We start from the raw sequence: 115,343 nt of genomic DNA, 5'->3' as shown, positions 1-115,343 counted from the left end.
CGCCGAGCGGTTACCGGCCGAGTAGACCAGGTTGACGGGAGCCTCGAAGCCGGGGACCAGACGGTGGTACGAGTTCACCGTCGGGTTCGTGAACGCCAGGACGGCGGGGGCGTGCTTCAGCAGACCACCGATGTACCAGCGGGCGAGGTCGGAGAGACCGCCGTAGCCGTTCTCGTCGTAGAAGAGCGGCTTGCCGTCGCTCCACAGCGACTGGTGCGTGTGCATGCCCGAGCCGTTGTCGCCGAAGAGCGGCTTCGGCATGAAGGTCGCGGTCTTGCCCCACAGCTCGGCCGTGTTCTTCACGATGTACTTGAACTTGAGGATGTCGTCAGCCGCGGCGACCATGGTGTCGAAGCGGTAGTTGATCTCGGCCTGGCCGCCGGTGCCCACCTCGTGGTGCGCGCGCTCGAGGATGAGGCCGGCGTCGATCAGCTTGAGGCTGATGTCGTCGCGGAGGTCGGCCTGCTTGTCGACGGGGCTGACGGGGAAGTAGCCACCCTTGTACGGCGTCTTGTTGCCGAGGTTGCCGCCCTCTTCGGCGCGGCCGGTGTTCCAGGCTCCCTCTTCGGAGTCCACCGAGTAGAAGCTCGAGTGCTGGTTCACCTCGTACCGGACGTCGTCGAAGATGTAGAACTCTGCCTCGGGGGCGAAGAACGCGGTGTCGGCGATGCCGGTCGAGGCGAGGTACTTCTCAGCCTTCTTGGCGACCTGACGCGGGTCCTTGGAGTAGATCTCGCCGTTGCGGGGGTTGTAGATGTCGAACACCATGATGAGCGTGCGCTCGGCACGGAAGGCGTCGATGTAAGCGGTGGAGACATCCGGGATGAGCTGCATGTCCGACTCGTGGATGTTGGCGAAGCCACGGATGGACGAACCATCGAAGAGCTGGCCGACGGTGAAGAACTCCTCGTCGACGGTGCTGGCCGGGATGTTGAAGTGCTGCTGCACGCCGGGAAGGTCCGTGAAGCGGATGTCGAGGAACTTGACATCGGTGTCCTTGATGAACTTGAGCACTTCGGAAGAATCACTGAACATGTGAATGGCTCCAAATGGGGTTGGTACAGGGAGGCTGCACAGCGCAGCCATCTGTGAGACTACGGGGAGGGGGTTACCCCGCCATGACACCCATGTTTCGTGGATGTTACGAGAATCCCCGCCCGAATAGAATGGCACAGTGCCCCACACCCCGCAGAATCCACGGACCTTCGGAGAGCTTCCTCCCAGCGCCTTCCCCGGTGAACGCCTCGGACTCCCGGAGAGCGGCGTCCGATCGGTCGCGCGGGTCGGTCGGCGCATCACCGCGCTCGTCATCGACTGGGCCATGGCGGTCGTCCTCTCCGTCGCGTTCTTCGCCTACGACGCCACCGCGACGCTCGTGATCTTCGCCATCATGCAGTTCGTGTTCATCCCGACCATCGGCGGCAGTCTCGGTCATCGCCTGTGCGGCATGCGACTCATGCCGCTGACCGGCGGTTGGGTCGGACTCTGGCGGCCGGCCGTGCGTACCGTGCTCCTCTGCGTGCTCGTCCCGGCGCTCGTCTGGGATTCGGACCAGCGCGGCTTCCACGACAAGGTCGCCGGCACGGTGCTCCTGCGGGTGCGCTGAACGCAGCCTGAAACGCGAACGGCCGCCCTCCATCAAGAGGGCGGCCGTTGTTTCCGTACCGCGAGGTGTTCCGAGCGGTGTCGGTGGGTCAGCGCGCGCGCTGCGGGCGGACCCGCATCGGGTCGACGCCCTTCGGGATGGGGAGCTGCGTACCGAACGAGGACAGACGGTTGCTGACCGCGAGCACCTCGGGGTTCGTCAAGGACTTCTTGACCTTCCGGAGGGCGCCGGAGAGCTGACGGAGCTGCACGGAGTCGGCGTCGGGGCCGACGTGGAAGACCGTGATCGGCACGTTCGGGAGGATACGGGTGACCTTACGCTTCTCGTCCTCGAGCAGGCGTGAGGTCCGCGATCGGGGTCCTTCGGCGATCAGTGCGACGCCACCACGGCCCACGGCGCGGTAGATCGCGTCCTGGGTCTTCGGGTTCACGGCGACGGGCATCTCGCTGGTCTGCCACGAGCGCGGAGCAGCACGGAGCACCTGGCCCACCGCGCCCGGCCGACCCTCGATCTGCGTGTAGACGACCTTGTCCGCGCGCCGGGTGAGGATGAACAGGGCCGCGAGGATACCGGCGAGCACTCCCGCGATGATCCACATGACGAGCGCGAAGATGTTGCCCGCCGAGAACAGCAGCGCGACCGCGACACCGATGAGCACCGGCAGGATGAAGCCGCCGAGCATCAACCACTGCGCCGCCTTGTCGTGGCGACGGGTGAGCTGGAACACCTGCCAGAGCTGCTTGATCCGCCCTGGTTCCTTCTGCGCCGCCGGGGGCGCGTCCTTCTGAGCCATGCTCCCAGGATAGCCGGTGACGGAGGGTCCTGATGCTGCGTTCTCCTCCACAGGCCGGCGGCGCGGGGACCTTGTCCACAGCCGCGTGCGTGGACGCCGTCGGACGGGGCTCCGCGTCGGAGGATCGAGCTATGGAAACACTGCCAGACCCGTCCACGAACGCAACCCGAGTGGCCGGCCGTCGTCTCGTCCGGCGCCTGGGTGAGGGCCGGCAGTGGACGGCCTACTCGACGGTGCTCGCCCACGCCGGACCCGCGCACGGCCGGCGTACCGACCAGGCCGCCCCGGTGGGCGACGCCGTGCTGCTCCGAGCGAGGGCGGACGCCGCCGAACGCGACCTCTGGCGTCGCGCGGCCGTCCTGTCCCGACTCGACCACCCGCACATCGTGAGACTCGTCGACGTCGCCGAGGACCCGAACGGCCTCCCGTGCCTGCTGATCGAGCGGCTCGCCGGCGGCACGTTGGGAGAGCTGCTGCGCCGCCGGGAGTCGATCGCTCCCGGTGAGGCGGTCACGATCCTGGCACCACTGGTCGACGCCATCCGCGCGGCGCACCTCTCGGGCGTCAGCCACGGGTCGATCACCGCATCGGCCGTGCGCTTCGCCGACGATGGCCGACCGGTCCTCACCGGCTGGTCGGGCGCAACTCCCGTGGACCACCAGACCATCGATGGCGGGCTCGGTCGTACCGCTCCGGCGTTCGCTGCCGATTGGACGGCGTTCGCGGGGCTCATGGACGGTGTCCTGCAGGCGACCGACCCCGATGAGGTCCCCTCGACCGCGGCCTGGGCCGATGTCGTGCCTGAGCTCGCCGACCACGAGATCGCCAACCGACTGCAACAGCGGATCCACGCCCTGGCACGACCGCTCCCGGTCCTGCTCGACCGCGCCGACCCGCCGTCCACATCACCTGCCGATGCCATCCGTGCTTCCGCCGATCGCGCACAGCGGACCACTCCGCCCCCACCGACCCGACGGGCGGCGGTCGAGGCGAGGCGTCGGACACGACATCCCGCAACGTCGCTGCGACGTCGTCTGGCCTGGCGACCCGGTCGAGGCACTCGGATCGCGGCCGCCGCCCACTCGTCGCCGTCCGTCGACTCCAGCCCGAGACGTCGTCGACTCGTGATCGGAGCGGCGGGCGCGGCAGCGGCACTGGTGTCGGCTGCGATGGTGTTCCTGCCGCCCGAAGACCCGAGCACCGCGATCGCGCCGACGCCGGCCGGTTCGGTCGGCCCGGCGCCCGAACCGGTCACGGGTACTGCGCCGCCGGTGGAGACGCCGACGTCACCGGCGGATGAAGCCGACGCGGTCGACGTGGTCACCGGTGACGATCCGGCGGCCGCGGCCCGCGAGCTCGTCCGCCGACGGGATCAGTGCCGCACGACGGGGGAGGAGCGGTGCGTCTGGGACTCCGTCGAACGAGGGTCCCCGTTCGACGACGACGAGCACCTCGGTGTCGGGATCGGATCGATCGATGCGGCGAGTCTGGAGCTCGTCGACCGTCAGGGCGACGCGGCGGTCCTCCGCGGCACGGCCGAGCCGACCGAGACGGACGAGGCCGCCGCAGGACGACGACAGCCCGTCACGCTCCTCGTGGTGAGGGGCGAGACGGGCTGGCGTCTGCGGGAGGTGTTCACCGCCGGATGAGGCGGTGGACGTCGCGGTCGGTTCGGGATCAGATCCCGAGCGAGCCGCGGAAGTCGCCTGCTTCGAGGCGGTTCTTCACCTGGACGAGGAAGCGTGCAGCGTCCGCGCCGTCGATGATGCGGTGGTCGTAGCTCAGCGCGAGGTAGACCGTCGAACGGATCGCGATGGCGTCTGCACCGTCGACCGTGACGACGACCGGCTTCTTCGTGACGATGCCCGTACCGAGGATCGCCGACTGCGGCAGGAACACGATCGGGGTGTCGAACAGGGCGCCGCGCGAACCGGTGTTGGTCAGCGTGAACGTGCCGCCCGACAGCTCGTCCGGCTGCAGCTTGTTGTCGCGAGTGCGCTGCGCGAGATCGGCGATCTCGGCGCCGAGCTCGGCGATCGACTTGGAGCCCGAGTTGCGGATGACCGGCGTCAGCAGGCCACGCTCGGTGTCCACGGCGATCGCGAGGTTCTCCGTCTCCGGGTACACGATCTGGTCGCCATCGACGGTGGCGTTGATGATCGGGTACGTCTGGAGCGCCTCGCTGGCGGCAAGGGCGAAGAACGGCAGGAACGACAGCTTGTTGCCGGTCTTGGCGAGGAACTCGTCCTTGACGGCCGTGCGGAGTGCCGCGACCTTCGTGACGTCGACCTCGACGACGCTCGTCAGCTGGGCGGTGCCCTGCATCGAAGCGACGGCGCGCTCAGCGACGACCTTGCGCAGACGCGACATGGCCTTGCTCGTGCCACGCAGCTCGGAGACCTGGACGGTCGGAGCAGCGGGCGACTCCGTGGCGCCACCGGCGCTCTGAGCCTGCAGGACGTCTTCCTTGCGGATACGTCCGCCGACACCGGTGCCGGTGACCGTGCTGAGGTCGACGCCGTGCTGGTTGGCGAGACGACGCACCAGCGGCGTGACGTAACCGGAGTTGACGACCCCGCCGGCGGCAGGCGTCGAAGCGGCGGCCGGAGCAGCAGCAGGTGCCGGAGCAGCAGCAGGCGCAGCGGCGGGAGCCGGAGCAGCAGCAGGAGCCGGAGCAGCAGCAGGAGCCGGTGCCGGTGCAGCGGCAGGTGCCGGTGCAGCAGCAGGCGCAGCGGCGGGAGCCGGAGCAGCAGCGGGAGCCGGCGCGGCAGCAGGTGCCGGCTCGGGCTCGGCCGCGGGAGCGGGCTCAGCCGGAGCGGGCTCGGCAGCAGCCGGTTCCGCGGCGGGCGCGGGCTCCTCGGCCGCAGCCGCACCCGAACCATCACCGATGGTCACGAGAGCGGTGCCGACCTCGACGGTCTCGTCCTCCTGGACGAGGATCGCTTCGATGACACCCGCGACGGGCGAAGGGATCTCGGTGTCGACCTTGTCGGTCGACACTTCGAGCAGTGGCTCGTCGACCTCCACGGTGTCGCCGACATTCTTCAGCCAGCGGGTGACCGTACCCTCGGTGACACTCTCGCCGAGTGCCGGGAGGCTGACGGATTCGCTCATGACCTTGTCTCCTTTGAAACCTGTTGTGTGTTCACTAGCTTATTGGGGTGTTCGGAATGCGTCACAGCGCGTGCAGGGGCTTGCCTGCGAGCGCGAGGAATGCTTCGCCGAGCGCCTCGTTCTGCGTGGGGTGCGCGTGGATCAGCGGCGCGATGTCCTCGGGGTAGGCCTCCCAGTTGACGGCGAGCTGGCCTTCGGCGATGAGCTCACCGACGCGGGCGCCGATCATGTGCACACCGATGACGGGGCCGTCGTTGACGCGGATGACCTTGACGTTGCCGCTCGTGCCGATGATCTCGCTCTTGCCGTTGCCGGCGAGGTTGAAGTCGTAGCTCGTGATGTTGTCGGCGCCGTACTGCTCGGCCGCCTTGGCCTCGCTGAGACCGACGGACGCGATCTCGGGGTCGCTGTAGGTGACCTTCGGGATGTTGACGTCCTCGATGATGACCGGCTTGAGACCGGCGATCTCCTCGGCCACGAAGATGCCCTGTTGGAAGCCGCGGTGCGCGAGCTGCAGGCCGGGGACGATGTCGCCGACGGCGTAGAGGCCGGGGATGTTCGTCTCGAGACGGTCGTTGGTGATGACGAAGCCGCGGTCGATGGTGACACCGACCTCCTCGAAGCCGAGTCCGGCGGTCGACGGGCCACGGCCGACGGCGACGAGCAGCAGCTCGGCGTCGATCGTCTTGCCGTCCTCGAGCGTGATGTGCACGCCCGAGTCGTCCTGGGTGACGCCCTGGAACCGCACGCCGAGCGAGTACTCGATGCCGCGCTTGCGGAACGCGCGCTCGAGGGCCTTGCTGATCGACTCGTCCTCGTTGGGGACGAGGTGGGGGAGTGCCTCGATGATCGTGACCTCGGTCCCGAACGACTTCCAGACGCTCGCGAACTCGACGCCGATCACACCGCCGCCGAGGACGGCGACCTTCTTCGGCACGAAGTCGAGCTGCAGCGCCTGCTCGCTCGTGATGACGCGGCCACCGATCTCGAGACCGGGGAGCGAGCGGCTGTAGGAGCCCGTCGCGAGGATCACGTTCTTGCCGGTGATGAGGTCGTCGCCGACCTGCACGCTCGTCGGGGAGACCAGACGGCCCTCACCCTCGATGGTGGTGATGCCGCGGGCCTTCACGAGGCCCTGGAGTCCCTTGTACTTCTTCGCGACGATGCCCTCGCGGTACTTCGTGACGCCCTCGATGTCGATGCCTTCGAAGGTGGACTTGACGCCGTACTTCTCCGACTCGCGCGATGCGTCCGCGACCTCGGCGGAGTGCAGCAGCGCCTTCGTCGGGATGCAACCGCGGTGGAGGCAGGTGCCGCCGACCTTGTCCTTCTCGATCATGCCGACGGTGAGGCCGAGCTGCGAAGCGCGCAACGCCGCAGCGTATCCGCCGCTTCCGCCTCCCAGGACTACCAGGTCAAAATTCTGCTCGGACACTCCGTTGCTCCTTGTGTGTGCTTCGTGGTCGATCGGAAACCGTCGTGGTGTGTTCGGCGGCGTCGAGGCGGGTCGAACCGCCCCCACCGACCTTACTACGGGTGGCTAATCTCCTCGGCCATTGCGAGGAGGGTACGGACTGCGACGCCGGTCGGGCCCTTGGCGGTGAAGCCGTAGGGGGCGTCGCCGTTCATCGCGCTCCCGGCGATGTCCAGGTGGGCCCACGGGATGCGGGTGGTGACGCCCTCCTCGTCGGTGCGGTCGGCGATGAACTCCTGCAGGAACGTGCCTGCGACGAGCATGCCGCCCGCGGTGGTCCCGGGCTTCGCGTTGGCGAGGTCGGCGACGTCGGAGTCGAGGACCTTGCGTAGCTCCGCGGGGAACGGCATCGGCCAGAACAGTTCGTCCGCACCGGAACCGGTCGCGATGAGGTCGGTGACGAACGACGCGTCGCCCATGACGCCCGTGTAGCGGTTGCCGAGCGCGACCACGGCCGCTCCCGTGAGGGTCGCCACGTCGATGATGGCGTCCGGGCCCTCCTCGCCTGCAGCGACGAGTCCGTCGGCGAGGACCAGCCGGCCCTCGGCGTCGGTGTTGGTGACCTCGACCGTGCGTCCGCCCCGGATGGTGAGGACGTCGTTCGGCCGGATCGCCGTGCCCGACGGGAGGTTCTCGGCGAGGCAGAGCCATGCGGTCAGCCTGGTGGGCACCCCGAGACGCGCGGCCGCGGCCAGGACGGCGAGCACGGTCGCCGCGCCGGTCATGTCGTACTTCATGCCGACCATCGAGACCGGCGGCTTCAGGGAGAGCCCGCCGCTGTCGAAGGTGATGCCCTTCCCGACGAGGGCCAGGTGGCTCTTGGCGGCCTCCGGGTGGTAGCTCAGCTTGACGAGTCGCGGAGGCCGAGAGGAACCCTGCCCAACACCGAGGATGCCGCCGAAGCCGTCCTCGGCCAAGCGGGCCTCGTCCCATTCCTCGACCTCGACGTCGAGGCCGTCGATCGCTGCTCGGGCCGCGTCGGCGAAGGTCGCCGGGTAGAGCTCGTTCGGCGGCGTGTTGACCAGGTCCTTCACGAGCGCGATGGCCTCGGCGACCGCGGTGGCGTGCTCAGCGAGCCCGGCATCCGGTGCGTCCACGGTCGACGGGACGACGACGGTGATCTGCCCGAGCGGTGTCGGTGCCGGCGCGGATCCGACACCGCGCGACGCGGTGTAACGGTAGGCGCCGATGGCCGCCCCCTCGAGAACGGCTTCGGCGGCGGCGGCCGTCTCCTCCGTCAACACGAACGCGATCGAGGCCTGGCCGTCGATCGTCCTGGTCACTGCACCCGCGGCTCGTCGGAAGGCCGCGTCGTCCGCATCCGGACCGAGGCCGACCAGCACGAGACCGGAGGCCGCACCGAACCGGTCCGGGAGGCGTCGCACCTGGTCTTCGGACCCCGTGACACCGGAGGCGCGCAGCTCATCCGCGAGCGGCGCGTAGACGTCGGGCGCCAGGAGCTCCGGTCCGTCGTCGCCCTTCCTCACCGCGAGGACGAGCAGCTCGGCCTCGACTCCCTCGACGGCAGCGGACAACACGGAGAGCACAGGGATCGTCATGCCTCCATCGTAGGCACGTGCCGTTCCGGACCGAGGCGGGGCCGCCGATGTTCGCTCTCGGCGGTACCGCCGACGCTCGGAGGGGAAGGGCGCTGCGACACCCCCGTTTAGAGTTGAACCATGCCTACGCCTGACGACCTCTACGAGGTGCACCCGGAGATCGACATCCCCGCCGGCCTCCACCTCGTCGCGGGGCTCACCGGGTTCTCCGACGCCGGCGGCGCGGTCGGGCAGTTGAACGCCTACCTCGACGACGTCCTCGACACGACGGTCATCGCCGAGTTCGACGCCGACGTCCTGCTCGACTACCGGGCCCGCCGGCCGATCATCTCGTTCGACCAGGACCACCTGACGGAGTACCGGCCACCTCGGCTGACCCTGTCGCTCGCCCACGACGAGCTCGGGTCGCCATTCCTGCTGCTCACCGGTTTCGAGCCCGACTTCCTCTGGGACCGCTTCGTCGCGGCCGTGCTCGAGCTCGTCGATCGCTTCCGGGTCAGCGACACCACGTGGGTGCACGCCATCCCGATGCCGGTCCCGCACACCAGGCCGATCGGCGTCACCGTCAGCGGCAACCGGTTCGACCTCATCGAGTCGCTCTCGGTCTGGCGCCCCCGCACCCAGGTGCCGTCCAACGTCCTCCACCTCCTCGAGTACCGCCTCTACGAGCGCGGCGACAGCATCGCGGCGTTCGTGCTCCTCGTTCCGCACTACCTCGCCGACACGGAGTTCCCGGCCGCGGCGATCACGGCGATCGAGAGCCTCAGCGCGGCGACCGGGCTCATCTTCCCCACGGACCGCCTCCGCGAGGACAGCCGCGACTTCCTCGTCAAGATCGATGAGCAGGTCGGGACCAACCACGAGCTGGGCCAGCTGGTCACGACGCTCGAGGAGCGGTACGACGCCTACATGGCCGACAACTCGCCGAAATCGCCGCTCACCGACATCGACGGGGCGCTCCCGACGGCCGACGAGATCGCCGCGGAGCTCGAGAAGTTCCTCGCCAGCCGGCGCCACGGCGACGAGGATCGCTCGACCACCTAAGCTGGATCGGTGGGATCTCGACGCGTCTGGTGGGTGTTCGGCGTCGGGGTGTTCGCCTACCTCATCACCGTCATGCAGCGGTCCACGCTCGGCGTGGCGGCGGTCGACGCCACCGAGCGGTTCCAGATCGACGCCGCAGCGCTGTCGACCCTCGCCGTCGCACAGCTGATCGTGTACGCCGCGATGCAGGTCCCGGTCGGGGTGCTCATCGACCGCCTCGGACCTCGCGTTCTGATCATCGCTGGGCTGACGGTCGTCATGGCGGGCCAGGTCTGGCTGGGTCTCACGACCGAACTCGGCGGCGCGATCGTCGGGCGGATGCTGGTCGGCCTCGGCGACGCCGCGGTGTTCACTTCCGTGTTGCGGCTCGTGAACTCCTGGTTCCCGACCCGTCGGGTGCCGATCGTCTCGCAATGGGTCGGCAACATCGGGCAGATCGGACAGATCCTCTCGGCGGTGCCGTTCTCCTTCGTCCTGCACGCCTTCGGCTGGTCGCCGGCGTTCCTCAGTGCGGCCGGACTCGTCCTCCTGGCGCTCGTCGGGGTGGTGATCGTCGTCCGCGACCGGCCGTCCGGTTCCGACGAGGCGCCGCGCCCCGAGACGTGGGGCCACGTCGTCCGCGAGGTCGTCATCAGTCTGCGTCGGCCAGGGACGCGTCTCGGGTTCTGGTCGCACTTCGTCACCCAGTCCTCCGGTACGGTCCTCACGCTCCTCTGGGGCTTCCCGTTCATGGTCTACGCCCTCGGCTACCCGCAGCCCCTCGCCGCATCGTTGCTCATCGTCATCGTGGTCTCGGGCATGATCGCCGGACCCGTCCTCGGGGTGCTCACCGCCCGGTTCCCCTACCGGCGGAGCAACCTCGTGCTCGGGATCGTCACGGTCATGGGCGTCGCCTGGGCCGCACTCCTCCTCTGGCCGGGCGTCCCACCGATGTGGCTCGTGATCGTCCTGTTCGTCGTGGTCGGAGTCGGCGGCCCCGGTTCACTCATCGGGTTCGACTTCGCCCGCACCTTCAACCCCATCCGCGCGCTCGGCGGGGCGAACGGCATCGTGAACGTCGGAGGGTTCCTCGCCAGCTTCGTCATGATGTTCCTCATCGGTCTCATCATCGACGCGGTCAGCGGGGGATCCCGTGCCGACTACTCCATGGACAGCTTCCGGATCGCCTTCTCCGTGCAGTACCTGGTGGTCGGATTCGGGGTCGCGATGCTGCTCGTCGCCCGGTCCCGCACGCGGAGACGCTTCGCCGAGGACGAGGGCATCGCCGTCGGTCCGCTGTGGATCGCTGTCCGTGCCAGGCTCGGTCGCCGTCGCTGAGCGTTCGCTTCGTCCACCGATCCCACCCTTGACAAACGGCCTGTGGCTCTGAGGTCTTCCGCCGCGCGCTATAATGGAACACGGACCCGTTCACCTCTCGGAATGTCGGCGGCCCTTTTCGGGTTGCACTGCACCAAGACTTGACATGGGTCCTCGTAATGTCCGAAATCACGGACGATCCGGCGATGACTGTCCATGCCGGGTCCGAACAGGAAGGTGCAGCTATGGCCACCAAGACGGCTCGCGCAGACGAAGCAGCGCCAGCAGACGAGGCCACGGAGGCTCCCGCAGCGAAGGCTCGGACCACCAAGGCCACCACGACCCGAGCGAAGGCTGCTCCCAAGAAGGCCACCCGCGCCAAGGCGGGCACGAAGTCCAGCACGGAGCCCGATGAGGGCACGGACGACGAGGACGTCGTCGTCGAGGTCGTCGCCGACGACGCCGTGGTCGACGCGCCCGCAGGCGACGCCACCGAGGCGGTCGAGGAGGAGGACGACAAGTCCGTGCCGGAGATCACCCTCCCCACCGACGCACTCGTGCTCTCCAACAGCGACGACGACGAGATCCCGGTGTACTCGGCCGCGATCACCGGCGCCACCGCCGACCCGGTCAAGGACTACCTCAAGCAGATCGGTAAGGTCGCGCTCCTCAACGCGGCCGAAGAGGTCGAACTCGCGATGCGCATCGAGGCGGGCCTCTTCGCCGAGGACAAGCTCGCCCAGCTCTCCGACCTCGAGAAGCGCTCGCGGGTCGGCCGTGAGCTCCAGTGGGTCGCGAAGGACGGCGCCCGTGCCAAGAGCCACCTCCTCGGGGCGAACCTCCGACTCGTCGTGAGCCTCGCCAAGCGGTACACGGGCCGCGGCATGCAGTTCCTCGACCTCATCCAGGAGGGCAACCTGGGCCTCATCCGTGCGGTCGAGAAGTTCGACTACACCAAGGGCTTCAAGTTCTCCACCTACGCGACCTGGTGGATCCGTCAGGCCATCACGCGCGCCATGGCCGATCAGGCGCGCACCATCCGCATCCCGGTGCACATGGTCGAGGTCATCAACAAGCTCGCCCGCGTCCAGCGGCAGATGCTCCAGGACCTGGGCCGCGAGCCCACGCCCGAGGAGCTCAGCCGCGAACTCGACATGACGCCTGAGAAGGTCATCGAGGTCCAGAAGTACGGCCGCGAGCCCATCTCGCTGCACACGCCCCTCGGCGAAGACGGCGACAGCGAGTTCGGCGACCTCATCGAGGACACCGAGGCGGTCGTGCCGGCCGACGCCGTCAGCTTCACGATGCTGCAGAAGCAGCTGGAGTCGCTCCTCGACTCGCTCTCCGAGCGGGAAGCGGGCGTCATCCGGATGCGCTTCGGCCTCGGCGACGGCATGCCGAAGACGCTCGACCAGATCGGCGACACCTTCGGAGTCACCCGTGAGCGCATCCGGCAGATCGAGTCGAAGACCATGGCGAAGCTGCGTCACCCGAGCCGATCCCAGTCGCTCCGCGACTACCTCGAGTAGGAGCATGCGCTACGCCCCGGCCATCCTCGCCGGTCGTACCGTCCGATTCCTCGCCAGGCTGCGCAAGCCGGGCGGGGGATCGGCCGTTCCCGGCCTCGTGGTCAACCGCATCGCGCCCGGGTTCCTCCCCGACACGTTGAACGCCTTCCCGCGTGGTCTCGTGATCGTGAGCGGCTCGAGCGGGAAGTCGACGACGACCAAGATGCTCGTCGGCATCCTGCGTGCCCACGGTGTGTCGGTCTTCACGAACCCGTCCACGGCGAACATCTCCCAGGGCCTCACCTCGGCTCTCCTCGAACGAGCCGACCTCCGTGGCCGGATCGACGCCGAGCTCGGGGTGCTCGAGATGGACGAAGGACACGGCGCGCTCATCGCGCCGCGACTCGCGCCCGCCCACGTCATCCTGACGAACGTGTCCGTCGACCAGATCGACCGCTTCCACGACGCTGCCATGGTGGCGCGCATGCTCGACGCGATCGCTGCCCGATCCAGCACGTCGCTTGTCTTGAACGGCGATGACGCGCTCATCGACGCCGTCGCGCCAGGCAGCGACGCGACGCGATGGCGGTACGGCGTCTCGACGGCGGTGCTCGGCGCCAGCGCACGCGGCCTCGGGTACAGCACGACCTCGTCCGATCGGGTCGACCCCGGTTCCGGAACCGTCGTCGAAGCCCTCGACGGCGACCTGGTGTCCATCACCCACCGCGGCGAGACCGTCCGGTTCCGTCTGCCGGCTCGCGGCGTGCACTACGCCGTGGATGCCGCTGCAGCCCTCTCCGGCGCCGCCGCGATCCTCGGCCCCGAGTTCCAGCTCACCATCGCGTCGGAGTCGTTCCGTGCGCTCACGCCGGTGTTCGGCCGCGGTGAGGTGACGACCGTCCGCGGTGTCGAGGTCGAGTTCGTCCTCGTCCAGAACCCCGCGAGCTTCCAGCTCAACGTCGACAGCCTGGCGGCCGACACAGAGCAGATCCTGGTTGCCGTCGGGAGCGACGTCCGCGATCCCTCGTACCTCTGGCCGGTCGACACGTCCAGGCTCGGTCGTGTGGCGCTCGTGTCTGGGTCCAAGGCCTGGGAGGCCGCGCTGCAGCTGGGCTACGACGGCGTCGAGATCGACCGGATCGAACCGGACCTCGGCACGGCGTTGGACGCGTTCCTCGCCCTCCCTGCGCCCTCGCACGGTCGGAAGACCGTGATCTTCACCGCCGACTCGATGCGTCGTACCCGCGCGCACCTCGGCCTCGCTTCGAACGATCAGGACGACGCATGACGACCGAGCCGACGATCACCATCGCCGTCCTCCTGCCCTCGAGCTGCAATGTGAACGGCGACGCCGAGAACGGCGCGGTCCTCGCTCGCCGGGCCCGCGCGCGTGGCCTCGCCGTCGAGCTCGTCCCGGTCGAGTCGGTCGCCGAGCTCCCGAGCACGGTCCGCGCGGTCGTCCTCGGGTCGTGCGACGACCCGTCGGTGCCACAGGTGCTCGAGACGCTCCGGCCGTTCCGCGACGCGTTCATCGCCTGGGTGGAGGCCGGCGTGCCCGTCCTCGCGGTCGCCAACGGATGGAAGCTCCTCACTCGCCGGCTCGAGCTGGTACCGGGGAGCTGGGTCGAGGGCCTCGCCATCATCGAGGGCGACGCACCGTTGCGGCGCACGCGGGCGAGTGACGACCTCGTCGTCGTGCCGAGCGGCGGCCTCGAGCTCGACGCCCCGGTACTCGTCGGGTACGAGAACCACGGGCGGGACTTCCGAGCCGGGACGGGCGTCGAGTCGATCGGCACCGTGCAGCACGGACGAGGCAACGGCGACGGCACGGAGGGTGCGCTGGTCGGACCCTTCGTCGGAACCCACCTGCACGGTCCCGTCCTCGCCAAGAACCCGGAACTGGCCGATCGGCTGCTCCGTCTGGCGATCACGGTCGCCGGGGGCACCTCGATGCTCGACGAATCACCGGAACTCCACGCCCTCGACGAGATCGCCGCCAACGCCAGAGCGCAGATCGTCTCGGCGCTCGCCTGAGTCCGCGCGCGATCGAGCCCGCGCTGGTCTGAGACGCGCTTGCTCGAGGACATGACGAAGGGCCCCGGATCTCGGATCCGGGGCCCTTCATCGTGATGCCGGTGGACTAGGCGCGCTGCTCGTTGAAGAGTCGCGCGGACTCGTCGTGCCAGTCGGTTGCGACCTGCGTCAGCTTCTCCTGGTACTTCTTGCCGTGGTGCGCGCAGAACAGCAGCTCACCGCTGTTCATCTGCACGCGGATGTAGGCCTGTGCTCCGCACAGATCGCAACGATCGGCGGCAGTCAGTTGCTGGGCGTCGAGGTCACTCGGCGTGCTCTCGGTAGCAGTCTGTGACATGTGCTCCTCCTGACTCGGGCGGCTACGAAACTCGTAGTACTCATGAAAGCACGCGATTGTCACAACGGGGTCCCATTCCGTGTTCTTTTCGCTGTGCGCGTAGATGATTCGGATCAACCCTGCAGCCGGATGGGTCGACGAGCCGAGACAACGCGCCGTCGCGCGGCTCCGGACGATCGCGCGCCGAGTGTCTCCCTCGGCGTGTCGGCGCCGACGACTACGCTGGGAAGCGTGAGCAGCGACTACTCCGCAAGGCATCTCTCCGTCCTCGAAGGCCTCGAGGCGGTGCGCAAGCGACCGGGCATGTACATCGGTTCCACCGACTCGCGTGGCCTCATGCACTGCCTCTGGGAGATCATCGACAACTCCGTCGACGAGGCTCTCGGCGGGTACGGCGATCAGATCGAGATCGTCCTCCACGCCGATCAGAGCGTCGAGGTGCGCGACCACGCGCGTGGCATCCCGGTGGACATCGAGCCGAAGACCGGCCTCTCCGGTGTCGAGGTCGTCTTCACCAAGCTCCACGCCGGCGGGAAGTTCGGCGGCGGCTCGTACGCCGCGTCCGGCGGGCTGCACGGCGTCGGCGCATCCGTCGTCAACGCCCTGTCCGAGCGACTCGACGTCGAGGTCGATCGCGGCGGCAAGACCTACGCCATGTCCTTCCACCGCGGTGAGCCGGGGATCTTCGCCGACACGGGGGAGCCGACCCCGGACGCACCCTTCACGCCGTTCGAGAAGCAGAGCGAGCTCCGCGTCATCGGCAAGACGAAGCGCGGCGTGACCGGCACCCGAATCCGCTACTGGGCCGACCGCCAGATCTTCACGAAGGGCGCCCAGTTCCAGGCCGAGGAGCTCCTCGGCCGCGCGCGCCAGACCGCTTTCCTCATCAAGGGGCTCGGCATCCACATCCGCGACGAGACCGTCGAGGAGCCGACCGAGGCGATGTTCCGCTACGAGGGCGGCATCTCCGAGTTCGTCGACTATCTCGCGGGCGACACCGCACTCACCGACACCTGGCGCCTCACCGGCAGCGGCACGTTCACCGAGACCGTCCCGGTGCTGTCGCCGTCGGGCACCATGGTCGCCACCGAGGTGGAGCGCGAGGCAGAGGTCGACATCGCGCTGCGGTGGGGTACCGGGTACGAGACGGTCATGCGCAGCTTCGTCAACATCATCGCCACGCCGAAGGGCGGCACGCACCAACTCGGATTCGATCAGGGCCTCCTGAAGTTCCTCCGCGCCCAGGTCGAGCAGAACGCCCGTCGACTCAAGGTCGGCACGGACAAGCTCGAGAAGGACGACGTCCTCGCCGGCCTCACAGCGGTGCTGACGGTGCGCCTCGCGGAGCCGCAGTTCGAGGGCCAGACGAAGGAGATCCTCGGCACGCCGGCCGTCCGCGCCATCGTCGCCAACGTCGTCACGAAGGAGCTCAAGGAGCGGTTCGCCTCGACCAAGCGCGACGACAAGGCGCAGACCGCGCTCGTGCTCGAGAAGATCGTGTCGGAGATGAAGTCCCGGATCTCCGCGCGGACCCACAAGGAGACGCAACGCCGCAAGAACGCGCTCGAGAACTCGTCGCTCCCGGCCAAGCTGGTCGACTGCCGCTCGGGCAACCTCGAGTCCAGCGAACTCTTCATCGTCGAGGGCGACTCGGCACTGGGCACGGCGAAGCTCGCCCGAGACAGCTCCTACCAGGCGCTGCTCCCGATCCGAGGCAAGATCCTCAACGTGCAGAAGGCCTCCGTCTCCGACATGCTGTCGAACGCGGAGTGCGCGTCCATCATCCAGGTCATCGGCGCGGGCTCCGGACGATCGTTCGATCTCGACGCCGCCCGCTACGGCAAGATCATCCTCATGAGCGACGCCGACGTCGACGGCGCCCACATCCGGACGCTCCTGCTCACGCTCTTCTTCCGGTACATGCGGCCGCTGATCGAAGCGGGTCGCGTGTTCGCCGCGGTACCGCCGCTCCACCGCGTCATCGTCATCAACCCCGGCTCCAAGCCGAACGAGACGATCTACACCTACTCCGAAGCCGAACTGCACGCGGTGCTCAGCGACCTCAAGCGCACCGGCAAGAAGCACCAGGAACCGATCCAGCGCTACAAGGGCCTGGGGGAGATGGACGCCGACCAGCTGGCCACGACCACCATGGACCGCCGTCACCGGACGCTGCGCCGTGTCCGAGTGGAGGATGCGGAGTCGGCCGGACGGATCTTCGAACTCCTCATGGGCAACGACGTCGCCCCCCGCAAGGAGTTCATCGTCGACAGCTCCGACCGGCTGTCANCCCGGATCGAGCAGTGCGCTCGATCCGGGCCTTCGTCAGTGTCCAGCTCCGATCAGGACGATTCGTCGCTCGCTGCCGCCTCGTCCGTCACCGGTGCTGCCGGTGCGGTGATCGCGCCGCCGATGAACCCGACGGGGGCGTCGAGCGGCACCCCTGAGGCATCCCGCTTCGCGCCGACCTCCGGGAGCGTCCGCGGTGTCCCGTCCGTCCCGACGGCGTGCGCCGGAGCGGCGCCGACCCACGCGACGGCCAGCTGGTCCTCGCCCTTCAGGAAGCGCTGCGACCGGACACCGCCGGTCGCACGACCCTTGGCGGGGAACTCGGAGAACTCCGAGACCTTCGCGCTCCCGGTGTCCGTTCCGGCGAGCGTCAGCGAATTGGTCGCGACGGTCACGACGACGACGTCGTCGGTGGGCAGGACAGCAGTGAACGAGATGACCTTCGCACCGGCCGCCAGGTTGATGCCGGCCATGCCACCCGCGGCCCGCCCCTGCGGACGGACGGACGTCGCGGCGAACCGGAGCAGTTGGGCATCGGAGGCGACGAAGACGAGTTCCGCGTCGTCGCCGACCTGGGTGGCCCCGACGACGTGGTCGCGTGGCTTGAGCGTGATGACCTCGAAGTCCGGCTTGTTCGGCAGGTCGCCGGGGATGACCCGCTTGACCACGCCGGTCTCGGTTCCCAGCACGATCGGTTGCTCCGAGGTCAGCGAGACGATCGCCAGCACGCGCTCATCGCGGTTCGGGAGCGACAGGTACTCGCCCATCCGGACCCCGGCCGCGAGCTGGATGGAGGCCGCCGGCACCGCGGGGAGGTCGAGCGGGGTGAACCGGATGACGCGACCGAGGCTCGTGACCGCACCGAGTTCGGTGCGGCTCGTGGTCTCGACGACACTCAGGATCGCATCGTGCTTGCTCCGCCGACCGGGTCGTGGGGCGGGCGCGTCCTGCTCGAGGTCGACGCGGAGCGCCCGTCCGGTCGCGCTGAGGTAGACGCGGCACGGGGTGTCGGCGAGCTCGAGCACCGGGGCGCTCTTCCCTCGGCCGGTCGTCGCGACGCTCGGCTTCGCGTTCGTCAGCATGGTCCGGCGCGGTGTGCCGAACTGCTCGGCCGCAGCGGCGAGCTCAGCGGAGACCGCGGCGCGGATGAGTCGTTGGCTCCCGAGCAACCGCTCGAGTTCGGCGATCTCGGCCAGCAGCTTGTCGCGCTCGGCCTCGAGCTCGATCCGCGAGAACTTGGTGAGTCGTCGAAGACGGAGCTCGAGGATGTACTCGGCCTGCAGCTGCGAGAGGTCGAAGACCTCGATGAGCCTCGCGCGGGCCTGTTCGGAGTCGTCGCTCGCGCGGATGACCTGGATGACCTCGTCGATGTCGAGGATGGCGATGAGGAGCCCCTCCACGAGGTGGAGGCGTTCCTTGCGTCTCGCCAACCGGAACCGGCTCCGGCGGGTGACCACGCTGATGCGGTGGTCGACGTACACCTGCAGCAGTTCCCGGAGGCCGAGCGTCTGCGGGCCGCCGTCGACGAGCGCGACGTTGTTGATGCTGAAGGAGTCCTCGAGGGGCGTGTAGCGGTAGAGCTGCTCCAGGACGGCCTCGGGGGAGAAGCCGGTCTTGATCCCGATCACGAGGCGGAGTCCGTGGATGCGGTCCGTCAGGTCGGTGACGTCGGAGATGCCGTTGAGCTTCTTGGAGCTGACACCGTCCTTGATCTTCTCGATGATCTTCTCCGGACCCACCAGGTAGGGCAGTTCCGTGATGACCAGACCGGTCTTCCGCGCGGTGACCGGCTCGACGGAGACCTTCGCGCGGGTCTTGAATGAGCCGCGCCCGGTGGCGTAGGCGTCCTTGATGCCGTCCAGACCGACGATCGTGCCGCCCGAGGGGAGGTCGGGACCCGGCACGAACTCCATCAGGTCCTCGAGGGTGGCCTGGGGGTGCGCGATGAGGTGCCGTGCCGCACCGATCACCTCGACGAGGTTGTGCGGCGCCATGTTGGTGGCCATACCGACCGCGATGCCGCTGGCGCCGTTCACGAGGAGGTTCGGGAACGCGGCCGGGAGGACCTCGGGCTGCATGAACTGGTTGTCGTAGTTCGGGACGAAGTCGACGACGTCCTCGTCGAGGTCGGCCGTCAGGGCGAGTGCGGCGGCGTCGAGCCGGGCCTCCGTGTACCGCGGCGCGGCGGGTCCGTCGTCGAGCGAGCCGAAGTTCCCATGCCCGTCGATGAGCGGGACGCGGAGCGTGAAGGGCTGTGCGAGGCGGACGAGTGCGTCGTAGATCGCCGTGTCGCCGTGCGGGTGCAGCTTCCCCATCACTTCGCCGACGACGCGGGCCGACTTCACGTGGCCACGATCCGGGCGCAGGCCCATCTCGGTCATCTGGTAGAGGATGCGGCGCTGCACCGGCTTCAGGCCGTCGCGCGCGTCGGGGAGGGCACGGGCGTAGATGACCGAATAGGCGTACTCCAGGAAGGAGGTCTGCATCTCCGACGAGACATCGATGTCCTCGATGCGCTCGCCACTGGTCTCCGTCGGCGGGGTCTGCTGTTGGCGGGTCATTCCGTGTCTCTGCTGAGGGGAGTCGAGCCGGTGCTCGGCGAGGATGGCGGGGCGTGGTCGTCAGCGCGGTGTGCGAGACTGAGCCCGATGACCACCATGCTACCGACGGTCGATCCGGAGTCACGCAGCCTTGCCGGTGTCCTCCCGGATTGCCTCGCATCCCTGACGGTGGGCGGTGGATCGCTGCCCCGGGCCGACCATGCCGTCGTCGTCCTCGTCGACGGCCTCGGCGCCGCGAACCTCCGCGGGGCGGCCGCCCACGCTCGGTTCCTCGCGCCGCGGCTCGGCCCGCGCTCCACCACGACGTCGGCGTTCCCGTCGACGACCGCGGCCGGGATCGCGACGCTGACCACCGGCTCGTTGCCGGGCCGGCACGGCCTCGTCAGCTACCGAGCACGGGACGTGTCGGGGGACCGGGTCGTAAATCAACTCAGCGGCTGGGACGCCGGCATGGTGCCCGAGACCTGGCAGCGCCTCCCGACCGTGTTCGAGCGAGCGAGAGCCGAGGGCGTCACCACGACGGTGATCGGTCAGGAGCGATACCGCAATTCGGGCTTCACCCGAGCCGTGCTCCGAGGGGCGGAGTACCGGGCCGGACGCTCGATGGCGGACCGCCTCGACGCGGCCCGAGAGATCGTGTCCACGACCGCCGGCCCCACACTCAGCTACGTGTACGTCCCCGAGCTCGATCAGGCGGCGCACGAGTACGGGTGGGAGTCGGGCCGCTGGACGGCGCTCCTCGAGGAGCTCGACGGCGATCTCAAGCGGTGGTCGTCCCGCCTGCCCGCGTCGACCGGCGTGCTCGTCACCGCCGACCACGGGGTGATCGACGTCGCACCCCACCAGCACGTGCTCTTCGACCAGGTCCCCGAGCTCGTGGCCGGCGTCCGCCACATCGGCGGGGAGCCGCGATGCCTCCACCTCTATCTGGACGCCGACGCGGGCCCAGTGGATCGGGAGCGCCTGGCTGAAGCCTGGCGAGCCGAGGAGGGCGGCCGCGCCTGGATCGCGACACGCGAGCAGGCGATCGACCACGGCTGGTACGGCGAGGTCGACCCTGAGGTGCTGCCACGGATCGGCGACGTCATCGTCGCAGCCCGGAAGCGCATCGCGTACTACGATTCACGTCCCGCCGATCAGAGCGCGAGGGGCATGATCGGACAGCACGGATCGCTCACCGACGACGAACGCCGGATACCGCTCCTCGGCCTCGGTCGTTACGAGCCCTGAAGCCCTGAAGCCCTGACCGATCAGACCGGGTCGTCGTCGGACTTCGCACCGAACACGATCTCGTCCCAGGACGGCATCGACGCCCGGCCGCGGCGCGCCTTGGCCCCGGACGGCGTGCCGCCATCGGAGGACTCGGAATCGCCCGCGCGTCGTTGCTGCGCCGCCTCGAACTCACCGGTGTCGAACACCGCCAGCGGCGTCTGCTGATCCGGGACGGCGTGCGGCGCACTGGGGCGCTCGGCAGGTTCGGGTTCGCTGGGAGCGGCCTCCCGCTCGCCACGGCGCTTGCGGAGCGCCTCCAACAGGTCCGCGGTCTGGTTGTGCTGCTCGGGGCTCGACGCCTCACGGTTGATCGCGGCCTGCGTCGCAGCCTTCGAGGACGGTGCACGGCCGAAGCCCGTGTCGGCCGCGAACGGCAACGGCTCGATCGGACGCGTCTCGGCGGGACGGTCGGTCTCGGTCTGCGGCGTCGACACGCGGTCCAGGGAGAACGCGCCGCTGTCGAAGCGTGAGGTGTCGGGGGAGTCGTCGGTGTCGACCGCACGCAAGCGGGGGATCAGCGCGGCCGGCAGGTCGCCCTGACGCGAGAGGGTCGTGGCTTCACTGCCGATGGGCGTGAGGGCGAGCTTCTTCGGCTCGAACGCCCAGCGGGCGTCGTGGTCGACCTGGTCGGCCGTGAAGGACAGCTTGACGATCCAGCCGCCCTCGGGTTCCTTCCAGCTCGTCCACCGTTCGTCGGTCGCGCCGAGCTTCTCGAGTCGAGCCCGGATGACGTTCCCGAAGGTGGCCTCGATGTCGTCGGCCGACGTGTCGGTCGTCGGCAGGACGGCGACGCCGAGGGCGGTGCCGACGATGTGCTCGCGCTCCGCCATCACCGGACCCTCGAACCGCTGCACGTACTCCAGTGAGGCACCGGTGACCGCTGCGACGTCCTCGGCGGAAAGCCCGCTGCGGATGTGCGCCTGCACTTCCCTCGGAGAGATCTTGGTGTTCCCACCGATCGGCGCACCGGCCGGCTTCGCCCGCCGCAGGTGGACGTGGAACGAATCGTCGACGATGAGGCGGTATTCCTCCTCGTTCCGATCTGCAACGATCAGAGCGCCGAGCTCCGCTCCGACTACCTTCAATTCCTGCATGATGAATGCCTCTCAGCGTGCCACGTGATTGACCCACGTTCTCACGGATCACGGGCGTATTCGGGGAATACGCCGGGCGTGCCGTCAGTTGCACGGGAAGGTTCCGCACACCCTCCCGAACACGGTTTGCAATTCATGCGGAACTGATGCAAACTGTGCCCGCCGATTTTGTTCCGACGGCATCGAGAAGTGGATAGGCATGGCAACTGATTACGACGCTCCCCGCAAGACCGACGACGATTCCGAGTCGATCGAGGCCCTGAAGGAGCGCGTTCCAGACAAGCTGTCCGGAGTCGTCGACTCCGAAGACGCTGACAACCCGGGTGACTACAACCTGGGTGGATCCGACCTCTCCGACCTCGACCTCGACGTCGTCGTGCTCCCGCCCCAGGCGGACGAGTTCACCTGCATGGAGTGCTTCCTCGTGAAGCACCGCTCGCAGCTCGACCACGAGGGCAAGTTCGGCCCGATCTGCGCGGAGTGCGCAGCCTGACAGCACCGCCGCGCGAGCGGCACACAGAACCCCTCCGGATCACGATCCGGAGGGGTTCTGTCATTGTGGCTTCGAGCGGTGGCCGCCTCAGGCGTGCGTGCGTGCCGCGGCGATCGCATCCGCCAGGGCCTGCGGCCGACGGGACGACAGCAGCCAGTACGGCGTCGGGTCGGCGGGGTCGACGATCTCCACCTTCACGAGGCTGTGCACCCACCCGCGGATCATGAGCCAGGCGCGTGCATCGAGCTTGGTGCGGAGCTGAGCGGTCGCGTCGGTCCCGGTGTACACCACGACCTCACCGATGAACCCGAGCGGGATCGACGCCTTCCCGACCGACAGGCTCGACTCGGAGACCTGGATCCTCGGCGCCGTCCCGAACGCCAGCGCAAGGCACCCGCCGTACAGCACCACCGCCCCGACGATCCCCGCCGCGAGCGAAACGGGCGCGAGGACGAGCATGGTCGCCGGCACCACGAGGGCGAGGGCGATGATGACCCAGGGGCTGGGCCAGAGGGTTTCACGGTACGGCTGCATGTCTGCCTTGTCTCAGAGAACTGCACTACCCTCGATTCGTGACCGAAAGCGTTGACGTACTCATTATCGCGCCGGATCTGCCCGGCTATGCACACCCCGGCGATGCGGGTGCGGATCTCGTGTCCGCCGAGCACGTCGTGCTCGAACCGGGTGAGCGCGCCCTCGTCGGCACCGGCGTCTCGATCGCCCTGCCCGACGGCCATGCCGCGTTCGTCGTCCCACGAAGCGGTCTCGCAGCGAAACACGGCATCACCGTCGTCAACTCGCCGGGTACGGTCGACGCCGGGTATCGCGGCGAGATCAAGGTCACGCTCCTCAACACCGACCGTCACGCCTCCTTCACCGTCGAGCCGGGCGACCGCATCGCCCAGCTCATCGTGATGCCGGTGTCCCGCGCCAACTTCATCCCGGTGGAGCGATTGCCAGGCAGTGCACGAGGAGCCGGAGGCTTCGGTTCGACCGGCGTCGGCTCGCTCGCCACGACACCGGCCGCCACCGACCCAACCATCAGCACCGACGGTGCCGCGCAGACAGGAACCCTCGCATGAGCGAACTCGAAGACCTCCCAGACCTCGACCTCGACGCGGAGCTGCCCGACGACGCGAAGTCCGCACCCGAGGACCGCGAGACAGCCGGCCCGTTCGACGAGAGCGAGGCGAACCCCGTCCGCCCCTACATCGACCTCGGTGGCGTCAAGGTGCTGCCTCGGGAAGGACTGAACCTCCGCCTCGAGGTGGAGGAGGCGACGAAGCGCGTCGTCGCGGTCGGCCTCGACTACGCCGGTTCCACCCTGCAGGTCCAGCCGTTCGCCGCCCCGCGGTCGACCGGTCTGTGGAACGAGACCCGCTCGCAGATCGCCGAGCAGATCGCCCAGCAGGGCGGCACCGTGACCGAGCGCGAGGGCGAGTTCGGTCCTGAGCTCGTCGCCGAGGTGCCGACCGGTGGTGCAGCAGGCACCGACGCGACCCACCTGGCACGCTTCATCGGCGTCGACGGACCGCGCTGGTTCCTCCGCGGCGTCGTCGCGGGGGAGGGCGCCTCGAAGCCGGACGCCGCCGCACTCGTTGACGACCTCTTCCGCAGCCTCGTCGTCGTCCGGGGCAACTCGCCCATGCCGCCGCGCGACCTCATCCCGCTGCGCATGCCGACGGCCACGAGCGCGTAGTCGATGACGGACGCACGAGAACCGGAGCCCCGCGGAGTCGACCCGGTCGAGCACCGTGACGCGTCGGGTTCCCCTGATGCCATGGGTGATGCGGATCGACAGCGGCTCGGTGAATCGATGTCCGCGGCGTTCGGTGCCGCCGCACGCAAGTCCGGTCTGGGCGCGATGGCCGAGGGCGACGCCCCCACCGGCAAGGCACTGCTGCTCGCCATGGGTGGCGTGCGCGGCATCGGCGAGGCGATCCTGCCCGGACTCCTGTTCCTCGTCGTCTACACGCTGACCCTCGACCTGCTCCCGTCGATCATCGCTCCGGTCGCCCTCGGGGTCCTCTTCTCCGTGGCACGCCTCGTGCAACGGCAGCCGGTCACGCAGGCCGTCGGCGGCCTCCTCGGCATCGCACTCTCAGCGGCTCTGGCTCTGCTGTCCGGGCGCGCTGAGGACTTCTACGTCGTCGGGTTCTGGACCAACGGCGCCTATGCCGTGGCCCTCCTCGTCTCGGTGCTCGTCGGATGGCCCGTCGTCGGACTCGTGGCCGGCTACCTCATGGGCAGCGGCACGAGCTGGCGCTCCCACCCCGGACAACGACGCGCCATGCGGTGGCTGACGCTGGTGTGGGTTGCCATGTTCGCCGCACGACTCCTCGTGCAGCTGCCCCTCTACTTCAGTGGGAACGTCGAACTCCTCGGCACACTCCGGCTCCTCATGGGCCTCCCGCTCTACGCGCCACTGCTCGTCCTCAGCTGGCTCGTCGTCCGCGCCGTGTTCCCGAAGGCGCCGCAGGCATCCACCGAGTGATCCGCCGAGAGCCCGGCCCGACGCGTCAGCGTGTCTCGGGCCGGTCTCTCGTCATGTCGGGAGGACCCGATCCTCGATGCTAGAATTGTCTCGACATCAAGATAGATGAGCGATGCCGAGATGACACGACGCGCCCCAGCCTGTAGTTAGGCAAGCCTTGCTAGCCGCGGAGCACCCGCCAGCAGCAAGATTGGTCGGAACGCACGTGAGTGAGCACTCGCCGCCGCCAACGAAGGAGAAGACGATATGTCCACCGTGAACAGCTTCGGGGCGAAAGACACCCTGACTGTCGGGACGACCGACTACGAGATCTATCGCATCGACACGGTGGAGGGTCACGAGAAGCTGCCGTTCAGCCTCAAGGTGCTCCTCGAGAACCTGCTGCGCACCGAGGACGGTGCCAACATAACCGAGGCGCACATCCGCGCGATCGGCGACTGGGTTCCGACCGCGGACCCCGACACCGAGATCCAGTTCACCCCGGCTCGCGTCGTCATGCAGGACTTCACCGGCGTGCCGTGCATCGTCGACCTCGCCACCATGCGCGAAGCGGTCGAGGCACTCGGCGGCTCCGCCGACAAGATCAACCCGCTCGCCCCGGCCGAGATGGTCATCGACCACTCGGTCATCGCCGACCTCTTCGGCAGCGAGAACGCGCTCGAGCGCAACGTCGAGCTCGAGTACGAGCGGAACGGCGAGCGGTACCAGTTCCTCCGCTGGGGCCAGACGGCGTTCGACGACTTCAAGGTCGTCCCGCCGGGAACCGGCATCGTGCACCAGGTCAACATCGAGTACCTCGCCCGCGTCACCATGACGCGCGAGGTCGGCGGCGTTCTGCGCGCCTACCCCGACACCTGTGTCGGCACCGACTCGCACACGACCATGGTCAACGGCCTGGGCGTGCTCGGCTGGGGCGTCGGCGGTATCGAAGCTGAGGCCGCCATGCTCGGCCAGCCCGTGTCGATGCTCATCCCGAAGGTCGTCGGCTTCAAGCTGAACGGCTCCATCCCGACGGGCGTCACCGCGACGGACGTCGTCCTCACCATCACCCAGATGCTCCGCAAGCACGGCGTCGTCGGCAAGTTCGTCGAGTTCTACGGAGCAGGCGTCGCCGAGGTGCCGCTCGCGAACCGCGCCACCATCGGCAACATGAGCCCCGAGTTCGGCTCGACGGCCGCCATGTTCCCGATCGACGACGTCACGCTCGACTACCTGCGCCTCACCGGTCGCAGCGACGAGCAGATCGCACTGGTCGAGGCTTACGCCAAGACCCAGAAGCTGTGGCACGACGCCGACCAGGAGCCGGTCTTCAGCGAGTACCTCGAGCTCGACCTCGCCACCGTCGTCCCGTCGATCGCCGGCCCGAAGCGTCCCCAGGACCGCATCGAGCTGACGGACGCGAAGGCTCAGTTCGAGCGCGACCTCGTCGACTACGCCACGGTCGAGCACGACATCGTCGACCTCGTCGGCGCCGGTTCCTTCCCCGCCTCCGACCCGGCCGGTACCACGCCGCAGGACGAGGACGAGAACAACCACCACCACCACACGCACCGGAGCCACGCTCCGGCGTCCCTCTCGAAGCCGACCCAGGTCACCCTCGAGGAGAACGGGGTCGACTTCACCCTCGACCACGGTGCCGTCGCGATCGCCGCGATCACCTCGTGCACGAACACCTCGAACCCGTCGGTCATGCTGGCCGCAGGCCTCCTGGCCCGGAACGCCAGCAAGAAGGGCCTGAAGGCGAAGCCGTGGGTCAAGACCACGCTCGCTCCGGGTTCCAAGGTCGTCACCGACTACTACGCGAAAGCCGGTCTCACCGAGTACCTCGAGGACCTCGGCTTCTACACGGTCGGTTACGGCTGCACGACCTGCATCGGCAACTCCGGTCCGCTGCTCGACGAGATCTCGACCGCCGTCCAGGACAACGACCTCGCCGTCACCGCCGTCCTCTCGGGCAACCGCAACTTCGAGGGCCGGATCAACCCGGACGTCAAGATGAACTACCTGGCGAGCCCGCCGCTGGTCATCGCCTACGCCCTCGCGGGGTCGATGAACTTCGACTTCGAGGTCGACGCCCTCGGTGTCGACGCGGACGGCAACGACATCTTCCTGAAGGACATCTGGCCCGACGCGGCAGAGGTCCAGCACACGATCGACACCTCCATCAACAAGGAGATGTTCGACCACGAGTACAGCGGCGTCTTCGACGGGGATGAGCGCTGGCGTTCGCTCCAGACCCCCGAGGGCTCGACCTTCGAGTGGGACGAGGAGTCGACGTACGTGCGGAAGCCCCCGTACTTCGACGGCATGACCATGGAGACGACCCCCGTCTCCGACATCGTCGGAGCCCGCGTCCTCGCGAAGCTCGGCGACTCGGTCACGACCGACCACATCAGCCCGGCCGGCAACATCAAGGCCGACTCGCCCGCAGGCCGGTACCTCGACGAGCATGGCGTCGGTCGGAAGGACTACAACTCCTACGGCTCGCGTCGCGGTAACCACGAGGTCATGATCCGCGGCACGTTCGCGAACATCCGCCTGAAGAACCAGCTGCTCGACGGCGTGGAGGGCGGCTACACCCGCGACTTCACGCAGGCCGACGCACCGCAGTCCTTCATCTACGACGCGTCGCAGAACTACCAGGCCGAGGGCACGCCCCTCGTCATCTTCGGTGGCAAGGAGTACGGCTCCGGTTCCTCCCGCGACTGGGCGGCCAAGGGCACGAGCCTCCTCGGTGTCAAGGCGGTCATCACCGAGAGCTTCGAGCGCATCCACCGCTCGAACCTCATCGGCATGGGCGTCGTCCCGCTGCAGTTCCCGGAAGGCGAGAGCTGGGCCTCGCTCGGACTCGACGGCACGGAGGTCGTGTCGATCGCCGGTCTCGAGGAGCTCAACAGCGGCACCACGCCGAAGACGGTCCGCGTGAGCGCCGTCCCGAGCGAGCACTCGGCTCCCGGCAAGGAGCCGGTCGAGTTCGACGCGGTCGTCCGCATCGACACGCCCGGTGAAGCCGACTACTACCGCAACGGCGGCATCCTGCAGTACGTGCTCCGCAGCCTCGTCTGACGACGAGGTTCTACCACGAGGCCGGTCCCGACAGCAACCGTCGGGGCCGGCCTGCGGCGTTCGCCGCCCACCCCGCCCACGACGCGTACACTCGAAAGACGGGCTCCGAGCGATCGGTCGGCCCACGGTGGAGGGACGACAGCGTGACAGTGCTCGATCAGGTGAACGGACCCCGGGACCTCGACGGCCTCTCCGAGGCGGAACTCGTCGAACTCGCCGGCGACATCCGTGCCTTCCTCATCGCCAACGTCTCCAAGACCGGCGGACACCTCGGTCCGAACCTCGGCGTCGTCGAGCTCACGATCGCGATGCACCGGGTGTTCGACTCCCCGACGGATCCGATGGTGTTCGACACCGGACACCAGTCCTACGTGCACAAGCTGCTGACCGGCCGTCAGGAGTTCTCCGGACTCCGGACCCGCGGCGGTCTCGCCGGCTACCCGCAGCGTTCCGAATCCGAGCACGACATCGTCGAGAGTTCGCACGCCTCGAGCTCGCTCAGCTGGGCGGACGGCATCTCCCGCGCCTTCCAGATGACCGGGCAGGACGAGCGCCATGTGGTGGCGGTCGTCGGCGACGGCGCACTGACGGGTGGCATGACGTGGGAGGCGCTCAACAACATCAGCGACGACAACACCCGCCGGCTCGTCATCATCGTCAACGACAACGGCCGGTCGTACGCGCCGACCATCGGCGGTATGGCGCGGTTCCTGAGTGGTGTGCGGACCCGCCGGAGCTATCGCGACCTGCGCGAGCGCAGCCAGCGGGCCTTCAACCTCCTCGGCGGTCCGGGACGCGCGCTCTATCGGGGCGTCCGCGGAGGTGCCCACGGGTTCCTGTCCCGCCTCACGAACAACGAGGCGCTCTACTCCAACCTCGACATCAAGTACATCGGGCCGGTCGACGGACACGACATCCACGCGATGGAGGAGGCCCTGACCCAGGCGAAGCACTACGGCGCACCGGTGATCGTCCATGCGATCACCGAGAAGGGTCGTGGGTTCCAGCCGGCACGCGACGACGACGCCGATCAGTTCCATGCCGTCGGGGTGATCGATCCCGAGACCGGGGAGCCCGTCGGGGCAGCGTCCCGACCGTCCTGGACGGCCGTGTTCAGCGAGGAGATGCTCGCAGTGGCTGAGGCCGACGACCGCGTCGTGGCCATCACGGCCGCCATGCTGCGACCGGTCGGGCTCCACGCCTTCGCCGAACGCTTCCCCGAGCGGGTGCACGACGTCGGCATCGCCGAGCAGCACGCCTTCACTTCGGCGGCCGGGCTCGCGTTCGGTGGACTGCACCCGGTGGTGGCCGTGTACGCGACGTTCGTGAACCGCGCCTTCGACCAACTGCTCATGGACGTCGCGCTGCACCGCGCGGGGGTCACGATCGTCCTCGACCGCGCCGGCGTGACCGGCCCCGACGGACCGAGCCACCACGGCATCTGGGACCTCGCGATCCTGCAAGTCGTCCCGGGTATCCGGATCGCGGCACCGCGTGATGGCGAGCGGCTGCGCGAGGAACTGCGTGAGGCCGTCTCGATCGACGACGCCCCGACCGTCATCCGGTTCCCGAAGGGCAGCGCCCCCGCCGAGCTCCCGGCCGTCGAGCGTCTGCACGACGGTGTCGACGTCCTCCGGACGACCGAGCAGCCGGACGTCCTCATCGTCGCCGTCGGCCCGATGGCGCCCATCGCGATCGACGTGGCGGACCGACTCGCCCAGCAGGGCATCGGCGCGACCGTCGTCGACCCCCGCTGGGTGGTCCCCGTCGCCGAATCGCTCGTCGAGCTCGCCGCGGCGCATCGGCTCGTGATCACCATCGAGGACGGCATCCGCGTCGGAGGTATCGGCACCCGCATCAGGCAGACCCTCCGCGAGGCCGGCGTCGACACGGCCGTCGACGAGCTCGGCGTGCCGGACGAGTTCATCGACCACGCGTCACGCGAGCAGATCCTCGAGGATGCGGGCCTCACAGCGCAGCAGATCGCCCGCGACGTCGTGGCACAGGTCCTCGGCAGCCGGATCCCCGTCGCCCGCCCACTGCCTGACGACCGCGTCGAGCAGGACACGTCTTCGGAGCGGAGCACGACGAGGCCCCACGGCGCCTGAGCGGGGGCTGTGGCACGCTTGACTTCGAGTGCACTCGAAGTCGTATCGTGTGGACATGACCACTCTCCACGAGGGCTACGCCATCTCCGACGTCGCCGAACGAACCGGACTGAGCGTCCACACGCTCCGGTACTACGAGCGCGCGGGGCTCATGCCACGTCCGATCGGCCGCAGCTCATCGACGCACCGCCGCTACAGCGAGGGCGACGTGTCCTGGGTCGTGTTCCTGACGAGGCTCCGATCGACGGGCATGCCGATCGCAACGCTCCGCGAGTACACGGAGTTGGCTCAGCGCGGTGACGACACCGCCGAGGCGAGGCTCGAGCTGCTGCTGCGGCATCGGATCTCGTTCCTGGCCCGCCTCGAGGAGATGCAGCAGTCGCTGGAGGTCATCGATCGCAAGATCGAACTCTACACAGAACAGGTGGCAACACGATGAAGCACATCACACTCGGCACAGCCGGACCAGACATCGCCCGGATCGGCCTCGGCTGCATGGGGATGTCCGCGTTCTACACCGGTGCCGCCCTCGACGACGCGGCGTCGACCGCGACGATCCACCGCGCCTTGGACCTCGGCGTCACCTTCTTCGACACCGCGGAGATGTACGGCCCCTACCTCAACGAGGAACTGCTCGGAGCTGCACTCGGCTCGCGCCGGGACGAGGTAACCCTCGCGACCAAGTTCGGGACGATCCGCAATTCCAGTGACGGACAGCTCGGCGCTGATGGCAGCGCCGCGAACGTCCGCCTGTCGATCGAGGGATCGCTGCGCCGACTCGGCACCGACGTCGTGGACCTCTACTATCTCCACCGCGTGGATCCGGGCGTGCCCATCGAGGAGACGGTGGGTGCACTCTCGGAGCTCGTCACCGAGGGCAAGATCCGGTACATCGGTCTGTCGGAGGCGGCGCCGGACACGATCCGGCGTGCACACGCCGTGCACCCGATCACCGCGCTGCAGACGGAGTACTCGCTCTGGAGCCGCGACCCCGAGGCGGAGATCCTGCCGACCGTCCGCGAGTTGGGCATCGGCTTCGTCCCCTACTCACCGCTCGGTCGCGGGTTCCTCACCGGCACGATCCGATCGCTCGACGTGCTCGACGAGACCGACTTCCGTCGCGCCAACCCGCGCTTCACGGGGGACAACCTCGCTGCGAACATCGCGATCGTCGAAGAGGTCGACCGGATCGCCGCATCCCTCGAGGCGACACCGGCCCAGGTGGCGCTCGCCTGGTTGCTGGCCCAGGGTGACGACATCGCGCCGATCCCCGGCACGAAGCGGATCCCGTACCTCGAGGAGAACCTCGGCGCCGACGAGCTCTCCCTGTCGACCGACGCGCTCGCTCGACTCGATGCACTCCGTCTCCCGGCCGGCGACCGGTATCCGGACATGAGCACCGTCAACCGCTGACGTCCGACAGCCGCAGCGAGCCTCAACGACGAGAGCGGGGTGCCGTCCACCGATGGTGGAGGACACCCCGCTCTCGCGACACCGCGCGGACTACGCCTGGACGCCCCGGATGGGCGGGTGGTGGAAGGTGTCGCCGAAGGCACGCTCGCTCGCACCCACGCGGTCCAGGTACGGCGTCGCTCCGCCGTCCTGGAACGGCCAACCCGCACCGAGGATGAGCCCGAGGTCGATGTCCTGGGCGGCTGAGACGACGCCCTCGTCCAACATGAGCTTGATCTCCGACGCGAGGCCGTCCTCGACCCGTCGCAGGATCTCGTCCTCGCTGAGCGGGCTGTCGCCCGTGACGAGCACCTTCTGGGCCTGCTTCGTGAAGCCGGTCACCTTGCCGCCCTTGTCCTTCTCGACGACCGAGTCCAGGCCGGCGAGCCGGTGGAGGTTCTCCGACGCGAAGAACCGGTCGGGGAACTTCCCGACCATCGTGTCCTGCACGTGCGCGGCGACCTTCCAACCGACGAGGTCGATGAGCTGGAAGGGCGTCATCGGCAGGCCGATGGGCGCGAAGGCACGTTCGACCGTCAGCAGCGGGGTGCCGGCGTCCAGGGCGTGCGCCGCCTCACCCATGACCTTCGCCAGGAGTCGGTTGACGATGAAGCCGGGAGCGTCGGCGGTGAGGATGGCGCTCTTCTTCAGCTTCGCCGCGGTGGCGAAGGCCGTCGCGAGCGTCTCGTCGTCCGTCTGGGGTGTGCGGACGACCTCGAGCAACGGCATGACGGCGACCGGGTTGAAGAAGTGGAAGCCGACGAGCCGCTCGGGGTGCGCGAGCTTCGCCCCGATCTCCTCGACGGAGAGCGAGGAGGTGTTCGTCGCGAGGACCGCCTGCTCCGAGACGTACTGCTCGACCTCGGCGAACACGCTCTGCTTGACGCCGACCTCTTCGAAGACGGCCTCGATGACCCAGTCGCAGTCCGCGAAGTCGGCCTTGTCCGTGGTGCCGGACAGGAGCGCCTTCAGGCGGTTCGACTCGTCGGGGGAGATGCGCCCCTTCCCACGGAGGGTGTCGATCTCGCCGTGGATCCGGGCGACGCCGGCGTCGACGTGGCCCTGGTCGAGGTCGGTGATGACCACCGGCACCTGGAGTCGCCGGAGGAAGAGCAGCGCGAACTGGCTCGCCATGAGCCCGGCACCGATGATGCCGACCTTCGTGACACGCCGGGCGAGCTGCTTGTCGGGCGCTCCTGCCGGGCGCTTGGCGCGCTTCTGCACGAGGTCGAACGCGTACATGCTCGCCTGGAACTGGTCGCCGACGATGAGCTCGGACAGCGCCCGGTCCTCTCGCTCGAACCCCTGTGCCTTCGTGCCGCTGCGGGCGGCCTCGAGCAGGTCGAGGGCCGCGTAGGGCGACTTCGCGACCGTGCCGATCTTACTCTCGAGCATCTTGCGGGCGGTGCTGATGGCGAGCGGCCACTTGATCGTCCGCTCCACCTTGCCCGGCACGTTCTTGCGCTGCACGGTCACCGTGCCACCGAGCACCCCGTCGGCCCACCGCAAGGAGTCCTCGAGGAAGTTGGCGGACGGGAACATGACGTCCGCGATGCCGTAGGCGAGCGCGTCCTGCGCCTTGAGCATCCGGTTGTTCTTGAGCGGGTTCGAGATGACGACGTTGAGTGCGTTCTCGATGCCGATCAGGTTCGGGAGCAGGTAGGCGCCGCCCCAGCCCGGGATGAGTCCGAGGAACACCTCGGGGAGCGCGATCGCGGGCGCCGAGGCGTCGACGGTCCGGTAGTTCGCATTGAGGCCGATCTCGAGTCCGCCACCGAGCGCGAGTCCGTTGATGAAGACGAAGGTCGGTACGCCGAGGTCCTCGAGCTTGCCGAAGACGTGGTGGCCGAGCTGCGCGAGCTTGGTCGCGACCTCACGGGACGGGATGTCGCCGACCTTGCTCAGATCGGCGCCGGCCGCCAGGATGAACGGCTTGCCCGTGATGGCGACGCCGTCGATCTCGCCGGATGCGGCACGGGTCCGTTGCGCCTCGAGGACGCCGTCGAGCTCGAGCAGCGTGACCGGGCCGAGCGTGTTCGGCCTCGTGTGGTCGCGTCCGTTATCGAGGGTGATGAGCGCGATCGTGCGTCCGCTCGCCACGGTGACGTCCTTCACGAAGGAGCGCGTCACGACCTCGTCGTCGCCGCTGATCGCGACGAGCTCCGAGAAGTCGATGGTCGTGTAGTCGGTCATCTACTTGCGTCCCTTCTTGCCGGTGAAGTACGGGTTCTCCCAGATCACGGTGCCGCCCTGGCCGAGGCCGACACACATCGCCGTGAGGCCGTAGCGCACTTCGGGGTGCTCGGCGAACTGCGCCGCGAGCTGGATCATGAGGCGGACGCCGGATGCCGCGAGCGGGTGCCCGACCGCGATCGCGCCACCCCACGGGTTCACCCGCGGGTCCTCGTCGTCGATGCCGAAGTGGTCGAGGAAGGAGAGCACCTGGACGGCGAACGCCTCGTTCAGTTCGAACAGACCGATGTCCTCGATCGACAGACCGGCCTTCCGCAGCGCCTTCTCCGTGGACGGCACGGGACCGATGCCCATGATCTCGGGCTCGACGCCCGCGAACGCGAAGCTGACGAGGCGCATCTTCGGCGTGAGGCCGAGTTCCTTCGCCGTCGAGGCACTGGCGAGCAGACTCACCGTGGCGCCGTCGGTCAGCGGCGAGGCGTTGCCTGCGGTGACACGGCCGTGGGGCCGGAACGGCGTCTTCAGTCCGGCGAGCCCCTCCATCGTGGTCTCGGGACGGAGCCCTTCGTCGCCGGTGGCGAGTCCCCATCCGCTGTCGCTCCGGAGCGCGACCGGGACGAGGTCGGGCTGGATCCGTCCGGCTTCGTAGGCGGCCGCGACCTTCTGCTGACTACGCATGCCGAAGCGGTCGGAGCGTTCCTTCGTGAGCTGCGGGAACCGGTCGTGGATGCGCTCGGCCGTCTTGCCCATGTTCAGCGCGTCCTCACTGACGAGGCGCTCGGCGAGGAACCGCGGGTTCGGGTCGGCGTCCAGCCCCATGGGGTGACGCCCCATGTGCTCGACGCCACCGGCGAGGACGAGGTCGTAGGCACCGAATGCGATGCCGCTGCCGAGCGTCGTGACCGCGGTCATCGCTCCGGCGCACATGCGGTCGATCGCGAATCCGGGGACGGACTTCGGGAGGCCGGCGAGCAGCGCGGCGGTGCGGCCGAGCGTGAGCCCCTGGTCGCCCTGCTGGGTCGTCGCCGCGATGGCGACCTCGTCGATGCGGTCGAGCGGCAGCCCGGGATGACGTTCGAGCAGTCCGATGATCGCCTTGACGATCAGGTCGTCAGCCCGGGTGTTCCAATACATGCCCTTTTCGCCGGCTCGTCCGAACGGTGTCCGGACTCCATCAACGAATACGACGTCGGCTTGTTCGGCCACGTTGCCTCCTCATTCTCGGGGTACGCCCCGATCCTAGGCGGCAGACACGGGTGGACACCCGGGTGCAGCGCTTCCTACGAAGCGTCCGGGTCAGGCTCCACCGGGGATTGGGCCGACTCGACAAAGGCGTCGGTGATCGCCCGGGCGGTCGCGTCGATCTGCCAGGGGCGTGCCTCGTGCTCGGCGAGTGCCGCGGCGACCGTCTCGACGGTGAGTGGTTCGGGCGGCGTCCAGGCCAGTCGGCGCAGCGTCTCCGGCGTGAGCAGGTTCTCGACCGGCATCGTCAGGAACTCCGCCGTCGCGAGGATCTTCGTCCGTGCCGCGGTGTACCTGGCGTGCGCGTCCGGATTCTTGTCGGACCAGCTGCGCGGGGGTGGCAGCGTGTCGCTCGCTGGTCGGGCACCGGGGAGGTCCTCGGTGGTCTGGCCGGTGTGGATCGCGTTCCACCAGAGGTCGAGTTCGGTGCGGCTCGCGCGCCCACGGAAGTCCGAGAGCGCTGCGAGGTCGCGCTTCGAGCTGGGGTTGGCCTTCGCGGCCGCGGTGATCGAGGCGTCGGGGATGAGCCGCCCGGGGGCGGTGTCGCGGCGCTGCGCGAGTTCGTCACGCGCGACCCAGAGCTCGCGAGCGACGGCGAGGTTGCGTTGTCCGCGCACGGCGTGGAGTCCGGAGAGGCGGCGCCAGGGCTCGGCGCGGGGTGCCTTCGCCTCCCGGGCCAGCGTCGCCTGGAACTCCTGGCGCGCGATGTCGCTCTTCCCGGCATCCTCGATGCGGGCTGCCAGCTCCTCCGCGGCGTCGACGAGCAGCTCGACGTCGAGCGCCGCGTATTCGAGCCAGGAGGCGGGGAGCGGGCGGGTCGACCAGTCGGCGGCGGAGTGCTCCTTCGCCAGATGGATGCCCAACAGTTCCTCGACCACGGCGCCGAGCCCGACACGCGGCAGCCCGAGCAGACGGGCCCCCAGCTCGGTGTCGAAGAGCTCGCTCGGATCGATGCCCACTTCGCGGAGACAGGCGAGGTCCTGGCTGGCCGCGTGCAGGATCGACCGCTCACCCTGGATCAGGGCACCGAGTTCGGCCATGGAGCCGATGGCGGGCGGGTCGTAGAGGAAGACCCCGGCACCGCGACGGTAGACCTGGATGAGGTAGGCCCGCTGGGAGTACCGGTAGCCCGACGCGCGTTCGGCGTCGAGCGCGAACGGTCCGTGACCCGCGGCGAGCACCTCGAGTGAGGCGAGGTAGGCCTCGCGGGTGTCGGTGACGACCCGTGGTGCGGTGGGCGCGGGCGGGGGGAGGAGCGGTGCTGATTCGGGCGCCGCGTCACTCACGGTGAGCTCGTTTGACGGACAACAGGGAGACCCCTTCGGTGGTCGGAGGCAAGCCGGCGAGCATGCACAGCAGCTCTCCCCATCCTTCCACGTGCGCCGCGACGTCGCTCTCCAGCGGTGTCCAGGACGCTCGGAGCTCGATCTGTGCGCCGTCGCCCTGCCGGGCGAGCTCCCCGAAACCACTCGAGATGATCTTCGTCGCGGTGCCGGACGCCGCCTGGTAGGAGGCGCCACGGGTGTCGAGGGCGTCCACGAGCCAGGACCAGGCGACCTCGGCCAGGAACGGGTCGAGTCCGATCTCGGTCTCCAGGGGCGCCTGGGCGAAGCAGACGACGCGGAAGCGTCCACCCCAGGCGTCAGAGCCGTCCGGGTCGTAGAGGAGGACGAACCGCCCCGTACCGAGGTCGGAGTCGGCATCGTGGCGACTCGGTGAGACGTCGGCCGCGAGGGCGATGGCGAACGGCGCGAGATTGCTCGGCGCGGGGATCTCCGTGACTCTCAGATCGGGCCGGACGGCTGCAGCGCGAACAGCGTCCACCGCTCGGGCGAACTCTTCGGGAACCTTTGCCGTCGTCGGACTCTCTACCACGACTGAAGACTAGAGTTACATCCCGATGAATGGGCAGAGGCACGCCGGGCGGAGACGCGGACCCGGGTCGCAGGCAGGCGGTCGAGGAGCGGCGAGCACCGGCATCCGACGGCGGGGTTCGGCGACGGATGCGATCGTCATCGCCGGCGGAGCCGCTGCCGCCGTCGGCGCCCTCGGGCTCGCCGTCGTCGCGACCATCGCCCGCAAGGTGGTGGTCCCGGCTCGGGACCGCCCGAGTGAGGCTCGCATCGTCGGGTTGGACCGTGCCGGCGGGACGGTCGAACTCGTCGCGTCCCCGGACACGATCGTCCCCGGCCGCTACGGCAGCTGGGTGACGAGACGGGCCGCCTACGTGCAGCTGGGCGACATCCTCGAGGTGCGGCAGCACACCGTGGTCCGGACGCTCCTCGGCGGCGACGTCGACGCACTCCGCGTCGGCCAGGAGGCCGAGTTCAGCGGGTGGTTCTTCCGCCGCCCGGAGGAGCTGGGCCTCGCGCACGAGGACGTGCTCGTACCGACCCCGCTCGGGCCGGCGCCGGCGTGGGCGATCCACCCGGAGGACGGACCGTCCACCCGCTGGGCCGTCCTGGTGCACGGCCGGGGGACCACGCGATCCGAAGCGCTCCGAGCGGTGCCGAGCTTCCGCAACGCCGGGTACTCGTGCCTGCTCGTCTCCTACCGCAACGACGGCGACGCTCCGCCCGCGCTGGACTTCCGCTACGCGCTCGGCGACGAGGAGTGGCGCGACGTGGACGCCGCGATCGGCTGGGTGCGTGAACAGGGCGCCGCCGACGTCGTGCTCATGGGCTGGTCCATGGGCGGAGCGATCGTGCTCCAGGCCTCACGGCGGACGACGCACCCCGAACTCCTCCGCGCCGTCGCGCTCGATTCGCCGGTCATCGACTGGGTGGACGTCCTGCAGCACCAGGCCCGCGAGAACCGGATCCCCAGCGTGGTCGGTCGGGTCGCCCTGCTCGCCATCAGCCGCCGGTGGGGACGCCTCCTGACCGGGCAGGCGACGAGCATCGATCTCGGTCGGCTCGACTACGTCGCCAACGCCGCCGACCTCGCCTTGCCGATCCTGCTGATGCACAGTGACGACGACGGTTACGTCCCGGCGGGGCCGTCGCGGGCGCTCGCCCTCGCACGACCGGACATCGTGACGTTCGTCCCGTTCACCGTCGCCCGTCACACGAAGCTCTGGAACTACGACCCGGAGCGTTGGACCGCCGCGGTCTCGGACTGGCTCGACGAGCTCGTGCCGCTACCGCCCGGGCACTGACCGACGGGCCGACGACTCAGGCGAGTTCGCGGAGGCGGCGCTTCGTCCGGCCGAGCAGCGCCGACATCCCACGCAGTCGCAGTGGCGACACCGCCCGGGAGAGTCCGATCATCTGTGGGAAGTCGTCGGGGACGGCGAGGACCTCGTCGACGGTGAGTCCGGCGAGCCCCTGGACGAGGATGCTCGCGAACCCGCGAGTGGTGGGCGCTTCCTCGGGAGCCGTGGCGAACAGGTGCACGATGCCGTCCTCGTCGACCTCGACGAAGAAGAACACGGGTGCCTGGCACTCGAGCACCCGCTCCATGAGATCGGGGTGGTCGCGGTAGCGCTCCGGGAGGTCCGGCAGCTCGTCGCTGAATTCGAGGAGCAGCTGCAGCCGTGAGCGTTCCTCGATGGCGAGGAACTCATCTCGGATCTCGGCGAGGTTCGGGGCGAGGAGGGAATCGGTCATGGTCACTCCAGTATCGCAGCCGGGAACAGCGGACCGCCCTCCCGCACAGTGCAGCCGTGCGGGAGGGCGGTGGGTGGACGAGCTCAGCGCGTCGGTGCGTCGCCTGGCTCGGCGCCCTGCACGATCGGCACGCGCACGGCGCTGCCCCATTCCGTCCAGGACCCGTCGTAGTTGCGGACGTTGTCGAACCCGAGCAGGTGCTGCAGGACGAACCACGTGTGGCTCGACCGCTCGCCGATGCGGCAGTAGGCGATCACCTCGTCGCCCTCGGCGAGGCCCGCGCCGTCGCGGTAGATAGCGTCCAGCTCCTCGGCCGGCCGGAAGGTGCCGTCCTCGGCGACCGCCTTACCCCACGGGACGCTCTGTGCACTCGGGATGTGACCGGCGCGGAGCGCACCCTCTTCGGGGTAGGCGGGCGCCGTGGTGCGTTCACCGCTGTACTCCTCGGGGGAGCGGACGTCGATGAGCGGCTTGCCGAGGTGGGCGAGCACGTCGTCCTTGTAGGCGCGGAGGGCCGTGTCGTCGCGCTCCACCACGGGGTACTCGACGGCGTCGCGCTCCGTGGCTTCGCGGGTGATCGCCCGGCCGTCCGCGATCCACTTGTCGCGTCCACCGTCGAGCAGCCGGACGTCCTCGTGTCCGAAGAGGCTGAAGACCCACAGGGCGTAGGCGGCCCACCAGTTGTTCTTGTCGCCGTAGATGACGACGGTGTCGTCTCGCGAGATCCCCTTGGACCCGAGCAGCGCGGCGAACGCGGCTCCGTCGATGTAGTCGCGCTCGACCGGGTCGTTGAGGTCGGTGTGCCAGTCGACCTTCACCGAGCCGGGGATGTGGCCGGTCTCGTAGAGGAGGACGTCCTCATCGGACTCGACGACGACGAGACCGGGTTCACCCAGGTGCGCTTCAAGCCACTCCGCCGTGACGAGGCGCTCGGGGTGGGCGTAGGCGGTGAACTTGGTCGAGGTCGAATCGGCGTCGACGGTCATGGGTACCTCCGGTCGTGCAGCTGGCTGCGGTGGGGCTCGGGTGTCGTGCATCTAGGCTGGAAGCCTGTCCCTTCGACAGTACGCCGTCCGCACCACCGAACCGCACCGATGCGTCAGACGCCGTAACCCAGCACCCATGCAGAGCCAGAGGTTTGCCGTGACCACGCCTTCCGTCCCGACCGGATTCCGCAGCCTCACCGACCGTGTCCCCACGGTCAGTGGCGCCGAGATCGTCGCGAGCCTGACGCCGCCCCGGCAGTTCGAGCAGGCGAGCTTCGACTCGTACCGTCCGGATCCCGACTTCCCGGGCCAGGCGGCCGCGGTCGAGAAGCTCCGCGGCTTCTTCGCGCCTCAGGCCGGTGGCGGCGGCGGCTTCTTCGGCCGGCGGAAGTCCAAGGCGCCGGCGGCCAAGCCGGGCATCTACCTGGACGGTGGCTTCGGCGTCGGCAAGACCCACCTCCTGGCCGCGCTCTGGCACGACGCTCCCGGTCGGAAGAAGTACTTCGGCACCTTCATCGAGTACACGGCCCTCGTCGGTGCGCTCGGCTACGCGGCGGCGGTCGCGCAGCTGACGGGCGCGACGCTCATCTGCATCGACGAGTTCGAGCTCGACGACCCGGGCGACACGATGGTCATGACCCGACTGCTCGGGGAACTCGTCGCGACCGGGACGAGGATCGCGGCGACCTCCAACACGCCGCCGAACGCCCTGGGGGAGGGCCGCTTCGCCGCAGCCGACTTCCTCCGCGAGATCCAGGCCATGAGCGCCAACTTCGAGACCCTCCGCATCGACGGCACCGACTACCGCCGCCGCAGCATCGAGGGACACGCCGTGGTGNCGGTCGACACCTTCGACGGTCTCATCACCCACCTCGCCGCCGTCCACCCCTCACGATTCATCGGACTGCTCGACGGCGTCGACCTGATCGCGCTCCGCGACGTCCACGAGTTGACCGACCAGGGCCAGGCGCTCCGGCTCGTCGCGTTCATCGACCGGGTGTACGACGCACAGATCCCCATGGTCACGACCGGCACGGCCCTCGACGAGGTGTTCGGTGGCGACATGCTCAACGGTGGATACCGCAAGAAGTACCTGCGCGCGATGTCGCGCATGATCGCCCTCACCTCGATGGACTGATCGGCCCCACCTGGTCACGAAACACGCTGTTTACCTGAGCGGCACTCGCGTAACACGTCGGAAACACGCTGACAGTCGTGCGGAAACCTCCGTTCCCCAGACTGGTCGCAGTACCGAGTCGGACGGCGAGGCCGAGCTCAGCCAGTCCTCACCATCTCGGGCACCCGTTGCAAGACCACGATGTGTGAGGAAGATCCAATGGATACAGGCAGTATCGCTTGGGGAGTCACGGCAACCGCTCTGGTGCTGTTCATGACCCCCGGCGTCGCATTCTTCTACGGCGGCCTCGTGAAGGCGAAGAGCGTCGTCAGCATGATGATGATGAGCTTCGGCGCACTGGGCCTCATCAGCGTGCTGTGGATCCTCTACGGCTTCAACATGTCGGCCGTCGGCAGCCCGCTGGAGTTCGCGGGCAACCCGTTCTCCGACTTCGGGATGACCGCACTCGCGAGCGGCGAGACCGCGAACACCGACCTCGTGGGAGCGACCTATGGCGCCACCTTCGCGATCATCACGATCGCGCTGATCTCCGGCGCCATCGCCGACCGCGCGAAGTTCGGCTCCTGGATGATCTTCGCCGGCCTTTTCGCGACCATCGCGTACTTCCCGATCGCCGCATGGGTCTGGGGCGGCGGCTGGATCATGAACCTCGGCACCACGCTCTTCGGTGAGGATGCAGGCATCGGCGTCATCGACTACGCGGGTGGAACCGCGGTGCACATCAACGCCGGAGCCGCAGCCCTCGCCCTCGCCCTGGTTCTCGGAAAGCGCATCGGTTTCCAGAAGGGCATCACGAAGCCGCACAACGTGCCGCTCACCCTCCTCGGAGCCGCCATCCTGTGGTTCGGCTGGTTCGGCTTCAACGCCGGCGCCGAGTGGCTGAACGAGCTCGCGAACGTCGGACTCATCGTCGTCAACACCGTCGGGGCCACCGCGGCCGCCATCATCGGCTGGATCGTCGTCGAGAAGTTCAAGGACGGCAAGGCGACCTCGGTGGGCGCCGCCTCCGGTGCCGTCGCTGGTCTCGTCGCCATCACCCCGGCGTGCGCGAACCTGACCCCGGGTTGGGCGCTGCTCCTCGGCATCGTGGCCGGCGCCGTCTGCGCCATCGCCGTCGAGCTGAAGTTCAAGCTCGGCTTCGACGACTCCCTCGACGTCGTGGGCATCCACCTCGTCGGTGGCCTCATCGGCACCCTGTACCTCGGCTTCTTCGCGACCGAGACCGGCCTCTTCGTCGGCGGCGGCATCGAGCAGCTCGCGGTCCAGGCCATCGCCGCCTTCGCCGTCCTCGTCTACTCCTTCATCGTGGCCTTCGTCATCGGCTTCGCGATCGAGAAGACGATCGGCTTCCGCGTCAAGAACGAGGACGAGATCGCCGGCGTCGACACCTCCGTGCACGGCGAAGAGGGGTACGCCCTCGTCGACTGACCTCGACCGCCTCTGCTTCGCCGAACGGGCGTCGTCCACCAGGACGGCGCCCGTTCGGCGTTCCCTGCGGTGGGAGCCGCGGACGATAGGGTGACGGCGTGTCAACCTTCACCTCGATCATCCGCCGCGTCGCGAACGCACTCCTGGGCCCCTCCACTCGCGCCGCCTCCAGTGCGGTGCGCACCGCCGGCCTCGCGACGCCACCGACCACCACCGCCGCTTCACCCGGACGCTCAGGCCGGACGGCGACGGTCGAGGTCGATCCGCGGGCGGTCGGCGCCGTGTCCATCGACTACGCCCCGGCCGTCGACGGCGATCCCGATCCCGGCGAGATCGTCTGGACCTGGGTGCCGTACGAGGAGCGCGACGGACGTGGCAAGGACCGTCCTGTGCTCATCGTGGCGCGCTCGACCGGAGGCTGGGTGCTGGCGGTGCAGCTGACGAGCAAGGATCATTCGCAGGACGGTGAGTTCGTGCCGCTCGGCACCGGCGGATGGGACAGTGCCGGCCGTCCGAGTTGGGCGAACCTCGACCGCGTCTTCCGCGTGCACCCCGACGGGATGCGGCGGGAGGCGGCTCAGGTCCCGCGTGATCGCTTCGCCCGCGTCGCCGCTGGGCTCCGTTCGCGGTACGGGTGGCGCTGACCGACCAGCGACCGGTCGCTCAGGCGTACCGGTCGCTCCGTCGCGGCGCTGCGTCCCACGGCACCTGCCCGTGCTCCCAGGCGTCCGCGGAGCTCGGGGTGGCCGGTGCGGCGGACCGGCGTCCACCCGGTACGGCACGCTCCGCCTCGGCGAGCGTCGCGAACCGACCGATCAGTCGGCGGTCCTCTGACCGCGGAGCCCAGGTGACGCAGCGGAAGTAGGCAGGAGCGCCGCTCGGCGCGAAGTACTTCACGAGACCGGCCGGCCGGTCGGGTATCTCTCGCATCACGATCCACTCGGCCTCGCCGATGCGGATCGGCGGGGCAGCGGGGCGATCGGACATGATTCGAACATATGTTCGATTCTGGGGGATGTCAAGGCGACACCGATGATGACGATGTGACAGGACAATCGCCGCAGTGCTGTCTCACCAGGCGGGTGGAAATGGACCGGTACTCGGCTCAGGGACGAGATCCGAGCTCGTGCAATATCGCTGTTCGGCAGAATTCCTAGGCCGATACCCCTGTCACCCAGCAAGCTGGCTGCATGTCGTCACGAGAACCGGCCCGTCTGTCGAGCCGGACAGCGTTCATCGTGGTCGCGGCGGTCCTCGGCCTGTCCTTGTGGGGGAGTGGGTCGCCCGCGATGGTCTATCCGATCTACGTCGACGAGTGGGGCGCTACCCCCGCGCTGACGACCGCCCTCTTCGCCACGTACCCGCTTGCGCTCGTCTTGGCTCTCACGGTCGGCGGCACCCTCTCCGATGCGCTTGGACGACGAAGCGTCCTCCTGGGCGGTATGAGCGTCGTAGCCCTCGGCACGCTCGTGTTCCTCATCGCGGGAGAGCTGCCGTGGCTGTTCGTCGGCCGTGCTGCACAGGGCATCGGTGTGGGTATCGGACTGAGCGCGGCCGCCGCGGCCCTGACCGACTTCAACGTGTCCGCGCGTCCCGCCAGAGCGAGTGCGGTCAACACCGCCGCGACATCGATCGGTGCCACGGTGGCGATCATGGCGGGTGGCGCACTCGTGCAATTCAGTGCAGCCCCGGCGCGGGCGCCCTTCGCGCTACTGCTCGTCGTCGTCATCGTGACGCTGGTGCTGCTCTGGTTCCTGCCCGAACGCGAGACGGTCCGTGCACCGTGGCGGCCCACGCGGCCCCATGTCCCCGTGGCGGGTAGACGCTCCTTCGTCATCGGCACTGGAACCGTGCTGCGCGCGTTCGTGATGGGCGGTGTCTTCTTGGCGCTCGGGGCCCAGATCGCGAAGGAACTCGTCGGCTCACAGAACGCGTTCGTCACGAGTCTGGCGCTCGCGAGTTGGCCACTTGCAGGGGTTCCGGCCGCGTTCGTCGCGAACCGGATACGGGTTCGAACGGCGAGTCTGATCGGTGGCGCGGCGGCCGCTGTCGGGTCCGTCCTCCTGCTCCCGGCGGCTGCGCACCACTCGTTCCCGATCTTCCTACTGGCCAGCGTGGTGAGCGGATTCGGATACGGGCTGATGTTCTCCGCAGGATTCTCACTCGTCTCGGCAGCAGCTCCGGAGAAACAGCGGGCAGGTGCTCTGTCGACGATGTACCTGACGGTCTACATCGCTCAAGCTGTCGGTGCCGTCGCAATCGGCGTTGTCGCGACCAGCGCAGGGCTCGCCACGGCGCTGACGTTCGGCATGCCGGTCATCGCACTGCTCTGCGTTCTCGCGGCGGGGTGCGCGCTACCGAAGTCGAAAGAGCCGTCGTAGCGCGTCCGTGTCAGCGCTCGCCTGGGCCGTTCGCTACGGGCTCGCCAGGGCGAACGCTCGCCACGTCCCGTCCGGGGGCACGATCAGGCACGGCATCCCCAAGGCGGCACCGCCGACATCGTCGTGCGCTGAGTCGCCGATCATGAGGCAGTCCGTCGGATCGACGCCGAGGGCGTCCGCGGCCAGTCGGAAGATCCGCGGATCGGGTTTCACATAGCCGACCTCGTAGGACAGGATCACCGCGTCGAATGCAGTGGCGATACCCCATCGTTCGAGCGCGGGGCGGATGTCCAGCGCGATGTTCGAGACGATCCCGAGACGCGTCCCCGCTGCTGATGCTCGGGCGATGAAGTCGGATGCGCCTGCGTTCAACACCCATTGGTTCGGCATCACCGCGTACAGCGCTTCGGCGACGTCGATCGGTATCGCGTCGTCATGGCTCAGGGTCGAGACGAAGGCGTGCCGATGCGCGGTGGGGTCGAGGTCCCAGTCCAGAGCCGGGAACAGCCGCCTGGCTTCAACCCACACGTTTCGGATCCGCTCACGTGGGATCGCCCCCGGTGCAGGCCCACTCGCGAGCAGGTCGCTCGCTTCGTCGATCCACTCGTCCACCGACCGGACGACCGCCAACGTGTTGTGGAAGTCGAGGAGCACCGCGCTCGGGCGCACACCCGACTGGTGCGACGGTCGCGCCTCAGCCTGCCCCGTCGCGCGCACAGGCTGACCGGAAGCTCCACCACCGTTGTCGTCGCTCATCCCAGCAACCTAGCTCAGCGCCGCACCCGGAGGGATCGGTCACCGCGCATGGTGGCGGGTCGGCGGGTCTCCTGCCTATCCGACGCGTTCGAGCGGCTCGACCGGAGCCGACCGCTCGATCTCGGCGACCCAGGCGTGTCGGGTCTCCGGATCCTTCCGGATCGACAGGAGCCGGTCCATGTAGGGCTCGAGCGCCGTCACCTTGTCGAGCGGGGCCCCGATCACGAGCTGGAAGCCGAGCCGCAGCCAGGCGACCACCGCGCGGCCGGCGAACTCCGAGTCCGCCTTGATGAAGCCCTCGTCGAGCAGCACCGGCGCGAACCTCGGACGCGGCCGGTCCTCGTCACCGAGCTGGTAGCGCAGGGCGGCGCCGACGATGAACGCGACGAGCTCCTGGGTCTCGCCACCGCTCTTGTCGCCGAGCGAGGAGTAGACGCTGACGTCCTGCCCCGACGTGTCGTAGCGCACGGCGGTGATCTCGACGTGACGGCGCACGTCGAGCACCTGGTCGCGGGTCGACTGGGACCCGGCACCCGTGTCGCGCATCGACTCCATGAACCGGCGGAGCCGCTGGAACCGGGCCTCCAACTCGTCGTCGCCGAGGTTCGCGGTGACTTCGCTCGACAGGGCGCGCAGCTCGCGCCGGAAGGCTGAGGCCTCCTCGCGATGCACCCGGCGGAGGACGATCTTCAGACGATCGTGCGCCGGTCCGAACGGCAGGTCGCGCAGGATGTCGTTGACCGGGACCAGGCGGTCCTCGATCTCCTCGACGGCGCTGTCGAACGCGCTGCTGAGGGGGACCAGGTCCTCGCCGCTCCACTGGGACAACCGGCGACGCCACTCCTGGCGGCGCTCGGGGAGACCGGTTCCGAGGATGCCGTCGAGGATCGCCCGGTAGTCGCCGTAGGACTCGAGCGTCGTGCCGAGGTTGGGGTCGTGCCAGATCGACTGGTACTGCTCGAACACGTGCACCTGTGCGAGCGCGGCCTGCTCCGCCTGGCGGACGGCCGACGACATCTCGTCACCCAGCCGGGCGCGGAGCCGCTTCATCGCATCGCCGAACCCGCCGAGTGACGGCACGCCGCCCACCGCTGCGAGCGCGGCTTCGATCCGCTCGACGTCGGCGGGGGAGACCTCCTCCACCTCGGAGCGCTCGAAGCGGTCGATGACCGTCGTCGCCGCGTCCTGCTGATCGACGAGGACCCCGTGCTCCTCGTCGAGGCGTCTGACACGGTCCTCCGCCGGGAACCGCTCGGCGTTCGCGGCGTCGAGTTCGCGTTGAGCGGCCGCCACCGAGCCCTGGAGCTCCTGCAGGACGTCACTGGCGTCGAGCAGACGCTCCAGCTCGGCCGCGGCGGCGTCACGACGCGCCGCAGCACCGGCGACGTCGATCCTGGCCCACTCGGTGTCGAGTCGGTACCGGTGGGCGGCCCGCTCGGCCTCACGACGCGACAGCCGCTGCTGGATGCCGGCCTGTCGACCGGCGATGAGTTCGAGTCGCCCGCGGATCTCCGCCGTCTCCGCCTCGATCGACGCGATCCGCGCCTCATTGGTGAAGCCAAGGATCGGTGCGCCGCCCGTGTCGCCGTGGGAGCCGCGGCGGCCGTCACGCAGCTGGCCGTTCACGGTCACGCGGCGACCTCCGCCCGAGAGCTCCGACGGAGACTCCACGCACCGCGCGTCGATCCGGTCCGAGGTCACGCGCTGCTCGATCCACGTGCTGAACGGCGAGGTGCGGTAGGTGACACGGCCAGAGATGAACGCGGGGTCACCCGCATCGGGGGAGGACGGCTCATGCAGCGGGACACCCTCGAACTGCAGGCGGACCGGGATCCGGACCGCGTCGATCGCGCGGCCGAACGCGTCGAGGTGTTCCTCGTCGACGAGGACGGTCCTCGCGAGACCGTGCAGGGTGACCTCGATCGCGGGACGCCAGGCGGCATAGGCGGGAGCGACGTCGATGAGCTCGGCCACGAACGGCAGCTGTTCGGGATCGAGTCCGGCCGCCTCGGCGAGGGCGAGCCGTGCCCGGTGGAGTCGATCGGGGACCGCGCCGTCACGGCCGCGAAGCGATTGCAGCTCACGGCGGAGCTCGGTGTTGCGCTCCTCGAGAGGGAACGCTTCGCGATGCAGCTGGGCGCGATCGGTCTCGATGGCGTCGAGCGCGGTGTCGTCGTCGGCGAGGAAGTCCTCGCTGCGGCCGAGCGCACGCCGGAACGAGTCTTCGTCCTCGATCGGATCGTCGAGGACCTCGGTGCGCTCGTCGAACAGCGACCTGGCTCGTGCCACCTCGGCGTGCGTCGCCTCCGCAGCCTCACGGCGTTCCTCGGCACGCCGCAGCGCGCTCCCGCCCTGCTCCGACACCTGACGCTCGAGTTCACGGACGCGGACACCCGCGGCAGCAGCTCGTGCCCGTGCCGCCTCCAACGTGGCCCCGGCCTCGAGCTTCTCCCGCCGATTCCGGGAGACCGCTTCATCGAGCAGAGCCTCGTGTGCGCGACTGCGCCAGACGGTGAACGGGGTCGTGCCGTCCTCGGTGAAGCCGAGGCGCTCGAGGTCGGCCGCCGCCCGGTGCCCGTCCTCGTACTCGCGACGCAGCTCACCGAGCCGCTCGAGCACTCGAGCCTTGCGGCTCTCGGTCTCCATCGCGAGGTACGCCTCGTCGAGCGCTTCGAAGTGCGACAGCGCCCGGTCGGCCGCGTCGTACGTGCTCGGACGCTCCAGCACCATCGACTTGTACAGGCCGTCGACCGTCGGCAGGTGCTGGCCCGCCTGGATCCGGGCCAGCAGACGCATCGCCCGACCACCGTCGCCACCGGCACCGATGCCGAGACGGGTGTGCAGCGTGTAGGACAGCTCCGCGTAGGTGTCGCGGACGACGAATCCGGGGATGCGACCCTGGAGCTCACCGGCGTCGAACCGCTTCGGCACGAACGCCTCGAGATCCGTGAGCTCGAACGGCCCGTCGACGGTCGCCATGGTCATCGACAGGTCACCGGTGCGCAGCGCACGTCGGGGGACGAGGTAGGCGCGCACGACGGTGAAGCGACGGTCGTCGTCGTTGAGGAACGTCACCGCCACGGCACCCCAGGTGAGCTGATCCGTGCCGCGCAGGTTGATGTCGCGCATCGCCCCGGTCTGCGGGTCCCGTGCCGAGTCGACCTTGCCGCGGAGATACGTGAGCAGGTTGCGCTGGTCGGGATTCCGCGCCCGTCCGACCGCCGCGTCGTTGGAGGCTCCGTTGAACGGCACGTCCGACGGCATCATGACCGCGAGATACGCGTCCATGAGCGAGCTCTTCCCGGTTCCGGAGGCGCCGGAGATGAGCGTCGCGCGGGAGGCGAAGTCGACCGATCGGTACCCGTCGAACCCACCCCAGTTGATGACCTGCATCCGTTCGATGCGCCACTGCTCGACGAGGTCCAGCAGGGTGTCGGTGTCCGTGGAGCGGCTCATCGGTCGTCCTCTGCTGCTGGTGGCTGGGTCTGGTCGTCGGGGGACTCCTGCGACTCGACTGCGGTGCCGTCGGGCTCGTCGTCCGAGTACGCGTCGGCATCGGTTCGCGGCTGTTCGGACGCCGGATCGACCGCTGCGGTCTGCGTTTCGAGCCACTCCAGGAGTTCCTGGAGGCGCTCGAGGGGGAGCAGCGTCTCCACCACCGACGCGATCCGGTGGCGGCGGGCGTCCTTGGTCCGCAGCAGGACGCGCGCGGTCAGCAGCTTGTCGATCGCGCGCTCGACGCGTCCGTCGTCGCGGGCGCGGTCGGTGGCGTGCTCGGGCCGGAAGCTCGCGACGAAGCCGAGGAGCTCGTCGTGTTCGACGATCGCGGCCCGTGCACCGTTGGCCAGTTCGGTCCGGAGACGCGTCCGCAGGTAGACGAGCAGGATCGTCTCCTCGCGGCTGTAGCTGGTGTCGTGCAGCAGGGTAGGGAAGGGACGCCGCCCGCTCTCCGAGCCCGCCTGGCGCTTGAAGGCGACCTCGGCCGAGCGGTCTACCTCGAGCTCCAGGAACAGCTCGTTGAGGCGGGACCGCAGCAGCGACTCGGACTCGAGGACCGTCCGCCACTCGGCAGGCTGGAGCGCGGGGCTGACGTAGCGGTGCTTCAGCAGAGCGACCAGCGCACGACGTTGAGCGGCGTCGAGGCGTCCCTCGTCCCCTTCGAAGAGGGCGAACGAGTCGTCGTCCGGGCCGGCGACCGGCGCGTCGGCGGGTGCGACGGCGTCGAGTCCGTCCGTCGTCAGGTCGTCCGACGTCGAATCGGTCGTCGCCGTCACGGTGGGATCCGTCTCGGAGGTCATGTCATTCCGTTCCGCGCCCGGCCTGGTCGGCCGGAGCAGTCGTCGTGGTCGTCGTGGCTCGCGTCAGCGCTGCGACACCGGCCTCACCCAGTGGGAAGGCCGGGAGTTCGAACGCGGTGGTCGTCCCGTCCGGACGGACCGTCTCGTAGCGACGGCGTGGTGCCTGCTCGTCGTACGTGCCCAGCTGGGTCATGAGGTGGACGAGGCCGAAGAGCTCCACCGGTCGTCGGAGTTCCGGATCGAGCCCGGAGAACGCCACATGGGCGTCCTCGGCACCAGAGGTCACCGCGTCGAGAAGTCCGGCCCGGAGTTCGTCGAGGAGCGGACCGCCCTGCGACCGGAGGGTGTCGAGCGACATCGCCGCGCCGTCGGTCCGTTCGACGGTCGTCGCGATCGGCGGCGGAGCGACCTCGACGTCCGGATCGTAGAACCGCTCGCGCAGGTGCTCGATGTCGATGGTCTCGGGGAGGAGCGGCAGGTCGACGGTCGCGCGTGGTCCGGCGGTCCGCATCCAGATGCCGAGGCGCTGGTTCAGTGCTCGCAGGGTCGTGTCGAGTTCGCGGTCCTGCACGACGTCGTGATGCACGATGTGGTCGCGGAGCGTCGCGGTGAGCCGCCGACGCTGCGCGAGGACGTCGTCGATCCCCTGTCGGATGATGCCGACGGCACCCCGGAAGCCACGGAGCTCCGCGGGCCCGAGCCTGGCCGAGAAGGGGTGGTCGAGGATCGTGGAGAGGTCGCGCTTGAGGTCCTGCAGCAGATCGTCGTTGCGGAGGAGTTCGAAAGCGCCCTCGAAGGCCCGACCCTCGGCCGTCGCCGTCATCAGCTCGTCGGTGCGCCGGAGGTAGTCGTCGAGGATCTCGCCGATCGGACGGGTGTCGTTCCGGAAGTCCTCGACGATCCGCCGGTGCATCGCGATGACCGACTCCTCGACCCGGCGGAAGTCGCTCGGGAGCTGACGGATGAGGTCGGCGATGTTCGCGTAGCCGTCCTGCATCCGGTCGTCGCTCGCCGCCACGACGGTGCCGCCGGCCGCGACCCGTTCGCGTTCCGCCTGGAGCTCGGCGAGCTGCGCGTCGATGCGACGCAGATGCTCGTCACGATCCGGGTCGGCCTGGAGCGCCCATCGGCGCACCGAGTCGAGGATCATGGTCAGGCGTGACTCACTGATGAGGGCACGGTCGTGTGCGAGGCCGTCGACGAGCGACACCGCTTCGAGCGCGTGCGAGGTGAGCGAGTACTGCTCCTCGCCGTCGTCGGTGCTCGTCCGGACGAGCCACTGGTCGTGGACCCACTCCCGGCAGAGCGTCCGTCCGCCGCCGCGTTCATCACCGCCGGCCGGGATCCGCGCACCGCGTGCCGCGAGTTCGCCGAGGTACTCCTCGACCTGCAGATGGAAGCGGTCCGCTGCGACGAACTGGACGTCGCGACCGAACGTGGTCCGGAAGATCGCCACCACCGCGGGTGCGGTCGGTCGGCTCAGCAGCCGGATCGCAGGACGCTCCAGCGCGTCCCGGACGCGGCCGAACTCTCCGTCGATCTCTCCCACTGCACTCCTCGATCGTCCGGGCACACGAACACCCCGAGGCCACCGCAGCTGCCAGATTATCAGCGCACCGCACCCGTGGTGAGCCACGCTGTGCATCGACGCTCCCGATCCGCCCGGGCCCGGTCCGGCCGCTGTCAAGGTCCAGGGTCAGGCCGGGTGGTCCGGTTACGGTGAGGACATGGGAACAGAGCGATGCCCCGAGGTCCTGCGGGGAGACGGTTGAGCCGCGCGAACGGTGATCGCCGGTGATCCGTTCGGCGCTGCGGACGCTCGGTTGGTGGGCGCGCGACTACGCCTACGCACTCGTCTGGCAGGTCCGGGCCTTCGTCAGCCGGACCGACCCGCACGACTTCCTGTCCGGCGACCGGTCACCGATCGTCGTCCTCCCGGGCGTCTACGAGACCTGGCGGTTCCTCGAGCCGCTCATCCGCCGACTGCACGACGACGGACATCCGGTGCACGTGATCGACCCGCTCGGACGCAACGACCGCTCGGTCCCGGTGGCGGCACGACTCGTCGCCGACTACCTCGAGGCGAACGGGCTCGGCGACGTCGTCCTCCTCGCGCACAGCAAGGGCGGGCTCGTCGGCAAGTACGTCATGTCGCTCGGCGGCGGCGGAGCCCGCATCTCCGGGATGCTCGCCGTGGCGGCGCCGTTCGCCGGGTCACGGTACGCGAGGCTCATGCTCCTCCCGAGCCTGCGCATCTTCACCCCCGACGACCCGACCATCCTCGCGCTCTCCCGAGAGGCGACCGTCAATCCGAGGATCGTCTCCGTCTACGGGCGCTTCGATCCGCACATCCCGGGCGGCAGCCGACTCGACGGCGCCAAGAACGTGGAACTCGACACCGGCGGACACTTCCGGATCCTCGCCCACCCGCGGGTGTTCGCGGAGGCACAGCTGCTGGCGGATGGGCGGGACGCATGACGGTCGAGACGCTCGAGACCGCGGCCAACCCGCTCGTGACCGTGGACGTGGTCGTTCCGGTGAAGGACGACGCCGCACTCCTCCGACGCTGTCTGCGCTCGCTGCGCGCGCAGCACACCAGACCCGCATCGATCATCGTCGTCGACAACGGCAGTCGCGATCGCGCCGAGGTCGCGGCCATCGCCGAGCGGTACGACGCGGTCCTCATCGATGAGCCGATACCCGGCATCCCCGCGGCGAACGCAGCCGGCTTCGACCACGCGACCGCGACGGTCGTGGCGAGACTCGACGCGGACTGCGTGCCGCCACCGGACTGGGTGACCAGGATCGCCGAGGCGTTCGCGACGGATCCGGAGCTTGCGGCACTCACCGGCCCCGCCGTCTTCATCGACGGTCCGCGCCTGCTCCGTGCACCGCTCGCCGGCCTCTACCTCGGGGCGTACCGGCTCTTCGTCGGAGCCGCCCTCGCCCAGGTCCCGATCTTCGGATCCAACTGTGCGATCCGGCGCACGACGTGGGACCAGATCGCCGAGGCGGTGCACCGCGAGGATGCGGAACTGCACGACGATCTGGACGTCTCGGCCCATCTGGGTCTCCACCGACGCGTGCGCTACGACCGGTCGCTCGGGATGGGGATCTCGATGCGCCCGTTCACCGATGCCGGTTCACTCGCACTCCGGATGCGTCGGGGCTGGACCACCCTGCGTGTGCACTGGCCGGAGGAGCTGCCCGCCGTCCGGTGGCTCCAGCGCGGCACACGACTGCGCACCGGTTCACCGGGCTCGCTTCGTCGCTGACGAGTGATGCCCCGGGCGGCGGCCGACGAGACGGCACTGCCCGGTCGACCGTTACGCGCCGGACCCCGTCGCCACCACGCTGGTGGTCGCGATCGACAGACGGCTCGGGGTGGTCGACTGAACGCGGACCCAGTCGTCACCCACCCGCCGGACCGCGCCGGCCTGAGCGAACGCCTCCAGCCAACCGGTCATCGGCCAGGTTCCCCAGCGGTCGGCGAACCGTGCGCCGTTCCGGAGGATGTCGTCGAAGTGCTGCCATGGCGGGCGCTGTGTCTCGTGGTGCTGGTGATAGGCGTGGGCGCCGCCGACCCACACGAGGGGCGTCCCCGCGGCGCTCAGCGCGAACGCGAAATCGGTGTCCTCACCGCCGTACCCCTCGTACCCCTCGTCGAAGCCTCCGGTGCGGGACCATGTCGAGCGAGTCGTCGCGAACGACAACGACCAGAACAGCGGGTACTCGTCCTCGGAGGCGACACGCTCCGCGCCGTCCTCCGGGTTCGGTCTCGCGGCATGTGGTATCGTCGCCGCCGCCAACGTGTGGTGGTCGGTGACGTCCACGCCGGGCTGCAGATAGGTCACCGGTCCGCAGAGGATGGCCCCCGGATGGCGAGCTGACGCTTCGCGGTACCGGTCGAGCAGCGCGGGTCCGGGGACGCAGTCCGCGTCGAGGAACACGATGAGGTCGGCGCCGCGCTCGACGGCCAGCGCGGCGCCGAGGTTCCGACCTGCCGCGAGACGGAGCCCGTCGGGCCCCGGTGGGAGGTGGACCGTCAGCTCCGCGTCGAGGATCGGTGGTGCGTCGTCGCCGATCCACACGACGAGACGCTCCACCACGTCACCCGACGTCGACCTGGACGCCCCGACGGCCTCGAGCTGCCGCTCGAGGTGTCCGAGCCTGGGGCGCGAGCACAGGGTCACGACCGACGTCTTCATCGTCCACCCCCTGCGGGATCGCCGACCCCGACCGCCTCGATCGCCTCAGCTGCCCGTCGGGCGGCGCCCGCCACCTGCCAGGGCGACCAGTCGGGGTCGAGCTTCGCAGCCCGGTCGAGGACGGCCGGCCAGTCCGCAGCGTCGGGCCAGGATGCCCGCACGACCGCCAGCTCGTTGGCTTCGAGTGCTCGGGCGGTGGACACCTGCTCGTCGAACGGGCGTTCCTGCGGGACCACGACGGCCGTGACGCCGGCCGCGGCGAGATCGGCGATCGCGTTCTGACCGGCCCACGACACCACCACCTCCGCCCGGCAGAGCGCGTCCCACGGGTCGTCGGACCAGACGGACCCGGCACCGGTGCCGAGCGATGTCCACTCGCGACCGCTGGCGCGGGCGGCTTCCTCCACGGCGTCCAGCGACACCGCGGAACCCCCGGCGCCGGCGAGGAGGAGCACCCCGCTGCGTCCGGCGTCCGCAGCCGGCCGCTCGCGTCCCTCGAAGCGACTGATGCCGCCGGTGTACACCACCTTGTCCTGCACGGGACGCAGGTGGTCCAGGTGCAGCACACCGTGAGGCCATGGGGCGATGATCGTCGACGCCGCACGGAAGGCAAGCGCGTGCGGCTCGTCGTCGCGGTGGCCCGGCTGTGCCATGACGACGGTGGGGACACCGAGCAGGCGTGCGAGGAGCACCACCTCGACGGAGACGTCCACCACCATCGCGTCCATCTGCTGCTGCGCGAGAGCGGCGGCGATGGTCGCAAGACGAGCACGGTGACCGGCATGGCCGAGTGGCGCCCAGTGCAGCAGCCCCTCCGCGGTCGGATCGCAGTCGTCCGGGCGAGACGCGCCGTCCGGCACGTCGTCGTCCCGGTCGAGCACCACCCAGGAACAGTTCGAGGGGAGTCCCACCGGCTCGGGGAACGAGCTGAAGCAGACGATGTCGGCGTCGAGGTGGGGTGCGACGGCGAGCAGACGCGTGACGTGCCCCCGTCCGTGGTGATGCACGTACCAACCGATGCGGGGCCTCACGAGCTGAACTCGTCGACGCGACCGGAACCGAGCACGGGCGAGTCGCCGAGGAGCGCTGCGAAGTGCTCCTCGAGCCGGCCCACCCTGGCGTCGAGCGAGAACCGGGCGAGGGCGGATGCCCGGATCGAGGCGCGGAACCCCCGGTCGAGCTCCGACTGCCGGATCAACCCGTCCACGCGGTCCGCCATGGCCGCCAGGTCTCCTGGTGCGACGACCTGCATACCGACGCTCGCCTGGGCGATCTCGGGCACGCCGCCGACGGCGAAGCTGACCACCGGGGTCCCGGTCATCAGCGCCTCCGGCGCGACGAGACCGAACGGCTCGGCCCATGCCGGCGTCGAGACCGCTGCCGCGCTCCGCCCCACGAGCGTGGCGAGCCGTGTCGGGTCGAGCGGCCCGACATGACGGACATCACGTCCCAGCAGCGGCGACAGCACGCGCTCGGCGTACACCGGATCGCCCACGCGACCGGCGATGACGAGCCGGCGGCCCAGTCGGCGGGCGACGTCGACGGCGAGGTGCGGGGCCTTCTCCGCGACGACCCGTCCGAACCACACGAGGTCGTCACCGCCTCGGCCGGCCCGCCAGGCATCCGGATCGATGCCGTTCAGCAGCACCTCGGACTCGACACCGGCCGTCGCCCAGGTGCGCTTCGTGAACTCGCTCACCGCCAGGAACCGGCTGCCGTCGGAACCGGCCCGGTTCGCGGCAGCGGCGACTGCCTCGTCGACCGGCGTGTGCAGGGTGGTGATCATCGGGACGCCCAGCTCAGGCGCGAGTTCCACCGGGAGTGCGTCCAGGCAGTGGTTGGACACGACGTCGTATCGCCCTGGCCGAGCGGCGATCGCTTCGAGCGCGCGACGCAATGCCGGGACGGATCGTGTCAGGTGGCCCGGGGGATACCGCTCGTCGTCGGGGGAGGACCAGCGTGGCCACCGCAACTCCGGCAGTTCGAAGACGCTGCCGCGCTCGACGAAGTCGGACCCGCGGACGCCGATGAACGTCACCTCGTGGCCTCGTGCGCGAAGCGCGGTGACCTCCGACCACACGGCGGATTCGAGCCCGCCTGCATGTGGGCGACGGATGGGGAAGCGCAGCGGGGCGATGACGACGACGCGCAGTCGTGGACCGGCCGTCACGAGGCGCGCTCGGCGATGACGCGGCGGTACAGCTCGGCGTGCGCTGCTGCACCGACGGCGTCGTCGACGACGCGACGGGCACGGCGATCAGCGACGGTCGCGCCCCGACCGGCCGAACCGGCTCGGGACGCGCCATCCGCTTCGAGGAGCTCGCCGACGGCACGCTCGAGTGACGCTCCGTCCCCGAGGTCGTACGCGGAGACCGTGTCGTCGGGATGCTGCTCGAGGTACGCTCCGATCCCGGACGGGACGGCGACGGACACGCCGAGATCCCAGCAGAGTTCAAGCCAACCCGAGTGCGTGCCGTGCCGGTAGGGGAGGAGACAGACGTCCAGGCGGCTGAGTGCGATGGCGAGTCCGAGGTCGTCGAGACGCTCGTGCTCGATGAGCAGCGCCGCTTCTGAGCTGCCGACAAGCCGTCGGACGGCCTCGCGTGCCTCCGGATCGCGGACCGCATGGTGCATCCGCACCTCCGCGACGACGTCCGCTCCACGGCGGCGGAGGCGTTCGACCGCGTCGATGAGGGTGGTGACGGCACCGACCGCGTCGACATTGGGACGCAGGTCCTTCAGGTGGACGCCGACCCGCGTCTCCGCCGACGGCAAGACGAGCGGAACCGTGACGTCATCCGACAGGAGCGACGGGTGCGGGATCACGACGGCGTCGCGGCCCCAATGTTCCCGGATGCCGGCGGCGGCGCCGGGGGTCAGGGTGATCAGGGCGTCCGCGCCACGGACGAGCTCGTCGAGCTGCGCCTCGTATGCCCCCTGGTACTCCAGCTGCGGGTGCTCGAGGTCGTGCACCGTGTAGACGACCGACCAGCCGACCTCGTGCGCGGCCTCGAGGCACGCGGTCACGTGTCCGGGTGGGAACGACTCCGTGCCGAAGTGGATGTGCAGGAGATCGGCATCGGCGGCGTGGTCGCGGATCCAGCTCGGATCGAGGGCAACGGGGGGCCACCAGACGCCCGACGGCGCTCCGTCGACCGGCGGATCGCTCAGCACGTCGATGTCGGGCGAGGCGGTGATGCGGCCGACGTAGGGGTGCGCGGCCGGGATCGAGACGACGCGGATCGGACGAGATGCCGGGTCGGCAGCTCGATCGGTGGCGTGCGACATCACGGTCGACTGCATGGCGGGATCCCCTGTACGGATGCGGGCGCGAGAGGCGCGGACGGGTCGGCACGATACGGGCGCCGTCCTCCGAACATAGGTCCGATGACGAGAGTGCCCGCGACCCTTGACGCGGGCCCTCCGCTGCACCACCATGACGCAGGTGATCGCAGCCCCACCCCGTCTCCTCATGGTCGGCCCACAGCACCACGGCGTCGTCCAGTACGCGATCGACGTCGCCGACGCTGTCGTCCACGCAGACCCTCGCGCGGAACGGGTGTACGCCTCGACCCCGGCCGACGCCGTGCTTCTGCTCGACGGCGTGGACCGTGCCCACGTCCACGTCACCGACCGTCTCTTCGGCCGGTCACCCGAAGAGGCGGCGGACGCCGTCGAGCGTCTCGCGGACGCCACCGAGTTGACGGTCACCCTCCACGACGTCCCGCAGAGCTCCGACGGCAGGATGCTGGACCGCCGCATCGCCGCCTACGCACGGTTCATCGCAGCCGCCCACGCGACGGCCGTCAACAGCCGGCACGAGCAGGCGCTCGCTGAAGAGTTCCTCGGCGTCAGTGCCGCGACCGTTCCGCACGCCATTCCGCTCGGCTCCCGGATCGGGACGGCGGCGGTCACGGCCGACGATGCATCGCTGACGGGAACGGCCCGCCCACTCACCGTCCTCATCGCCGGATTCATCTACCCAGGTAAAGGTCATTCGTCGGCGATCCAGGCGGCTTCGCGTGCGACGGAGGATCTCCGTGCCACCGGTCACCAGGTCGCCGACGTCGTCGTCCGAGCCATCGGCGGCCCCTCGGCCGGGCATGAAGCGGACGTGCTCGCCCTCGAAACGGAAGCGCGCGCCGTCGGTGTCTCGTTCGAAGTCACCGGGTATCTCGGCGATGCGGCGTTCGCCGCGCAGATCTCGCTTCCTGGCATCCCGCTCGCCGCTCACGGTCATGTCTCCGCGTCACGCTCGATGCTCGACTGGGTCGAGGCAGGCCGCCGGCCGCTCGTCGTCGACTCGCGCTATGCAGCGGAGATGGAGCAACTGCGCCCGGAGACGATGGTCCGGTACGACCCGTCGACGCTGCACGCCGAGTTGGCCGCGGCCTGGCTGGACCCCTCGCGGACGCGCCTGCCCGCCGGTCGCAGCCTCCGCCCGGCGCTGCCGGACACCGCGAGCGCGTACCTCGACTGGTGGTCCGGACACTGACGCTCGCCGTGCCGATCGGGCACCGCGGTGGTGGGGTCAGCTTCGGACATCGGTCGCCCCCGAGTGCTCGGTGACCGCGACCTGCGCCTGCTCGAGGTGTGCGGTCGCATTCGCCGCCCGCGCTCTCCAGGCCCGTCCGTCGTGGACGAGGTGGGTGAAGGAGGCGTTCGGCGTCGGGCGGAGAGCGGCCTCCTCCAGGACGCGACGCTCATCCCACCCCTCGCAGATGTAGCGGAAAAGCGAGATGACGGCGTCGTGACAGACCACCAGGGCCCGCGTGCGGTCGGTGTGCCGGTCCAGGTCGCCGATGAACGAGCGGAGGCGGAGGGCCACATCCGTCCAGGCCTCACCTCCCGGCGGTCGGTAGTAGAACTTGCCGAGGGACCGTCGTCGAGCGGCCTCCTCCGGGAACTCCGCATCGACGCCCACCGAGGTGAAGGTGTCGAGGATCCCGAGTTCGCGGTCGCGCAGCCGTTCGTCGACGACCGGCCGAAGCTCATCGGCGTCGAACGCGGCGGTCCGGAGCGCGACCACGGCCGTCTCGTGCGCTCGCCGATAGGGCGAGCTGAACACGATGTCCGGCCGGTCGGCGGGCGTGAGGGCCGCGAGACGTCTCCCCACCGCAGCCGCCTGCTCGAGCCCGAGTGCTGAGAGCGGGACGTCGGCGTCACGGCTCGGAACGGCGATGCGGTGGGATTCCGAGCGATCGGCTTCGAGTGCGGCGACGTTCCCGGCGCTCTCACCGTGGCGGACGAGGATCAGTTCCGTGATGGCCATGGATCCACGGTAGCCAGCACGATTCGGCGGCCGCAGACCTTGACGAGTCGATGATCCTCCATGAAGCGACGCCGGCCGCCGACCGCTCGCCGGTGGTGGCACAGCTCGATGATTGCGACAAACCGACGATGCCCGGGCCGCGACGGCGTCCTATCGTTCGACCATGTCTTCACCCTCAGCAGTCCCATCGTCGCAACCGTCGGCATGGGCGCCCATGGCCATCACCGCTTTCAGGGTGCTCTGGTTCGCCCAGCTGGGGAGCAACATCGGCACCTGGATGCAGACCGTGGGAGCCCAGTGGGTCTTGGTCGAGGCCGCCGCCGGCGCAGCGGTCATCGCCCTCGTGCAGACCGCGAGCCTCGCGCCCGCCATCCTGGTCGCCCTGCCAGCAGGCGTCCTCGCGGACTCACTCGACCGGCGACGGCTGCTCATCTGGGGATCGGCGGCGAGTGCGGTCCTCGCAGCCGCGCTCACCGTCGTGGCGGCGGTCGGTGCGCTGACGCCGTGGACGATCCTGGCCTTCACCTTCCTGCTCGGCATCGCCTCCACCCTGACCTCACCCGCATGGCAGGCGATCCAGCCGGAGCTCGTGCCCCGCAACCTGATCGCGGCGTCGTCGGCGCTCGGCGGTGTCACCGTGAACGGAGCCCGTGCGGTCGGTCCGGCCCTGGCCGGTGTCGTCCTGTCGGCCTTCGGTGCTCCCGTCGTGTTCGGTGTCAACGCGCTGAGCTTCGTCGTGGCCGTGATCGCCCTCGTCTGGTGGAAGAGACCCTCTCAGACCGGTCTCGACGACCGCGAGCCGTTCGGGGCAGCGTTGCGAGCGGGGGTCCGGTACGTCGTGTCCGCGCACCTCGTCCGCCGGATCCTGCTGCGTTCAGCACTCTTCGCGCTGCCTGCCAGTGCCCTCTGGGCGCTGCTGCCCCTCACGGCGAAGCGCCTCCACCTCGACTCGAGCGGATACGGTCTCCTACTCGGTGCTCTCGGTGTCGGTGCCGTGCTGGGCATCTTCGCCCTGCCGCTCGCTCGGCGTCGGTTCTCCGACAACACCGTCATCGCCGGGAGTGCGGTGCTCTTCGCCGCCGGGTCGCTCGCAGCGGCGTTCCTGCCCTTCGCGCCGACCCTGCTGCTGCTCGTGTTCGCGGGGCTGGCCTGGATCGGCACCCTCACGGTGCTGAACGCCGCGCTGCAGCTCACCCTGCCGCAGTGGGTGCGGTCCCGCGGAGCCTCGATCTACATCCTCGTCTTCATGGGCGCGATGGCCATCGGCTCGATCGGCTGGGGCGTGGCGGCGCAAGGACTCGGCACGCCGCTCGCGTACAGCGCTTCGGCCGTCCTGGTCCTGCTGGTGGCGGCCAGTGTTCGGGTGCTGCCCCTGCTCCCCGGAACCGCAACCGTCGACCGCAGCATCTCGATGTCCTGGCCGACACCCACGCTGGTCTTCGAACCACAGCCGACCGACGGGCCGGTCCTCGTACAGATCTCCTACACGGTCCATCCCGACTCGCTCGCCGCGTTCCAGACAGCCATGGGTCGTGTCGAGTCCTCTCGTCGCCGGACCGGTGCCTCGAGATGGGCTCTGTACCGGAGCGGCGAGGAGTCCGACGTGCAGTTGGAGACCTTCATGGTGCCGTCGTGGGGCGAGTTCCGACGACAGGAGACGCAGCGTCTGACCGGCCGCGACCGCGACATCCGCGCTGCAGCGCTGGCGCACGCCGACGGCGAACCCGTCGAACGACACTTCTTCCCGAGCGACGCCCGCCGAACCGGGCCCGCCAGGCCGGAACGGCCTGATCTCGCGGAGTGAGTCGCCGCCGTGGAGGTGGAACACCCCGGGCGATGGTGGATGATGTGGGCGATACCGGACTCGAACCGATGACCTCTTCCGTGTGAAGGAAGCGCGCTACCAACTGCGCCAATCGCCCGCAGGTCGTCCGCACCGGAGAGGTGCCGAACAGCCGCGAGTCACGATACTAGCCGATGCCGGGGGACGAACGCACATCCGCAACGCTGCCGACCCAGTACGCGCGCCGGTTTGAACATCGGTCCCGGTTTCGGCTAGAGTCGTTCGAGCACGCAGTGATGCGGGCAATGCGGATGTGGCGCAGTGGTAGCGCATCACCTTGCCAAGGTGAGGGTCGCGAGTTCGAATCTCGTCATCCGCTCGAGTGTCAGTAGTGTTGTTCCGGCAGGAACCCTACTCGGCAGTGTGTTCGGTCACACATGGTGGCGTGGCCGAGAGGCTAGGCAGCGGCCTGCAAAGCCGTCCACACGGGTTCGAATCCCGTCGCCACCTCACCTCAGCAACACAGTTCCACCAGCAACATCCCGGCGTCGTGTCTCACACGCCACCCGGGCGATTGGCGCAGCGGTAGCGCGCTTCCCTGACACGGAAGAGGTCACTGGTTCGATCCCAGTATCGCCCACCACAGAAAGCCCCCGGACCCCCGGGGGCTTTCGTCGTTCGAGCACATGCAGGCAACGCAGGGGGACCATGCTTCAGCGAGTCATGGCGGAGACCACCGGGCCGCAGCGGCGCTCGTCGCCATCGCGCGACGGACGTGTGGCATGAGCCGCATCGGCGATTGGTGGCGGTCGAGCAACGCGAAACCGCGACGGCATCCCACGGACCCGGGCCACGCCGCCGTCCCGTACCCGGCGCTCAGCCGGTCGGACCGGGTGGCGTTCGCCCAGTGCGAGCAGTACCTCCTCCGTGAGATCGTCGAGGCCAGAGCGTGGGGACGACAGGTCGCCAGCCGCGGTGAAACGCCCGACACCAACGGTTGGCTCATCATGCCCGGTCGGACGCACTCCTCCCTGATGGACGACTCGAGAGGCATGGGGGCGATGCCGGCGGTGATGGACTCCGTTGTCCAGTGGCTCGCGGACGCCGGGGCGATCGGCCCACTCTCGGAACACACACGGCGGGCCATCGCGGTTTCGAACGCCAAGGAACGACTCCGCGATCACCCGGAGTACCACCCTGACGGCGACGGTCGGCGCACCTGGGACGACGACGTCTGGGAGGTGGAGCCGATTCGGATGCTCCAGATCTACCCGCACCTCGCCGATGCGAACGACGACTGGAGCCAGCAGGCGCGCCGGTGAGTGGCTCCACCCACGTACCGTCCCACCGCCTGGCCGACGCGCCGAGGAAGATGGAATTTCAGCCCGATTTTCCGCGGAACATCAAGGGTTGGGCCGACTCGCCCGCGCAGAGGTGTCAACGAGCGCCCTCAACATCGGCTAGAGTTTCCAAGCACCCGGAAACGGGATGCAATGCGGATGTGGCGCAGTGGTAGCGCATCACCTTGCCAAGGTGAGGGTCGCGAGTTCGAATCTCGTCATCCGCTCGAGTGTCAGTGAGAACGTGCAAGCGTTCCGCTCGACAGTGTGTTTCATCACACGTGGTGGCGTGGCCGAGAGGCTAGGCAGCGGCCTGCAAAGCCGTCCACACGGGTTCGAATCCCGTCGCCACCTCGCTGGCAACACCACTCACCTGGGCGATTGGCGCAGCGGTAGCGCGCTTCCCTGACACGGAAGAGGTCACTGGTTCGATCCCAGTATCGCCCACAGGAACACGAAGGGCCCGAGCGAACAGCTCGGGCCCTTCGTCGTTACGCAAGCCACCCGTTGCGCAGACCACTGGTCGCACGCCCCGGTCGTCCGCTCAGACGACGAGGACCGCCCGCTCCCGGCGACGCAGGACCTCCGCGACGCCCCACACGATGAGGCCTTGACCCGCGGCGTACGTCGCCATGATGATCTCGTCTGCCGCCCAGATCGTCACTGCCGGCACGAAGCGGTCGAGCGCGATCAACGAGTCGGAGACCAGGAACAGCGCACCACCGACGGCGATCGTCGGCGTCGTCATCGTCGACGACGCCGCCATGGCCCCGATCACGACGGCATAGAGGACGACCGCCGGATACAGCGCCCCCATGTCCTGCTGACTGAGGAGCGCGATGCCGGCGACGAGCCACGCCAGGTACACGAGCGCCCAGACCGGCGGGCGCTGCCTGGTGCGCAGATGCCGCACGAAGAGCAGGACATAGCCGGCCTGAGCGAGCATGAAGAACAGGATCCCCACGCCGAACGCGAGTTCGCCCGGAACCATGAGGGCGACGTCACCCAGCCAGCTGCAGAGGATCGCGACGAGCGCCGTGACCGCAGCGGCAGACAGCCGTCGGACCGACCACACGAGCGCCAGCGCGAGGACCAGCATGATGAACGGCTTGGTGAGGAGCGACAGCCATTCCTGACCGGCGGCGAGGGCGACGATGTGCACGAGTGCGACCGCGGGCAGCGCGGCGAACAGCGCCGTCGCAGCCCCGCTCCTCTGCACAGCCGTCATCAGCGCCACCCCCGTCACGTCGTAGGCCTTCACTCTAGCGATGCGACCGAGCACGAACCATGGCCGCCGACCGACGGCAGCGTCTCCTCGTCGTGGACGACGATAGGCTTGCACGGCCAAGGTTTCACCTGAGAAAGAGAGATCATCCGTGAGTGACGGGTTCGCACTGTTCACCGACCGATCCGTGGTCGCCATGCGCGTCAACGGCGAACTGAAGGACCTCGCCGCCACGGTGACGGAGACGGACACCGTCGAGCCGGTGCACCTCGACTCGCCCGACGGCCTCAACATCCTCCGGCACTCCGCAGCCCACGTGCTCGCGCAGGCCGTGCAGCAGGTCGACCCGCACGCGAACCTCGGCATCGGCCCGCCGGTCACCGACGGCTTCTACTACGACTTCGATGTCGCCGCACCGTTCACGCCTGAGGCGCTCAAGGTGCTGCAGAAGACGATGGACCGCATCATCCGCCAGGGCCAGCGCTTCGTGCGACGCGTCGTCACCGAGGACGAGGCTCGCGCGGAACTCGCGGGGGAGCCCTACAAGCTCGAGCTGATCGGCCTCAAGGGCGGATCGGCAGCCGACGACGAGAACGTCGAGGTGGGCGGCGCGGAGCTGACCATCTACGACAACGTCGACCCGAAGACGGGGGAGACGGTCTGGAAGGACCTCTGCCGCGGTCCACACCTGCCGAACACGCGCATGATCGGTAACGGCTGGGCCTTGACGCGTCTCGCCGCGGCGTACTGGCGGGGGAGCGAGAAGAACCCGCAGCTGCAGCGGATCTACGGCACCGCTTGGGCGACCAAGGACGAGCTGCGCGCCTATCAGACGCGGATCGAGGAAGCGGCCAAGCGCGACCACCGCAAGCTCGGTGCCGAGCTCGACCTCTTCAGCTTCCCCGAGGAGATCGGCTCGGGTCTCGCGGTGTTCCACCCCAAGGGCGGCATCATCCGCAACGAGATCGAGAACTACATGCGCGAGCGCCTGCTCGCTTCCGGCTACGAGCTGGTGAACACCCCGCACATCACGAAGGGGCACCTGTTCGAGGTCAGCCAGCACCTGGCCTGGTACAAGGACGGCATGTTCCCGGCGATGCACCTCGACCAGGAGGTCGACGCCGACGGCCACGTCACCCGTCAGGGCCAGGACTACTACCTGAAGCCCATGAACTGCCCGATGCACAACCTGATCTATCGGGCTCGAGGGCGCAGCTACCGCGAACTGCCGCTGCGTCTCGCCGAGTTCGGCACGGTCTACCGGTACGAGAAGAGCGGCACCCTCTCCGGGCTCACGCGCGTCCGTGGCCTCACGCAGGACGACGCCCACATCTACGTCACCGACGACCAGGTCAAGGACGAGGTCGGCCGCCAGCTGCAGTTCGTCCTGGAGACCCTCCGCGGCTACGGTCTCGACGACTTCTACCTGGAGCTCTCGACGAAGGACCCCGACAAGTACGTCGGCACGGACGAGGTCTGGGACGAAGCGACCGAGACCCTCCGCCAGGTGGCGGTCGAGTCCGGTCTCGAGCTCGTGCTCGACCCCGCCGGCGCAGCCTTCTACGGTCCGAAGATCTCGGTGCAGGCGCGCGACGCGATCGGTCGGACGTGGCAGCTGTCCACCGTGCAGCTCGACTTCAACCTGCCCGAGTTGTTCGAGCTGGAGTACACGGCTGCTGACGGCACGCGCAAGCGTCCGGCGATGATCCACCGCGCACTCCTCGGCTCGATCGAGCGCTTCTTCGCGATCCTGCTCGAGCACTACGCGGGTGCCTTCCCGGTGTGGCTCGCCCCTGTTCAGGTCGTCGGCATCCCCGTCTCCGAGCAGTACGAGGAGTTCCTCGGCGGAGTCGTCGCCGAGCTGCGCTCGTCCGGGGTCCGGGCAGAACTCGACGCCTCCGACGATCGGATGCAGAAGAAGATCCGCAACCACACCAAGGCGAAGACCCCGCTGCAACTGATCGTCGGCGAGGAGGACCAGGCCAACGGCGCGGTGAGCTTCCGATTCCGCGACGGCACCCAGGAGAACGGTGTCCCTGTCGCCGACGCCGTGCGCCGGATCCGCGCCGCCATCGCCGCGAAACTGCAGGTGAACACCGCAGCGGATCTGCCGGCATGACCCCGGGCACCGAACCGGAGTCGTTCGAGTCGATCGACACCTCCCACCTGGTGGGCGTCCCGGACGCGTTCCAGCGTCTCTGGACGCCCCACCGGATGGTCTACATCAAGCAGGGCCAGCCATCCGACGACGGTTGTCCGTTCTGCATCGCGCCGACGCTCGACGACGAGTCAGCGCTCATCGTGCATCGGGGCGAGCACGCCTTCGTGCTGCTGAACCTCTTCCCGTACAACTCCGGGCACCTGCTCGTCTGCCCGTACCGCCACGTCGCGATGTACGACGACGCGACGACGGAGGAGGTCGCCGAGATCGGCGCCCTGACGCAGACGGCGATGCGGGTCGTCCGGTCCGTCTCGAGGAACGACGGCTTCAACCTCGGCATGAACCAGGGTGCCGTGGCCGGCGCCGGGATCGCGGCGCACCTGCACCAGCACATCGTCCCGCGCTGGGCGACGGACGCCAACTTCTTCCCGATCATCGCCCAGACCAAAGCGCTCCCGCAGCTGCTCGGCGATGTCCGACAGGCGATCGCGGACGCCTGGCCGACCTCGGCCTGATCCGTCGGGGCCGGTCCATCTGGACCGGTCCACCCAAGTCCAATTTCCGGCCTGTGGACGGAGCACCGTCAGGCCACCCGCCGGTACGCTCGCCATCATGACCGAGAGCAGCACGACCACTGGACAGCACGGCTCGAACCGCGTGAAGCGCGGACTCGCGGAGATGCTCAAGGGCGGCGTCATCATGGACGTCGTCACCGCCGAGCAGGCCCGTATCGCGGAGGACGCCGGGGCCGTCGCCGTGATGGCCCTCGAGCGCGTCCCGGCGGACATCCGGTCCCAGGGCGGCGTGGCTCGGATGAGCGATCCCGACCTCATCGAATCCATCATCGCCGAGGTGTCCATCCCCGTCATGGCGAAGGCTCGCATCGGACACTTCGTCGAAGCTCAGGTCCTCCAGGCGCTCGACGTCGACTACATCGACGAGTCCGAGGTCCTGAGCCCGGCCGACTATGTGAACCACATCGACAAGTGGGGCTTCGACGTCCCGTTCGTGTGCGGTGCCACCAACCTGGGAGAGGCGCTGCGGCGTATCAACGAGGGTGCCGCGATGATCCGCTCGAAGGGCGAGGCCGGCACCGGCGACGTGTCCGAGGCGACGAAGCACATCCGCAAGATCCGCTCCGAGATCGCGCACCTGTCGTCGATGTCGAAGGACGAGCTGTACGTCGCGGCGAAGGAGCTCCAGGCCCCGTACGACCTCGTCGTGGAGATCGCCGAGACCGGCAAGCTCCCGGTCGTGTTGTTCACCGCCGGGGGTGTGGCGACGCCGGCCGACGCCGCGATGATGATGCAGCTGGGTGCCGACGGCGTGTTCGTCGGATCCGGCATCTTCAAGTCCGGCAACCCGGCTCAGCGGGCGGCAGCCGTCGTCAAGGCGACGACCTTCTTCGACGACCCTCAGGTCATCGCCGAGGTGTCCCGTGGTCTCGGTGAGGCGATGGTCGGCATCAACGTCGCCGACCTCGCGGCACCGCACCGCCTCGCCGAGCGTGGCTGGTAGCCCCGCGTCCGCCCTGAACCAGGTGACGTCGTGACCGCGTCGGCACGCGTCGGCGTCCTCGCCCTGCAAGGGGACTTCCGCGAGCATGCGGCCGTCCTCACCGGCCTCGGGGCGGACGTCAGCCTGATCAGGCGCCCCTCGGAACTGAACGGCATCGACGGACTCGTCCTGCCCGGCGGCGAGTCGAGCGTGATGGACAAGCTCGCTCGCTCCTTCGACCTCGCCGGACCGTTGCGCGCAGCGATCACCGCGGGGTTGCCCGTGTACGGCACGTGCGCCGGGCTCATCCTCCTGGCCGACCGGATCCTCGACGGGATCGCCGGCCAGCAGAGTCTCGGCGGGCTCGACGTCTCGGTCCGGCGCAACGCCTTCGGTTCGCAGCTCGACTCCTTCGAGACGGACCTGTCGATCCCGGTCCTCGGCGCCCCGCCCGTGCACGCCGTGTTCATCCGCGCACCGGTGGTCGAAGCCGCCGGACCGGCGGTGACACCCCTCGCCTCGCTGCCCGACGGTCGGATGGTCGCCGTCGAGCAGGGGAACCTCCTCGGCACGTCCTTCCACCCCGAGGTCACCGGCGACACCCGTTTCCACGCCTACTTCCTCGACAAGGTCGAGCGTTCCCGCTGAAGCAGTGCTGCTCGCTCCCGCCGCCCATCCCGGCGTGATCGCGAGTTCCGGGCCGCTGGCCTAGACTGGTCAGGTTCTTTTCACGCAGTTAGGGAGCACATGTCCGGACACTCCAAGTGGGCGACGACCAAGCACAAGAAGGCGGTCATCGACGGCCGTCGCGCGAAGTCGTTCGCCAAGCTCATCAAGAACATCGAGGTCGCGGCCAAGATGGGCGGCGCAGACCTCGCGGGCAACCCGACGCTGCAGGACGCCATCCAGAAGGCGAAGAAGACCTCGGTCCCGAACGACAACATCGACCGCGCCGTCAAGCGCGGTGCCGGCCTCACCGGTGAGGTCGTCGACTACACCACGATCATGTACGAGGGCTACGGTCCGAACGGCGTCGCCCTGCTCGTCGAGTGCCTCACCGACAACAAGAACCGTGCAGCAGCCGATGTCCGGACGCTGATGTCCCGCAACGGCGGCACCATGGCCGACCCGGGCTCCGTCGCCTACAACTTCCAGCGCAAGGGCCTCATCGTCGTCCAGGCCGAGGGGACCACCGAGGACGACGTCCTCGGCGCCGTCCTCGATGCGGGCGCAGAAGAGGTGAACACCGAGGGCGAGACCTTCGAGGTCGTCACCGAGCCGAGCGACATGGTCGCGACCCGGACCGCCCTGCAAGAGGCCGGTATCGACTACGACTCCGCCGACGTCGCCTTCGTCCCGAACCTCAAGGTCGAGATCGACGCCGACACGGCGCGCAAGGTCTTCAAGCTGATCGACGCCCTCGAGGACAACGACGACGTCCAGAACATCTACAGCAACTTCGACCTCACCCCCGAGGTGCAGGCCGAACTGGAGGCCGACGACGAGTAGTCCGGCACGCGTGCCGAGCGAAGCTCGTTCGAACGGATGTACGACACTCCGCCCTCGCGGAGTGCTCGGCGCATCGCCCGCGCTTAGGGTCGGAACATGACTCTGCGCGTCCTCGGCATCGATCCCGGCCTGACCCGATGCGGGGTGGGGGTCGTCGACGTCCTGCCGGGACGGCAGGCCACGATGGTCGAGTACGGCGTCATCCGGACGGACGCGCACGCCCCGCTCGAGCAGCGACTCCTCATGATCGCGCAGGGCATCGCCGAGGCGATCGAGCGCACCTCGCCGACCGCGATGGCCGTCGAGCGGGTGTTCGCGCAACACAACGTCCGGACCGTCATGGGCACCGCTCAGGCGAGTGGGCTCGCCCTGCACGCTGCGGCCGCGAACGGGATCCCCGTCGGCCTGCACACCCCGAGCGAGGTCAAGGCCGCGGTGACCGGATACGGCCGGGCGGACAAGCTCCAGGTGCAGACCATGGTCGCGCGGATCCTCGGTCTCGACGAACTCCCGAAGCCCGCTGACGCCGCTGATGCGCTCGCGCTCGCGATCTGCCACGCCTGGCGACCAGTCGTGTCGACTGCTGCGACACCCGTCGGCGCACCGCCGCAGGGGAGTGGAGCACTCACCCCGGCCCAGCGTGCCTGGGCTGCTGCGGAACGCGGCGGCGCTCCGCGCGAGGCGGCCGTCCGGGCCCGGGCAGCGCGGAGCCCTAGGCTGGAAGCATGATCTCCTCCCTCCGCGGCACCGTCCTGAGCGCGGTCGGCAACCTCGTCGTGATCGAGGTGGGCGGAGTCGGATTCGCCGTCCAGGTCACGCCGGCCCATGCGCTCTCACTCCGGGTCGGCACCGAAGCACTCCTCTCGACGACACTGATCGTGCGGGAGGACTCGCTCTCGCTGTTCGGGTTCCGATCCGCCGAGGAGCTGTCCGTGTTCGAGCTCCTGGTGAGCGTCACCGGGGTCGGCCCGAAGTCGGCACTCGGCGTCCTGGAGGCGCTGACGCCGGAGCAGATCGCCGCCGCCATCTCCGCGGACGACGACGCCCCGTTCCGGAAGGTCTCGGGGATCGGGCCGAAGACGGCGAAGCTCATCACCGTCTCGCTCGCCGGCAAGCTCCGCGTCACCAGGACGACGCCTGAAGCTCCGGCGACCACCGTGAACGCGGCCGCGATCGCCGATCAGGTCGTGACGGCGCTCATCGGGCTCGGTTGGCCGGAGAAGACGGCGACGCAGGCGGTCGTGGAGGCCTCCGCCTCCGCCAGTGCGGACGACCTCTCGACCGTGCCGTCGCTCATCCGCCTGGCCCTCGGCAGACTCGGCCCGGCGCACGCCGGAGGCCGTACCTCGTGACGGACGCTCCAGAAGACCTCACCAATCCAGCCGCCGAGTCCGACGCGGAACTGGCGTTCGAGGGGGCGCTCCGTCCGCGGTCGCTCTCCGAGTTCGTCGGTCAGTCCAAGGCACGCGGTCAGTTGCAGCTCCTGATCACGGCCGCCGGGATGCAGAACCGCACCCCCGACCACATCCTGCTGGCCGGCCCTCCTGGACTCGGCAAGACGACCCTCGCGATGATCGTCGCGCACGAGACCGGGAAACCGCTCCGGCTCACGAGCGGTCCGGCCATCCAGCACGCCGGCGACCTCGCCGCCGTCCTGTCGTCGCTGACCCCGGGTGAGGTCCTCTTCATCGACGAGATCCACCGCATGGCCCGCCCAGCCGAGGAGATGTTGTACCTCGCCATGGAGGACTTCCGCATCGACATCATGGTGGGCAAGGGTGCCGGCGCGACGAGCATCCCGCTCGAGCTGGCACCGTTCACCCTGGTCGGGGCGACCACCCGGTCCGGTCTGCTGCCGAACCCGCTCCGCGACCGCTTCGGGTTCACCGCCCACCTCGAGTTCTACGACGAGCCGGAACTGCAGCAGGTGCTGCACCGCACCGCCGACATGCTCGGCCTCGACATCGACGGTCGGGCCGTCGCCGAGATCGCCGGACGCTGTCGGGGTACGCCACGCATCGCCAACCGACTCCTCCGCCGGGTCAGGGACTACGCACTCGTGCACGGTGGCCGCGCCGACCTGGAGACCGTCCAGGCCGCGCTCGAGCTCTACGACGTCGACGCCCTCGGTCTCGACCGACTCGACCGATCGGTCATGGAAGGCATGCTCGACCGCTTCGCCGGAGGCCCGGTCGGGCTCAGCACACTCGCGGTCTCGGTCGGCGAGGAAGCGGAGACGATCGAGTCCGTCGTCGAGCCGTTCCTCGTCCGGATCGGCCTCATCACGCGCACGCCACGGGGCCGCGTGGCGACCCCGGCCGCCTGGCGGCACTTCGGCAGAACACCTTCTCAGCATGGCTCGACCCTCGATGGCCTATAATTTCCCTTTGGCGGTGCGTTCCCAACGTCTCCCGCCCTCAATCTCCTCTGGAAGGTTCCCATCGTGGATGCAATGACCCTCGTCCTGTTCGGCCTCGCCGGCGTCATGATCGTGTTCATGATGGTGAGCAACAACAAGCGGAAGAAGCAAGCCGCGGTGACGGAGCAGAAGCTCGTCCCCGGCGCCGAGGTGCTCACCGGCTTCGGTGTCTACGGCACCCTCATCTCGATGGACCGCGACTCCCGCAAGGCCGATGTCGAGATCGCCCCCGGCGTCATCGTCACCATCGACCCCCGCTACGCGGGTGCGGTCGTCGCCCCGACGGTCGCCGAGACCGCGGAGGAGGCTCCGGTCGTCGAGTCGATCCCCGACGACGCCTCCTCGCTCGACCTCTCCAAGCCCGAATTCGGCCAGCGCGTCGAGGACACCTCGAAGCCGCAGAAGAGCGACGACTAGTCCCAACCCCTTCCCGGGCGGTGGCCGTCGTGCCACCGCCGGCAGAGAAAGCTGAGTTCCGAGTTTGGCAAAGTCGACTCCGGTCAAGAAAGCGTGGCGTTCGCTCACCTGGCTTGGCGTAATCCTCATCGGTTTGTTCGCGATCAACGCGGCCGGGGTCCTCTGGGGGAACAGCTCTTGGGCGCCCAAGCTGGCCCTCGACCTCGAGGGTGGCACCCAGATCATCCTCGCGCCGAAGCTGGAGTCCGGCCAGACGGTCTCCAACGAGCAGCTGAACCAGGCCGTGGCGATCATCCGCCAGCGCGTCGACGCGTCCGGCGTGTCGGAGGCGGAGATCACGACGCAGGGTCAGAACGTCGTCGTCTCGATCCCGGGAACCCCCGACGAAGCGACGCTGAACCGCATCGAGAGCTCCGCGAAGCTCGAGTTCCGTCCGGTCCTCACCTCGCAGCAGCTGACTCCCGGTCAGCCGTCCAACACCTTCATCGGTGAAGACGGCGCCTCGACCCCCTATCCGACGCCGGATCCGGGCCTCGAGAGCACGCCGACCGCGTCGCCGACGAACGCGAGCGACCTGTCGCAGGTGACGCCCGCGCTGTACGCCGCCTTCCAGGCCTACGACTGCGCCGCGAACGCGGACTCGCTCGACGCCACCGCAGCGCCCGCTGCCGACCCGCTCATCACGTGCGACGTCGACGGCACCTTCAAGTACGTCCTCGGCCCGGTCGAGGTGTCCGGAGAAGACCTGTCCGACGCGAGCGCCGGCATCAAGACGACGTCGTCGGGTGCCAGCACGGGCGAGTGGGCGGTGTACCCGGTCTTCAACGAGAAGGGCACCGCGCTCTTCGCCGACGTCACCGGCCGCCTGACCTCGCTGCAGAGCCCGCAGAACCAGTTCGCGATCGTGCTCGACGGCAACGTCATCTCCGCACCGCAGTCGCTCGCCGTCATCTCGGACGGCAAGCCGGAGATCAGCGGCTCCTTCACCGAGGAGTCCGCCAAGACCCTCGCCGACCAGCTCAAGTTCGGCGCCCTGCCGATCAGCTTCGTCGTGCAGAGCCAGGACACCATCTCGGCGACCCTCGGTTCGACGCAGCTGGAGAGCGGCCTCATCGCCGGTCTGATCGGGCTCATCCTGGTCGTCATCTACACACTGTTCCAGTACCGGCTCCTCGGCACCGTGACGATCGCCTCGCTCGTCGCGGCCGCGGTGCTCACGTATGTGGTGATCCTGCTGATGTCCTGGCGCCAGGGCTTCCGGCTCTCCCTCGCCGGGATAGCGGGCCTCATCGTCGCCATCGGTTTCACCGCGGACTCGTTCATCGTGTACTTCGAACGCATCAAGGACGAACTCCGCGACGGCCGCGGTCTGGAGTCCGCCGTCGAAGCCGGCTGGAAGCGCGCCAAGCGCACCATCTACGCGGCGAAGGGTGTCAACCTCCTGTCCGCCGTGGTGCTGTACGTCCTCGCGATCGGCAACGTCCGCGGCTTCGCCCTCACGCTCGGCGTGACCACGATCATCGACGTCATCGTCGTGCTCCTGTTCACGCACCCGATGATGCAGCTCCTCGGCCAGACGAAGCTCTTCAACAGCGGCAAGCCGTTCACCGGTCTCGACCCGTCGGCGCTCGGCGCCATCTACCGTGGTCGCGCGGAGTTCCGGAAGCCCGTCTCGGTGCCCGGCGCCAAGGCCGCGTCCAGCAGCCGTGAGGCGGCCAAGCGCCAGACGATCGCCGAGCGCAAGCAGGCGGCCCTCGTCGGAGGCGGCTCCGACACCCGAGCAGACGATCTGCCGACCGATGGGAAGGACTCCTGATGGGTGCGTTCGCACGGTTCGGAAACGAGCTCTACACCGGGAAGCGCTCCTACGACTTCGTCGGCAAGCGCAAGATCTGGTACACGATCGCCATCGTCGCGGTCGTCCTCTCCGTGTTGATCCCGGTCGTCAAGGGCGGATTCAACTTCGGCATCGAGTTCCGCGGTGGTTCGCAGTTCCAGATCGCCGACGTCAAGAGCACCGATCAGACGCTGGCCGAAGACGCGGTCGCGTCCGTCGTCAGCGGCGCGACCACCCACGTCACCGTCGTGGGCGGCAACTCGGTCCGCGTGCAGACCGACCAGCTGAAGAACGACAAGGTCACTCAGCAGGTGTCGGCTGCCTTGGCCGAGGCCTACGGCGTCGAACAGTCCGACATCACGAGTTCGTTCATCGGCCCGTCATGGGGTCAGGACGTCTCCAAGCAGGCGATCGTCGGCCTCATCGTGTTCCTCGTGCTCGCGGCGATCCTCATGGCGCTGTACTTCCGCACCTGGAAGATGTCCGCGGCCGCGCTGCTCTCCCTCATGCACGACCTCATCATCACGGCTGGTGTCTACGCCGCGACGGGTTGGGAGATCACACCGGCCGCCATGATCGGATTCCTCACCATCCTCGGATTCTCGCTGTACGACACCGTCGTGGTGTTCGACAAGATCCGCGAGAACACGACGCTCGACGCCGACGGCGCGGCCCGGACGTTCGGGGAGTCGGTCAACCTCGCGGTCAACCAGACCCTGGTGCGCTCGATCAACACCGGCGTCGTGGCGGCGCTCCCGGTCGCGGCGATCCTGTTCTTCGGGGCCTTCGTCCTCGGTGCCGACACGCTGCGCGACATCTCGCTCGCTCTGCTCGTCGGTATCCTCGTCGGCACGTACTCGACGATCTTCGTCGCCGCACCGCTCTACGCGAACTTCCGGCACAACGAGCCCCGCATCGCCAAGCACGACAAGCGCGTGCTGCAGGCGCGCGAGCGCGCTCAGACCTCGGATGACGCCGAGGGCGAACGCACGGAAGCAGACGCGCCGCTGGCGCGTTGACCCTGACAGCGACCGACAACCGCGTGCACGAGCGCAGGGAGGCCTGAGATGGCGGACACCACGACATCCTCGACGGCCTCCCTGCGCCGTCTCGTCCCACGGATCTTCTCGAAGGCGCAGCCGGCCGGCGCCGTCGACACCCTGATGCGAACGGTGCGGCAGCACCATCCCAAGGCCGACCTGGCGCTCATCGAACGTGCGTACACGGTCGCCGAGCGGGCCCACTCCGGCCAGAAGCGCCAGAGCGGCGAGCCGTACATCACGCACCCGGTCGCCGTCTCCCAGATCCTGGCCGACCTCGGCATCGGACCGAAGACGATCGTCGCCGCCCTCCTCCACGACACCGTCGAAGACACGGACTACTCGCTCGACCAACTCCATGCGGACTTCGGCGACGAGGTCGCCATGCTCGTCGACGGCGTCACGAAGCTCGACAAGGTCAAGTACGGCGACAGCGCGCAGGCCGAGACGGTCCGGAAGATGATCGTCGCGATGTCGAAGGACATCCGCGTCCTCATCATCAAGCTCGCCGACCGGCTGCACAACGCCCGGACCTGGGGATTCGTCCCGGCCGAGAAGGCGGCGAAGAAGGCCACGGAGACCCTCGAGATCTACGCACCACTCGCGCACCGCCTCGGGATCCAGGCGATCAAGTGGGAGCTCGAAGACCTGTCCTTCGCCGTGTTGTACCCGAAGCTCTACGCCGAGATCGAATCGCTCGTCAAGCAGCGGACACCGCAGCGCGAGGAGTACGTGCAGCACGTCATCGACGCGGTGAACGAGGACCTCAAGGCGCAGAAGATCCGCGGCAAGGTCGCCGGTCGCCCGAAGCAGTACTACTCGATCTACCAGAAGATGGTCGTCCGCGGCCGCGAGTTCGACGACATCTACGACCTCGTCGGCATCCGTGTCCTCGTCAACTCGCTGCGCGACTGCTACGCGGTCCTCGGGTCGATCCACGCACGGTGGACGCCCGTCCCGGGGCGCTTCAAGGACTACATCGCCACGCCGAAGTTCAACCTGTACCAGTCGCTGCACACCACCGTCGTCGGACCGGGCGGGAAGCCCGTCGAGATCCAGATCCGCACGAACGAGATGCACCAGCGGGCCGAGTTCGGTGTCGCCGCGCACTGGAAGTACAAAGAGCGGATGAACAGCGGGAAGACCGCGTCCTCCGCCGAGCCCGACAGCTCGATGGCCTGGCTCGCGCACATCTCCGACTGGCAGGCGGAGACGGCGGACCCGGGGGAGTTCCTCGACTCGTTGCGCTTCGAGATCGGCGCGAAGGAGGTCTACGTCTTCACCCCGAAGGGGCGTGTCGTCGGCCTGCCCGCCGGCGCGACGCCGGTGGACTTCGCCTACGCCGTCCACACGGAGGTCGGCCACCGGACGATGGGCGCCCGGGTCAACGGGCGGCTCGTGCCGCTGGAGAGTTCGCTCAACACCGGCGACGTGGTGGAGGTCTTCACCTCGAAGAACCCCGACTCCGGTCCGAGCCAGGACTGGTTGAACTTCGTCAAGAGCCCACGGGCGCGGAACAAGATCCGCCAGTGGTTCACGAAGGAGCGACGCGACGAGGCCATCGAGCAGGGCCGTGACGCGATCGCGCGGGCGATGCGCAAGCAGAACCTGCCGCTCCAGAAGCTCATGAACCAGGACTCGTTCGCCGAGGTCGCAGCGCAACTGCGCTACGAGGACGTCACGGCACTCTACGCGGCCGTCGGCGAGGGCCACGTCTCGACGCAGTCCGTGCTCGAGAAGGTCGTCGCGCTCCTGCAGAAGGACGCCGACAGCGAGCACGCCGAGTACACCGTCCCGGTCCGCGGGAGCCGCCGTGAGCGGCTGCAGAACAGCGACTCCGGGGTCCTCGTGCTCGGTGCTCCCGACATCCTGGTCAAGCTCGCGAAGTGCTGCACCCCGGTGCCGGGTGATGAGATCGTCGGGTTCGTCACGCGGGGCTCCGGCGTCTCCGTCCACCGTTCGGACTGCCACAACGTCCAAGGCCTCCTGCAGGAGCCCGAGCGCATGATCGATGTGGAGTGGGCGCCGTCGTCGAAGAGCGTGTTCCTCGTCCAGATCCAGGTCGAGGCACTCGATCGAGCCGGACTGTTGTCGGATGTGACGCGGGTGCTGTCCGAGTACCACGTCAACATCCTGTCGGCGACGGTGAACACCTCGAGCGACCGCCTGGCCATCAGCCGCTTCGTGTTCGAGATGGGCGACACCACCCACCTCGACCGGGTGCTGAACGCGGTCCGGCGGATCGACACCGTGTACGACGTCTACCGGGTCAACGGCGGCTGAGCGGGAGCGACCAGGAGGCCAGTTCGCTCCGAGTCGGCTCGAGGCCGGGGAGCATCACCTCGGTGGCACACGACACGACACGGACGATCCGTGTGCCGCCGAGGACCCGCGGGACGGAGCGGACCCATGCGACGACCGCCTCAGGGCTGGTGAGCCCGAGCAGGAAGTAGTTGCGGATCGTCGACATGGCCTCCTCCGCATCGGCCCCGGTGCGCCGTGCCAGATCCGCGACCGTGCGCGTGGGGGTCGTGACCCGCAGTGCCCCGCACCGCTCGCTGTCGTCCGCGCGGAGTGATACCTGACGCAGACGCAACCGGGGCGAACGCGCGCTTCGCCGTTCCATCGACACGAAGCCCGTGTGGATCCTCGGTGCGACGAGTGCCGCGCCGTGCAGCCACGCAGCACTCGTCTCGGCGATGACCGCCCCGGCCAGCCCGGGCAGCTGTTCGAGGACCGCCGCGCGCAGCCTGACGGTGTCGGGTTCGTCGACGCTGCAGTAGCCGTCTTCGAAGGCGAAGAGCTCGCCGTCGAGCCGCGCGGCGGCGAGCTCGGCGACGGAGAGCTCAGGTGGCTGGAGGTAGGCGGGGAGGCGGCTCGTGGAGGCCGAAGGATCCGTCGCGCAGCCTGGCTCGATGGGGGAGGACGTCTGGAGTGCCGTGGACATACGACGATCCTCCTGCAGCCGTCCGGCAGCAGGAGGATCGTCGACGGATCTGTGGAGAACCGCGACCGTCACGCGGTTGGTGGAGCGGATCCGCCTAGCGGATCGCCCCGAGCCACGCCTTGCGTGCATCCAGCGCCTCGATGGCCGCGGTGAGCCGGTCGGCGTCACCGGACGCTCGTGCCGCCTCGACCTCGTCCTCGAGCTTGGCGATGGCATCGGCGAGCTGGCTCGCGAGCCCCTCGGTGCGAGCCTTCGTCTCGGGGTTGTTGCGCTTCCAGTGCTCGTCCTCAAGCTGCTTGACGTGGGTCTCGATCTTGCGGAGACGGTCTTCGACGACGCGGACCTGCTCGCGCGGGACCTTGCCGATCTCGTCCCACCGACGCTGGATGTCGGTGAGCGCCTTGCGCGCCGAGTCCCGGTTCGTGTCGGCCAGGATCGGCTCGGCATCCGCCAACACCGCGAGCTTCAGATCCAGGTTGCCCTGGAACTCCTCGTTGTCGCGCGCGTCGATCTCGGCCTTGGCGCCGTAGATCGCGTCGCCCGCGGCCTTGAACTTCGCCCAGAGTGCGTCGTCCTGGCGCTTCCCGGCACGCGGGGAGGCCTTCCACTCGTCGAGCAGGCTGCGGTAGGCGGGGATGCCCTCGGCGCCCTTGGCGATGAGGGCCTCGGCGCGCTCGACGAGCTTCTGCTTGATCGCGCGTGCTTCCTTGTGGACCGAGTCCAGCTCCGTGTAGAACGCACGACGGTGCTGCTCGATCGTCGCGCGCGCCGTCCGGAACCGCTTCCAGAGGTCGTTGGCGTCGTTCTTCGCGAGACGAGGTCCGTCGTGCTGCTGGCGCTGCCACTCGGCGAAGAGTTCGTCGAGTCGCGCCGAGGTCTGCTTCCACTGCACCCGTGCCGGATCCTGCTGCGCGAGCTGTTCGGCTTCCTCGACGATCGCGAGACGCGCACGTGCCGCTTCCTCGAGGGCTGCCTTGGTCTCCTGGCTCTGCGCCTCGGTCAGCTCGCTCACGGTGCCGTCGAGCGCCGCGAGGCGGGTCAGGAGCGCCTGGAGGTTGCCGACCGCGTTGGCGGACTCGACCTGCTTGGTGATCGACTTCACAGCCTTCGCGACGTCCGTCGCCGGTGCACCGCGCTTCGCGCGCTGCTCGAGGAGCGTCACCTGTCCGGCGAGGTCCGTGAACTTGCGCTCGAAGTACGCGAGCGCCTCCTCCTTGGAACCGTCGGGGTACTGTCCGACCGCTCGTTCACCGTCGGCCTCACGGACGTAGACGGTGCCGTCGTCGTCGACACGACCCCACGGTTCGATCTCTGGACTGGTCACGCGCATCACCCTTGCTGTGTGTTGACCGCCGTTCGTGGCGATCGTGATCGATCCACAAGCCTATTACCCCGAGTCCTGCTCGGGGCGACCGCTTGCGCCGGTCGGTTCCGTCTGGTGCAGGTTACTGCACGCGCTACTGGACCGTCACCGAGGTGATGGTGGCCGGGACCGCTGGAGCACCGTCACCGCTGCCGTCCGCGACGCCGCCGGACACGACGCCCGAGACGAGCTGGTCGAGACCACTCGTGATCTGGCCGAGCACGGTGTAGCCGCCGGCGGCGTCGGACGGGATGGTGGAGTCCTGGTACACGAGGAAGAACTGCGAACCGTTGCTGTAGCCGTTCCCGCCCTGGCGCGCCATGGCGATGGTGCCGGCCGGGTAGACGTCGTCCGTCGGTGCGTTCTCGACCGGGCCGTAGCTGTACCCGGGGCCGCCGGTGCCGGTGCCGTCGGGGTCGCCGCACTGCAGGACGTAGATGCCGCTCGTCGTGAGGCGGTGGCAGGTGACGCCGTCGTAGAAGCCGGACTGGGCGAGGGAGATGAAGGAGGAGACACCCTGCGGCGCGCAGGCGCCGTCGAGGGTGAGGTTCATGACGACGTCGTTGATCGTCATCTCACCGCTCCAGTCGCGGTCCTCGGCGATCGTACTCGCGGGGACCTCGCCGGTGTTGGCGCCGTCCGTGGCCCCGGTGACACCGCAGGCCCCGGCCTCGGCGGAGGCGGTGGGCGTCGCGACCGGGGTGCCCGGACCGCCGGCGAAGAAGAACACCTGCGCAGCCGTGGCACCGGCAAGGATGACGACGAGCGCCGCAGCGGCGATCACGTTGTCGCGGACGCGGCGCTTGGAGCGGTGCTCGTGCACGGTGCGCCGGGCGTTGTAGGCGCGCAGTCGTGCGCGTGCTGCGCGTGCCTCTTTGTCCGGACCCTTGCTCGTTGCCACGTCGTTCCCTCCAGGTGCCGTCGGCCGAGCGGCGGCATCGCGCTGTCATCTGGCACCACGCCCGCGGCGGACTGCCCAGGAGAACCTTACGGGGAGCGCTCCGCGCGGACCAAACGGCGCACGACGGCGGCGACCCCGTTCTGCAGCGGGTCCGCGTGTCGCAGGCTGCGGCTAGCCTGGTGGAATGTTCAGTCGAGGACCCGGCATCGCCGGCGCACCGGTCCCGCTCGCGGTGCGCATGCGGCCCCGCAGCCTCGAGGAGGTCGCCGGCCAGCAGCACCTGCTCCGTCCCGGCTCGCCGCTCGTCCGTCTGGCGAGCGACAACGAGGGGACGCAGGCGGCCGTGTCCGTCATCCTCTGGGGCCCACCGGGCACCGGGAAGACGACGCTGGCGCAGGCCATCGCGCACAGCTCCGGTCGCCGGTTCGTCGAGCTCTCGGCCGTGACGGCGGGCGTCAAGGACGTCCGGCAGGTCATGGAGGAGGCGATGTCGAGCCGCGACCTCTATGGCAGCTCCACCGTCCTCTTCCTCGACGAGATCCACCGGTTCACGAAGGCCCAGCAGGACGCCCTGCTCCCCGGCGTGGAGAACGGCTGGGTCATCCTGGTCGCCGCGACGACCGAGAACCCGTCGTTCTCCGTCATCTCCCCGCTGCTCTCGCGTTCGCTGCTCCTCACGCTCGAACAGCTGAGCGACGACGACCTCGGCATCCTCATCGACCGCGCCGTGACCGACCCTCGCGGCCTGGCCGGTCGCTTCACCGTGACGCCGGAGGCCCGCGCCGCGATCATCCAGTTGTCCTCCGGCGATGCCCGACGAGCCCTGACGGCGTTGGAGGCGGCCGCGATCGCCGCCGACTCCGATCTCGGCGCTCCGGTCGACCCCGACGAGCTCGATCTCGACGACGCGGGCCTCCTCGACGTCGGCGATGAGGATGATGAAGACGACGAAGACGGGGTGGACTCCGACACCGCGACGCGGGCGCCCCGCGGTCCCGTCATCACCGATGAGCTCGTCTCGCAGGCGGTCGACCGCGCCCTGCTCCGATACGACCGCAACGGCGACGAGCACTACGACGTCATCAGCGCGTTCATCAAGAGCATCCGCGGATCCGACGTTGACGCCGCGCTGCACTACCTCGCTCGGATGATCGAGGCGGGGGAGGACCCGCGCTTCATCGCCCGCCGCATCATCATCTCCGCGGCCGAGGACATCGGCATCGCCGACCCGCAGGCGCTGCCCATCGCCGTGGCGGCCGCCGACGCCGTCCAGTTCATCGGCATGCCCGAGGGTCGCATCCCGCTGGCCGAGGCCGTGGTGTACCTGGCCACCGCCGCCAAGTCGAACGCGGCCTACGTCGCCATCGACCAGGCCATCGCCGACGTCAGGGCCGGAGCCTTCGGACGTGTGCCGAAGCCGATGCGCGACGCCCACTACGCGGGCGCCAAGCGCCTCGGACACGGCAAGGGCTACCGCTACCCGCACGACCACCCGATCGGTGTCGTCGCCCAGCAGTACCTGCCCGACGAGCTCCGCGACGTCCGGTACTACCAGCCCACCGACCACGGCCACGAACGCGACATCTCGGCACGGTTGGACAAACTCCGGAAGATCGTCCGGGGCGAGTGAACGTCGGGTCGCGGCGGCCCGGCGACCGGGGCACGTCGTGCTAGTATTGATCCGCCTAGAACCGGTGTGACTGCGCGGCTGCTCGATCACCGTGTTCGACGGGCGTGTTCTGTAGCCGAACAGCCCCGGCGGACCCCTCTGACTTTGTCCGGTGTGATTCCGGATCACCGACGCGTCTTCGCGCCGGTCATTCATCGTTTGAGACTTCATCGAAAGGAAACCGTGTCTACCAAGTCACGTACCCGCAGCAAGACCCGCCTCTCGCGGGCACTCGGCATCGCCCTCACCCCGAAGGCCGCCAAGTACCTCGAGAAGCGTCCCTACGCTCCCGGTGAGCACGGCCGCAGCAAGCGCAAGGCCGACAGCGACTACGCCGTCCGTCTGCGCGAGAAGCAGCGTCTGCGCGCCCAGTACGGCATCCGCGAGGCCCAGCTCAAGATCGCCTTCCAGGAGGCACGTCGCACCCAGGGCCTGACGGGTGAGAACCTCGTCGAGATCCTCGAGACCCGTCTCGACGCGCTCGTCCTCCGCTCCGGTTTCGCCCGCACCACGGCTCAGGCTCGCCAGATGGTCGTGCACCGCCACATCATGGTCGACGGCCAGCTCGTCGACCGCCCGTCCTTCCGCGTGAAGCCGGGCCAGCTCATCCACGTCAAGCCGCGCTCCGAGGGCACCGAGCCCTTCCAGGTCGCCGCTGCCGGCGGTCACGTCGACGTCCTGCCGAAGGTGCCCGCGTACCTCTCGGTCGAGCTCGACAAGCTCCAGGCGCGTCTCGAGCGTCGCCCGAAGCGCGCCGAGGTCCCTGTGACCTGTGAAGTGCAGCTCGTCGTCGAGTACTACGCAGCCCGCTAGGCCTGCGGCCCGGCTCCGGGCACCACACGAAGAGGCATCGGCTCCGGCCGGTGCCTCTTCGTCGTTGTACGACGCCATCGGTCCACCGCGCTCGACTACGATGGATGCTTGGTACGCCCGGCGACGCCCGGGTGGTCGCACCGCAGATGAGGAGTTCCCCATGAAGAACGTGTTCTGGCTGATCGTCGGCATCGGCGCCGGCTTCGTCGTCGCCCACGAGATCAACAAGACACAGTCCGGCAAGCGGTTCTTCTCCGAGCTGGACTCACGCGTCAGGGAGTTCACCGACACCGTCGGCGACGCCTACAAGGAGCGCGAGGCGCAGCTGCGCGACACGGCTGAGTCCGTCGTCGCGCGCGTCGAGGACGCCGCAGAAGACCTCACCAAGCCGTAGCGGCACGCCCGGACGGGCATCGCCGCAGCGCACGAACATCGACACGCACACCCCTGACGTACGGACACCATGGACACCGCTGACATCCGCTCCCGCTGGCTCACCTTCTTCGGCGATCGGGGGCACACCGTCGTCCCCTCCGCCTCCCTCGTCAGCGACGACCCCTCGCTCCTCTTCACGGTCGCCGGCATGGTGCCGTTCGTGCCGTACCTCACCGGCGTCGTCCCCGCGCCGTTCGATCGCGCCACGAGCGTCCAGAAGTGCATCCGCACCAACGACATCGAAGAGGTGGGCAAGACGCCCCGGCACGGCACCTTCTTCCAGATGAACGGCAACTTCTCCTTCGGCGACTACTTCAAGGAGGGGGCGATCACCTACGCGTGGGAGCTCCTGACCGGCAGTGAGTCGAGCGGCGGCCTCGCCTTCGACGAGAAGGACCTCTGGGTCACCGTGTACAAGGACGACGACGAAGCGATCGACCTCTGGAAGCGCGTCGCAGGGCTCCCCGAGCACCGCATCCAGCGGCTCGACAAGGACACGAACTACTGGTCGACGGGTCAGCCCGGACCGGCCGGCCCGTGCTCGGAGATCTTCTTCGACCGCGGTCCCGCGTACGGAGCCGACGGCGGCCCGGCGACCGACGACGACCGGTACGTCGAGATCTGGAACCTCGTCTTCATGCAGTACCTGATCGAGAACGTGCGCGGCAAGGTCGACTTCGACATCGTCGGCGAACTCCCGAAGAAGAACATCGACACCGGCATGGGGCTCGAGCGGGTCGCCTTCCTCAAGCAGGGCGTCGAGAACATGTACGAGATCGACCAGGTGCGCCCGGTCCTCGATCGCGCCGCCGAGTTGAGCGGCCGTCGCTACGGCGCCGACCACGACGACGACGTCCGGATGCGCGTCATCGCCGACCACGTGCGTTCGTCGCTCATGCTCATGAGCGACGGCATCACGCCGTCGAACGAGGGACGCGGGTACATCCTCCGCCGCCTCATGCGACGGACCGTCCGTGCGATGCGCCTCCTCGGCGTCGACACCGCGACGTTCCCCGAGCTGTTCTCCGCGTCGCGCGACGCCATGAAGGCGGCCTACCCGGAGGTCGAGACCGACTTCGGCCGGATCTCGCAGAGCGCCTACGCCGAGGAGGAGACCTTCCTCCGGACGCTGGCCAGCGGCACGACCATCCTCGACCTCGCGCTCGAGCAGACCAAGGGCACGGGCCGGACGGCCCTCGCCGGCGACTCCGCGTTCCTCCTGCACGACACCTACGGTTTCCCGATCGACCTGACCCTCGAGATCGCGGAGGAGGCCGGCCTCTCAGTCGACCGTGACGCGTTCGATTCGCTCATGACCGCGCAGCGCCAGCGGGCGAAGGCCGACGCGAAGGCGAAGAAGAGCGTCCTCGCCGACCTCTCGGTCTACAGCGACATCCGCGCCAAGGGCGAGACCGTGTTCACCGGCTACACCGAGCTCGAGACCGAGAGCCGCATCCTCGGCATCATCGTGGGCGGACACCCGGTGCAGCGCGCGGTCGCCGGTGACATCGCCGAGGTGATCCTGGCGGAGACCTCGCTGTACGCCGAGTCCGGCGGGCAGGAGGCCGACCAGGGCGTCATCGTCGGTCCCGGATACGAGCTCGAGGTGCTCGACGTGCAGAAGCCGGTCAAGGGTCTCATCGCGCACAAGGTGCAGGTGAGCCAGGGCGAGGTCGGCGTGGACGCACCGGCGACGACCATCGTCGACGCGAGCTACCGCCGCGGCGCGCAGCAGGCGCACTCCGGCACGCACATCATCCACGCAGCCCTGCGACAGGTCCTGGGCGACAGCGCCCACCAGTCCGGTTCGTCGAACAAGGCCGGGTACCTGCGGCTCGACTTCACCTGGAACCAGCCGCTGTCACCGGCGACGAAGTCGGAGATCGAGGAGATCTCCAACAACGCCATCCGCGACAACCTGCAGGTGAGCACCCGCGAGATGGCGCTCGACGACGCGAAGGCGCTCGGCGCCATGGCGCTGTTCGGCGAGAAGTACGGCGAGACCGTCCGCGTCGTCGACATCGGCGGGCCGTGGTCGCGTGAGCTGTGTGCGGGCACGCACGTCAGCTCAAGTGCCGAGATCGGGTTGATCAACCTCGTCAGCGAGTCGTCCGTCGGCTCGACGAACCGTCGGGCGGAGTCGCTCGTCGGACTCGAGGCCTTCCGCGACCTCGCCGCCGAGCGGGCGCTCGTGTCACAGCTCTCCGGCAGCCTCAAGACGCCGAAGGAGCAGCTGCCCGACCGCATTGCCGAACTGGTCGCGAACCTCAAGGCCGCTGAGAAGAAGATCGCCGCGTTCGAAGCCCGTGGGCTGAGCGAACGCCTCCCGGCATTGGCGCAGACCGCTCACCGCGTCGGCCCGGTGTCGCTCGTCGCCGAGCACCTGGGCGAGCTCGGGTCACCGAACGACGTCAGGACGCTCGTCACGCAGCTCCGCGAGCAGCTCGGCGCGAGCCCGGCGGTCGTCGCCCTGGGCGCGGTCGTCGGCGGGAAGCCCGCGATCGTCGTCGCGACGAACCAGGGTGCCCGCGACGCCGGACTCAAGGCAGGCGTCCTCGTCCGGGTCGCGGCCGGTGTCCTCGGCGGCAACGGTGGTGGGAAGGACGACCTCGCACAGGGTGGCGGCGTCGACGCCACCGCACTCGGCGACGCCCTCGCGGCGATCGCCCGCGAGATCGCCTGAGATGACGGACGGCTTCCGTCGCGGAGTCCGACTCGGGATCGACGTCGGGAAGGCCAGGGTCGGGGTCGCGAGAAGCGATCCCGACGGCCTGTTGGCCACGCCGGTGGAGACGGTCCCACGGGACCTCGGCGGCGACGCCGACATCCGGGCGATCGCGGTCATCGCCGAAGAACTCGGCGCCGTGGAGCTCGTCGTCGGTCTCCCGATCGCCCTGTCGGGGAAGGACACGGCGTCCACGCAGGACGCCCGGGAGTTCGCCGCCCGACTCAGGTCGATCACGGGTGTCCCGGCCCGTCTCGTCGACGAGCGGCTGACGACGGTGACCGCCCACAGCGCCTTGCGCTCCGCTGGGAAACGACAGAAGCAGACCCGCTCGATTGTCGATCAGGTGGCGGCCGTCATACTCTTGCAGTACGCCCTCGACGCCGAACGCGGTTCGGGGCGACCCCCCGGAAGCCCCGTCGACCCGTGAACAGGACGTGCCTGTGTCGAATCTGACACCTCAGAACAACCCAGCAGACGATCCGCTCGCCGACCTCTTCACGTCCGAGCGGAACGCCGCGGGGGAGCAGCCGGTGCCACTGTCCCGACGCGAGGCACGTCAGCAGCGGGAGGCCGCGGAAGCCGCTTCGTCGCCGTCCGAGCCCGTCGACGGGAATGCTCCGAGCGACACGGCCGAACCGGCCCCGACCGGCGCCACGTCGATCGACGCCTCCTCGGTCGACGCCCCCACGACCGCGTCGTCGAGTGGCTCCAGCGTCAGCGAGACGGCCGCGAGCGACACACTCCTGAGCGGGCCGACCTCACGTGCCCCCGAGTCGGACGACACCGAGTCCTCAGCGTCCCGGGCCAGGACCATGACCATCCCCGCGTTCGAGGACCTGCTCGCTGAGGGCGACACGGCGAACGACAGCGGGCCACAGCCGATCCATCGGGGGCGCCGTCGTGCGCTGGCCGGCGGGGAACCGCCGAAGCGCCGACGTGGTCGTCGCGGACTCATCGCGCTCATCGTGTCGATCGTCGTCGTCGGGGGTCTCGTCGCGTGCGCCGCGGTCGTGTGGACGAGTTACGAGCCGCAGATCCGCAAGGTGCTCGGCTGGGAGGAACCGAACGACTACGAGGGTGCCGGTAGCGGCGAGGCCGTCGTCATGGTCAACGAGGGCGACATCGGCGAGGACATCGCGACGAGCCTGCACGACGCCGGGGTCACGAAGTCGTTCGACGCCTTCTACGACCTCCTCCTCGCACAGCCCACCCAGCCGGAGTTCTTCCCGGGCGCCTACAAGCTGAAGCTCAAGATGAGCGCCGAATCCGCCCTTGCTGCGCTGACCGATGAGGCGAACCGCATGGAGGACACCTTCGTCATCCCCGAGGGCACCGCTGAGCAGGACGCCCTGCCGTCGATCGCGGAGGGCACCGGCATCCCGCTGGAGGAACTCCAGGCGGCGGCCGCCGACGTCGCGTCCTTCGGTCTCCCCGCCGAGGCGACCTCGCTCGAGGGGTTCCTCTTCCCGGCGACCTACAGCCTCCCCGACGGCGGCGATGCGCACGCCGTCCTCCAGACCCTCGTGAACCGGTCGTTCCAGGCGCTCGACGACGCCGGGGTGAAGCCCGAGGACCGCTGGAAGACCATCGTCCTGGCCTCGCTCATCCAGAAGGAGGCGGGCCTCCGCGACGACTACTACAAGGTGTCGCGGGTCTTCCTCAACCGGCTGGACCCGGCCCAGTGGGAGAGCGGTCTGCTGCAGTCCGACGCCACGGTCGCGTACGGGACGGGCAACACCCACCGCGTGTCGACCACGGACGCCGAGCGCGCCGACGCTTCGAACCCGTACAACACCTACGTCCACCCGGGCATGGTCGTGCGACCGATCTCGAACCCGGGTGACCTCGCGATCGACGCCGCGCTGCACCCGGCCGACGGACCCTGGCTCTACTTCGTCACCTGGAACCTCGACTCCGGCGAGACGATCTTCTCCACCACCCAGGAGGAGCACGAGGCCGCGGTCGACAAGTGGCTGTCCTGGATGGACGAGCATCCCGAGTACCAGTAGCGGGAGCGTGGCGCACATGAGTGGAACAGGGCCGGGTCACGGCGAGGACGGGCAGCCGCGGCTCGCCGTGCTCGGCGCGCCCATCGCCCACTCCAAGTCCCCGGCACTGCACGAGGCCGCGTACCGGGTGCTGGGGCTCGACTGGGACTACGGTCGCCACGAACTCGAGGCGGCCGGCCTGTCGGCCTTCCTCGACGACCTCGGCTCGGACTGGCGGGGGCTCTCGCTGACCATGCCCCTGAAGCATCGCGCGCTCGAGCTGGCCGACGTGGCCGACCGCGCCGCAACCGAGACCGGGGCGGTCAACACGCTACGCCTCCGCCGAGCCGAAGACGGATCCCGTCGGATCGAGGGGTTCAACACCGACGTCGGCGGCATCGTCCGCGCGATCGGGGCGGCCGGCGTCGACACGATCGCGTCCGCGGTCGTCCTGGGCGGGGGAGCGACGGCCTCCTCGGCGATCATGGCAGCGGCGGACCTCGGTGCCGAGCACGTCCACGTGGCGCTCCGACGACCAGCTCAGGCGCGACCACTCGAGGACCTCGCCGGCCGGTTGGGGCTGCGGTTCGCCTCAGGGCCGCTCGACGGTGAGACGCCTGACGCACCACTCGTGATCAGCACCCTTCCCGGCGGCGCCCTCACCGAACCGGGTCCGGTCCTGTCCCATGCTCCAGGCGCGCTCCTCCTCGACGTCGCCTACGACCCGTGGCCGAGTGTGCTCGCGGAGGCGTGGTCGCAGGCCGGCGGGTCGGTCCTCAGTGGGCTGTCGATGCTCGTGCACCAGGCGTTGCTCCAGGTCCGGATCTTCGTCCTCGGCGATCCGCTCCTGCCGCTCGAGGACGAGACGACGGTGCTCGGGGCGATGCTCGACACGGTCCACCTCGATCACACCGGGGCGCCGGTCGCCTCGCACTGACCGCTCCGGACGCATCCGGCCCACCTGCACACCCGCCGGGCCGTCGACCGAAGGCGCACGGTCGCGTCCCGGCTCTATGGAAGGATAGGACCATGCTTCGTTGGCTCACTGCCGGAGAGTCTCACGGCCCGGAACTCATCGCCGTCCTCGAGGGACTCCCGTCCGGCGTCCCCATCTCCATGGACGGCGTCCGCGCCGACCTCGCCCGACGGAAGCTCGGCTACGGCCGAGGATCCCGCATGAAGTTCGAGGAGGACGAGCTCAACCTGTCCGGCGGCGTCCGCCACGGCTTCTCCATGGGTAGCCCGATCGCGATCCGCATCGGCAACACCGAGTGGCCGAAGTGGGCCGAGGTCATGAGCCCCGAGCCGACCGAGATCTCCGACAAGTCTCGTGGCCGCAGCGCCGCGCTGACCCGTCCGCGTCCCGGGCACGCCGACCTGACGGGCATGCAGAAGTACGGCTTCGACGAGGCGCGTCCCGTGCTCGAACGCGCCAGCGCACGCGAGACCGCTGCGCGCGTGGCCCTCGGTGCCGTCGCGCGCTCCTTCCTCGGCGAGCTGGGCATCACCCTCGTCAGCCACACGCTGTCGATCGGCCCGGTGCGCGTTCCCGAAGACAGCCCGCTGCCGGTCCCGGCCGACGTCGACGCGCTCGACGCCGATCCGTTGCGCTGCTTCGACAAGGCGACCTCGGAGCGCATGGTCGCCGAGGTCGACGCGGCCAAGAAGGACGGCGACACCCTCGGCGGCATCGTCGAGGTCTTGGCCTACGGGCTCCCGCCGGGGCTCGGCTCCTACGTCCACTGGGACCGACGACTCGACGCACGGCTCGCAGCAGCGCTCATGGGTATCCAGGCCATCAAGGGTGTGGAGGTCGGCGACGGCTTCCTCACGACGACGCGTCGCGGTTCCGCGGCCCACGACGAGCTCGTCCAGGAGAGCGACGGCATCGCCCGACAGAGCGACCGCGCCGGTGGCACCGAGGGTGGCATGACCACCGGTACGGTCCTCCGCGTCCGTGCCGGCATGAAGCCGATCGCGACCGTCCCGCACTCGCTCCGCACGGTCGACGTCGCGACGAGCGAGGCCGCCACCGCGCACCACCAGCGCTCGGACGTCTGCGCGGTCCCGGCCTCCGGTGTCGTGGCCGAGGCGATGGTGGCGCTGGTCCTCGCCGAAGCGGTGCTCGAGAAGTTCGGTGGCGACTCGGTCCCCGAGACGAAGCGCAACCTCGACGGATACCTGGCAGCGATCCCGTCGAACCTGCGCACGCGAGGCGACCACGCCTCCAGCGCCGATGCCTGAGCAGGCCGTCGATCTCCGACTCCCCGTCGTCCTCATCGGACCGATGGGGTCGGGGAAGAGCCGGGTCGGCAAGCAGTTGGCGAAGCGCCTGGGAGTGCCGTTCGTCGACACCGACAACGTCGTGTCCGGCGAGCACGGCGCGATCGCGCGCATCTTCGAGCGACACGGCGAGGCGCACTTCCGTGCCCTGGAGCGTGCGGCGGTCGCCGCCGCGCTCGAGCAGCCGGCGATCGTGTCGCTCGGCGGGGGAGCGGTCCTCGACGAGGACACGCAGCGTGAGCTCGCCGATGCACGTGTCGTGCTGCTGACGGTCACCGAGGAGGCCGTGCTGGCACGGGCCAACCTCGACAAGCGTCCACTGCTCCGCGACGACCCCGGCGCTTGGTCGCGTATCGCCGCCGCCCGGCGTCCGGTGTACGAACGACTCGCGGATGTCACCTTCGACACCTCGCACCGACCCATCTCAGGCATCGTCGACGAGCTCGTCGCCTGGGTGAAGGAGCCTGCATGAGCACCGAACCGACCACCCCGACCGAGCGGACCGTCATCGAAGTGACGGGATCCTCCCCGTACCCCATCACGATCGGGAGAGGGCTGGAGGACGTGCTCGTCGGCGCCCTCGGGACCGGCGTGCAGCGGGTCCTCATCGTCCACCCGGCGACGCTGGGCGAGAAGGCGGCCAAGCTGCGCGAGACCCTGAGCGACCGGTACCAGGTACTGCTCGCCGAGGTGCCGGACGCCGAGGCCGGGAAACGGGTCGAGGTCGCCGCGTTCTGCTGGGGAGTCCTCGGGCAGGCCGACTTCACGCGCTCCGACGCGGTCATCGGGTTCGGCGGTGGCGCGGTCACCGACCTCGCCGGCTTCGTCGCCGCCACCTGGCTGCGCGGCGTCCGACTCGTGCAGGTCCCCACGACGGTCCTCGGCATGGTCGACGCGGCCGTGGGCGGCAAGACGGGCATCAACACCGCGGAAGGCAAGAACCTCGTCGGCGCCTTCTACGCCCCGGCCGCCGTCGTCTGCGATCTCGACACGCTCGACACCCTCCCGAAGAACGAGATCCTCGCAGGGTTCGCCGAGGTGGCCAAGGCCGGGTTCATCCGCTACCCGGAGATCCTCGACCTCATCGAGGCCGACGTCGACGCCGCGACCGACCCCGACACGCCCGCCTTCCGCCGCTGCATCGAGCTCGCGATCCGGATGAAGGCCGACGTCGTCAGCGAGGACTTCACCGAGCAGGGCCTCCGCGAGATCCTCAACTACGGGCACACGCTCGGGCACGCCATCGAGCACGCCGAGCGGTACCAGTGGCGACACGGTGCCGCGGTGGCGATCGGCATGATGTACGTCGCCGAGCTGTCCCGCCTCGCCGGCCGACTGTCGGACGAGGTCGTCGACCGCCACCGTCGCGTCCTGGAGCTCCTCAGCCTGCCGATCGCCTATCCGGTGGGTCGCTGGAACACCCTGCTCGCGACGATGCAGCGCGACAAGAAGACGCGTGGTTCGATGTTGCGGTTCATCGTGCTCGACGACCTCGCCAAGCCGACCGTCCTCCAGGGGCCCGAGACCTCGCTGCTCTTCGCCGCCTACCAGGAGATCGGCTCCTGACCGACGCCGTCGCGCTCCGTGAGCGCTCGTCCCGAACGGATACCCTCGACTCATGACCACCGTGCTCGTCCTCAACGGACCGAACCTCGGCCGCCTCGGCAGCCGTGAACCCGACGTCTACGGCTCTGCCGACCTCGTTGCGCTGCGCACCGTGCTCGAGGCCGACGCGGGCGACGGGACGCGGATCGACCTGCGTCAGACGGACGACGAGGGCGAGCTGATCGGCTGGCTCCACGAGGCCGTCGACGCCGGCACGTCCGTGATCCTCAACCCCGCGGCGTTCACCCACTACAGCTACGGGCTCCGCGACGCTGCGGCCATGGTCACGAAGGCAGGCCTCCTGCTCGTCGAGGTGCACCTCTCGAATCCACACGCCCGCGAAGCCTTCCGTCACACGAGCGTGATCTCCGGTGTCGCGACCGGCGTGATCGCCGGTTTCGGCTTCGACTCGTACCGCCTCGCCCTCGACCTCGTGGTCCGCCGCAGCGCCGAGTGACGTGCGAGGCGTCCTGGTCCACCACGGGCGCGTTGGTCACGGGTCCTCGCAGCGGTTACACTCGTTCGTTGGGTCGTATCCGGCCGCACACTTTCCACGAACGGACATTTTCGCGCATGGCTTCTACCGCTGACATCAAGAACGGCATCGTCCTGAACATCGACGGGCAGCTCTGGACGGTGATCGAGTTCCAGCACGTCAAGCCGGGCAAGGGTGGCGCGTTCGTCCGCACCAAGATGAAGAACATCATGACCGGCAAGGTGGTCGACAAGACGTACAACGCCGGCACGAAGATCGACGTCGAGAACGTCGACCGCCGCGACTTCACCTACCTGTACGCGGACGGCGACTCCTTCGTCTTCATGGACAAGAGCGACTACGACCAGATCACCATCCCCGCCGTCGTCGTCGGCGACACCAAGAACTTCCTCCTCGAGAACCAGGACGTCACGGTCGCGCTCAACAACGGCAACCCGCTGTACGTCGAACTCCCCGCGTCGGTCATCCTCGAGGTCACCTACACGGAACCCGGGCTCCAGGGCGACCGCTCGACCGGTGGCACGAAGCCGGCGACCGTCGAGACCGGCTACGAGATCCAGGTCCCGCTCTTCCTCGAGACCGGCACCAAGGTCAAGGTCGACACCCGCACCGGTGACTACCTCGGTCGCGTCAACGAGTGAGCGCTCGTACCAAGGCGCGCAAGCGCGCCCTCGATCTGCTGTACCAGGCCGACGTCCGTCAGCAGACCCTCGCTGAAGTCCTGTCCGCGGAAGCCTCTCGCGCCGTCAGCGAGCCCGACCGCCAGGCCTCCTGGTTGTACGCGCGGGAGATCGTCGACGGCGTCGGTGACCACGCCGAGGAGATCGACGAACAGATCGAGACGTACGCGCAGGGCTGGACGCTCGCGCGGATGCCCACGGTCGACCGGGCCATCCTCCGGATCGCGATCTGGGAGATCCTGTTCAACGACGAGGTGCCGCACGGCGTGGCCATCGACGAAGCGGTCGAGGCGGCCAAGACGCTGTCGACCGACGACTCCGCCGGCTTCATCAACGGCCTGCTCGGCAAGATCTCGCAGATCAACCCGCGGTGACGATGAGCGACGAGACCGGTCCGGCCCTGCCGCTGAAGCGCGTGCACCACATCGCGATCATCGCCAGCGACTACGAGGCCTCGAAGCGCTTCTACACCTCGGTGCTCGGCTGCGAGCTGCTCACCGAGGTGTACCGGGCCGAGCGCGACTCCTGGATGGGCGACCTCGCCCTGAACGGTGAATACCTCATCGAGCTGTTCTCCTTCCCGGACCCGCCGGCGCGCGCATCCGGACCCGAAGCGCTCGGACTGCGGCACCTCGCCTTCGCGGTCGACGACGTCGACGCCGGCCACGCCCGTCTGGTGGAGCTGGGTGTCCGCGTCGAAGACGTCCGGATCGACCCCCACACTTCGCGGAAGATGCTGTTCTTCTTCGATCCCGACGGCCTCCCGTTGGAGCTCTACGAGGCCTGATCCGACTGCTAGGCTCGGGTGTTGACCAAGACAACCTTTAAGACCGTCCAGAGAGGCGGAGAAGGGAGTCGGCGATGAGCGCACGTACCGTGCTGCACGAAGCTGACATCGCGCGGGCGTTGACTCGGATCTCCCACGAGATCCTCGAGTCCAACCGCGGAGCAGACGACCTCGTGATCCTGGGCATCCCGACGCGCGGAGTCATCCTCGCGAAGCGGATCGCCGCCACGATCTCCTCGATCTCGGGCGCGACCATCGTCTCGGGTGCACTCGACGTCACGATGTACCGCGACGACCTGGCGAAGCACCCGACCCGTGCACCGCAACCCACGACGCTGCCGCCACAGGGGATCGACGGGCGCACGGTCGTCCTCGTCGACGACGTCCTGTACTCGGGACGCACGATCCGCGCCGCCCTCGACGCCCTGACCGACCTGGGCCGCCCGCGCGTCGTGCGGCTCGCCGCGCTCGTCGACCGCGGGCACCGCGAGCTCCCGATCCGACCCGACTTCGTGGGGAAGAACCTGCCCTCCTCGCAGGCGGAACGCATCTTCGTCCGGCTCACGGAGTTCGACGGTGACGACTCGGTGACGATCGAGGGGAGCGGCGAATGAGGCACCTGCTGTCGACGAAGACCCTCACCCGCGACGAGGCGATCGAGATCCTCGACGTCGCGGAGGACATGGCCGAGACGCAGTTCCGTGAGGTCCGCAAGCTCCCGACCCTCCGTGGGAAGACGGTCGTCAACCTCTTCTTCGAGGACTCGACCCGCACGCGCATCTCGTTCGAGGCTGCCGCCAAACGGCTGTCCGCAGACGTCATCACCTTCAGCGCCAAGGGGTCGAGCGTCTCGAAGGGTGAAAGCCTGAAGGACACCGCACAGACCCTCGCCGCGATGCATGCCGACGCCGTCGTGATCCGACACTCCGCCTCCGGTGCGCCGCAGACCCTCGCCGACAGCGGCTGGATCGACGCCGGCATCCTGAACGCGGGGGACGGGACGCACGAGCACCCGACGCAGGCCCTCCTGGACGCGTTCACGATGCGCAAGCGCCTTCACGGCGAGCGTTCCCGCGGTCGCGCGCTCGACGGGGTGGCGGTGACGATCGTCGGCGACATCCTGCATTCCCGGGTCGCCCGATCGAACGTCTGGCTGCTCGACACGCTCGGCGCCGAGGTGACCCTCGTCGCCCCGCCGACACTGCTTCCGGTGGACCTCGGCCCCTGGCCGGCAACCGTCCGCTACGACCTGGACGACGCGATCGCCCAGCGTCCCGACGTGCTGATGATGCTCCGGATCCAGTCCGAACGCATGCACGCCGCCTTTTTCCCGAACAGCCGGGAGTATTCCAGGCGCTGGGGGCTCGACGACGAGCGGCTCGCCCGCCTCGATCCGGCTAGCATTGTCATGCACCCCGGGCCGATGAACCGCGGTCTGGAGATCTCGTCCGGGGCAGCCGACTCACCCCGGTCGACCGTCCTCGAACAGGTCGCCAACGGGGTGTCGGTCCGGATGGCCGCGTTGTACCTGCTGCTGTCCGGCGATCGAGAGGAATCCACCCGTGTCTGAGCCCACTTCGAACCACGACGTCACCCTGATCACCGGAGCGACGCTCGCCGACGGGACACGCACCGACCTCCTCCTGCGCGACGGACGGATCGCGGAACGCGGCTCCGGGCTGAGCGCCGTCGGCGCGACCGTCATCGACGCGGACGGCCTCCTCGCGCTGCCCGGGCTCGTCGACCTCCACACGCATCTCCGGGAACCCGGGTTCGAGCAGAGCGAGACGGTGCTCACCGGCACGCGTGCCGCAGCCGCCGGCGGCTTCACCGCGGTGTTCGCGATGGCCAACACCTCGCCGGTGGCGGACACGGCCGGGGTCGTCGAGCAGGAGCAGTCGCTCGGTGAACGCGCCGGCTACGCCACGGTGCAGCCGATCGGTGCCGTGACGGTCGGACTCGCCGGGGAACGACTCGCCGAACTCGGCGCCATGGCCTCCTCGCGTGCCAAGGTCCGGGTCTTCTCGGACGACGGCCTCTGCGTGTCCGACCCGCTGCTCATGCGCCGTGCGCTGGAGTACGTGAAGGCCTTCGACGGCGTGATCGCCCAGCACGCACAGGAGCCCCGGCTCACCGTCGGTGCGCAGATGAACGAGGGCGCCCTCTCCGGCGAACTCGGGCTCACCGGGTGGCCGGCTGTCGCCGAGGAGTCGATCATCGCCCGCGATGTGCTCCTCGCCGAGCACGTGGGTTCCCGCCTCCACATCTGCCACGTCTCGACGGCCGGTTCCGTCGACGTCATCCGCTGGGCGAAGGCTCGGGGCATCCCCGTCACGGCCGAGGTCACGCCGCACCACCTGCTGCTCACGGAGGAGCTGGTGGCGAGCTACGACGCCCGGTACAAGGTGAACCCGCCCCTGCGACGCGCCGAGGACGTCCAGGCGCTGCGCGAGGCCCTCGCAGACGGCACGATCGACATCGTCGCGACGGACCACGCACCGCACCCGGTCGAGGCCAAGGACTGCGAGTGGGACGCCGCCGCGAACGGCATGGTGGGCCTCGAGTCCGCCCTCTCCGTCGTGCACGCGTCGATGGTCGCGACCGGGCTCCTGGACTGGAACGACGTCGCCCGGGTGCTCTCGGCGACGCCGGCGAGGATCGGACGGATCACCGGGCAGGGGGCTTCGATCGAGGCCGGCGCTCCGGCGGAGGTCGTGCTCTACGACACCGCCGCCACCCGTCCGTTCGGCACGGCTGACCTGGCCGGCAAGGGCGTGAACTCGCCCTACCTCGGCCTGGAGCTGCCCGGCCGCGTCGTCGCCACCTTCCACCGGGGCTACGCGACCGTCCTGGACGGCGCCGTGCTCCCGACGGAGCAGGTCGCGACCGCAGCACGCCGCGCCGCGCGATCCGCGGAGGTCGAGCACTGATGGACGGGCGGATCCTCGCGGCCGTCCTCGTCGCCCTCGTCCTCCTCGGCATCCTCGCCCTCATGGCCTTCGCCTGGCGACGCCGCGTCGCGCGCGACGCCCAGGTCGGTCCCCTCGCGGAGCTCCCCGACCCGCGGCCGGTCCCGTCACTGACGGTCGAGGTCCTCTACGTCGCGACGTCGAAGCACGACCAGCCGCTCGAACGGCTGGCATTGCAGGGACTGCGCTACCGATCCCGGGTCACGCTCGAACTCGGAGCCGCCGGAGTCGTCGTCGACGTCCCGGGGGAGCGGCCGACGTTCATCCCGGCGACGAGCATCGTCGGCGTCGACCAGACCAACCTCACGATCGACCGGGTCGTCGAGCCGGGCGGGCTCATCCGCCTGAGCTGGCGCCCCGTCCCGACGGTGATCGCGGACAGCACCTTCCGCGTCCTCGAGCAGGCGGACCGCGCCCGCATCATCGACACCGTCACGAGCCTCATCCCCGCCGCGGACGCCGGACTCCGGCCGACCGGCACCTCAGACACCGTCGCCGACATCACCTCGGCCGACGACTCCACCCCACCGCCTCACGAGAGGGCTTGACCATGACCTCCTTCACCCCACCCAGTCCAGCGGTACTCGTCCTCGAGGACGGCAACCGCTACGTCGGGCACGCCTACGGCGCGACCGGCCGCACGCTCGGCGAGGTCGTCTTCGCCACGGGCATGACCGGCTACCAGGAGACGCTGACCGACCCGTCCTACGCCGGACAGATCGTCCTGATGACCGCACCGCACATCGGCAACACCGGCGTCAACCGCGAGGACATGGAGTCCGCCCGCGTCTGGGTCGCCGGATACGTGGTGCGTGACGCGTCGCGCGTCGTCTCGAACTTCCGAGCGGACCGCTCGCTCGACGACGAACTCGTCCAGGACGGCGTCGTGGGCATCAGCGGCATCGACACCCGCGCGGTGACCCGGCACATCCGTTCCGCCGGTTCCATGCGCGGCGGCGTGTTCTCCGGCGAGGACTTCGAGTTGTCCGGCGCCGAGCAGCTCAGTCTCGTCCGAGCCGGCGCGCAGATGGCCGGTCTGAACCTGTCGAGCCAGGTCTCCACGACCGAGCAGTACACCGTACCGGCGGTGGGCGAGCGCGTCGGTTCCGTCGCGGTCCTCGACCTCGGCGTCAAGACGTCGACGCTCAACCACCTCGCCGCTCGCGGCTTCGACGTCGTGGTGCTGCCGCAGTCGGTGACCTCGGCCGAGGTCCTCGCGCTCGAGCCGTCCGCCCTGTTCTTCTCCAACGGCCCCGGTGACCCGGCCGCGAGCGACGCGCACGTCGCCCTCCTGCAGGACGTGCTCCGCGCGGGCGTGCCGTACTTCGGCATCTGCTTCGGCAACCAGCTGCTCGGCCGCGCGCTCGGCTTCGAGACCTACAAGCTGCCGTTCGGTCACCGCGGGATCAACCAGCCGGTCCTCGAAAAGGCGACCGGTCGGGTGGAGATCACCTCGCAGAACCACGGCTTCGCGGTCGACCTGCCGATCGAGGGCCGCCACGAGACGCCCGCCGGGTTCGGCCTTGCCGAAGTCAGCCACTACAGCCTGAACGACGAGGTCGTCGAGGGCATCAACTGCATCGACATCCCCGCGTTCTCGGTCCAGTACCACCCCGAGTCCGCCTCGGGTCCGCACGACGCGGTCTACCTGTTCGACCGGTTCCGCGACCTCGTGACCGGCCACGCCACCACTTCCAGCACCAAGGAGAACAACTAGTGCCCAAGCGCGACGACATCAACAGCGTCCTCGTCATCGGCTCCGGGCCGATCGTCATCGGGCAGGCCGCCGAGTTCGACTACTCGGGCACCCAGGCATGCCGCGTGCTGCGCGAGGAGGGCGTCCGCGTCATCCTCGTCAACTCGAACCCGGCGACCATCATGACCGACCCCGACTTCGCCGACGCGACCTACGTCGAGCCGATCACCTGGCAGGTCATCGAGACGATCATCGCGAAGGAGAAGCCAGACGCGATACTGCCGACCCTCGGCGGCCAGACGGCGTTGAACGCCGCGATCCAGCTGCACGAGCACGGCATCCTCGAGAAGTACGACGTCGAGCTCATCGGCGCGAACTTCGAGGCGATCAACAAGGGCGAGGACCGCCAGATCTTCAAGCAGCTCGTGCTCGACGCGGGCGCGGACGTGGCCCGCTCGTACATCGCCCACACCGTCGAGGAGGCCGTCGGCTACGCCGAGGACCTCGGCTACCCGCTGGTCGTGCGCCCCTCGTTCACCATGGGCGGCCTCGGCTCGGGCTTCGCGTACACCGAGACGGAGCTCCGCCGGATCGTCGGTGACGGCCTCCACCAGAGCCCGACCACCGAGGTGCTCCTCGAGGAGTCGATCCTCGGCTGGAAGGAGTACGAGCTCGAGCTCATGCGCGACACGGCCGACAACACCGTCGTCGTCTGCTCGATCGAGAACGTCGACCCGGTCGGCGTGCACACCGGGGACTCGATCACGGTGGCCCCCGCCCTGACGCTGACGGACCGCGAGTACCAGAAGCTCCGCGACATCGGTATCGACATCATCCGCGCGGTCGGCGTCGACACCGGCGGCTGCAACATCCAGTTCGCGGTCGACCCGGCCGACGGCCGCATCATCGTCATCGAGATGAACCCGCGCGTCTCCCGCTCGAGTGCCCTCGCCTCGAAGGCGACCGGCTTCCCGATCGCGAAGATCGCGGCGAAACTGGCCATCGGGTACCGCCTCGACGAGATCCCGAACGACATCACGAAGGTCACGCCCGCGAGCTTCGAGCCCACGCTCGACTACGTCGTCGTGAAGGTGCCGCGCTTCGCGTTCGAGAAGTTCCCCGCCGCCGATCCGACGCTCACGACCACCATGAAGTCGGTGGGTGAGGCGATGGCCATCGGACGCAACTACGCCACCGCACTGCAGAAGGCGCTGCGGTCGCTCGAGAAGCGCGGCTCCAGCTTCCACTGGGGCGACGAGTCCCGCAGTGTCGAGGAGCTGCTCGAGGTCATGAAGACCCCGACCGACGGCCGCATCGTCGTCGTGCAGCAGGCGCTCCGCAAGGGCGCCACCGCCGAGCAGGTCTTCGAGGCCACCAAGATCGACCCGTGGTTCATCGACCAGATCGTGCTCATCAACGACGTCGCCGATTGGATCGCCGGGGCGGAGCGCCTCGACACGGAGGTACTCCGGACCGCGAAGAACCACGGCTTCTCGGACGCGCAGATCGGTCAGCTGCGTGGGTTCGGCGAGCAGGAGGTGCGCGAGGTCCGCCACATCCTGGGTGTCCGGCCGGTCTACAAGACGGTCGACACGTGCGCCGGCGAGTTCCCGGCCCTCACCCCGTACCACTACTCGAGCTACGACACGGAGACCGAAGTGGTGGCGAGCGACCGCCGCAAGGTGGTCATCCTCGGGTCCGGCCCGAACCGCATCGGCCAGGGCATCGAGTTCGACTACTCCTGCGTGCACGCGTCCTTCGCGCTGCAGGCCGCCGGCTTCGAGACCATCATGATCAACTGCAACCCGGAGACCGTCTCGACGGACTACGACACGAGCGACCGGCTCTACTTCGAGCCGCTCACGCTCGAGGACGTCCTCGAGGTCATCCACGCCGAGAGCGAGTCGGGCGAACTCGTCGGTGTCGTCGTCCAGCTCGGTGGCCAGACGGCGCTCGGGCTCGCAAAGGGTCTCGAGGCCGCAGGCGTCCCGATCCTCGGCACCACGCCGACCGCCATCGACCTCGCCGAGGAGCGCGGCCAGTTCCAGGAGATCCTGGACGCCGCCGGCCTCGTCGCACCGAAGAACGGCACCGCGGTGGAGATCGAGGGTGCACTGCGCGTCGCCGAGGAGATCGGCTACCCGGTCCTCGTCCGCCCGAGCTTCGTGCTCGGCGGACGCGGCATGGAGATCATCTACGACAGCGCCTCGCTCACCGACTACTTCGTGCGCATCGAGGACCAGGGCATCGTGGGCCCGGCCCAGCCGCTGCTGGTCGACCACTTCCTCGACGACGCGATCGAGATCGACGTCGACGCCCTGTTCGACGGCGAGGAGCTCTACATCGGCGGCGTCATGGAGCACATCGAGGAGGCCGGTATCCACTCCGGCGACTCGAGCTGCACCCTCCCGCCCGTCTCGCTCGGTCGCGCCGAGATCGACCGGGTGCGGAACGCGACGCTCGCGATCGCCCAGGGGATCGGCGTGCGTGGTCTGCTGAACGTCCAGTTCGCGATCGGCGCCGGCATCCTCTACGTCATCGAGGCGAACCCGCGTGCGTCCCGCACGGTGCCGTTCGTGTCGAAGGCGCTCGGCATCCCGCTGGCGAAGGCCGCATCACTCATCATGACCGGCGCGACGGTCGCCGAGCTCAAGGACTCCGGGCTCCTGCCCCCGGTCGACGGATCCCGGGTCCCGATCGACTCCCCGGTGTCGGTCAAGGAGGCCGTGCTGCCCTTCAAGCGCTTCCGCACGAAGGACGGCCAGATCGTCGACAGCGTGCTCGGCCCGGAGATGCGCTCCACCGGCGAGGTGATGGGCATCGACAAGGACTTCCCGCGCGCGTTCGCGAAGAGCCAGGAGGCGGCCTACGGCGGCCTGCCGTCGAGCGGAACGGTGTTCGTCTCGGTCTCCGACCGCGACAAGCGTTCGATCATCCTGCCGGTGCTGCGCCTCCAGCAGCTCGGGTTCGACATCCTCGCGACCGACGGCACGGCCGAGGTGCTGAACCGGAACGGCATCAGTGCCCGGACGGTGCGCAAGTACAGCGAGACCACGGCCGCGGGCGAGGACGACTCGATCGTCGACCTGATCAACCGCGACGAGGTCGACATGGTCATCAACACCCCGAGTGGCCGGTCGGCTCGCGCGGACGGCTACGAGATCCGCGCGGCCGCCGTCGCGGCCGACAAGCCGCTCTTCACGACGATCGCGCAGCTCACCGCCGCGGTCGGCTCCTTCGAGGCGCTCGGCGGGGGCTTCGAGGTCCGCTCGCTCCAGGAGTACGCACTCGATCGGGCTGCGCGCTCGTGACGGCTTCGTTCGGAACCCGACTGGACGAGGTCTTCGTCCGGTCGGGCCGACTCTGCGTCGGCATCGATCCGCACCGCTTCCTGCTCGAGGCGTGGGGACTGCCCGACACCGCCGCCGGCGCGGGGGCCTTCGGCCTCGCCGTCGTCGAAGCCGCAGCCGGTCGCGCCGGGATCGTCAAGCCGCAGGTGGCGTTCTTCGAACGGTTCGGGTCGGCCGGGTACATCGCCCTCGAAGGGGTCCTCGCCGCGGCACGCGACGCCGGGCTCCTCGTGATCGGCGACGCCAAGCGCGGTGAGATCGGGACGAGCATGGAGGGCTATGCCGACGCGTGGCTGACCCCCGGTTCACCGCTGGAGGTCGACGCCCTCACCGTGAACCCCTATCTCGGCTTCGGCTCACTGCAGCCGGCACTCGAGCTCGCCGAGCAGCACGGCAAGGGCGTGTTCGTGCTGACGGCGACCTCGAACCCGGAGGGTCGCGACGTCCAGCTCGCCGAGGACGGCGCCGGCCTCACCGTCGCGGCGTCGATGCTCGACGAGATCGACCACTGGAACGCACGGCACCACCCCGGGGCGACCGGTTCGATCGGTGCGGTCATCGGAGCCACGCTCCGTCTCGAGGAGTTCGGCCTGACGGAGGTACCGCCGACGACCACGCTCCCGATCCTGGCACCCGGCTTCGGCCACCAGGGAGCTGCGGTCGCCGACCTCGGATCCATCTACGGCGACCTCGCACCGGGTGTCATCGTCTCCGAGTCCCGGAGCATCCTCGCCGCCGGACCCTCGGGGATCGCGGACGCCGTCGAACGTTCCGTCGCAGCCGTGAGGAGCGCCCGTGGTTGACCAGGAGCAGGACCAGCCCGGCAGGAACATGCCGGAGGTCGACCGGGCCGCCGCCTCACGTGAGGCCGTTCGCAAGCGCCGCGCCCGCGCGACCGTCAAGGCGTCCATCGCCTCCGGCGCCCGCACCCCGTTGGAGGTGCTCGACGCCGCGACCGCCGATCCGGACGGCATCGAGGGCGGCATCCGCATCACCGAGTACCTCCTCAGCATCCCGAGTGTCGGCGTCACCAAACTGGGGCGGATCCTCGAATCGCTCGGCATCTCCTCGGTCAAGCGCCTCGGCGGTCTCGGCCGACTGCAGCGGGATCGCCTCCGCGCCTTCATCGCCGAACGCTACCCGGGCACCGCGCGCAGCCGACTCGTCGTGCTCGCCGGCCCGACGGCCGTCGGCAAGGGGACGGTGGCCGCCTACATCCGCGACCACTACCCGGAGGTCCACCTCTCCGTCTCGGCCACGACACGCAAGCCCCGGCCGGGGGAGCAGCACGAGGTGAACTACTACTTCGTGACCGACGACGAGTTCGACGGCCTCATCGAGGGCGACCGCCTGCTCGAGCACGCCACGGTCCACAACGCGTACCGCTACGGCACGCCACGCGAGCCGATCGAGCGTGCGCTCGCCGCCGGCGACAGCGCGCTGCTCGAGATCGACATCCAGGGCGCCAGGCAGGTCCGGGAGGCGATGCCGGAGGCGACCCTGGTGTTCCTGCTGCCGCCGAGCTGGGACGAACTCGTCCGTCGACTCGTCGGACGAGGCACCGAGGACGAGGAGGAACGGGAGCGCCGACTGCGTACTGCGAAGGTCGAACTGGCCGCCGCGGACGAGTTCGACCACCGTGTCGTCAACGACGACGTGGCCCGCGCGGCCCAAGAGGTCGTAGACTTGATGAAGATTCACGGGGATTGACGTCCGACGCGCACCCCGCATCGATCCGATCTTCCCCGAACACAACCACACGAGGAGTGTGAACCTGCATGGCTGACAAGCTCAAGGGCATCATCGACCCGCCCATCGACTCCCTGCTCACCAAGGTCGAGTCCAAGTACGCACTCGTGATCTTCGCGTCCAAGCGCGCGCGCCAGATCAACGACTACTACGCCGACCTCCACGAGGGCAGCCTGTTCGACAACGTCGGGCCGCTGGTCGACTCGTCCGTCGAGGACAAGCCGCTCTCGATCGCGATGCACGAGATCAACGAGGACAAGCTCCAGATCAAGCCGATCGCCGAATAACGCTTCACCACGACGAATCCGCCGGGCGCCAGACGACCGGCGGATTCGTCGTGTCGGGCCCGTTCCCACCACCGCGACGCCCTGCGTCACAGGCGGACGACGTGTCCGAGGCCTCGACTAGAGTGATCAACGGTCGGGCCCCGGAACACCACGACGGCCGATCCCTCCACCATCGCATCACCACTTCCGACGGGAGACCGCATGACCGAGCTGCGCCTGTTCACCTCCGAATCCGTGACCGAGGGGCACCCCGACAAGATCTGCGACCAGATCTCGGACAGCATCCTCGACGCGCTCCTCGAGGTGGATCCGCGCAGTCGAGTCGCCGTCGAGACGCTTGTGACCACCGGGCTGGTCCATGTCGCCGGTGAGGTCTCCACGAGCGGCTACGTCGACATCCCGACGATCGTCCGCGAGCGCATCCGGTCCATCGGCTACACCTCGTCCGACATCGGATTCGACGGCGACTCCTGCGGCGTGAGCGTGTCGATCGGCTCGCAGTCCGCCGACATCGCCGCCGGAGTCGACCATGCCTTCGAGTCCCGCGAGCAGTCCAGCGTCGACGCCTACGACCTCCAGGGCGCCGGCGACCAGGGCATCATGTTCGGGTTCGCGACCACCGAGACGCCGCAGTACATGCCGCTGCCCAGCTGGATCGCGCACCGTCTCGCCGAGCGACTCGCCGAGGTCCGCAAGTCCGGCCAGCTCGACTACCTGCGCCCGGACGGCAAGACCCAGGTCACCATCGGGTACGACGGCTTCCTCCCGAAGACCGTGGAGACGGTCGTGGTCTCCACGCAACACAATCCAGGTGTCTCCACGGAGCAGCTCCGTCGCGACGTCCAGCGTCACGTCATCGAACCGGTCCTCGCGACGGTCGACCTCGACAGCTCGAACGTGACGCACCTGATCAACCCGACCGGCATCTTCGTCGTCGGTGGCCCGATGGGCGACGCCGGGCTCACCGGACGCAAGATCATCATCGACACCTACGGCGGAGCGGCTCGACACGGCGGTGGGGCCTTCAGCGGGAAGGACCCGTCGAAGGTGGACCGCTCGGCCGCATACGCCATGCGCTGGGTGGCGAAGAACGCGGTCGCCGCCGGATTCGCCGAACGTCTCGAGGTGCAGGTCGCCTACGCCATCGGCAAGGCCGCGCCGGTCGGACTCTACGTCGAGACCTTCGGGACGGCCCACGTGCCGGAGGCGGACATCACGCGCGCGATCCGCGACGTCTTCGACCTCCGTCCGGCCGCGATCATCGCCGACCTCGACCTCATCCGCCCCATCTACGCCGCCACGGCGGCGTACGGGCACTTCGGCCGCGAGCTCCCTGACTTCACGTGGGAGCGTCTCGACCGGGTGGAGGCGTTGCGGTCAGCAGCCGGGCTGTAGCCGTGATCGGCGCGAGGGTCGCCAGGGTGGTACTCGACTCCCCGTTGCCACAGCTCGACCACCTGTTCGACTACGCCATCCCCGACGAACTGGCCGACGACGCCGTGCTCGGCGCGCGCGTCTCGGTGCCGTTGCGCTCGGCCGGACGGTCGGCGAACGGGTTCATCGTGGACCTCGCCGACTCGAGCGAGTTCGGCGGGGCGCTCAGCCCGCTGAGCTCGGTCGTGTCGTCGGTACCGGTCCTGACCCCGACCCTGTGGACGCTCGCTCGCCGTGTCGCGGATCGCAGCGCCGGCAGCGCGATGGACGTGCTGCGTCTCGCCATCCCGCCGCGACAGGTCCGGGTGGAGAAGACCTGGGCGGCCGCGACCCCGCCGGAGCCTCCGTCGGTCGAGCGGCGCACCGTCCCGGGGTTCGCCCCCGGCACCCTCGACCGTCTCGCGCCGGGGGAGCGGTACGCGGTCAGCGCGATCCCCACCCTGACCGCGACGAGCGCGGGCGTCTGGCTCCCCGACTGGTCCTTCACGCTGGCGGCTCTCGCCGTGAACCAGCTGTCCGAGGGGAGGAGTGCGATCCTGTGCGTCCCCGACTACCGGGACGTCGAACACCTCCTGGCGGCGCTCGACGACCTCGGCGTCAGTGCCGCGGTCGCGAGGGCCGACGCCAAGCAGACCCCGGCTGCTCGCTACCGCTCCTACCTGGACGGACTGCATCCGGTGCCCCGGATCGTCGTCGGCAACCGGTCGGCCGTCTATGCACCGGCGCACGACCTCGGACTCATCGCCCTCTGGGATGACGGCGACCCCCTCCACCAGGAACAGCTCGCCCCCTATGTGCACGCCCGCGACGTCGCGCTGACCCGGCAGGAGATGAGCGGCTCCGCACTCGTCTTCGCGGCGCACTCGCGCAGCACCGAGACCCAGCGACTCGTCGAACTCGGCTGGCTGCGCGAGGTCGGGCCGACCCCGCCGGTACGACCGAGAGTCGTCGTGTCCCGGGCGAGCGGCGACGACGCCATGACGAGCCAGGCGAGGATCCCGTCGAGCGCCTGGCGCGCGGTCGACGAGGCGCTGCATCACGGACCCGTGCTGGTCCAGGTCGCGCGGCCGGGGTACGCGCCGCACCTCGCCTGTCGACGGTGCGGGACGAGGGCCCACTGCTCGGTGTGCCACGGTCCACTCCAACTCGCCACAGCCCGTTCGCAGCCCTCCTGCCGGTGGTGCGGTCACCTCGCGGCAGGGTGGTCGTGCGAGACCTGCCACGACACCGCGTTCCGCGTCACGGCCGCCGGCACCGGCCGGACCGCCGAGGAACTGGGCCGGGCGTTCCCCCGGTACCGGGTCGTGGTGTCGGACGGCGACGCCCCCAAGTTCGAGGTCGGCCCGGAGCCGGCGCTGGTGATCGCGACCCGCGGCGCGGAGCCCGTCGCAGCGGGCGGCTACGCCGCCGTCCTCCTGGTCGACGCCGACCGCATGCTGGCGCGGGAGTCGCTCCGTGTCGCCGAGGACTGCCTGCGGTGGTGGTCGAACGCCGCAGCCCTGGCCGCTCCACGCGCGCCGGTGCTCCTGATCGGCGTCGAGGCCCCCGTGGCGAACGCCTTCGCCCTGTGGCAGCAGCCGCGGTTCGCGAGCGAGGAGCTCGCCGAGCGCCGAGAGCTCGGGTTCCCTCCGGCGGTCCGGAGCGCGACCCTCACCGGCACCCGCGACGCCGTCGACGCTGCTCTCACTGCGCTGCCCGCCGAGTACCGAAGCCGCGTGCTCGGCCCGACCGTCGACGAAGCGGGGGACAGCGTCGCGATCCTGCGGGTCGACTACGGCCACGCCAGGGCGGTCGCCGAGCAGTTGCGGGCGACCGTCGTCGCGCAGGCGGCGAAGCGTCGACGGCCGACGCCCGGCAGGCGGGCACCGAAAGCCCCGCCTACACTCAGAGTACGATTCGACGATCCGGAGATGCTGTCATGATCCACCCCGTCCACGAAGTCCGAACCGCATGAGGCTGGTCTTCGCCGGCACCCCCGCCGTCGCCGTTCCGACGCTCGACGCCCTCGTCTCGGCCGGGCACGAGATCGCGGCCGTCGTGACCCGACCCGACGCCCCGCTCGGCCGCAAGCGGGTCCTGACCCCGTCGCCGGTGGCAGCGGCCGCCGAACGGCTCGGACTCCCGGTCATCCGCGCTGCACGGCTCGACGACGACGCGACCGCGCGGATCGCCGCGCTCCGTGCGGAACTCGGCGTGATCGTCGCGTACGGCGGGCTCGTCCGTGAACCCCTCCTGTCCGCGCCGGCACACGGTTGGATCAATCTGCACTTCTCATTGCTGCCGGCCTGGCGCGGCGCGGCGCCCGTCCAGCGGTCCGTGATGGCCGGAGACGCGGTCACCGGTGCGTCGGTCTTCCAGCTCGTACCGGCTCTCGACGCCGGAGACGTCTTCGCGACCGTGGAGACGCCGATCGGCGAGCGCGAGACCTCGGGGGAGCTCCTCGACCGCCTCGCCGAGCTCGGCGCACCGCTCACTGCCGAGGTCGTCGCCGCCATCGCCGCCGGCACCGCGGTCGCGGCCCCGCAGCAGGGCGAGGTGTCGCTCGCGCCGAAGCTCGACGGCCAGGACGGCCGGATCGTCTGGGACCGCCCCGTCGCCGACGTGTGGTCGCAGATCCGCGGGGTGACCCCCGAGCCGGGCGCGTTCACCCTCCTCGACGAGGCACGGCTGAAGGTGCACCGTGCCGTCCCCGTGTCGACGATGCCGACGGACCCACCGGCGCCCGGGACGATCGTGTCCGTCGACGGCCTCGTCCTGGTCGGCACGGCGGACACACCGTTGCAACTCCTGCAGGTGCAGCCGGCCGGGCGGACGGCGATGCCAGCCGCCGACTGGTGGCGCGGTGCGTCCGCTGGAACCGATCGGCTGGTCACCGCGTGAGCGGCCAGCAGCCAGAGGGCCAGCGACGCCGCGACCGACGGCCCCGCGACGAGGAACCCCGACGCGGACGCCAGCGTCCCACGCGTCCGCGTGACTCGGCGACCGTGCAGCCGGCACGCCGAGTGGCCTTCGACGTCATCCACGCCGTCAGCACCTCGGATGCCTACGCGAACCTCCTCCTGCCGCACCGGCTGGCCGAGGCGAAGTTGAGTCCGGCGGACGCCGGCCTCGCGACTGAGCTGACGTACGGCACCCTCCGCCGACGCGGGTACTACGACCGGGTCATCGCGCACGCGGCCAAGCGTCCCGTGACCGAGATCGACGACGCGATCCTCGACGTCCTGCGGCTCGGTGCCCATCAGCTGCTCTCCATGCGCGTCCCAGGCCACGCCGCCGTGAACGAGTCGGTCGAGCTCGCCCGGTCCGCCGGGTCACGGTCCGCGGCCGGCTTCACCAACGGTGTCCTCCGCACCATCTCGCGGACCGAACCGGCCGAGTGGGAGCGGATCCTGCTGGGTGAGGTCACGAACGACACCGACCGCCTGGCCGTGAGCACCGCCCACCCGTCGTGGGTCGTTCGGGCCATCAGGCAGGCGCTCGACCTGCAGGACCGCGGCGACGAACTCGAGGACGCGCTGGCCGCGGACAACCTCGCCCCGCAGGTGAACCTCATCGCACTCCCGGGGCTCGCCGACCGGCCCGAGGACGCCGAACCGAACCGGTTCTCGCCGTACGGCTTCCGCAGCGCCGGCGGCGACCCGGTGCAACTCGTCGGGACCGGCGGCGGGCGCCTCCGCGTCCAGGACGAGGGCTCGCAGCTCGCCGCGCTCGCGCTGACCCGCGCGGTACCGGTCCGGTCAGGCGAGCGATGGCTCGACCTCTGTGCGGGGCCGGGTGGCAAGGCGGCGCTGCTGGCCGCCGAGGCCCTCGCCGGGGAGGCACGCCTCGACGCGAACGAACTGGTCCCCGCCAGGGCCCGTCTCGTGGAGCGCGCCCTCGCAGGTGTCCCGCTCGACGTGTCGGTCTCGACCGCCGACGGCACGACGCTCGCGGCGGCGCATCCCGCGACCTACGACCGCATCCTCCTCGACGCCCCGTGCACCGGGCTCGGCGCGCTGCGACGACGACCGGAGGCGCGGTGGCGGAAGACGCCGAAGGACGTCTCCGAACTGACCCGACTGCAGGGCTCACTGCTCGATGCAGCCATCACCGCGCTCGCTCCCGGCGGGATCGTGGCGTACGTGACGTGTTCACCACACGTCGGTGAGACGGCACTGATCGTGGAGAGCGCCCTGCGAGCCCATCCCGGGATGGAGCGGCTCGACACCTCCGCGGTGCTCGACCAGGTCACGACCGAACCGCTCGACGCCGCGGCGCCCGGTGGCGCGGTCCAGCTCTGGCCGCACCGCCAGGGCACCGACGCCATGTACATCGCGCTGCTCCGCAAGCCCGCGGAGTCGGCCGGACCCGCTGTCGATCGATAGGCTCGAGCACATGTCCGCGCGCATCAACCCGAGCATCCTGTCCGCCGATTTCGTGAACCTCCAGGCCGACCTGGAGCGGATCGCGAGCGCCGACCTCGTCCACGTCGACGTCATGGACAACCATTTCGTCCCGAACCTCACGTTCGGTCCGCAGATGGTCGGTCGCATCCAGGACGTGTCTCCGGTCCCGCTCGACGTCCACCTCATGATCTCGGACGTCGATCGATGGGCTCCCGGCTACGCCGAGCTCGGGGCGTACTCGGTGACGTTCCACGCCGAGGCCACCAGCGACCCCGTCGCCCTCGCCAGACGCCTGCGTTCCATCGGGGCACGTGCCGGGATCGCCGTGAAGCCCGGCACGCCCATCGAGCCGTACCTGGAACTCCTGCCGGAGTTCGACCAGGTGCTCGTCATGACGGTCGAGCCGGGGTTCGGCGGACAGTCGTTCATGCCGGAGACCATGCCGAAGCTGCAGGCGCTGTCAGCCGAGGTCGCGCGCACCGGTCTCGACGTCTGGCTCCAGGTCGACGGCGGGATCTCCGCGGACACGATCGGGATCGCGGCCGCCGCCGGTGCCGACACCTTCGTCGCGGGGTCGGCCGTCTACAGCGGTTCCGATCCTGCCTCGAACATCGCGCTCCTCCGGGCCGCAGCCGAGGCGTCGACGCACACCCACTGACTCGGCTGGCCGGTCGAGCGCCCCCGCGGTGCGCGCCGCCGCCCGGAACCGGTACCCTGGAGCACGTGAAAACCTTCGACGAGCTGTTCGACGAGCTGCGCCTGAAGGCCGAGACCCGGCCGGAGGGTTCCGGCACCGTCCGCGAACTGGACACAGGTGTGCACGGCATCGGGAAGAAGATCGTCGAGGAGGCCGCCGAGGTCTGGATGGCGGCCGAGTACCAGAGCGACACCGAGACGGCCGAGGAGATCTCGCAGCTGCTCTACCACGTGCAGGTGATGATGGTGGCGAAGGGGCTCACCCCCGCCGACGTCTACCGACATCTGTAGGAGCACGTCGCGGCGCATGCGCCGCGCCTCCTGATCACCCTGTCGAGACACCATCGCACAACACGAAAGTCACCCCATGCTGAGAGTCGCCGTGCCCAACAAGGGCTCGCTGTCCGAGACCGCCGTCGAGATGCTGCAGGAGGCCGGCTACGCGACCCGTCGCGACACCAAGGAGCTCCACGTCGTCGACGCACGGAACGACGTCGAGTTCTTCTACCTCCGTCCGCGCGACATCGCGACCTACGTCGGTTCCGGCGCCCTCGACATCGGCATCACGGGGCGCGATCTGCTTCTGGACTCGCACTCCGCCGCGACCGAACTCGCCGAGCTGGGCTTCGGCGGCTCGACGTTCCGCTTCGCCGGACCGGCCGACGAGTTCTCCGAGCTCTCCGATCTCGCGGGGAAGACGGTCGCCACCAGCTACCCCGGCCTCGTCGGCAACTTCCTCCGCGACGCCGGAGTGGATGCGACGCTCGTCCACCTCGACGGTGCGGTCGAGTCGGCCGTCCAGCTCGGGGTCGCGGACGCGGTGGCCGACGTCGTGTCCACCGGCACCACCCTTCGGAAGGCCGGCCTCGGCATCTTCGGCCCGGTGATCCTCGACTCCACCGCCGTGCTCATCGCGTCGCCGGAGACGAAGCCCACCACGGCCACGCTCATCCGCCGACTGCAGGGCGTGCTCGTCGCGCGGCAGTACGTGCTCGTCGACTACGACCTCCCGGTCCGGCTGCTCGAGCAGGCGACCGCCGTCGCCGGTGGCATCGAGTCGCCGACGGTCTCGCCGCTCCGCGATCCCGAGTGGGTGGCGGTCCGGGTCATGATCCCTCGCGGCGACGCGAACGACGTCATGGACCGCCTCTACGAGCTCGGCGCACGCGCCATCCTCGTCACGGCCATCCACGCCGCCCGACTCTGAGTCGCCCCTCCATCATCACCCGTCCCAGTCGCATTGCGGAGGCCTCCGTGTCACTCGCCACCCGAGTCATCCCCTGTCTCGACGTCGCCGACGGGCGCGTCGTGAAGGGCGTCAACTTCCTCGACCTCCGCGATGCCGGCGATCCGGTCGAGCTCGCGAAGCGCTACGCCGAGCAGGGCGCCGATGAACTGACCTTCCTCGACGTCACGGCCACCGTGGCCGAACGCGACACCACCTACGACCTCGTCAGCCGCACCGCCGAGCAGGTCTTCATCCCGCTCACGGTCGGCGGCGGGGTCCGCTCGACCCAGGACGTCTCGCGGCTGCTGGCCAGCGGAGCGGACAAGGTCGGCGTGAACAGCGCCGCGATCGCCCGGCCGGAGTTGCTGGGGGAGATCGCCGACCGCTTCGGCGCTCAGGTCCTCGTCCTCTCCCTGGACGTGAAGCGACACGCCGGCAGCGCATCCGGATGGATCGTCACGACACACGGCGGCCGACGTGAGACCGAACTCGACGCGCTCGCCTGGGCGACCGAGGCGATCGAACGCGGTGCGGGCGAGCTGTTGGTGAACTCGATCGACGCCGACGGCACCAAGGCCGGGTTCGACACCGAGCTCATCAGCGCCATGCGCGAGATCAGCCGGGTTCCGGTCATCGCGTCCGGGGGAGCAGGCCGCCTCGCCGACTTCCCACCCGCGATCGCCGCGGGTGCCGACGCCGTCCTCGCCGCGAGCGTCTTCCACAACGGCGAGTTGACGATCGGCCAGGTCAAACAGGAACTCGCCGACGCCGGTTGGACGGTGCGGGCATGAGCGCGGACATCACCATCCCGGTGGGCGCCGACCCGGAGACCGCGATCGGCCAGCTCACCTTCGACGCGCAGGGCCTGCTCCCCGCGATCGTGCAGCAGTGGGACTCACGCGAGGTGCTCATGCTCGGGTGGATGGACGCCGAGGCCGTCCGCCGGACGATGACCGAGGGTCGGGTCACCTACTGGTCCCGGTCACGACAGGAGTACTGGCGCAAGGGCGACACCTCCGGCCACGTGCAGTTCGTCCGGGCGCTCGCCTACGACTGCGACGGGGATACCCTGTTGGTGGAGGTCGATCAGCACGGCGCCGCCTGCCACACGGGCACGCGCAGCTGTTTCGACGGCCGGAGCCTCGACGTCGTCGCAGCGCCATCGCCGACACCATGAATCGAGTTGGAGCATGACCGAGAGCACCGCAGCACCCCAGTCCGGGCCGGTGGAGCCGCCGAGGCCCGACGAACCGTCCGAGACCGACGAGCTCGATTCCAGGGCTCTCCGCAGTCGTCAGCGCCGCCTGAAGACCCTGCTCCTCGTCACCGCCGTCCTCGCCGACGCGCTCATCCTCGCAGCGTGGACCCAGACCTGGCTCTCGATCAGCCTCGTGGGCGTCGGCCCGCACTCCGGCGCGCTCGACGTCGTCGGCTCCGTCGCCGCTCCCGCCCTGTCCGCACTCGCGCTCGCCGGTCTCGCCCTCGTCGCGGCGCTGGCCATCGCCGGGCCGGTGTTCCGCATCATCCTCGGCCTGCTGGAGGCCGTGATCGGCGCCTGCGTCATGATCTCGTCGATCGCGGTGCTCGCCTCGCCGGCGACCGCGGGCGCGGCGGCCGTGACCGAGGCTACGGGCGTCGCCGGAAGCCAGTCGACCATCGACCTCGTCGCGGCGACCACGCTCACCGCCTGGCCGGCGATCACCCTGGTGCTCGGCGTCGTGCTCGGACTCGCCGGGCTCGCGACCGTGCTCACCCACCGCCGGTGGCCCGGTCCGTCGAAGAAGTACCAGGCGGTCCGGTTCACGCAGGTCGAGACGGCCCCGAGCGCCGACCCGGTGGGCGCCTGGGACGACCTCAGCCGCGGCGACGACCCGACGCGCTGACCGCTCCGCCGAACCACGACGGCACCCCGGGCCACCTGGGAACTCGTGGCCCACGCACGGAACCGCGCACCGCTTGCCGGTACACTGGAACCCGCACTCGCACAGAAGGAGAACCATGAGCACCGACCCCTCGGACCCCGGCCACGGACACTCGCCCGCCGCCTGGACGGCCGTGATCATCATGTTGGTCGCGTTCGCCGCCGGTACGGTCTTCTTCTGGCTCGACATGCCCGTCCTCGTCTGGGCCTCCGCCGGCGTCCTCCTCCTCGGGTGGATCACGGGCGGTGTCCTCGCCAAGGCGGGATACGGCGTCGGCGGGTCCAAGACCGTGGCGAAAGAGCACTGAACATGCTCGCCGACCTCATGGCCGGCGCGAAGGAGGACGCTCTCGGGCGCCTCGCGGGCCGTCCGGCTGCAGTCGTCGAAGCCGCTGCTGTCGAGGCCCCTCCGGCCATCGACGCCCTTGCTGCGCTCGCCCCGGCCGACCAGGTCAAGATCATCGCCGAGGTCAAGCGGTCCAGTCCGTCCCGCGGCGCGTTGGCCGACATCCCCGACCCTGCGCTCCTCGCCTCGCTCTACGACCAGGGTGGTGCCAGCGCGGTCAGCGTGCTGACCGAGGGTCGCAAGTTCGGTGGTTCGCTGCAAGACCTCGAGGCCGTCCGGGCCGCGATCCGCATCCCGGTCCTCCGCAAGGACTTCATCTCCCTGCCGTACCAGGTGTTCGAAGCCCGGGCATCCGGCGCCGACCTGGTCCTCCTGATCGTCGCCGGACTCGACCAGGCCACGCTGTCGTCGCTGCACGAACTCGTCCTGCAGCTCGGCATGACCCCGCTGGTGGAGACCCACTCCGCCGAGGAGCTGGCCAGAGCGAGCGACATCGGTGCCCGGCTCATCGGCGTCAACGCGCGGAACCTCAGCACCTTCGAACTCGACCCACACCTCTTCGGATCGTTGACCGACCGTTTCCCCGCCGACGCCGTCAAGGTGGCCGAGTCAGCTGTGCTCCGCGCCGCCGACGTCGCCGCCTACCGACGTGACGGCGCCGACGTCGTCCTGGTCGGCGAGGCGCTCGTCACCGGCGACCCCGTCGCCACCCTCGAACAGTTCCTGGGAGCCACCGCATGACCATGTCACCAGCCACCCCCGCCCACGCGGAACCGACGCACCTCCGAGACGAAGCCGGTCCGTTCTTCGGCGACTTCGGCGGACGCTACATGCCGGAGGCGCTCATCGCCGCGGTCGACGAACTCGCGACGGCCTACGAGGCCGCCAAGGCCGACGAGAGCTTCCAGGCCGAGCTGACGACGCTGCTCCGCGACTACGCCGGCCGCCCGTCGATCATCACCGAGGTGCCACGCTTCGCCGCATCGGCGGGTGGTGCACGCATCTTCCTCAAGCGCGAGGACCTCAACCACACCGGCTCGCACAAGATCAACAACGTCCTGGGCCAGGCGCTCCTCACGAAGCGCATCGGCAAGACCCGCGTCATCGCCGAGACGGGGGCCGGTCAGCACGGTGTGGCCACGGCCACCGCGGCCGCACTCTTCGGCCTCGACTGCACGATCTACATGGGCGAGGTCGACACCGAGCGTCAGGCGCTCAACGTCGCCCGCATGCGACTGCTCGGCGCGACCGTCATCCCCGTGACGACGGGCTCGCGGACTCTCAAGGACGCCATCAACGAGGCGTACCGCGACTGGGTCGCGTCGGTCGAGACCACGAACTACATCTTCGGCACCGCGGCGGGCCCACACCCGTTCCCGGTCATGGTCCGCGACTTCCAGAAGATCATCGGAGAAGAGGCCCGCGCACAGCTCCTCGAGCTGAACGGTTCACTTCCCGACGCGGTCGTCGCCTGCGTCGGTGGCGGCTCCAACGCCATCGGCATCTTCCACGCCTTCCTCGACGACGCGGACGTCGCGCTCTACGGAGTCGAGGCTGCCGGCGACGGCGTCGACACCCCACGGCACGCCGCGTCCATCGGCCGCGGTCGTCCGGGTGTCCTGCACGGTGCCCGCACCTTCGTCCTCCAGGACGACGACGGCCAGACCGTCGAGTCCCATTCCATCTCCGCAGGCCTCGACTACCCGGGCGTCGGACCGGAGCACGCCTGGCTCGCCGACACCGGCCGGGCGACGTACGTCCCCGCGACGGACGCCGAGGCGATGGAGGCCTTCCGACTCCTGAGCCGCACCGAGGGGATCATCCCCGCGATCGAGTCCGCCCACGCACTGGCCGGGGCCATCGTCCTCGGCAAGGAGTTGGGCCCCGAGGCGACCATCCTGATCAACCTCTCCGGGCGCGGAGACAAGGACGTCGAGACGGCTGCCACCTACTTCGGGCTCCTCGACGAAGCCGGGCGGAACGCATGACCGCCCCGGCCACCGACCACACGACGGTCTCACCGGTCGCATCGGCGATCGACGCCGCCGCCGTCGACCGTCGCGGCGCCCTCATCGGGTACCTCCCCGTCGGATTCCCCGACCTCCAGACGAGTATCGACGCCGCCATCGCGCTCGCGCAGAACGGCGTCGACGTCCTCGAGCTCGGCGTGCCCTACTCCGACCCCGTCATGGACGGAGCGGTCATCCAGGCCGCGACCATGACCGCCCTCGCGGAGGGGTTCCGGTTGCGCGACG

103 protein-coding genes, 7 tRNA genes and 3 pseudogenes (2 of these 113 cut by a window edge) are annotated in these 115,343 nt (G+C 69.3%); 83 read left to right on the top strand and 30 right to left on the bottom strand.

Annotated elements, in window-relative coordinates:
- On the bottom strand, window positions 1-1,035 hold the 5' portion of the coding sequence (glnA, locus tag IFU11_RS01605) for a type I glutamate--ammonia ligase (RefSeq protein WP_056005986.1). It extends 390 nt beyond the left edge of the window; the window shows 1,035 of its 1,425 coding nt (coding positions 1-1,035); it begins with the start codon at window positions 1,033-1,035; its stop codon lies off the left edge, out of view.
- A gap of 139 nt (window positions 1,036-1,174) precedes the next feature.
- Between glnA and IFU11_RS01600 the strand changes: the two genes are divergently transcribed.
- Window positions 1,175-1,606 (top strand): RDD family protein, encoded by a 432-nt coding sequence (locus tag IFU11_RS01600; protein WP_086473339.1) that lies wholly within the window; start codon window positions 1,175-1,177, stop codon window positions 1,604-1,606.
- 88 nt (window positions 1,607-1,694) lie between these two features.
- On the opposite strand, the gene IFU11_RS01595 is transcribed toward IFU11_RS01600, so the two are convergent.
- Window positions 1,695-2,399, bottom strand: a complete 705-nt coding sequence (locus IFU11_RS01595; RefSeq protein ID WP_071260054.1) for a DUF4191 domain-containing protein — start codon at window positions 2,397-2,399, stop codon at window positions 1,695-1,697.
- Window positions 2,400-2,530: 131 nt separating this feature from the next.
- On the opposite strand from IFU11_RS01595, the gene IFU11_RS01590 reads away from it, so the two are divergent.
- On the top strand, window positions 2,531-4,048 hold the full coding sequence (locus IFU11_RS01590) for a hypothetical protein (protein ID WP_192017981.1): 1,518 nt from the start codon (window positions 2,531-2,533) through the stop codon (window positions 4,046-4,048).
- Window positions 4,049-4,076: 28 nt separating this feature from the next.
- Here the strand turns inward: IFU11_RS01590 and IFU11_RS01585 are convergent, their stop codons facing one another.
- From IFU11_RS01585 to IFU11_RS01575, 3 genes are all read right to left on the bottom strand, one after another.
- Window positions 4,077-5,513: a 2-oxo acid dehydrogenase subunit E2 gene (locus tag IFU11_RS01585; RefSeq protein ID WP_192017980.1), complete on the bottom strand. Its 1,437-nt coding sequence runs from the start codon at window positions 5,511-5,513 to the stop codon at window positions 4,077-4,079.
- A 61-nt stretch (window positions 5,514-5,574) separates the two neighbouring features.
- Window positions 5,575-6,948 (bottom strand): dihydrolipoyl dehydrogenase, encoded by a 1,374-nt coding sequence (lpdA, locus tag IFU11_RS01580; protein WP_064293772.1) that lies wholly within the window; start codon window positions 6,946-6,948, stop codon window positions 5,575-5,577.
- Window positions 6,949-7,043: 95 nt separating this feature from the next.
- Window positions 7,044-8,546: a leucyl aminopeptidase gene (locus tag IFU11_RS01575; protein WP_192017979.1), complete on the bottom strand. Its 1,503-nt coding sequence runs from the start codon at window positions 8,544-8,546 to the stop codon at window positions 7,044-7,046.
- A 120-nt stretch (window positions 8,547-8,666) separates the two neighbouring features.
- Between IFU11_RS01575 and IFU11_RS01570 the strand changes: the two genes are divergently transcribed.
- The 5 genes from IFU11_RS01570 to IFU11_RS01550 all read left to right on the top strand — a co-directional run bounded on the left by IFU11_RS01570 (window position 8,667) and on the right by IFU11_RS01550 (window position 14,428).
- A complete protein-coding gene (locus tag IFU11_RS01570; RefSeq protein ID WP_079705876.1) occupies window positions 8,667-9,590 on the top strand; it encodes a proteasome assembly chaperone family protein in 924 nt (307 codons plus the stop codon).
- Between the two features lie 9 nt (window positions 9,591-9,599).
- Entirely contained in the window at window positions 9,600-10,907 is a 1,308-nt protein-coding gene (locus IFU11_RS01565) for an MFS transporter (RefSeq protein ID WP_192017978.1), read from the top strand.
- A 185-nt stretch (window positions 10,908-11,092) separates the two neighbouring features.
- A complete protein-coding gene (locus IFU11_RS01560; RefSeq protein WP_079706303.1) occupies window positions 11,093-12,415 on the top strand; it encodes an RNA polymerase sigma factor in 1,323 nt (440 codons plus the stop codon).
- A gap of 4 nt (window positions 12,416-12,419) precedes the next feature.
- Window positions 12,420-13,682, top strand: a complete 1,263-nt coding sequence (locus IFU11_RS01555) for a MurT ligase domain-containing protein (RefSeq protein ID WP_192017977.1) — start codon at window positions 12,420-12,422, stop codon at window positions 13,680-13,682.
- On the top strand, window positions 13,679-14,428 hold the full coding sequence (locus IFU11_RS01550; protein WP_192017976.1) for a hypothetical protein: 750 nt from the start codon (window positions 13,679-13,681) through the stop codon (window positions 14,426-14,428). The genes IFU11_RS01555 and IFU11_RS01550 overlap by 4 nt, the downstream gene beginning before the upstream one ends.
- A gap of 106 nt (window positions 14,429-14,534) precedes the next feature.
- On the opposite strand, the gene IFU11_RS01545 is transcribed toward IFU11_RS01550, so the two are convergent.
- Window positions 14,535-14,765, bottom strand: coding sequence for a DUF7455 domain-containing protein (locus IFU11_RS01545; RefSeq protein WP_079705880.1), 231 nt, complete (start codon window positions 14,763-14,765; stop codon window positions 14,535-14,537).
- A 231-nt stretch (window positions 14,766-14,996) separates the two neighbouring features.
- Between IFU11_RS01545 and IFU11_RS01540 the strand changes: the two are divergent.
- Window positions 14,997-17,054 (top strand): annotated as a pseudogene (locus IFU11_RS01540) (DNA gyrase/topoisomerase IV subunit B); the annotation flags it as partial.
- A gap of 53 nt (window positions 17,055-17,107) precedes the next feature.
- Here IFU11_RS01540 and IFU11_RS01535 read toward each other — a convergent pair.
- Complete coding sequence (locus tag IFU11_RS01535; protein ID WP_137241712.1) at window positions 17,108-19,615, bottom strand: DNA gyrase/topoisomerase IV subunit A; 2,508 nt, start codon at window positions 19,613-19,615, stop codon at window positions 17,108-17,110.
- Window positions 19,616-19,702: 87 nt separating this feature from the next.
- On the opposite strand from IFU11_RS01535, the gene IFU11_RS01530 reads away from it, so the two are divergent.
- Window positions 19,703-20,845 (top strand): alkaline phosphatase family protein, encoded by a 1,143-nt coding sequence (locus IFU11_RS01530; protein WP_244631615.1) that lies wholly within the window; start codon window positions 19,703-19,705, stop codon window positions 20,843-20,845.
- A 20-nt stretch (window positions 20,846-20,865) separates the two neighbouring features.
- Here the strand turns inward: IFU11_RS01530 and sepH are convergent, their stop codons facing one another.
- A complete protein-coding gene (sepH, locus tag IFU11_RS01525; protein WP_137241711.1) occupies window positions 20,866-21,981 on the bottom strand; it encodes a septation protein SepH in 1,116 nt (371 codons plus the stop codon).
- Window positions 21,982-22,180: 199 nt separating this feature from the next.
- Between sepH and IFU11_RS01520 the strand changes: the two genes are divergently transcribed.
- A complete protein-coding gene (locus tag IFU11_RS01520; protein ID WP_056005937.1) occupies window positions 22,181-22,474 on the top strand; it encodes a DUF4193 domain-containing protein in 294 nt (97 codons plus the stop codon).
- Between the two features lie 87 nt (window positions 22,475-22,561).
- Here the strand turns inward: IFU11_RS01520 and IFU11_RS01515 are convergent, their stop codons facing one another.
- Window positions 22,562-23,008 carry a DUF3093 domain-containing protein gene (locus tag IFU11_RS01515; protein WP_079705884.1) on the bottom strand — a complete coding sequence of 149 codons (447 nt, stop codon included), beginning with the start codon at window positions 23,006-23,008 and terminating at the stop codon, window positions 22,562-22,564.
- 38 nt (window positions 23,009-23,046) lie between these two features.
- On the opposite strand from IFU11_RS01515, the gene dut reads away from it, so the two are divergent.
- The 7 genes from dut to IFU11_RS01480 all read left to right on the top strand — a co-directional run bounded on the left by dut (window position 23,047) and on the right by IFU11_RS01480 (window position 31,555).
- Window positions 23,047-23,556, top strand: a complete 510-nt coding sequence (gene dut / locus IFU11_RS01510) for a dUTP diphosphatase (protein WP_192017975.1) — start codon at window positions 23,047-23,049, stop codon at window positions 23,554-23,556.
- The gene (locus IFU11_RS01505) at window positions 23,553-24,173 is read left to right on the top strand and encodes a DUF3710 domain-containing protein (RefSeq protein ID WP_086473327.1); all 621 of its coding nucleotides are present in this window, start codon (window positions 23,553-23,555) and stop codon (window positions 24,171-24,173) included. The genes dut and IFU11_RS01505 overlap by 4 nt, the downstream gene beginning before the upstream one ends.
- A gap of 81 nt (window positions 24,174-24,254) precedes the next feature.
- On the top strand, window positions 24,255-24,968 hold the full coding sequence (locus IFU11_RS01500) for a DUF3159 domain-containing protein (RefSeq protein ID WP_192017974.1): 714 nt from the start codon (window positions 24,255-24,257) through the stop codon (window positions 24,966-24,968).
- Window positions 24,969-25,214: 246 nt separating this feature from the next.
- Window positions 25,215-28,034: an aconitate hydratase gene (locus tag IFU11_RS01495; protein ID WP_192017973.1), complete on the top strand. Its 2,820-nt coding sequence runs from the start codon at window positions 25,215-25,217 to the stop codon at window positions 28,032-28,034.
- A 143-nt stretch (window positions 28,035-28,177) separates the two neighbouring features.
- A complete protein-coding gene (dxs, locus tag IFU11_RS01490) occupies window positions 28,178-30,142 on the top strand; it encodes a 1-deoxy-D-xylulose-5-phosphate synthase (RefSeq protein WP_191941080.1) in 1,965 nt (654 codons plus the stop codon).
- Between the two features lie 55 nt (window positions 30,143-30,197).
- Window positions 30,198-30,581, top strand: a complete 384-nt coding sequence (locus IFU11_RS01485; RefSeq protein ID WP_056011194.1) for a MerR family transcriptional regulator — start codon at window positions 30,198-30,200, stop codon at window positions 30,579-30,581.
- Window positions 30,578-31,555 carry an aldo/keto reductase gene (locus IFU11_RS01480; protein WP_192017972.1) on the top strand — a complete coding sequence of 326 codons (978 nt, stop codon included), beginning with the start codon at window positions 30,578-30,580 and terminating at the stop codon, window positions 31,553-31,555. Before IFU11_RS01485 ends, IFU11_RS01480 begins: the two co-directional genes overlap by 4 nt.
- Window positions 31,556-31,645: 90 nt before the next feature.
- Here the strand turns inward: IFU11_RS01480 and IFU11_RS01475 are convergent, their stop codons facing one another.
- From IFU11_RS01475 to IFU11_RS01460, 4 genes are all read right to left on the bottom strand, one after another.
- Entirely contained in the window at window positions 31,646-33,787 is a 2,142-nt protein-coding gene (locus tag IFU11_RS01475) for a 3-hydroxyacyl-CoA dehydrogenase NAD-binding domain-containing protein (protein WP_086473323.1), read from the bottom strand.
- Complete coding sequence (locus IFU11_RS01470; protein WP_192017971.1) at window positions 33,788-34,993, bottom strand: thiolase family protein; 1,206 nt, start codon at window positions 34,991-34,993, stop codon at window positions 33,788-33,790.
- Window positions 34,994-35,067: 74 nt separating this feature from the next.
- Window positions 35,068-36,315, bottom strand: coding sequence for an HRDC domain-containing protein (locus IFU11_RS01465; protein WP_192017970.1), 1,248 nt, complete (start codon window positions 36,313-36,315; stop codon window positions 35,068-35,070).
- On the bottom strand, window positions 36,308-36,904 hold the full coding sequence (locus tag IFU11_RS01460) for a DUF3000 domain-containing protein (protein ID WP_079002473.1): 597 nt from the start codon (window positions 36,902-36,904) through the stop codon (window positions 36,308-36,310). Before IFU11_RS01460 ends, IFU11_RS01465 begins: the two co-directional genes overlap by 8 nt.
- A gap of 25 nt (window positions 36,905-36,929) precedes the next feature.
- On the opposite strand from IFU11_RS01460, the gene IFU11_RS01455 reads away from it, so the two are divergent.
- The gene (locus IFU11_RS01455) at window positions 36,930-38,186 is read left to right on the top strand and encodes an alpha/beta hydrolase family protein (protein WP_079705892.1); all 1,257 of its coding nucleotides are present in this window, start codon (window positions 36,930-36,932) and stop codon (window positions 38,184-38,186) included.
- Between the two features lie 16 nt (window positions 38,187-38,202).
- On the opposite strand, the gene IFU11_RS01450 is transcribed toward IFU11_RS01455, so the two are convergent.
- Together IFU11_RS01450 and IFU11_RS01445 are read right to left on the bottom strand one after the other, a co-directional pair.
- A complete protein-coding gene (locus IFU11_RS01450; protein ID WP_191941084.1) occupies window positions 38,203-38,637 on the bottom strand; it encodes a SufE family protein in 435 nt (144 codons plus the stop codon).
- 83 nt (window positions 38,638-38,720) lie between these two features.
- Window positions 38,721-39,623, bottom strand: coding sequence for a sulfurtransferase (locus IFU11_RS01445; RefSeq protein ID WP_192017969.1), 903 nt, complete (start codon window positions 39,621-39,623; stop codon window positions 38,721-38,723).
- 136 nt (window positions 39,624-39,759) lie between these two features.
- Between IFU11_RS01445 and zapE (IFU11_RS01440) the strand changes: the two are divergent.
- The 4 genes and pseudogenes from zapE (IFU11_RS01440) to IFU11_RS01430 form a co-directional block, all read left to right on the top strand.
- Window positions 39,760-40,461 (top strand): annotated as a pseudogene (zapE, locus tag IFU11_RS01440) (cell division protein ZapE); the annotation flags it as partial.
- A 1-nt stretch (window position 40,462) separates the two neighbouring features.
- Window positions 40,463-40,761, top strand: a 299-nt coding sequence (zapE, locus tag IFU11_RS20105; protein WP_244631613.1) for an AFG1/ZapE family ATPase, incomplete at its 5' end; no start/stop codon positions are given.
- A gap of 198 nt (window positions 40,762-40,959) precedes the next feature.
- Window positions 40,960-42,189: an ammonium transporter gene (locus IFU11_RS01435; RefSeq protein WP_064293796.1), complete on the top strand. Its 1,230-nt coding sequence runs from the start codon at window positions 40,960-40,962 to the stop codon at window positions 42,187-42,189.
- Window positions 42,190-42,287: 98 nt separating this feature from the next.
- A complete protein-coding gene (locus tag IFU11_RS01430; protein WP_371742688.1) occupies window positions 42,288-42,833 on the top strand; it encodes a type II toxin-antitoxin system PemK/MazF family toxin in 546 nt (181 codons plus the stop codon).
- Window positions 42,834-42,852: 19 nt separating this feature from the next.
- On the opposite strand, the gene IFU11_RS01425 is transcribed toward IFU11_RS01430, so the two are convergent.
- Entirely contained in the window at window positions 42,853-43,176 is a 324-nt protein-coding gene (locus IFU11_RS01425; protein WP_191941086.1) for a hypothetical protein, read from the bottom strand.
- A gap of 203 nt (window positions 43,177-43,379) precedes the next feature.
- Between IFU11_RS01425 and IFU11_RS01420 the strand changes: the two genes are divergently transcribed.
- Window positions 43,380-44,570 (top strand): MFS transporter, encoded by a 1,191-nt coding sequence (locus IFU11_RS01420; RefSeq protein ID WP_192017967.1) that lies wholly within the window; start codon window positions 43,380-43,382, stop codon window positions 44,568-44,570.
- A gap of 33 nt (window positions 44,571-44,603) precedes the next feature.
- Here IFU11_RS01420 and IFU11_RS01415 read toward each other — a convergent pair whose 3' ends face one another.
- The 4 genes from IFU11_RS01415 to IFU11_RS01400 form a co-directional block, all read right to left on the bottom strand.
- Window positions 44,604-45,326, bottom strand: coding sequence for an HAD family hydrolase (locus tag IFU11_RS01415; protein ID WP_192017966.1), 723 nt, complete (start codon window positions 45,324-45,326; stop codon window positions 44,604-44,606).
- A 75-nt stretch (window positions 45,327-45,401) separates the two neighbouring features.
- A complete protein-coding gene (locus IFU11_RS01410) occupies window positions 45,402-48,782 on the bottom strand; it encodes an ATP-binding protein (protein ID WP_192017965.1) in 3,381 nt (1,126 codons plus the stop codon).
- Window positions 48,779-49,624: a DUF4194 domain-containing protein gene (locus tag IFU11_RS01405; protein WP_192017964.1), complete on the bottom strand. Its 846-nt coding sequence runs from the start codon at window positions 49,622-49,624 to the stop codon at window positions 48,779-48,781. Before IFU11_RS01405 ends, IFU11_RS01410 begins: the two co-directional genes overlap by 4 nt.
- A gap of 1 nt (window position 49,625) precedes the next feature.
- Window positions 49,626-51,173, bottom strand: coding sequence for a DUF3375 domain-containing protein (locus tag IFU11_RS01400; protein ID WP_192017963.1), 1,548 nt, complete (start codon window positions 51,171-51,173; stop codon window positions 49,626-49,628).
- A gap of 248 nt (window positions 51,174-51,421) precedes the next feature.
- On the opposite strand from IFU11_RS01400, the gene IFU11_RS01395 reads away from it, so the two are divergent.
- Both IFU11_RS01395 and IFU11_RS01390 read left to right on the top strand, forming a co-directional pair.
- Window positions 51,422-52,102: an esterase/lipase family protein gene (locus IFU11_RS01395; protein ID WP_086473784.1), complete on the top strand. Its 681-nt coding sequence runs from the start codon at window positions 51,422-51,424 to the stop codon at window positions 52,100-52,102.
- On the top strand, window positions 52,099-52,899 hold the full coding sequence (locus tag IFU11_RS01390) for a glycosyltransferase family A protein (protein WP_192017962.1): 801 nt from the start codon (window positions 52,099-52,101) through the stop codon (window positions 52,897-52,899). The genes IFU11_RS01395 and IFU11_RS01390 overlap by 4 nt, the downstream gene beginning before the upstream one ends.
- Window positions 52,900-52,950: 51 nt before the next feature.
- Here the strand turns inward: IFU11_RS01390 and IFU11_RS01385 are convergent, their stop codons facing one another.
- The 4 genes from IFU11_RS01385 to IFU11_RS01370 are packed head-to-tail and all read right to left on the bottom strand — an operon-like array spanning window position 52,951 to window position 57,135.
- The gene (locus IFU11_RS01385) at window positions 52,951-53,832 is read right to left on the bottom strand and encodes a glycosyltransferase family 2 protein (protein WP_192017961.1); all 882 of its coding nucleotides are present in this window, start codon (window positions 53,830-53,832) and stop codon (window positions 52,951-52,953) included.
- The gene (locus tag IFU11_RS01380; protein WP_192017960.1) at window positions 53,829-54,863 is read right to left on the bottom strand and encodes a glycosyltransferase; all 1,035 of its coding nucleotides are present in this window, start codon (window positions 54,861-54,863) and stop codon (window positions 53,829-53,831) included. Before IFU11_RS01380 ends, IFU11_RS01385 begins: the two co-directional genes overlap by 4 nt.
- A complete protein-coding gene (locus IFU11_RS01375; RefSeq protein WP_137241694.1) occupies window positions 54,860-56,002 on the bottom strand; it encodes a glycosyltransferase in 1,143 nt (380 codons plus the stop codon). Before IFU11_RS01375 ends, IFU11_RS01380 begins: the two co-directional genes overlap by 4 nt.
- Window positions 55,999-57,135 (bottom strand): glycosyltransferase, encoded by a 1,137-nt coding sequence (locus tag IFU11_RS01370; protein ID WP_192017959.1) that lies wholly within the window; start codon window positions 57,133-57,135, stop codon window positions 55,999-56,001. Before IFU11_RS01370 ends, IFU11_RS01375 begins: the two co-directional genes overlap by 4 nt.
- A gap of 133 nt (window positions 57,136-57,268) precedes the next feature.
- On the opposite strand from IFU11_RS01370, the gene IFU11_RS01365 reads away from it, so the two are divergent.
- Entirely contained in the window at window positions 57,269-58,327 is a 1,059-nt protein-coding gene (locus tag IFU11_RS01365) for a hypothetical protein (RefSeq protein ID WP_199862090.1), read from the top strand.
- Between the two features lie 36 nt (window positions 58,328-58,363).
- Here the strand turns inward: IFU11_RS01365 and IFU11_RS01360 are convergent, their stop codons facing one another.
- Window positions 58,364-59,104, bottom strand: a complete 741-nt coding sequence (locus tag IFU11_RS01360) for a histidine phosphatase family protein (protein WP_192017958.1) — start codon at window positions 59,102-59,104, stop codon at window positions 58,364-58,366.
- Between the two features lie 163 nt (window positions 59,105-59,267).
- Between IFU11_RS01360 and IFU11_RS01355 the strand changes: the two genes are divergently transcribed.
- Window positions 59,268-60,908, top strand: a complete 1,641-nt coding sequence (locus IFU11_RS01355; protein WP_192017957.1) for an MFS transporter — start codon at window positions 59,268-59,270, stop codon at window positions 60,906-60,908.
- Between the two features lie 45 nt (window positions 60,909-60,953).
- Here the strand turns inward: IFU11_RS01355 and IFU11_RS01350 are convergent.
- Window positions 60,954-61,026: transfer RNA gene (locus tag IFU11_RS01350), tRNA-Val, on the bottom strand.
- A gap of 168 nt (window positions 61,027-61,194) precedes the next feature.
- Between IFU11_RS01350 and IFU11_RS01345 the strand changes: the two genes are divergently transcribed.
- From IFU11_RS01345 to IFU11_RS01315, 7 genes are all read left to right on the top strand, one after another.
- A tRNA-Gly gene (locus IFU11_RS01345) sits at window positions 61,195-61,266 on the top strand.
- A gap of 60 nt (window positions 61,267-61,326) precedes the next feature.
- Window positions 61,327-61,397 (top strand) — tRNA-Cys (locus IFU11_RS01340).
- 58 nt (window positions 61,398-61,455) lie between these two features.
- Window positions 61,456-61,530, top strand: a tRNA-Val gene (locus IFU11_RS01335).
- 139 nt (window positions 61,531-61,669) lie between these two features.
- Complete coding sequence (locus tag IFU11_RS01330) at window positions 61,670-62,209, top strand: hypothetical protein (protein ID WP_192017956.1); 540 nt, start codon at window positions 61,670-61,672, stop codon at window positions 62,207-62,209.
- A gap of 173 nt (window positions 62,210-62,382) precedes the next feature.
- Window positions 62,383-62,454: transfer RNA gene (locus IFU11_RS01325), tRNA-Gly, on the top strand.
- A 56-nt stretch (window positions 62,455-62,510) separates the two neighbouring features.
- A tRNA-Cys gene (locus tag IFU11_RS01320) sits at window positions 62,511-62,581 on the top strand.
- Between the two features lie 21 nt (window positions 62,582-62,602).
- Window positions 62,603-62,674, top strand: a tRNA-Val gene (locus IFU11_RS01315).
- 97 nt (window positions 62,675-62,771) lie between these two features.
- Here the strand turns inward: IFU11_RS01315 and IFU11_RS01310 are convergent.
- Window positions 62,772-63,455: a lysoplasmalogenase gene (locus IFU11_RS01310; RefSeq protein WP_192017955.1), complete on the bottom strand. Its 684-nt coding sequence runs from the start codon at window positions 63,453-63,455 to the stop codon at window positions 62,772-62,774.
- Window positions 63,456-63,648: 193 nt separating this feature from the next.
- On the opposite strand from IFU11_RS01310, the gene thrS reads away from it, so the two are divergent.
- From thrS to IFU11_RS01250, 12 genes are all read left to right on the top strand, one after another.
- Entirely contained in the window at window positions 63,649-65,571 is a 1,923-nt protein-coding gene (gene thrS / locus IFU11_RS01305) for a threonine--tRNA ligase (RefSeq protein ID WP_199862131.1), read from the top strand.
- Window positions 65,568-66,128 (top strand): HIT family protein, encoded by a 561-nt coding sequence (locus tag IFU11_RS01300; protein ID WP_079705911.1) that lies wholly within the window; start codon window positions 65,568-65,570, stop codon window positions 66,126-66,128. Before thrS ends, IFU11_RS01300 begins: the two co-directional genes overlap by 4 nt.
- Window positions 66,129-66,225: 97 nt before the next feature.
- Window positions 66,226-67,131 carry a pyridoxal 5'-phosphate synthase lyase subunit PdxS gene (pdxS, locus tag IFU11_RS01295; RefSeq protein WP_079705912.1) on the top strand — a complete coding sequence of 302 codons (906 nt, stop codon included), beginning with the start codon at window positions 66,226-66,228 and terminating at the stop codon, window positions 67,129-67,131.
- Between the two features lie 30 nt (window positions 67,132-67,161).
- A complete protein-coding gene (pdxT, locus tag IFU11_RS01290) occupies window positions 67,162-67,758 on the top strand; it encodes a pyridoxal 5'-phosphate synthase glutaminase subunit PdxT (protein WP_192017954.1) in 597 nt (198 codons plus the stop codon).
- Window positions 67,759-67,857: 99 nt separating this feature from the next.
- Window positions 67,858-68,619, top strand: coding sequence for a YebC/PmpR family DNA-binding transcriptional regulator (locus IFU11_RS01285; protein WP_079705914.1), 762 nt, complete (start codon window positions 67,858-67,860; stop codon window positions 68,617-68,619).
- 96 nt (window positions 68,620-68,715) lie between these two features.
- Complete coding sequence (gene ruvC, locus IFU11_RS01280) at window positions 68,716-69,348, top strand: crossover junction endodeoxyribonuclease RuvC (protein ID WP_064293815.1); 633 nt, start codon at window positions 68,716-68,718, stop codon at window positions 69,346-69,348.
- Complete coding sequence (gene ruvA, locus IFU11_RS01275; protein ID WP_064293816.1) at window positions 69,345-69,971, top strand: Holliday junction branch migration protein RuvA; 627 nt, start codon at window positions 69,345-69,347, stop codon at window positions 69,969-69,971. Before ruvC ends, ruvA begins: the two co-directional genes overlap by 4 nt.
- Window positions 69,968-70,999: a Holliday junction branch migration DNA helicase RuvB gene (gene ruvB / locus IFU11_RS01270; protein ID WP_079705916.1), complete on the top strand. Its 1,032-nt coding sequence runs from the start codon at window positions 69,968-69,970 to the stop codon at window positions 70,997-70,999. The genes ruvA and ruvB overlap by 4 nt, the downstream gene beginning before the upstream one ends.
- Window positions 71,000-71,071: 72 nt before the next feature.
- Entirely contained in the window at window positions 71,072-71,455 is a 384-nt protein-coding gene (locus IFU11_RS01265; RefSeq protein WP_085510869.1) for a preprotein translocase subunit YajC, read from the top strand.
- Between the two features lie 64 nt (window positions 71,456-71,519).
- Window positions 71,520-73,271: a protein translocase subunit SecD gene (secD, locus tag IFU11_RS01260; RefSeq protein WP_064293819.1), complete on the top strand. Its 1,752-nt coding sequence runs from the start codon at window positions 71,520-71,522 to the stop codon at window positions 73,269-73,271.
- Window positions 73,271-74,311, top strand: a complete 1,041-nt coding sequence (gene secF / locus IFU11_RS01255) for a protein translocase subunit SecF (RefSeq protein WP_079705917.1) — start codon at window positions 73,271-73,273, stop codon at window positions 74,309-74,311. The genes secD and secF overlap by 1 nt, the downstream gene beginning before the upstream one ends.
- Window positions 74,312-74,359: 48 nt before the next feature.
- Window positions 74,360-76,615 carry a RelA/SpoT family protein gene (locus IFU11_RS01250; RefSeq protein WP_079705918.1) on the top strand — a complete coding sequence of 752 codons (2,256 nt, stop codon included), beginning with the start codon at window positions 74,360-74,362 and terminating at the stop codon, window positions 76,613-76,615.
- Here IFU11_RS01250 and IFU11_RS01245 read toward each other — a convergent pair.
- The 3 genes from IFU11_RS01245 to IFU11_RS01235 form a co-directional block, all read right to left on the bottom strand.
- Complete coding sequence (locus IFU11_RS01245) at window positions 76,602-77,279, bottom strand: hypothetical protein (RefSeq protein WP_192017953.1); 678 nt, start codon at window positions 77,277-77,279, stop codon at window positions 76,602-76,604. The two genes, IFU11_RS01250 and IFU11_RS01245, sit on opposite strands and share 14 nt — an antisense overlap.
- 94 nt (window positions 77,280-77,373) lie before the next feature.
- Window positions 77,374-78,603, bottom strand: a complete 1,230-nt coding sequence (locus IFU11_RS01240; RefSeq protein WP_369808437.1) for a DUF349 domain-containing protein — start codon at window positions 78,601-78,603, stop codon at window positions 77,374-77,376.
- Between the two features lie 133 nt (window positions 78,604-78,736).
- Complete coding sequence (locus IFU11_RS01235) at window positions 78,737-79,543, bottom strand: peptidylprolyl isomerase (RefSeq protein WP_079705920.1); 807 nt, start codon at window positions 79,541-79,543, stop codon at window positions 78,737-78,739.
- Between the two features lie 184 nt (window positions 79,544-79,727).
- On the opposite strand from IFU11_RS01235, the gene IFU11_RS01230 reads away from it, so the two are divergent.
- The 37 genes and pseudogenes from IFU11_RS01230 to trpA all read left to right on the top strand — a co-directional run.
- Window positions 79,728-81,173 (top strand): replication-associated recombination protein A, encoded by a 1,446-nt coding sequence (locus tag IFU11_RS01230; RefSeq protein WP_137241688.1) that lies wholly within the window; start codon window positions 79,728-79,730, stop codon window positions 81,171-81,173.
- Between the two features lie 222 nt (window positions 81,174-81,395).
- Window positions 81,396-82,025: a 30S ribosomal protein S4 gene (gene rpsD, locus IFU11_RS01225; protein WP_137241687.1), complete on the top strand. Its 630-nt coding sequence runs from the start codon at window positions 81,396-81,398 to the stop codon at window positions 82,023-82,025.
- 160 nt (window positions 82,026-82,185) lie between these two features.
- Window positions 82,186-82,419: a hypothetical protein gene (locus IFU11_RS01220; protein WP_079002498.1), complete on the top strand. Its 234-nt coding sequence runs from the start codon at window positions 82,186-82,188 to the stop codon at window positions 82,417-82,419.
- A gap of 69 nt (window positions 82,420-82,488) precedes the next feature.
- Window positions 82,489-85,143: an alanine--tRNA ligase gene (gene alaS, locus IFU11_RS01215; protein ID WP_192017952.1), complete on the top strand. Its 2,655-nt coding sequence runs from the start codon at window positions 82,489-82,491 to the stop codon at window positions 85,141-85,143.
- Between the two features lies 1 nt (window position 85,144).
- On the top strand, window positions 85,145-85,615 hold the full coding sequence (gene ruvX / locus IFU11_RS01210) for a Holliday junction resolvase RuvX (RefSeq protein WP_138947071.1): 471 nt from the start codon (window positions 85,145-85,147) through the stop codon (window positions 85,613-85,615).
- Between the two features lie 13 nt (window positions 85,616-85,628).
- The gene (gene mltG, locus IFU11_RS01205) at window positions 85,629-87,197 is read left to right on the top strand and encodes an endolytic transglycosylase MltG (RefSeq protein WP_229938877.1); all 1,569 of its coding nucleotides are present in this window, start codon (window positions 85,629-85,631) and stop codon (window positions 87,195-87,197) included.
- Window positions 87,198-87,213: 16 nt separating this feature from the next.
- On the top strand, window positions 87,214-88,113 hold the full coding sequence (locus IFU11_RS01200) for a shikimate dehydrogenase (RefSeq protein ID WP_192017951.1): 900 nt from the start codon (window positions 87,214-87,216) through the stop codon (window positions 88,111-88,113).
- 92 nt (window positions 88,114-88,205) lie between these two features.
- Complete coding sequence (gene aroC, locus IFU11_RS01195) at window positions 88,206-89,420, top strand: chorismate synthase (RefSeq protein ID WP_064293830.1); 1,215 nt, start codon at window positions 88,206-88,208, stop codon at window positions 89,418-89,420.
- The gene (locus tag IFU11_RS01190; RefSeq protein ID WP_192017950.1) at window positions 89,413-89,931 is read left to right on the top strand and encodes a shikimate kinase; all 519 of its coding nucleotides are present in this window, start codon (window positions 89,413-89,415) and stop codon (window positions 89,929-89,931) included. The genes aroC and IFU11_RS01190 overlap by 8 nt, the downstream gene beginning before the upstream one ends.
- Window positions 89,928-91,025 carry a 3-dehydroquinate synthase gene (gene aroB, locus IFU11_RS01185; protein WP_191941105.1) on the top strand — a complete coding sequence of 366 codons (1,098 nt, stop codon included), beginning with the start codon at window positions 89,928-89,930 and terminating at the stop codon, window positions 91,023-91,025. Before IFU11_RS01190 ends, aroB begins: the two co-directional genes overlap by 4 nt.
- Before the next feature lie 52 nt (window positions 91,026-91,077).
- Entirely contained in the window at window positions 91,078-91,521 is a 444-nt protein-coding gene (locus IFU11_RS01180) for a type II 3-dehydroquinate dehydratase (protein ID WP_191941106.1), read from the top strand.
- Window positions 91,522-91,637: 116 nt separating this feature from the next.
- Window positions 91,638-92,201, top strand: a complete 564-nt coding sequence (gene efp, locus IFU11_RS01175; protein WP_056005785.1) for an elongation factor P — start codon at window positions 91,638-91,640, stop codon at window positions 92,199-92,201.
- A complete protein-coding gene (nusB, locus tag IFU11_RS01170; RefSeq protein WP_064293834.1) occupies window positions 92,198-92,614 on the top strand; it encodes a transcription antitermination factor NusB in 417 nt (138 codons plus the stop codon). The genes efp and nusB overlap by 4 nt, the downstream gene beginning before the upstream one ends.
- Before the next feature lie 2 nt (window positions 92,615-92,616).
- Window positions 92,617-93,027 (top strand): VOC family protein, encoded by a 411-nt coding sequence (locus tag IFU11_RS01165; RefSeq protein ID WP_159880285.1) that lies wholly within the window; start codon window positions 92,617-92,619, stop codon window positions 93,025-93,027.
- Between the two features lie 68 nt (window positions 93,028-93,095).
- Window positions 93,096-93,641 (top strand): annotated as a pseudogene (gene pyrR, locus IFU11_RS01160) (bifunctional pyr operon transcriptional regulator/uracil phosphoribosyltransferase PyrR); the annotation flags it as partial.
- Window positions 93,638-94,597 carry an aspartate carbamoyltransferase catalytic subunit gene (locus IFU11_RS01155; RefSeq protein ID WP_071260160.1) on the top strand — a complete coding sequence of 320 codons (960 nt, stop codon included), beginning with the start codon at window positions 93,638-93,640 and terminating at the stop codon, window positions 94,595-94,597. The pseudogene pyrR and the gene IFU11_RS01155, both read left to right, overlap by 4 nt.
- Window positions 94,590-95,957 (top strand): dihydroorotase, encoded by a 1,368-nt coding sequence (locus IFU11_RS01150; protein WP_371742686.1) that lies wholly within the window; start codon window positions 94,590-94,592, stop codon window positions 95,955-95,957. The genes IFU11_RS01155 and IFU11_RS01150 overlap by 8 nt, the downstream gene beginning before the upstream one ends.
- Window positions 95,957-96,544 (top strand): PH-like domain-containing protein, encoded by a 588-nt coding sequence (locus IFU11_RS01145; RefSeq protein ID WP_192017949.1) that lies wholly within the window; start codon window positions 95,957-95,959, stop codon window positions 96,542-96,544. The genes IFU11_RS01150 and IFU11_RS01145 overlap by 1 nt, the downstream gene beginning before the upstream one ends.
- 2 nt (window positions 96,545-96,546) lie before the next feature.
- Window positions 96,547-97,713: a glutamine-hydrolyzing carbamoyl-phosphate synthase small subunit gene (gene carA / locus IFU11_RS01140; protein WP_192017948.1), complete on the top strand. Its 1,167-nt coding sequence runs from the start codon at window positions 96,547-96,549 to the stop codon at window positions 97,711-97,713.
- On the top strand, window positions 97,713-101,003 hold the full coding sequence (carB, locus tag IFU11_RS01135; RefSeq protein ID WP_138947079.1) for a carbamoyl-phosphate synthase large subunit: 3,291 nt from the start codon (window positions 97,713-97,715) through the stop codon (window positions 101,001-101,003). Before carA ends, carB begins: the two co-directional genes overlap by 1 nt.
- Window positions 101,000-101,845 (top strand): orotidine-5'-phosphate decarboxylase, encoded by an 846-nt coding sequence (gene pyrF / locus IFU11_RS01130; protein ID WP_192017947.1) that lies wholly within the window; start codon window positions 101,000-101,002, stop codon window positions 101,843-101,845. Before carB ends, pyrF begins: the two co-directional genes overlap by 4 nt.
- A 28-nt stretch (window positions 101,846-101,873) precedes the next feature.
- Window positions 101,874-102,752, top strand: a complete 879-nt coding sequence (gene gmk / locus IFU11_RS01125; RefSeq protein ID WP_064293842.1) for a guanylate kinase — start codon at window positions 101,874-101,876, stop codon at window positions 102,750-102,752.
- A gap of 68 nt (window positions 102,753-102,820) precedes the next feature.
- Window positions 102,821-103,078 carry a DNA-directed RNA polymerase subunit omega gene (gene rpoZ / locus IFU11_RS01120; protein ID WP_056005756.1) on the top strand — a complete coding sequence of 86 codons (258 nt, stop codon included), beginning with the start codon at window positions 102,821-102,823 and terminating at the stop codon, window positions 103,076-103,078.
- Window positions 103,079-103,279: 201 nt separating this feature from the next.
- A complete protein-coding gene (gene metK / locus IFU11_RS01115; protein ID WP_192017946.1) occupies window positions 103,280-104,473 on the top strand; it encodes a methionine adenosyltransferase in 1,194 nt (397 codons plus the stop codon).
- 26 nt (window positions 104,474-104,499) lie between these two features.
- A complete protein-coding gene (locus tag IFU11_RS01110) occupies window positions 104,500-106,434 on the top strand; it encodes a primosomal protein N' (protein WP_371742683.1) in 1,935 nt (644 codons plus the stop codon).
- Window positions 106,435-106,462: 28 nt separating this feature from the next.
- Window positions 106,463-107,392, top strand: coding sequence for a methionyl-tRNA formyltransferase (gene fmt, locus IFU11_RS01105; protein ID WP_192017944.1), 930 nt, complete (start codon window positions 106,463-106,465; stop codon window positions 107,390-107,392).
- Entirely contained in the window at window positions 107,389-108,876 is a 1,488-nt protein-coding gene (locus IFU11_RS01100) for an RsmB/NOP family class I SAM-dependent RNA methyltransferase (protein ID WP_371742681.1), read from the top strand. The genes fmt and IFU11_RS01100 overlap by 4 nt, the downstream gene beginning before the upstream one ends.
- A 10-nt stretch (window positions 108,877-108,886) precedes the next feature.
- On the top strand, window positions 108,887-109,555 hold the full coding sequence (gene rpe, locus IFU11_RS01095) for a ribulose-phosphate 3-epimerase (RefSeq protein ID WP_121290668.1): 669 nt from the start codon (window positions 108,887-108,889) through the stop codon (window positions 109,553-109,555).
- 65 nt (window positions 109,556-109,620) lie between these two features.
- On the top strand, window positions 109,621-109,884 hold the full coding sequence (locus IFU11_RS01090; RefSeq protein ID WP_064293847.1) for a phosphoribosyl-ATP diphosphatase: 264 nt from the start codon (window positions 109,621-109,623) through the stop codon (window positions 109,882-109,884).
- Window positions 109,885-109,960: 76 nt separating this feature from the next.
- A complete protein-coding gene (gene hisG, locus IFU11_RS01085; RefSeq protein ID WP_137241676.1) occupies window positions 109,961-110,800 on the top strand; it encodes an ATP phosphoribosyltransferase in 840 nt (279 codons plus the stop codon).
- 47 nt (window positions 110,801-110,847) lie between these two features.
- Window positions 110,848-111,612 (top strand): imidazole glycerol phosphate synthase subunit HisF, encoded by a 765-nt coding sequence (gene hisF, locus IFU11_RS01080; RefSeq protein ID WP_079002513.1) that lies wholly within the window; start codon window positions 110,848-110,850, stop codon window positions 111,610-111,612.
- A complete protein-coding gene (gene hisI, locus IFU11_RS01075; RefSeq protein WP_079705938.1) occupies window positions 111,609-111,998 on the top strand; it encodes a phosphoribosyl-AMP cyclohydrolase in 390 nt (129 codons plus the stop codon). Before hisF ends, hisI begins: the two co-directional genes overlap by 4 nt.
- A 13-nt stretch (window positions 111,999-112,011) precedes the next feature.
- Complete coding sequence (locus IFU11_RS01070) at window positions 112,012-112,704, top strand: Trp biosynthesis-associated membrane protein (protein ID WP_192017943.1); 693 nt, start codon at window positions 112,012-112,014, stop codon at window positions 112,702-112,704.
- A gap of 115 nt (window positions 112,705-112,819) precedes the next feature.
- A complete protein-coding gene (locus tag IFU11_RS01065) occupies window positions 112,820-113,050 on the top strand; it encodes a DUF6704 family protein (protein WP_079705940.1) in 231 nt (76 codons plus the stop codon).
- Window positions 113,051-113,052: 2 nt separating this feature from the next.
- Window positions 113,053-113,829 carry an indole-3-glycerol phosphate synthase TrpC gene (gene trpC, locus IFU11_RS01060; RefSeq protein WP_192017942.1) on the top strand — a complete coding sequence of 259 codons (777 nt, stop codon included), beginning with the start codon at window positions 113,053-113,055 and terminating at the stop codon, window positions 113,827-113,829.
- A complete protein-coding gene (trpB, locus tag IFU11_RS01055; RefSeq protein WP_370281926.1) occupies window positions 113,826-115,076 on the top strand; it encodes a tryptophan synthase subunit beta in 1,251 nt (416 codons plus the stop codon). The genes trpC and trpB overlap by 4 nt, the downstream gene beginning before the upstream one ends.
- A protein-coding gene (gene trpA / locus IFU11_RS01050; protein ID WP_137241674.1) for a tryptophan synthase subunit alpha crosses the window boundary here: on the top strand, window positions 115,073-115,343 show its beginning. 542 nt of this gene lie beyond the right edge of the window; the window shows 271 of its 813 coding nt (coding positions 1-271); the start codon lies at window positions 115,073-115,075; its stop codon lies off the right edge, out of view. The genes trpB and trpA overlap by 4 nt, the downstream gene beginning before the upstream one ends.

The organism is Plantibacter sp. CFBP 8804 (genome assembly GCF_014841225.1).
Lineage (GTDB): Bacteria > Actinomycetota > Actinomycetes > Actinomycetales > Microbacteriaceae > Plantibacter > Plantibacter auratus.
This window is presented reverse-complemented; position numbering and strand designations above follow the sequence as displayed.

Bases quoted from the DNA above. Each gene is read 5' to 3' on its own strand.
- IFU11_RS01595 (WP_071260054.1), bottom strand. From the start codon at position 2,399: ATGGCTCAGAAGGACGCGCCCCCGGCGGCGCAGAAGGAACCAGGGCGG.
- IFU11_RS01590 (WP_192017981.1), top strand. From the start codon at position 2,531: ATGGAAACACTGCCAGACCCGTCCACGAACGCAACCCGAGTGGCCGGC.
- IFU11_RS01585 (WP_192017980.1), bottom strand. From the start codon at position 5,513: ATGAGCGAATCCGTCAGCCTCCCGGCACTCGGCGAGAGTGTCACCGAG.
- IFU11_RS01575 (WP_192017979.1), bottom strand. From the start codon at position 8,546: ATGACGATCCCTGTGCTCTCCGTGTTGTCCGCTGCCGTCGAGGGAGTC.
- IFU11_RS01570 (WP_079705876.1), top strand. From the start codon at position 8,667: ATGCCTACGCCTGACGACCTCTACGAGGTGCACCCGGAGATCGACATC.
- IFU11_RS01560 (WP_079706303.1), top strand. From the start codon at position 11,093: ATGACTGTCCATGCCGGGTCCGAACAGGAAGGTGCAGCTATGGCCACC.
- IFU11_RS01555 (WP_192017977.1), top strand. From the start codon at position 12,420: ATGCGCTACGCCCCGGCCATCCTCGCCGGTCGTACCGTCCGATTCCTC.
- IFU11_RS01550 (WP_192017976.1), top strand. From the start codon at position 13,679: ATGACGACCGAGCCGACGATCACCATCGCCGTCCTCCTGCCCTCGAGC.
- IFU11_RS01545 (WP_079705880.1), bottom strand. From the start codon at position 14,765: ATGTCACAGACTGCTACCGAGAGCACGCCGAGTGACCTCGACGCCCAG.
- IFU11_RS01535 (WP_137241712.1), bottom strand. From the start codon at position 19,615: ATGACCCGCCAACAGCAGACCCCGCCGACGGAGACCAGTGGCGAGCGC.
- IFU11_RS01530 (WP_244631615.1), top strand. From the start codon at position 19,703: ATGACCACCATGCTACCGACGGTCGATCCGGAGTCACGCAGCCTTGCC.
- sepH (WP_137241711.1), bottom strand. From the start codon at position 21,981: ATGCAGGAATTGAAGGTAGTCGGAGCGGAGCTCGGCGCTCTGATCGTT.
- IFU11_RS01520 (WP_056005937.1), top strand. From the start codon at position 22,181: ATGGCAACTGATTACGACGCTCCCCGCAAGACCGACGACGATTCCGAG.
- IFU11_RS01515 (WP_079705884.1), bottom strand. From the start codon at position 23,008: ATGCAGCCGTACCGTGAAACCCTCTGGCCCAGCCCCTGGGTCATCATC.
- IFU11_RS01505 (WP_086473327.1), top strand. From the start codon at position 23,553: ATGAGCGAACTCGAAGACCTCCCAGACCTCGACCTCGACGCGGAGCTG.
- IFU11_RS01500 (WP_192017974.1), top strand. From the start codon at position 24,255: ATGGGTGATGCGGATCGACAGCGGCTCGGTGAATCGATGTCCGCGGCG.
- IFU11_RS01495 (WP_192017973.1), top strand. From the start codon at position 25,215: ATGTCCACCGTGAACAGCTTCGGGGCGAAAGACACCCTGACTGTCGGG.
- IFU11_RS01485 (WP_056011194.1), top strand. From the start codon at position 30,198: ATGACCACTCTCCACGAGGGCTACGCCATCTCCGACGTCGCCGAACGA.
- IFU11_RS01480 (WP_192017972.1), top strand. From the start codon at position 30,578: ATGAAGCACATCACACTCGGCACAGCCGGACCAGACATCGCCCGGATC.
- IFU11_RS01475 (WP_086473323.1), bottom strand. From the start codon at position 33,787: ATGACCGACTACACGACCATCGACTTCTCGGAGCTCGTCGCGATCAGC.
- IFU11_RS01455 (WP_079705892.1), top strand. From the start codon at position 36,930: ATGAATGGGCAGAGGCACGCCGGGCGGAGACGCGGACCCGGGTCGCAG.
- IFU11_RS01450 (WP_191941084.1), bottom strand. From the start codon at position 38,637: ATGACCGATTCCCTCCTCGCCCCGAACCTCGCCGAGATCCGAGATGAG.
- IFU11_RS01445 (WP_192017969.1), bottom strand. From the start codon at position 39,623: ATGACCGTCGACGCCGATTCGACCTCGACCAAGTTCACCGCCTACGCC.
- IFU11_RS01435 (WP_064293796.1), top strand. From the start codon at position 40,960: ATGGATACAGGCAGTATCGCTTGGGGAGTCACGGCAACCGCTCTGGTG.
- IFU11_RS01425 (WP_191941086.1), bottom strand. From the start codon at position 43,176: ATGTCCGATCGCCCCGCTGCCCCGCCGATCCGCATCGGCGAGGCCGAG.
- IFU11_RS01420 (WP_192017967.1), top strand. From the start codon at position 43,380: ATGTCGTCACGAGAACCGGCCCGTCTGTCGAGCCGGACAGCGTTCATC.
- IFU11_RS01415 (WP_192017966.1), bottom strand. From the start codon at position 45,326: ATGAGCGACGACAACGGTGGTGGAGCTTCCGGTCAGCCTGTGCGCGCG.
- IFU11_RS01410 (WP_192017965.1), bottom strand. From the start codon at position 48,782: ATGAGCCGCTCCACGGACACCGACACCCTGCTGGACCTCGTCGAGCAG.
- IFU11_RS01405 (WP_192017964.1), bottom strand. From the start codon at position 49,624: ATGACCTCCGAGACGGATCCCACCGTGACGGCGACGACCGATTCGACG.
- IFU11_RS01390 (WP_192017962.1), top strand. From the start codon at position 52,099: ATGACGGTCGAGACGCTCGAGACCGCGGCCAACCCGCTCGTGACCGTG.
- IFU11_RS01385 (WP_192017961.1), bottom strand. From the start codon at position 53,832: ATGAAGACGTCGGTCGTGACCCTGTGCTCGCGCCCCAGGCTCGGACAC.
- IFU11_RS01370 (WP_192017959.1), bottom strand. From the start codon at position 57,135: ATGCAGTCGACCGTGATGTCGCACGCCACCGATCGAGCTGCCGACCCG.
- IFU11_RS01365 (WP_199862090.1), top strand. From the start codon at position 57,269: ATGACGCAGGTGATCGCAGCCCCACCCCGTCTCCTCATGGTCGGCCCA.
- IFU11_RS01360 (WP_192017958.1), bottom strand. From the start codon at position 59,104: ATGGCCATCACGGAACTGATCCTCGTCCGCCACGGTGAGAGCGCCGGG.
- IFU11_RS01355 (WP_192017957.1), top strand. From the start codon at position 59,268: ATGTCTTCACCCTCAGCAGTCCCATCGTCGCAACCGTCGGCATGGGCG.
- IFU11_RS01330 (WP_192017956.1), top strand. From the start codon at position 61,670: ATGAGCCGCATCGGCGATTGGTGGCGGTCGAGCAACGCGAAACCGCGA.
- IFU11_RS01310 (WP_192017955.1), bottom strand. From the start codon at position 63,455: ATGACGGCTGTGCAGAGGAGCGGGGCTGCGACGGCGCTGTTCGCCGCG.
- thrS (WP_199862131.1), top strand. From the start codon at position 63,649: ATGCGCGTCAACGGCGAACTGAAGGACCTCGCCGCCACGGTGACGGAG.
- IFU11_RS01300 (WP_079705911.1), top strand. From the start codon at position 65,568: ATGACCCCGGGCACCGAACCGGAGTCGTTCGAGTCGATCGACACCTCC.
- pdxS (WP_079705912.1), top strand. From the start codon at position 66,226: ATGACCGAGAGCAGCACGACCACTGGACAGCACGGCTCGAACCGCGTG.
- IFU11_RS01285 (WP_079705914.1), top strand. From the start codon at position 67,858: ATGTCCGGACACTCCAAGTGGGCGACGACCAAGCACAAGAAGGCGGTC.
- ruvC (WP_064293815.1), top strand. From the start codon at position 68,716: ATGACTCTGCGCGTCCTCGGCATCGATCCCGGCCTGACCCGATGCGGG.
- ruvA (WP_064293816.1), top strand. From the start codon at position 69,345: ATGATCTCCTCCCTCCGCGGCACCGTCCTGAGCGCGGTCGGCAACCTC.
- IFU11_RS01265 (WP_085510869.1), top strand. From the start codon at position 71,072: ATGACCCTCGTCCTGTTCGGCCTCGCCGGCGTCATGATCGTGTTCATG.
- secF (WP_079705917.1), top strand. From the start codon at position 73,271: ATGGGTGCGTTCGCACGGTTCGGAAACGAGCTCTACACCGGGAAGCGC.
- IFU11_RS01250 (WP_079705918.1), top strand. From the start codon at position 74,360: ATGGCGGACACCACGACATCCTCGACGGCCTCCCTGCGCCGTCTCGTC.
- IFU11_RS01245 (WP_192017953.1), bottom strand. From the start codon at position 77,279: ATGTCCACGGCACTCCAGACGTCCTCCCCCATCGAGCCAGGCTGCGCG.
- IFU11_RS01230 (WP_137241688.1), top strand. From the start codon at position 79,728: ATGTTCAGTCGAGGACCCGGCATCGCCGGCGCACCGGTCCCGCTCGCG.
- IFU11_RS01220 (WP_079002498.1), top strand. From the start codon at position 82,186: ATGAAGAACGTGTTCTGGCTGATCGTCGGCATCGGCGCCGGCTTCGTC.
- alaS (WP_192017952.1), top strand. From the start codon at position 82,489: ATGGACACCGCTGACATCCGCTCCCGCTGGCTCACCTTCTTCGGCGAT.
- ruvX (WP_138947071.1), top strand. From the start codon at position 85,145: ATGACGGACGGCTTCCGTCGCGGAGTCCGACTCGGGATCGACGTCGGG.
- IFU11_RS01200 (WP_192017951.1), top strand. From the start codon at position 87,214: ATGAGTGGAACAGGGCCGGGTCACGGCGAGGACGGGCAGCCGCGGCTC.
- aroC (WP_064293830.1), top strand. From the start codon at position 88,206: ATGCTTCGTTGGCTCACTGCCGGAGAGTCTCACGGCCCGGAACTCATC.
- IFU11_RS01190 (WP_192017950.1), top strand. From the start codon at position 89,413: ATGCCTGAGCAGGCCGTCGATCTCCGACTCCCCGTCGTCCTCATCGGA.
- aroB (WP_191941105.1), top strand. From the start codon at position 89,928: ATGAGCACCGAACCGACCACCCCGACCGAGCGGACCGTCATCGAAGTG.
- IFU11_RS01180 (WP_191941106.1), top strand. From the start codon at position 91,078: ATGACCACCGTGCTCGTCCTCAACGGACCGAACCTCGGCCGCCTCGGC.
- efp (WP_056005785.1), top strand. From the start codon at position 91,638: ATGGCTTCTACCGCTGACATCAAGAACGGCATCGTCCTGAACATCGAC.
- IFU11_RS01165 (WP_159880285.1), top strand. From the start codon at position 92,617: ATGAGCGACGAGACCGGTCCGGCCCTGCCGCTGAAGCGCGTGCACCAC.
- IFU11_RS01155 (WP_071260160.1), top strand. From the start codon at position 93,638: ATGAGGCACCTGCTGTCGACGAAGACCCTCACCCGCGACGAGGCGATC.
- IFU11_RS01145 (WP_192017949.1), top strand. From the start codon at position 95,957: ATGGACGGGCGGATCCTCGCGGCCGTCCTCGTCGCCCTCGTCCTCCTC.
- carA (WP_192017948.1), top strand. From the start codon at position 96,547: ATGACCTCCTTCACCCCACCCAGTCCAGCGGTACTCGTCCTCGAGGAC.
- gmk (WP_064293842.1), top strand. From the start codon at position 101,874: ATGCCGGAGGTCGACCGGGCCGCCGCCTCACGTGAGGCCGTTCGCAAG.
- rpoZ (WP_056005756.1), top strand. From the start codon at position 102,821: ATGGCTGACAAGCTCAAGGGCATCATCGACCCGCCCATCGACTCCCTG.
- metK (WP_192017946.1), top strand. From the start codon at position 103,280: ATGACCGAGCTGCGCCTGTTCACCTCCGAATCCGTGACCGAGGGGCAC.
- fmt (WP_192017944.1), top strand. From the start codon at position 106,463: ATGAGGCTGGTCTTCGCCGGCACCCCCGCCGTCGCCGTTCCGACGCTC.
- rpe (WP_121290668.1), top strand. From the start codon at position 108,887: ATGTCCGCGCGCATCAACCCGAGCATCCTGTCCGCCGATTTCGTGAAC.
- hisG (WP_137241676.1), top strand. From the start codon at position 109,961: ATGCTGAGAGTCGCCGTGCCCAACAAGGGCTCGCTGTCCGAGACCGCC.
- hisI (WP_079705938.1), top strand. From the start codon at position 111,609: ATGAGCGCGGACATCACCATCCCGGTGGGCGCCGACCCGGAGACCGCG.
- IFU11_RS01070 (WP_192017943.1), top strand. From the start codon at position 112,012: ATGACCGAGAGCACCGCAGCACCCCAGTCCGGGCCGGTGGAGCCGCCG.
- IFU11_RS01065 (WP_079705940.1), top strand. From the start codon at position 112,820: ATGAGCACCGACCCCTCGGACCCCGGCCACGGACACTCGCCCGCCGCC.
- trpC (WP_192017942.1), top strand. From the start codon at position 113,053: ATGCTCGCCGACCTCATGGCCGGCGCGAAGGAGGACGCTCTCGGGCGC.
- trpB (WP_370281926.1), top strand. From the start codon at position 113,826: ATGACCATGTCACCAGCCACCCCCGCCCACGCGGAACCGACGCACCTC.